106 protein-coding genes, 4 tRNA genes, 2 other RNA genes, 1 pseudogene and 1 riboswitch are annotated in these 106,491 nt (G+C 47.3%); of the genes and pseudogenes, 26 read left to right on the top strand and 87 right to left on the bottom strand.

Going from position 1 to position 106,491, the window contains the following annotated elements; all coding sequences use genetic code 11:
* Positions 1 to 637, top strand: a pseudogene (locus OUY18_RS11375) (hypothetical protein); the annotation flags it as partial.
* Between the two features lie 11 nt (positions 638 to 648).
* Entirely contained in the window at positions 649 to 999 is a 351-nt protein-coding gene (locus tag OUY18_RS11370) for a hypothetical protein (RefSeq protein ID WP_268058903.1), read from the top strand.
* Between the two features lie 230 nt (positions 1,000 to 1,229).
* Here the strand turns inward: OUY18_RS11370 and OUY18_RS11365 are convergent, their stop codons facing one another.
* Entirely contained in the window at positions 1,230 to 2,864 is a 1,635-nt protein-coding gene (locus tag OUY18_RS11365; RefSeq protein ID WP_268058902.1) for a class I adenylate-forming enzyme family protein, read from the bottom strand.
* A 282-nt stretch (positions 2,865 to 3,146) separates the two neighbouring features.
* On the bottom strand, positions 3,147 to 3,365 hold the full coding sequence (locus OUY18_RS11360; protein ID WP_268058901.1) for a hypothetical protein: 219 nt from the start codon (positions 3,363 to 3,365) through the stop codon (positions 3,147 to 3,149).
* Between the two features lie 629 nt (positions 3,366 to 3,994).
* Between OUY18_RS11360 and OUY18_RS11355 the strand changes: the two genes are divergently transcribed.
* The 3 genes from OUY18_RS11355 to OUY18_RS11345 are packed head-to-tail and all read left to right on the top strand — an operon-like array spanning position 3,995 to position 6,685.
* Positions 3,995 to 4,768, top strand: coding sequence for a hypothetical protein (locus OUY18_RS11355; RefSeq protein WP_268058900.1), 774 nt, complete (start codon positions 3,995 to 3,997; stop codon positions 4,766 to 4,768).
* A complete protein-coding gene (locus OUY18_RS11350; RefSeq protein ID WP_268058899.1) occupies positions 4,769 to 5,752 on the top strand; it encodes a BclA C-terminal domain-containing protein in 984 nt (327 codons plus the stop codon).
* A gap of 12 nt (positions 5,753 to 5,764) precedes the next feature.
* A complete protein-coding gene (locus OUY18_RS11345; RefSeq protein ID WP_268058898.1) occupies positions 5,765 to 6,685 on the top strand; it encodes a BclA C-terminal domain-containing protein in 921 nt (306 codons plus the stop codon).
* A gap of 134 nt (positions 6,686 to 6,819) precedes the next feature.
* Here the strand turns inward: OUY18_RS11345 and OUY18_RS11340 are convergent, their stop codons facing one another.
* Complete coding sequence (locus OUY18_RS11340) at positions 6,820 to 7,608, bottom strand: slipin family protein (protein ID WP_268058897.1); 789 nt, start codon at positions 7,606 to 7,608, stop codon at positions 6,820 to 6,822.
* Between the two features lie 460 nt (positions 7,609 to 8,068).
* On the opposite strand from OUY18_RS11340, the gene OUY18_RS11335 reads away from it, so the two are divergent.
* Positions 8,069 to 9,265 (top strand): exonuclease domain-containing protein, encoded by a 1,197-nt coding sequence (locus OUY18_RS11335; protein ID WP_268058896.1) that lies wholly within the window; start codon positions 8,069 to 8,071, stop codon positions 9,263 to 9,265.
* 208 nt (positions 9,266 to 9,473) lie between these two features.
* Here OUY18_RS11335 and OUY18_RS11330 read toward each other — a convergent pair whose 3' ends face one another.
* The 5 genes from OUY18_RS11330 to OUY18_RS11310 form a co-directional block, all read right to left on the bottom strand.
* Positions 9,474 to 10,643 (bottom strand): DUF262 domain-containing protein, encoded by a 1,170-nt coding sequence (locus OUY18_RS11330; RefSeq protein WP_268058895.1) that lies wholly within the window; start codon positions 10,641 to 10,643, stop codon positions 9,474 to 9,476.
* A gap of 267 nt (positions 10,644 to 10,910) precedes the next feature.
* Positions 10,911 to 10,997, bottom strand: a tRNA-Leu gene (locus OUY18_RS11325).
* 75 nt (positions 10,998 to 11,072) lie between these two features.
* Positions 11,073 to 12,041, bottom strand: a complete 969-nt coding sequence (locus OUY18_RS11320) for a M23 family metallopeptidase (RefSeq protein WP_268058894.1) — start codon at positions 12,039 to 12,041, stop codon at positions 11,073 to 11,075.
* Positions 12,042 to 12,133: 92 nt separating this feature from the next.
* The gene (locus tag OUY18_RS11315; RefSeq protein ID WP_268058893.1) at positions 12,134 to 12,307 is read right to left on the bottom strand and encodes a hypothetical protein; all 174 of its coding nucleotides are present in this window, start codon (positions 12,305 to 12,307) and stop codon (positions 12,134 to 12,136) included.
* Between the two features lie 69 nt (positions 12,308 to 12,376).
* A complete protein-coding gene (locus tag OUY18_RS11310; protein WP_326492996.1) occupies positions 12,377 to 13,027 on the bottom strand; it encodes a sugar transferase in 651 nt (216 codons plus the stop codon).
* A gap of 186 nt (positions 13,028 to 13,213) precedes the next feature.
* On the opposite strand from OUY18_RS11310, the gene OUY18_RS11305 reads away from it, so the two are divergent.
* Positions 13,214 to 14,167: an ROK family protein gene (locus OUY18_RS11305; RefSeq protein WP_268058892.1), complete on the top strand. Its 954-nt coding sequence runs from the start codon at positions 13,214 to 13,216 to the stop codon at positions 14,165 to 14,167.
* A gap of 33 nt (positions 14,168 to 14,200) precedes the next feature.
* Positions 14,201 to 15,256 carry an aldose epimerase family protein gene (locus OUY18_RS11300; protein ID WP_268058891.1) on the top strand — a complete coding sequence of 352 codons (1,056 nt, stop codon included), beginning with the start codon at positions 14,201 to 14,203 and terminating at the stop codon, positions 15,254 to 15,256.
* 87 nt (positions 15,257 to 15,343) lie between these two features.
* Here OUY18_RS11300 and OUY18_RS11295 read toward each other — a convergent pair whose 3' ends face one another.
* From OUY18_RS11295 to OUY18_RS11280, 4 genes are all read right to left on the bottom strand, one after another.
* Positions 15,344 to 15,997, bottom strand: a complete 654-nt coding sequence (locus OUY18_RS11295; RefSeq protein WP_268058890.1) for a flavin reductase — start codon at positions 15,995 to 15,997, stop codon at positions 15,344 to 15,346.
* 91 nt (positions 15,998 to 16,088) lie between these two features.
* The gene (locus OUY18_RS11290; RefSeq protein ID WP_268058889.1) at positions 16,089 to 17,360 is read right to left on the bottom strand and encodes a replication-associated recombination protein A; all 1,272 of its coding nucleotides are present in this window, start codon (positions 17,358 to 17,360) and stop codon (positions 16,089 to 16,091) included.
* 25 nt (positions 17,361 to 17,385) lie between these two features.
* Positions 17,386 to 18,639, bottom strand: a complete 1,254-nt coding sequence (glyA, locus tag OUY18_RS11285; protein WP_326492995.1) for a serine hydroxymethyltransferase — start codon at positions 18,637 to 18,639, stop codon at positions 17,386 to 17,388.
* A gap of 54 nt (positions 18,640 to 18,693) precedes the next feature.
* Complete coding sequence (locus OUY18_RS11280) at positions 18,694 to 19,347, bottom strand: TraX family protein (protein WP_268058887.1); 654 nt, start codon at positions 19,345 to 19,347, stop codon at positions 18,694 to 18,696.
* A gap of 131 nt (positions 19,348 to 19,478) precedes the next feature.
* On the opposite strand from OUY18_RS11280, the gene nth reads away from it, so the two are divergent.
* Both nth and OUY18_RS11270 read left to right on the top strand, forming a co-directional pair.
* A complete protein-coding gene (nth, locus tag OUY18_RS11275) occupies positions 19,479 to 20,123 on the top strand; it encodes an endonuclease III (protein ID WP_268058886.1) in 645 nt (214 codons plus the stop codon).
* Positions 20,124 to 20,184: 61 nt separating this feature from the next.
* Positions 20,185 to 20,260, top strand: a tRNA-Ala gene (locus OUY18_RS11270).
* 120 nt (positions 20,261 to 20,380) lie between these two features.
* Here the strand turns inward: OUY18_RS11270 and OUY18_RS11265 are convergent.
* From OUY18_RS11265 to ispD, 20 genes are all read right to left on the bottom strand, one after another.
* Complete coding sequence (locus OUY18_RS11265; protein WP_268058885.1) at positions 20,381 to 20,635, bottom strand: YkuS family protein; 255 nt, start codon at positions 20,633 to 20,635, stop codon at positions 20,381 to 20,383.
* Positions 20,636 to 20,734: 99 nt separating this feature from the next.
* Complete coding sequence (locus tag OUY18_RS11260) at positions 20,735 to 21,604, bottom strand: D-alanyl-D-alanine carboxypeptidase family protein (protein ID WP_419196141.1); 870 nt, start codon at positions 21,602 to 21,604, stop codon at positions 20,735 to 20,737.
* Between the two features lie 232 nt (positions 21,605 to 21,836).
* Complete coding sequence (locus tag OUY18_RS11255) at positions 21,837 to 22,403, bottom strand: DUF6143 family protein (RefSeq protein ID WP_268058884.1); 567 nt, start codon at positions 22,401 to 22,403, stop codon at positions 21,837 to 21,839.
* Between the two features lie 89 nt (positions 22,404 to 22,492).
* Complete coding sequence (gene ribE / locus OUY18_RS11250; RefSeq protein WP_268058883.1) at positions 22,493 to 22,957, bottom strand: 6,7-dimethyl-8-ribityllumazine synthase; 465 nt, start codon at positions 22,955 to 22,957, stop codon at positions 22,493 to 22,495.
* A 14-nt stretch (positions 22,958 to 22,971) separates the two neighbouring features.
* Entirely contained in the window at positions 22,972 to 24,186 is a 1,215-nt protein-coding gene (locus tag OUY18_RS11245; RefSeq protein WP_326492994.1) for a bifunctional 3,4-dihydroxy-2-butanone-4-phosphate synthase/GTP cyclohydrolase II, read from the bottom strand.
* A 14-nt stretch (positions 24,187 to 24,200) separates the two neighbouring features.
* Positions 24,201 to 24,839 (bottom strand): riboflavin synthase, encoded by a 639-nt coding sequence (locus OUY18_RS11240; protein ID WP_268058882.1) that lies wholly within the window; start codon positions 24,837 to 24,839, stop codon positions 24,201 to 24,203.
* A complete protein-coding gene (gene ribD / locus OUY18_RS11235; protein WP_268058881.1) occupies positions 24,824 to 25,945 on the bottom strand; it encodes a bifunctional diaminohydroxyphosphoribosylaminopyrimidine deaminase/5-amino-6-(5-phosphoribosylamino)uracil reductase RibD in 1,122 nt (373 codons plus the stop codon). Before ribD ends, OUY18_RS11240 begins: the two co-directional genes overlap by 16 nt.
* A 99-nt stretch (positions 25,946 to 26,044) precedes the next feature.
* A riboswitch (FMN riboswitch) is annotated at positions 26,045 to 26,158 on the bottom strand.
* A 101-nt stretch (positions 26,159 to 26,259) separates the two neighbouring features.
* A complete protein-coding gene (pfkA, locus tag OUY18_RS11230; RefSeq protein WP_268058880.1) occupies positions 26,260 to 27,228 on the bottom strand; it encodes a 6-phosphofructokinase in 969 nt (322 codons plus the stop codon).
* A gap of 113 nt (positions 27,229 to 27,341) precedes the next feature.
* Positions 27,342 to 30,818, bottom strand: a complete 3,477-nt coding sequence (locus OUY18_RS11225; RefSeq protein WP_268058879.1) for a DNA polymerase III subunit alpha — start codon at positions 30,816 to 30,818, stop codon at positions 27,342 to 27,344.
* Between the two features lie 20 nt (positions 30,819 to 30,838).
* Positions 30,839 to 31,756 (bottom strand): DNA-binding protein WhiA, encoded by a 918-nt coding sequence (gene whiA, locus OUY18_RS11220; RefSeq protein ID WP_268058878.1) that lies wholly within the window; start codon positions 31,754 to 31,756, stop codon positions 30,839 to 30,841.
* Positions 31,757 to 31,776: 20 nt separating this feature from the next.
* The gene (gene rapZ, locus OUY18_RS11215) at positions 31,777 to 32,637 is read right to left on the bottom strand and encodes an RNase adapter RapZ (RefSeq protein WP_268058877.1); all 861 of its coding nucleotides are present in this window, start codon (positions 32,635 to 32,637) and stop codon (positions 31,777 to 31,779) included.
* Positions 32,638 to 32,649: 12 nt separating this feature from the next.
* Positions 32,650 to 33,561: a UDP-N-acetylmuramate dehydrogenase gene (gene murB / locus OUY18_RS11210; protein WP_268058876.1), complete on the bottom strand. Its 912-nt coding sequence runs from the start codon at positions 33,559 to 33,561 to the stop codon at positions 32,650 to 32,652.
* 12 nt (positions 33,562 to 33,573) lie between these two features.
* Positions 33,574 to 34,320, bottom strand: coding sequence for a phosphatase (locus OUY18_RS11205; protein ID WP_268058875.1), 747 nt, complete (start codon positions 34,318 to 34,320; stop codon positions 33,574 to 33,576).
* 30 nt (positions 34,321 to 34,350) lie between these two features.
* Complete coding sequence (hprK, locus tag OUY18_RS11200) at positions 34,351 to 35,316, bottom strand: HPr(Ser) kinase/phosphatase (protein ID WP_268058874.1); 966 nt, start codon at positions 35,314 to 35,316, stop codon at positions 34,351 to 34,353.
* Between the two features lie 157 nt (positions 35,317 to 35,473).
* A complete protein-coding gene (locus tag OUY18_RS11195) occupies positions 35,474 to 36,751 on the bottom strand; it encodes a YbbR-like domain-containing protein (protein WP_268058873.1) in 1,278 nt (425 codons plus the stop codon).
* Positions 36,748 to 37,632: a diadenylate cyclase CdaA gene (cdaA, locus tag OUY18_RS11190; protein ID WP_268058872.1), complete on the bottom strand. Its 885-nt coding sequence runs from the start codon at positions 37,630 to 37,632 to the stop codon at positions 36,748 to 36,750. Before cdaA ends, OUY18_RS11195 begins: the two co-directional genes overlap by 4 nt.
* 86 nt (positions 37,633 to 37,718) lie before the next feature.
* A complete protein-coding gene (locus tag OUY18_RS11185; RefSeq protein ID WP_268058871.1) occupies positions 37,719 to 38,855 on the bottom strand; it encodes an aminotransferase class V-fold PLP-dependent enzyme in 1,137 nt (378 codons plus the stop codon).
* The gene (locus tag OUY18_RS11180) at positions 38,852 to 39,082 is read right to left on the bottom strand and encodes a DUF3343 domain-containing protein (protein WP_268058870.1); all 231 of its coding nucleotides are present in this window, start codon (positions 39,080 to 39,082) and stop codon (positions 38,852 to 38,854) included. Before OUY18_RS11180 ends, OUY18_RS11185 begins: the two co-directional genes overlap by 4 nt.
* Positions 39,083 to 39,104: 22 nt before the next feature.
* On the bottom strand, positions 39,105 to 39,614 hold the full coding sequence (gene ispF, locus OUY18_RS11175; RefSeq protein ID WP_268058869.1) for a 2-C-methyl-D-erythritol 2,4-cyclodiphosphate synthase: 510 nt from the start codon (positions 39,612 to 39,614) through the stop codon (positions 39,105 to 39,107).
* The gene (ispD, locus tag OUY18_RS11170; RefSeq protein ID WP_268058868.1) at positions 39,611 to 40,318 is read right to left on the bottom strand and encodes a 2-C-methyl-D-erythritol 4-phosphate cytidylyltransferase; all 708 of its coding nucleotides are present in this window, start codon (positions 40,316 to 40,318) and stop codon (positions 39,611 to 39,613) included. The genes ispF and ispD overlap by 4 nt, the downstream gene beginning before the upstream one ends.
* Before the next feature lie 195 nt (positions 40,319 to 40,513).
* On the opposite strand from ispD, the gene OUY18_RS11165 reads away from it, so the two are divergent.
* Entirely contained in the window at positions 40,514 to 40,993 is a 480-nt protein-coding gene (locus OUY18_RS11165) for an acyl-CoA thioesterase (RefSeq protein WP_268058867.1), read from the top strand.
* Between the two features lie 177 nt (positions 40,994 to 41,170).
* Here the strand turns inward: OUY18_RS11165 and spo0A are convergent, their stop codons facing one another.
* The 9 genes from spo0A to OUY18_RS11120 form a co-directional block, all read right to left on the bottom strand.
* Complete coding sequence (gene spo0A / locus OUY18_RS11160) at positions 41,171 to 41,956, bottom strand: sporulation transcription factor Spo0A (protein WP_268058866.1); 786 nt, start codon at positions 41,954 to 41,956, stop codon at positions 41,171 to 41,173.
* Between the two features lie 120 nt (positions 41,957 to 42,076).
* Entirely contained in the window at positions 42,077 to 43,309 is a 1,233-nt protein-coding gene (gene spoIVB / locus OUY18_RS11155) for a SpoIVB peptidase (protein ID WP_268058865.1), read from the bottom strand.
* A 221-nt stretch (positions 43,310 to 43,530) separates the two neighbouring features.
* Positions 43,531 to 44,727 (bottom strand): ABC transporter substrate-binding protein, encoded by a 1,197-nt coding sequence (locus OUY18_RS11150; protein ID WP_268058864.1) that lies wholly within the window; start codon positions 44,725 to 44,727, stop codon positions 43,531 to 43,533.
* 2 nt (positions 44,728 to 44,729) lie between these two features.
* Complete coding sequence (locus OUY18_RS11145; protein WP_268058863.1) at positions 44,730 to 45,539, bottom strand: ABC transporter permease; 810 nt, start codon at positions 45,537 to 45,539, stop codon at positions 44,730 to 44,732.
* Complete coding sequence (locus tag OUY18_RS11140) at positions 45,536 to 46,354, bottom strand: ABC transporter permease (RefSeq protein ID WP_268058862.1); 819 nt, start codon at positions 46,352 to 46,354, stop codon at positions 45,536 to 45,538. The genes OUY18_RS11145 and OUY18_RS11140 overlap by 4 nt, the downstream gene beginning before the upstream one ends.
* Complete coding sequence (gene potA / locus OUY18_RS11135) at positions 46,351 to 47,484, bottom strand: spermidine/putrescine ABC transporter ATP-binding protein (RefSeq protein WP_268058861.1); 1,134 nt, start codon at positions 47,482 to 47,484, stop codon at positions 46,351 to 46,353. Before potA ends, OUY18_RS11140 begins: the two co-directional genes overlap by 4 nt.
* A 441-nt stretch (positions 47,485 to 47,925) precedes the next feature.
* Positions 47,926 to 48,873: a peptidoglycan-binding domain-containing protein gene (locus tag OUY18_RS11130; RefSeq protein WP_268058860.1), complete on the bottom strand. Its 948-nt coding sequence runs from the start codon at positions 48,871 to 48,873 to the stop codon at positions 47,926 to 47,928.
* A 273-nt stretch (positions 48,874 to 49,146) separates the two neighbouring features.
* On the bottom strand, positions 49,147 to 50,505 hold the full coding sequence (locus tag OUY18_RS11125) for a UDP-N-acetylmuramoyl-tripeptide--D-alanyl-D-alanine ligase (RefSeq protein ID WP_268058859.1): 1,359 nt from the start codon (positions 50,503 to 50,505) through the stop codon (positions 49,147 to 49,149).
* A gap of 9 nt (positions 50,506 to 50,514) precedes the next feature.
* Entirely contained in the window at positions 50,515 to 51,969 is a 1,455-nt protein-coding gene (locus OUY18_RS11120) for a UDP-N-acetylmuramoyl-L-alanyl-D-glutamate--2,6-diaminopimelate ligase (protein ID WP_268058858.1), read from the bottom strand.
* 302 nt (positions 51,970 to 52,271) lie between these two features.
* Here OUY18_RS11120 and OUY18_RS11115 point away from each other — a divergent pair, with 302 nt between their 5' ends.
* Positions 52,272 to 53,636, top strand: a complete 1,365-nt coding sequence (locus OUY18_RS11115) for a radical SAM protein (protein ID WP_268058857.1) — start codon at positions 52,272 to 52,274, stop codon at positions 53,634 to 53,636.
* Between the two features lie 85 nt (positions 53,637 to 53,721).
* On the opposite strand, the gene OUY18_RS11110 is transcribed toward OUY18_RS11115, so the two are convergent.
* Together OUY18_RS11110 and OUY18_RS11105 are read right to left on the bottom strand one after the other, a co-directional pair.
* Entirely contained in the window at positions 53,722 to 54,918 is a 1,197-nt protein-coding gene (locus OUY18_RS11110) for a glycosyltransferase (RefSeq protein ID WP_268058856.1), read from the bottom strand.
* Positions 54,918 to 55,982 carry a glycosyltransferase family 2 protein gene (locus OUY18_RS11105; RefSeq protein WP_268058855.1) on the bottom strand — a complete coding sequence of 355 codons (1,065 nt, stop codon included), beginning with the start codon at positions 55,980 to 55,982 and terminating at the stop codon, positions 54,918 to 54,920. The genes OUY18_RS11110 and OUY18_RS11105 overlap by 1 nt, the downstream gene beginning before the upstream one ends.
* A 247-nt stretch (positions 55,983 to 56,229) precedes the next feature.
* Here OUY18_RS11105 and OUY18_RS11100 point away from each other — a divergent pair, with 247 nt between their 5' ends.
* From OUY18_RS11100 to OUY18_RS11080, 5 genes are all read left to right on the top strand, one after another.
* A complete protein-coding gene (locus tag OUY18_RS11100; RefSeq protein ID WP_268058854.1) occupies positions 56,230 to 57,483 on the top strand; it encodes a glycosyltransferase in 1,254 nt (417 codons plus the stop codon).
* A gap of 110 nt (positions 57,484 to 57,593) precedes the next feature.
* Positions 57,594 to 58,271 carry a DUF421 domain-containing protein gene (locus OUY18_RS11095; protein ID WP_268058853.1) on the top strand — a complete coding sequence of 226 codons (678 nt, stop codon included), beginning with the start codon at positions 57,594 to 57,596 and terminating at the stop codon, positions 58,269 to 58,271.
* Positions 58,268 to 58,648, top strand: a complete 381-nt coding sequence (locus OUY18_RS11090) for a DUF4363 family protein (protein WP_268058852.1) — start codon at positions 58,268 to 58,270, stop codon at positions 58,646 to 58,648. Before OUY18_RS11095 ends, OUY18_RS11090 begins: the two co-directional genes overlap by 4 nt.
* Positions 58,649 to 58,810: 162 nt before the next feature.
* Positions 58,811 to 58,899, top strand: a tRNA-Ser gene (locus OUY18_RS11085).
* Positions 58,900 to 58,938: 39 nt separating this feature from the next.
* Positions 58,939 to 59,028, top strand: a tRNA-Ser gene (locus OUY18_RS11080).
* Between the two features lie 542 nt (positions 59,029 to 59,570).
* Here OUY18_RS11080 and OUY18_RS11075 read toward each other — a convergent pair.
* Positions 59,571 to 60,905 (bottom strand): acetyl-CoA hydrolase/transferase family protein, encoded by a 1,335-nt coding sequence (locus OUY18_RS11075; RefSeq protein ID WP_268058851.1) that lies wholly within the window; start codon positions 60,903 to 60,905, stop codon positions 59,571 to 59,573.
* A 22-nt stretch (positions 60,906 to 60,927) separates the two neighbouring features.
* Positions 60,928 to 62,136 (bottom strand): MFS transporter, encoded by a 1,209-nt coding sequence (locus OUY18_RS11070; RefSeq protein WP_268058850.1) that lies wholly within the window; start codon positions 62,134 to 62,136, stop codon positions 60,928 to 60,930.
* 247 nt (positions 62,137 to 62,383) lie between these two features.
* Between OUY18_RS11070 and OUY18_RS11065 the strand changes: the two genes are divergently transcribed.
* Positions 62,384 to 63,271 carry a LysR family transcriptional regulator gene (locus OUY18_RS11065; protein WP_268058849.1) on the top strand — a complete coding sequence of 296 codons (888 nt, stop codon included), beginning with the start codon at positions 62,384 to 62,386 and terminating at the stop codon, positions 63,269 to 63,271.
* Between the two features lie 202 nt (positions 63,272 to 63,473).
* Here OUY18_RS11065 and OUY18_RS11060 read toward each other — a convergent pair whose 3' ends face one another.
* From OUY18_RS11060 to OUY18_RS11045, 4 genes are all read right to left on the bottom strand, one after another.
* Positions 63,474 to 63,953 carry a flavodoxin family protein gene (locus tag OUY18_RS11060; protein ID WP_268058848.1) on the bottom strand — a complete coding sequence of 160 codons (480 nt, stop codon included), beginning with the start codon at positions 63,951 to 63,953 and terminating at the stop codon, positions 63,474 to 63,476.
* 38 nt (positions 63,954 to 63,991) lie between these two features.
* A complete protein-coding gene (locus OUY18_RS11055; protein WP_268058847.1) occupies positions 63,992 to 64,702 on the bottom strand; it encodes a 4Fe-4S binding protein in 711 nt (236 codons plus the stop codon).
* Positions 64,683 to 65,264: a PadR family transcriptional regulator gene (locus OUY18_RS11050; RefSeq protein WP_268058845.1), complete on the bottom strand. Its 582-nt coding sequence runs from the start codon at positions 65,262 to 65,264 to the stop codon at positions 64,683 to 64,685. The genes OUY18_RS11055 and OUY18_RS11050 overlap by 20 nt, the downstream gene beginning before the upstream one ends.
* 530 nt (positions 65,265 to 65,794) lie before the next feature.
* Positions 65,795 to 66,037 carry an AbrB/MazE/SpoVT family DNA-binding domain-containing protein gene (locus tag OUY18_RS11045; RefSeq protein WP_268058844.1) on the bottom strand — a complete coding sequence of 81 codons (243 nt, stop codon included), beginning with the start codon at positions 66,035 to 66,037 and terminating at the stop codon, positions 65,795 to 65,797.
* 212 nt (positions 66,038 to 66,249) lie between these two features.
* Here OUY18_RS11045 and OUY18_RS11040 point away from each other — a divergent pair, with 212 nt between their 5' ends.
* Positions 66,250 to 66,543 carry a DUF3892 domain-containing protein gene (locus OUY18_RS11040; protein ID WP_268058843.1) on the top strand — a complete coding sequence of 98 codons (294 nt, stop codon included), beginning with the start codon at positions 66,250 to 66,252 and terminating at the stop codon, positions 66,541 to 66,543.
* A gap of 11 nt (positions 66,544 to 66,554) precedes the next feature.
* Here the strand turns inward: OUY18_RS11040 and OUY18_RS11035 are convergent, their stop codons facing one another.
* Positions 66,555 to 67,022: a glyoxalase/bleomycin resistance/dioxygenase family protein gene (locus OUY18_RS11035; RefSeq protein WP_268058842.1), complete on the bottom strand. Its 468-nt coding sequence runs from the start codon at positions 67,020 to 67,022 to the stop codon at positions 66,555 to 66,557.
* A 237-nt stretch (positions 67,023 to 67,259) separates the two neighbouring features.
* Here OUY18_RS11035 and OUY18_RS11030 point away from each other — a divergent pair, with 237 nt between their 5' ends.
* Entirely contained in the window at positions 67,260 to 67,475 is a 216-nt protein-coding gene (locus tag OUY18_RS11030; RefSeq protein ID WP_268058841.1) for a hypothetical protein, read from the top strand.
* A 208-nt stretch (positions 67,476 to 67,683) separates the two neighbouring features.
* Complete coding sequence (locus tag OUY18_RS11025) at positions 67,684 to 68,643, top strand: TIGR01212 family radical SAM protein (protein ID WP_268058840.1); 960 nt, start codon at positions 67,684 to 67,686, stop codon at positions 68,641 to 68,643.
* Between the two features lie 135 nt (positions 68,644 to 68,778).
* Here the strand turns inward: OUY18_RS11025 and OUY18_RS11020 are convergent, their stop codons facing one another.
* The 12 genes from OUY18_RS11020 to OUY18_RS10965 all read right to left on the bottom strand — a co-directional run bounded on the left by OUY18_RS11020 (position 68,779) and on the right by OUY18_RS10965 (position 80,547).
* On the bottom strand, positions 68,779 to 69,495 hold the full coding sequence (locus OUY18_RS11020) for a tryptophan synthase subunit alpha (RefSeq protein ID WP_268058839.1): 717 nt from the start codon (positions 69,493 to 69,495) through the stop codon (positions 68,779 to 68,781).
* Positions 69,496 to 69,528: 33 nt separating this feature from the next.
* Positions 69,529 to 70,674: an iron-containing alcohol dehydrogenase gene (locus OUY18_RS11015; protein WP_268058838.1), complete on the bottom strand. Its 1,146-nt coding sequence runs from the start codon at positions 70,672 to 70,674 to the stop codon at positions 69,529 to 69,531.
* A 19-nt stretch (positions 70,675 to 70,693) separates the two neighbouring features.
* Positions 70,694 to 71,488 carry a BtpA/SgcQ family protein gene (locus tag OUY18_RS11010; protein WP_268058837.1) on the bottom strand — a complete coding sequence of 265 codons (795 nt, stop codon included), beginning with the start codon at positions 71,486 to 71,488 and terminating at the stop codon, positions 70,694 to 70,696.
* A gap of 43 nt (positions 71,489 to 71,531) precedes the next feature.
* Positions 71,532 to 72,284 carry a nucleoside phosphorylase gene (locus OUY18_RS11005; protein ID WP_268058836.1) on the bottom strand — a complete coding sequence of 251 codons (753 nt, stop codon included), beginning with the start codon at positions 72,282 to 72,284 and terminating at the stop codon, positions 71,532 to 71,534.
* Between the two features lie 11 nt (positions 72,285 to 72,295).
* The gene (locus tag OUY18_RS11000) at positions 72,296 to 73,252 is read right to left on the bottom strand and encodes a carbohydrate kinase family protein (protein WP_268058835.1); all 957 of its coding nucleotides are present in this window, start codon (positions 73,250 to 73,252) and stop codon (positions 72,296 to 72,298) included.
* Complete coding sequence (locus tag OUY18_RS10995; protein ID WP_268058834.1) at positions 73,252 to 73,815, bottom strand: cysteine hydrolase family protein; 564 nt, start codon at positions 73,813 to 73,815, stop codon at positions 73,252 to 73,254. Before OUY18_RS10995 ends, OUY18_RS11000 begins: the two co-directional genes overlap by 1 nt.
* Positions 73,808 to 74,722 (bottom strand): ABC transporter permease, encoded by a 915-nt coding sequence (locus tag OUY18_RS10990; RefSeq protein WP_268058833.1) that lies wholly within the window; start codon positions 74,720 to 74,722, stop codon positions 73,808 to 73,810. Before OUY18_RS10990 ends, OUY18_RS10995 begins: the two co-directional genes overlap by 8 nt.
* Before the next feature lie 2 nt (positions 74,723 to 74,724).
* A complete protein-coding gene (locus OUY18_RS10985; RefSeq protein ID WP_268058832.1) occupies positions 74,725 to 75,813 on the bottom strand; it encodes an ABC transporter permease in 1,089 nt (362 codons plus the stop codon).
* A gap of 21 nt (positions 75,814 to 75,834) precedes the next feature.
* Positions 75,835 to 77,355: an ABC transporter ATP-binding protein gene (locus OUY18_RS10980; protein ID WP_268058831.1), complete on the bottom strand. Its 1,521-nt coding sequence runs from the start codon at positions 77,353 to 77,355 to the stop codon at positions 75,835 to 75,837.
* A 30-nt stretch (positions 77,356 to 77,385) separates the two neighbouring features.
* Positions 77,386 to 78,603 carry a BMP family lipoprotein gene (locus OUY18_RS10975; protein ID WP_268058830.1) on the bottom strand — a complete coding sequence of 406 codons (1,218 nt, stop codon included), beginning with the start codon at positions 78,601 to 78,603 and terminating at the stop codon, positions 77,386 to 77,388.
* Positions 78,604 to 78,653: 50 nt separating this feature from the next.
* A complete protein-coding gene (locus tag OUY18_RS10970; protein ID WP_268058829.1) occupies positions 78,654 to 79,382 on the bottom strand; it encodes a GntR family transcriptional regulator in 729 nt (242 codons plus the stop codon).
* Between the two features lie 301 nt (positions 79,383 to 79,683).
* On the bottom strand, positions 79,684 to 80,547 hold the full coding sequence (locus OUY18_RS10965) for a LysR family transcriptional regulator (RefSeq protein ID WP_268058828.1): 864 nt from the start codon (positions 80,545 to 80,547) through the stop codon (positions 79,684 to 79,686).
* A gap of 104 nt (positions 80,548 to 80,651) precedes the next feature.
* Here OUY18_RS10965 and OUY18_RS10960 point away from each other — a divergent pair, with 104 nt between their 5' ends.
* On the top strand, positions 80,652 to 81,644 hold the full coding sequence (locus OUY18_RS10960) for a YeiH family protein (protein ID WP_268058827.1): 993 nt from the start codon (positions 80,652 to 80,654) through the stop codon (positions 81,642 to 81,644).
* A gap of 274 nt (positions 81,645 to 81,918) precedes the next feature.
* Here OUY18_RS10960 and ssrA read toward each other — a convergent pair.
* The 7 genes from ssrA to OUY18_RS10925 form a co-directional block, all read right to left on the bottom strand.
* Positions 81,919 to 82,266, bottom strand: a transfer-messenger RNA (tmRNA) gene (gene ssrA, locus OUY18_RS10955).
* Positions 82,267 to 82,325: 59 nt separating this feature from the next.
* Positions 82,326 to 82,793: an SsrA-binding protein SmpB gene (smpB, locus tag OUY18_RS10950; protein ID WP_268058826.1), complete on the bottom strand. Its 468-nt coding sequence runs from the start codon at positions 82,791 to 82,793 to the stop codon at positions 82,326 to 82,328.
* Between the two features lie 71 nt (positions 82,794 to 82,864).
* Positions 82,865 to 83,467: a recombination mediator RecR gene (recR, locus tag OUY18_RS10945; RefSeq protein ID WP_268058825.1), complete on the bottom strand. Its 603-nt coding sequence runs from the start codon at positions 83,465 to 83,467 to the stop codon at positions 82,865 to 82,867.
* Positions 83,468 to 83,472: 5 nt separating this feature from the next.
* Positions 83,473 to 83,823 (bottom strand): YbaB/EbfC family nucleoid-associated protein, encoded by a 351-nt coding sequence (locus OUY18_RS10940; protein ID WP_268058824.1) that lies wholly within the window; start codon positions 83,821 to 83,823, stop codon positions 83,473 to 83,475.
* Positions 83,824 to 83,849: 26 nt separating this feature from the next.
* Positions 83,850 to 85,538 carry a DNA polymerase III subunit gamma/tau gene (dnaX, locus tag OUY18_RS10935; RefSeq protein WP_268058823.1) on the bottom strand — a complete coding sequence of 563 codons (1,689 nt, stop codon included), beginning with the start codon at positions 85,536 to 85,538 and terminating at the stop codon, positions 83,850 to 83,852.
* Between the two features lie 15 nt (positions 85,539 to 85,553).
* Positions 85,554 to 85,652: signal recognition particle sRNA small type (gene ffs, locus OUY18_RS10930), an RNA gene on the bottom strand.
* A 226-nt stretch (positions 85,653 to 85,878) separates the two neighbouring features.
* The gene (locus tag OUY18_RS10925) at positions 85,879 to 86,454 is read right to left on the bottom strand and encodes a PduL/EutD family phosphate acyltransferase (protein WP_268058906.1); all 576 of its coding nucleotides are present in this window, start codon (positions 86,452 to 86,454) and stop codon (positions 85,879 to 85,881) included.
* A 137-nt stretch (positions 86,455 to 86,591) separates the two neighbouring features.
* Here OUY18_RS10925 and OUY18_RS10920 point away from each other — a divergent pair, with 137 nt between their 5' ends.
* Complete coding sequence (locus OUY18_RS10920) at positions 86,592 to 87,155, top strand: uracil-DNA glycosylase (RefSeq protein ID WP_268058822.1); 564 nt, start codon at positions 86,592 to 86,594, stop codon at positions 87,153 to 87,155.
* A gap of 82 nt (positions 87,156 to 87,237) precedes the next feature.
* Here OUY18_RS10920 and OUY18_RS10915 read toward each other — a convergent pair whose 3' ends face one another.
* From OUY18_RS10915 to OUY18_RS10890, 6 genes are all read right to left on the bottom strand, one after another.
* Complete coding sequence (locus OUY18_RS10915; protein ID WP_268058821.1) at positions 87,238 to 88,476, bottom strand: glycosyltransferase family 4 protein; 1,239 nt, start codon at positions 88,474 to 88,476, stop codon at positions 87,238 to 87,240.
* Between the two features lie 38 nt (positions 88,477 to 88,514).
* Positions 88,515 to 89,591, bottom strand: coding sequence for a non-hydrolyzing UDP-N-acetylglucosamine 2-epimerase (gene wecB / locus OUY18_RS10910; protein WP_268058820.1), 1,077 nt, complete (start codon positions 89,589 to 89,591; stop codon positions 88,515 to 88,517).
* Between the two features lies 1 nt (position 89,592).
* The gene (locus OUY18_RS10905; protein ID WP_268058819.1) at positions 89,593 to 90,708 is read right to left on the bottom strand and encodes a Gfo/Idh/MocA family protein; all 1,116 of its coding nucleotides are present in this window, start codon (positions 90,706 to 90,708) and stop codon (positions 89,593 to 89,595) included.
* Between the two features lie 113 nt (positions 90,709 to 90,821).
* Positions 90,822 to 92,141, bottom strand: coding sequence for a nucleotide sugar dehydrogenase (locus tag OUY18_RS10900; protein ID WP_268058818.1), 1,320 nt, complete (start codon positions 92,139 to 92,141; stop codon positions 90,822 to 90,824).
* A 70-nt stretch (positions 92,142 to 92,211) separates the two neighbouring features.
* Complete coding sequence (locus OUY18_RS10895) at positions 92,212 to 93,345, bottom strand: DegT/DnrJ/EryC1/StrS family aminotransferase (RefSeq protein ID WP_268058817.1); 1,134 nt, start codon at positions 93,343 to 93,345, stop codon at positions 92,212 to 92,214.
* Positions 93,346 to 93,927 carry an acyltransferase gene (locus OUY18_RS10890; RefSeq protein WP_268058816.1) on the bottom strand — a complete coding sequence of 194 codons (582 nt, stop codon included), beginning with the start codon at positions 93,925 to 93,927 and terminating at the stop codon, positions 93,346 to 93,348. It abuts the gene before it with no gap.
* A 306-nt stretch (positions 93,928 to 94,233) separates the two neighbouring features.
* Here OUY18_RS10890 and OUY18_RS10885 point away from each other — a divergent pair, with 306 nt between their 5' ends.
* A complete protein-coding gene (locus OUY18_RS10885) occupies positions 94,234 to 95,412 on the top strand; it encodes a DegT/DnrJ/EryC1/StrS family aminotransferase (protein ID WP_268058815.1) in 1,179 nt (392 codons plus the stop codon).
* 152 nt (positions 95,413 to 95,564) lie between these two features.
* Here the strand turns inward: OUY18_RS10885 and OUY18_RS10880 are convergent, their stop codons facing one another.
* The 4 genes from OUY18_RS10880 to OUY18_RS10865 all read right to left on the bottom strand — a co-directional run bounded on the left by OUY18_RS10880 (position 95,565) and on the right by OUY18_RS10865 (position 99,456).
* Entirely contained in the window at positions 95,565 to 96,332 is a 768-nt protein-coding gene (locus tag OUY18_RS10880; protein WP_268058814.1) for a type III pantothenate kinase, read from the bottom strand.
* A 174-nt stretch (positions 96,333 to 96,506) separates the two neighbouring features.
* On the bottom strand, positions 96,507 to 98,342 hold the full coding sequence (gene feoB, locus OUY18_RS10875) for a ferrous iron transport protein B (RefSeq protein WP_268058813.1): 1,836 nt from the start codon (positions 98,340 to 98,342) through the stop codon (positions 96,507 to 96,509).
* A 9-nt stretch (positions 98,343 to 98,351) separates the two neighbouring features.
* Positions 98,352 to 98,876 carry a spore maturation protein gene (locus OUY18_RS10870; protein ID WP_326492993.1) on the bottom strand — a complete coding sequence of 175 codons (525 nt, stop codon included), beginning with the start codon at positions 98,874 to 98,876 and terminating at the stop codon, positions 98,352 to 98,354.
* The gene (locus OUY18_RS10865; protein WP_268058812.1) at positions 98,869 to 99,456 is read right to left on the bottom strand and encodes a nucleoside recognition domain-containing protein; all 588 of its coding nucleotides are present in this window, start codon (positions 99,454 to 99,456) and stop codon (positions 98,869 to 98,871) included. The genes OUY18_RS10870 and OUY18_RS10865 overlap by 8 nt, the downstream gene beginning before the upstream one ends.
* Positions 99,457 to 99,617: 161 nt before the next feature.
* Here OUY18_RS10865 and OUY18_RS10860 point away from each other — a divergent pair, with 161 nt between their 5' ends.
* A complete protein-coding gene (locus OUY18_RS10860; RefSeq protein ID WP_268058811.1) occupies positions 99,618 to 99,872 on the top strand; it encodes an AbrB/MazE/SpoVT family DNA-binding domain-containing protein in 255 nt (84 codons plus the stop codon).
* Positions 99,873 to 99,991: 119 nt separating this feature from the next.
* Positions 99,992 to 100,477, top strand: a complete 486-nt coding sequence (locus OUY18_RS10855; protein ID WP_268058810.1) for a phosphohydrolase — start codon at positions 99,992 to 99,994, stop codon at positions 100,475 to 100,477.
* Between the two features lie 246 nt (positions 100,478 to 100,723).
* On the opposite strand, the gene OUY18_RS10850 is transcribed toward OUY18_RS10855, so the two are convergent.
* The 8 genes from OUY18_RS10850 to OUY18_RS10815 form a co-directional block, all read right to left on the bottom strand.
* The gene (locus OUY18_RS10850; RefSeq protein WP_326492992.1) at positions 100,724 to 101,542 is read right to left on the bottom strand and encodes an MBL fold metallo-hydrolase; all 819 of its coding nucleotides are present in this window, start codon (positions 101,540 to 101,542) and stop codon (positions 100,724 to 100,726) included.
* A gap of 172 nt (positions 101,543 to 101,714) precedes the next feature.
* Complete coding sequence (locus tag OUY18_RS10845; RefSeq protein WP_268058809.1) at positions 101,715 to 101,939, bottom strand: Imm74 family immunity protein; 225 nt, start codon at positions 101,937 to 101,939, stop codon at positions 101,715 to 101,717.
* 3 nt (positions 101,940 to 101,942) lie between these two features.
* Entirely contained in the window at positions 101,943 to 102,842 is a 900-nt protein-coding gene (locus OUY18_RS10840; RefSeq protein WP_268058808.1) for a hypothetical protein, read from the bottom strand.
* 589 nt (positions 102,843 to 103,431) lie between these two features.
* A complete protein-coding gene (locus OUY18_RS10835) occupies positions 103,432 to 103,797 on the bottom strand; it encodes a DUF7674 family protein (RefSeq protein WP_268058807.1) in 366 nt (121 codons plus the stop codon).
* A gap of 6 nt (positions 103,798 to 103,803) precedes the next feature.
* Positions 103,804 to 105,267: a hypothetical protein gene (locus OUY18_RS10830; RefSeq protein WP_268058806.1), complete on the bottom strand. Its 1,464-nt coding sequence runs from the start codon at positions 105,265 to 105,267 to the stop codon at positions 103,804 to 103,806.
* A gap of 261 nt (positions 105,268 to 105,528) precedes the next feature.
* The gene (locus tag OUY18_RS10825; protein WP_268058805.1) at positions 105,529 to 105,774 is read right to left on the bottom strand and encodes a hypothetical protein; all 246 of its coding nucleotides are present in this window, start codon (positions 105,772 to 105,774) and stop codon (positions 105,529 to 105,531) included.
* Between the two features lie 12 nt (positions 105,775 to 105,786).
* The gene (locus OUY18_RS10820; RefSeq protein WP_268058804.1) at positions 105,787 to 105,909 is read right to left on the bottom strand and encodes a hypothetical protein; all 123 of its coding nucleotides are present in this window, start codon (positions 105,907 to 105,909) and stop codon (positions 105,787 to 105,789) included.
* Positions 105,909 to 106,491: glycohydrolase toxin TNT-related protein (locus tag OUY18_RS10815; protein ID WP_268058803.1), on the bottom strand; the 583-nt coding region annotated here is incomplete at its 5' end. The genes OUY18_RS10820 and OUY18_RS10815, both read right to left, overlap by 1 nt.

Genomic DNA, 106,491 nt, shown 5'->3' with positions numbered 1-106,491 from the left:
CATAGCTGCTGGAGAAGTAATATTTGCAGGGATAGCAAAGTATGCGGAGAAAGGGTTGGCTAAAAGTGTAATCAATGAAGTAAGAACCATAGAGAATCCTGAAATAGTTGGAAAAGAAGCGAAAGAGGTTGCTGAGGGGGCGGGTAATGGTGGAAGTAAGATGAGTCTTTTAGACGACCCTAAAATTGCAAAGGATGTTGTTTCAGACCCAGATGCGGTTTATGGATATAGACCAAAGCAAGGTTCTTCTTTAGACCAGTTTGATATAGACTGGAGTAATGCAGATGAAGTAGCCAAGGCAAAGGCAGCCAGGCTTGAATATTTAGAAGCAATGGAAGCAAAGAAGGCAAAATTGAGTGTAGAAGTTGATAATTATTTGACAGAAGGAAAAAACATGCGAGAAATTGCTGAAATGAAAGTGAACCAAAGAAACATGGATAGAATAAACTCCTATATTGAGAGAGGGGATTATGATAATCTTGAGAAATTATATGAGAGAAACCTTCTTGAATATGGGCAAAAAAAAGGTCCAACTGTGCAGCAATTATACGAAAAATATGGTTCGTATGAAGATGTGATTTATTCAAGTGTCAAGGTGAATAAAGGTATGAATGTGATTTTAGGAATAGAAAATTAAAGGGGGACATTATGGATTTAGAAAGAGAAAAAGAAGAAACTAAATGGTTTAGAAAAGATGGTTTAAGAATTAAACAAACAAGCGAAGGAAAACAAACACTAGTTTCAGTTATTCTTGACGGATATAATATTTGCTTTAAATTAATGCTATTTGACTTTCTTGATCACATAAAAGAAGATTTAGCATTAGATGTCAAAATAAAAAAAATATGGAACGAGCAGCGTGTTTTTGTGGTTGATTCGAAGTATGTGTCAGATTTAATTAATTATATCGAATTATTTATTGGTGAATGGAATATAAAAATAAGTGAAAGTACAGTTTCCGCTTCGGATGTTATTTCTGATGAGTTGTGGTATAGCTAAAATATTTAAAAAGGCGAGCATTCATGTTGATGAGAATAAAATAGTAAAATTATATGCGGTGTACCTACACAAACACCAAAGAAACCTTGAATTTGGCTGATTTCACGGATGTTACAGCCACCTGTGGGGTGACTTTTAGACCAGGTAGATGAATAGAAATTCTCAATTTCCATATTACAAAGGTGATAAGTAATAAGTGATAATAATTTAATAGAAAAAAACGCTCTGTTTTATTTTGTCGTTTCCGCTTCCACTAAACGCTTGCCGCAATAAATTTCGCGCAGGCGGGGCTTTTCGATTTTCCCGGTAGGATTTCTCGGCACGTTTGCAAAAATAATCTTTCGCGGCCTTTTATAGCGCGGAAGGTCCATACAAAATGTCCGAATATCCTCCTCGCTGCAGGAAGCGTCCTGTTTCAGTTCTATGATAGCCGCGGCAATTTCGCCAAGGCGGTCGTCCGGAAGGCCGATAACGGCAACGTCTTTCACCGCAGGATGGGCGCGTAAAAAGTCTTCGATCTGCACGGGATAGAGGTTCTCTCCCCCGCTGATAATGACGTCCTTCTTGCGGTCAACCAGATAAATAAAGCCGTCCTCATCCATCCGGGCCATATCGCCGGTAAAAAGCCATCCGTTTTTCAGCGTTTCCGCAGTTGCTTCCGGATTGTTGAAGTAACATTTCATTACGCCGGGGCCTTTTACAATCAGTTCGCCCACTTCTCCCTGCCGAACCTGTTCACCCTTATCATCCACAATCGCGGTTTCCCAAAGATAGCCTGCCTTGCCGATTGCGCCTACTTTATGTATGTTTTCAACGCCAAGATGCACACATCCCGGCCCAATGGATTCGCTGAGTCCGTAATTGGTGTCATAGAGATGTTTCGGAAAGACACTTTTCCAGCGCCGGATCAAGCTGGGCGGAACGGGCTGTGCGCCGATGTGCATCAGCCGCCACTGATCCAGCCGGTAATCCTGAAGGCGAATGTCCCCGTGCTCTATCGCATCCAGAATATCCTGCGCCCAGGGGACCAGCAGCCAGACGATCGTGGCCTTCTCTTCAGAAACCGCCTGTAAAATCCATTCGGGTTTCACGCCGCGAAGGATAACCGCTTTCCCCCCGGTCAAAAGGCTGCCGAACCAGTGCATTTTCGCGCCGGTATGATAAAGCGGAGGGATACACAAAAATACATCCTCATGCGTTTGCGAATGATGATTCTGCTCCGTAAGGCAGGAGGAAATCAACGCCCTGTGCGAATGAAGAATCGCTTTTGGAAATCCGGTCGTGCCGGAAGAAAAATAAATCGCCGCGTCATCCTCGTCTTTCAGGTCAACCGCCGGCGCGGTAGACGAGCAGTACGGCACAAGCTTGTCGTAGCTGTCGGCAAAAGTCGGCTTATTCTCTCCGACATAGAAAAAGGTTTTCACCCCGTGCAGATGATCAAACACCTGCTCGACACGTCCAATAAATTCCGGGCCGAACACCAGGGTATTTACTTCCGCCAGTTCCAGACAATACTTGATTTCTTCGGATGTATACCGGTAATTCATCGGCACCGCAAGCGCCCCGGTCTTTAAGATGCCGAAATAAATCGGCAGCCATTCCAGACAGTTCATCAGAAGAATTGCCACCTTATCCCCTTTCTGAATTCCGCGGGTAAGAAGGAGGTTCGCGAACCGGTTCGCTTTTATATCGAATTCCTTCCAAGTCATTTCACGGCGATATTTCTCGGAGGAACCTGATTCAATTAAATTATATTCCCGCCATGTAACCGCACGGTCCGGCTGGTTTGCCGGATTGATTTCCACCAAACTGATTTCCGAGGGATAAAGCTTTGCGTTTTTTTCAAGAAAATCTGTAATTGCCATTTTACATCAACTTTCTTCTTTCAATTTGAGACGAAGGGAATCTCAGAAATAGGAAACGGATTTATCTTTACCTTCTGTCCGATTATACCATAATTTATCCAGTAAAACCATTAAAGTAATAAAGTTAATAAAAATAAATTTATTTTGAAATGCAAATGCCGGTTATCTGTCCGCTTCCAATACCGCATTCCTTATAAAAAAAGCGCCCGTCGTTGGAATTGACCCCAAAACAAACAGGGGTGTGGTTCATACGACGGACGCTATGTCTTCAATTTTAAGTTATTATAAGAAAGAAATCATATTTCCGGGAACCTCATATTGCCTTGATATCACGGTTTTAATTTTCTTTTCATCCAGCAAAGGGAGCTTGTTGATACTGTCTATAAAGTGTTTTGAAGGCTGCAAACATCTTCGGCCGCTCTCATTATAAACCTCAATGTTAATCACACTGATTCCCTCAAATGTTTTATTTGCGATCACTACAACTTTTTCTATTTTCATATCGCCATCCCTTTCTTTAATAAAAAGGATAATGGAATACCCGAAAAAAGTCAACCATATTTTCGTATGAATAATGAACAATAATAAACACCGTTTTTCTGTTTATACTAATTACGAGGTGTTGAAAATGGGCAATAATACCAATAAATCTTTGAAACCGGATCCAGATTCCGTCTCCCCCTCTGCTTTTCCAACCGTTCCGGCCCCCGTACCCGTTCGGATGCCTTCTCCCGAAGAAACAAAGCCGGGTACGAACGCAAATACCGGCACACAGCCGGAAAGCCTGAAAAGGAAATAAAAAAGTACCGTTTGGTATTGTCAAACGGTATGCATAGGTAATTCATATGTCGCAGGTAAAAGTGTAGTCATTCCGTAAGACTGGTACGGGTGACTTAATGGAGAATCAAAATTCTATAAAAAGGAAAACCCCGATGTTCAGTGATAAACATGAATTCCGTAAAAGCAGCCGGTACCTTGACGATGGTGCCGGTTGCTTTTTGTGTTGTTAAAAAAGAAAAAGAGAGCGGATACAATACAGGCACTAAATTTTAAACACTTTCAATCTAAAATATTGGACCCGCACCTCCAGCCCCTTACCGAAATATACTGGATACTGGAGGGATTTTATTATGTCCATGCCTGAATTTCCGAAGCCTGATCCTGATTTAACACAGGAACAGGTGCTGAAAATGATATTATCGTCCATCGCGTTGGAAGAAGCGGCGCTCAGCCATATCATAAACGCCGAAGGCGAAAAGATACAACATGTTTTAAAGCAAGCTACCTGTGGTAAATATCCCGTTGATACAAACGATATTTTGGCGGTTAATCAGAGCGTTGCCAATTTATTGGAAATCGTACTGCAAAATCAAATAATCTTAAAAAACAAGATGGATAAGGTTCTGGTATACTTACCTGTACCGCCCTGTCCGCCTGTACCGCCCTGTCCGCCTGTACCACCTTGCCCGCCTGTACCGCCTTGCCCGCCTAAGGGATGCTGTTTATTTAGTCACGCTTGTTTTGACGTAATACCCAAGGCCTACTGCCGTAACGAGCCATTGCAGTGGAAAGAAAAGAACACACGGGGCCGTTTCATGCTTGCACCGGATGACTGTTCTAAAATTCAACTGCCGCGTACAGGCTCGTTTATGGTTGGTTTATGGTTGGATACCGGTAAATCAGCATTATCCCAAGGTGAATTGGAATTTACAATTTCCTGCCAGGACAAATCCCCGATTGTGAAAAGAATACACTTGAATTCCTGTCACGATTCGACCGTTTTATCCAAAGAATTTATTGTTCAGATGCCATGCTCGTGTTCACCTTGTTATGTGTCTGTCGTTGTTTGCGCGCCTTGTGAAATGCATGTACGGCAGGGCAGAATCGTGTTCTCGAAGGCATAGATGTTCCCATCTCATCTGCTTAAGCATACAATAGACAAGGCACTTTATGCCTATCATTTTAAAGGAGAAGTGGTATCCTTGTCACAGCCTTCCTTCCCGAATAATCCTGATATTACAAGAGATGACGCAGTTAATCAAATATTATCCTCTGTTGCAATGGAGGAACTCGGTTTAAGCCATATTATAAACGCTGAAGGGGAAAAACTTCAGTATATCCTGGGCACACTGCCGGGGATAACCGGGCCTGCCGCAACCATCGAGGATCTTCTTAACGCCAATGAGAGTATCCAAAATCTTTTGCAAAACGCGTCCTATAATCAATTGCTTTTGAAATCCAAAATGCAGCAGGCATTAGCCTCATCCGAAATGACCGGCCCAGCCGGCCCAGCCGGACCTGCGGGACCCGCGGGAAATCCTGGTGGCCCGGCCGGACCTACGGGGCCTCAGGGACCTACCGGACCCCTTGGCCCTGCGGGACCGCAAGGCCCTAAAGGCGATACGGGACCCCAGGGTCCTGCGGGAGCTACCGGCCCCACCGGGCCTGCCGGTCCCCAGGGACCCGTCGGACCTGCCGGAACCAACACAACAGGAACCTCCTCGTTTGCCTATGCCACGGGTACTGTGCTTACCGCCTCACTAACCGGCACTCCGGTTCCCTTGCCGGACGGTCAAATCCTTCCAACCGGCATAACAGTAGACGGAACAAATACCACGTTTACCGTTGCTGCGGCTGGACGTTACCGAATCGCATATGCCGTCAATACCACTGCCGCGCTTCTGCTGTCTACGCGAATCATGATTAATGGAGCGGCAAATACAGCTTCTACGGTTGCTCCTATCTTAAGTCTCTCGAACTATTCAAATGAGATTTTAGTAGATTTGACAGCTGGAAGCACGGTACAGTTACAAATAGTAGGGGCATCAGTCAGCCTGACGCTGGTAACAGGTGCGGGCGCCACGTTGATGATCACCCGGTTGAGCTAAGGAGGAAATACCATGTCTCTACCTCAATTTACCTCAACTCCTGATCTGGACAGGCAAAGTGCGATTAACCAGGTAATTTCTTCCACTGCATCCGAAGAACTGGCACTCAGCCATATCATAAACACCGAGGGAGAAAAAATTCAATACGCCATAGGTTCGCTCCCGGGCTTGGTAGGGGGCTCAACAATCGCAGACGTATTGGATATAAACAAGAGTGCAGGCGATATGCTTGGCTCCGTGTTGGAAAACCAAATGATATTGACCGGGAAACTTTCTGAAGCTTTGCGGGCCCCTGTCTTCCTGGGAGCCGCCGGTCCTGCTGGTCCCACCGGGCCAAAAGGCCCGGATACCGGTCCGGCCGGTCCGGTCGGTCCTATGGGGGCGGCAGGCCCGGTCGGACCGGAGGGGTTACCCGGACCTGTCGGAGATATGGGCAGCGCCGGCCCCACGGGTCCTGCCGGCGCGGAGGGCGCAGCCGGTATAGCAGGGCCTGCCGGTCCGGCCGCGCCGACTCCACCGCCCTCCGCTACCGCCGGCTTCGCGGCCAACACCGCCGGTGGTTTGATTACGGTACTCGTAGCCGGAACAAATCTTGCATTCCCGAGCACGAAGCTGTTATCTCCGGATATCACGCTGACAAGCGGCGATACCTTGTTTACAGTGAATACGACCGGATTATATCGGATATCCTACCATGTCAATATTACTGCCGCTGTTGCATTGGGGACACGTCTGGTAATCAACGGCGCTAACATTCCTCAGTCCACTATTCCGCCTGCCATCGCTTTATCACAATTCTACAATGAAATTGAAGTAAGCCTGACAGCAGGCGCAACCATACAACTGCAGATGTATGCTCCGCTGTTAGCCGGAGCGGCGACACTGTTGGGCGGCGGTATTGGCACGTCCATGATGATTATTCGATTAGGCTAATTACCAACAGGCTGGGGCGCCAATAAACGTCAGTAAGCACACTGGAATTTTCAGGCTTTAGACTGATTAAACCAGTGTGCTTTGCCTGTTTTTGTGAAAAACCAGGACAAATTCAACCGGCTAATTTGTCAGAATTAGAGATGCACATCCTTTTCCCCCTCGGATTGCTGAGAAAAGCTAATGCCGCTAAAGGCTTTTAGGAACTCCATAGGCAGCGGAAAAACAATGGTAGAGTTCCGTTCTACTGCTATTTCCGTTAAAGTTTGCAAATAGCGTAACTGCAAAGCAGATGGTGATTTTTTGATAACCTCCGATGCCTCATAAAGTTTCATCGCAGCCTGTGATTCACCCTCGGCAGCCGTTATTTTTGCCCTGCGCTCCCGCTCGGCCTCTGCCTGTTTTGCCATTGCGCGCTTCATAGAATCCGGAATTTCGATACTGCGTAATTCGACCGCAGTAATCACAATACCCCAAGATGACATGGTATCTGTCAACATATTTTTCAGGATTGTATTGATATTGTCTTTTCCGGTGAGGATTTCATCCAGTTCATGCTGACCCAGAACAGAACGTAACGTTGTCTGTCCAAGCAATGTTGTACTGCTGTTAAAATTAACCACTTTCGTAATAACAAGAATCGGATCTTCAATGTGGTAATATACAACCGCATCCACTTTAATCGATATATTGTCCTTGGTGATAATTTCCTGCTGAGGTACATCAATGGTTCGCGTACGCATGTCAACCTTCCGCACAATGTCTATCCCAAAGGGAATACGCGATTTCAGACCGGGCCCCAGAACGCCGATAACGTGTCCGAAACGGAAAATCACTCCCCGCTCATACTCTTTAACAACTACAAGGGAAAGGGACGCAAGAAATAATAAGACAACTAAAATAATTATGATTACCAAAAATCCCATTTTACTTCCTCCCATTGAAATAGCTTTGATCTAACGAAAAAATAGTACCGTTATTCCATTTGTATTTTTAGACGTTCTATAATTATGTAGTTTATCCCATGTGTATTTTATTATAAGCTAACATAATGATTCCTATAACCGTTGAGTTAATGAAGCCCGTTGATCACTTGGCGGAGGCTTAGCTTGGGTAAGAAGAAATATGATTATTTATATAATTTACTGGAATATTACCTCTATTTCATTGCATATTTTGGAAATTATATATATAATAGAAACAAATTTAACATTTAAATTGGTATTCAAACTGAATTTACTAAAATTACATAGTGTCTCATAACGGCAAAAAGCCCACACGCTACCGCAAATAGCGTGTGGGTTAAAAATGAAAAATTCCGTGCAGGAATTCCTCAAATATATTGTAACATATTAGGATTATATGTCAATTATTGGAGGAGTTAATGTGGACTTTTTAGCTATTGATTTTGAAACCGCGAATCTAAATCAAAGCCCTTGTTCTCTTGGTTTAACTATAGTTGAAAAAGATAATGTTATTGACTGTAAATCGTTTTTGATAAATCCGAAAGAACCTTTTGCAACATCTTGTACTAAAATCAATGGCATTACACCGAAAGATGTCGTTGATAGCCCGGAGTTTCCGGCTGTATGGGAAAATATTAAACCATTATTTATGAAATATCCTATTGTGGCACACAATATCAGCTTTGATTATGATGTTTTAAAGAAAGCATTGTTGAAATATAACCTGCAAATCCCCAAAATGAAGTTATATTGTACATTTCAGTTAGCAAGAAAAAATTATCCCGAAATCCAACATTTTAATTTACCGGCATTATGTGAATACTTTGACATTTCTTTAGAAAATCATCATGCCTGTGAATGCGACAGTCTTGCTTGTGCGCTTTTACTAATCAAAATGTCACAATCCCCTACATTTGAGCTTACACAATACATTCCAAATTCTTCAAAAAATACATCTCAACAACGGAGAAATGCCTTTAAATCACTTTTTAAAGAACCGGAATACGATGAGGCTCAAGTAGAATACGACGACATGTGGACCTTAACTTTTGATCAAAGAAGCTTTGTAATTACGGGGGATATAGAAGGCTATAGCCGTGACGATTTAATAAAGCTGATTGAAGATCGCGGGGGCACTTGCAAGACATCTGTCAGTAAAAAAGTAGATTACTTAATTGTAGGAATGCAAAACACAAAAGTCGTTAAAGACAAAGCAGACGCAAAAAGTGAAAAGATTATGAAAGCAGAAAAGTTACGTGATGAAGGATTTCCTATAAAAATAATATCAGATGAAGATTTCATGCAAATATTACATCAAAGCGGGAAATCGAATTCGTTTGAAAAAGATTGGTTTGAATTTTACGATGAATCAGAAAAAATAAAAAAGCTTAAAGCCTGGGGATTATTATCCCGCACAGCAACTGAGTGCAAACAACTATATTACTGTGGAATAAATTCAAATGGAGTACTGTCAAAATGTGAAGTAATTGGCTATGTAAACAGCAATGTTGCTGTGATAAGTATAACAAATAAACCTTATAAAATTCACGCGGATTATTTAAAAGAAATGCAGCCTACTAAAAAGGAGGTTGAACAGTTAAATGCAAAATACCGATGAAATTTTCAATATAATTAAAAATATGATAAAGCCCGAATATTTGGAAAACTGCGTATTTTGGTTGAAAAAGAATGCATCGAACTGCATATCGCCAATTTCAAAGTGCAATCCGCATTTGGGGCAAATTCCTTCGTCGGCTTTATCGCTTCTTAATAATGATAGGTTGCTATTTCCTTCCATAAGCCGCTTATGCGCGTTTGGTCGGAACTCAAGGCATTTTTTTAGAAATTAGGTTGGTAAAAATATCACGCCGAACAGAATTGGACTGATTTGTGAAATTGACTTCATCGTACCACTTAATCAAAAAATCTTTGTCATCATCTGATATTTCATTTCCGTTAAATATAAAAAACCCAAGAAGATAATTAATATAGTCAATTCGTGTAGGAACTTTCAATTCGTTGTCATTGATAAAGTCAAGCACTACATCCAAAGCTTCTAATGTCATCGAAAAGCACTTGGTCAGAGTGTTCGGATCCAAGTTGCAAAGTTGGTTTTCCTTAGTATCGGAAGACATAGGTGCACAGTTCACAGAATGTATACGTGAAGTCAACATTTCAAAAGCAGGATTTAATGCAGCAATGGGATAAGAGACACTGGTTTTTTGAGGAGTAAAAAAATCTCCGTATCCAGCTTCAATCAATCTCTCTTTAAATAGGTTTGTATATTGTTTATATATATCAATACCATGTGCTTTAAGCTTAGAAAATCTCATTTGCACAATACTTACGCGGCTTCCAGCATTATTCAAAACCTCAAACCATTCAATTTGTTCATCCTCAGTTAGGTCTTCAGCAGAATTTATTGTATAATTATAGTTTTTGATTTTACTTCGAACTTGCAGCAAAACATTTGTAACTTCAGGATTCTTTAGTGGACCTATTTTTGAAGTATATTCAAATAGTACTCTATCTTCCTTATTTAACAAAATGCCTACGGGTATTTGTGTGTTGCGAATTGCCCCACTGACTTCAATAAAACACCCTTTTCCTAAATCTAAAGCAACATTTCTAAGATCATCATGATTGATATACGCTTTATAATTGGTTGTTAATCTCTGTTGCCCATCTACAACAGACATCTGGCTATGTACAACTTCTGGCATTACTTCTCTATCAACAAATGACACTTGGGGCACACATTCTTCAGTGTTCAAAATTGTATTCATAGATATGGGTGATACAGGTGCCTTCCCAATAAGTTGATAGTTGAGAAGGTCAATACACTTTTTTAATGTCCAACTTAAATCTCTTTGATATAGCGGCAAAGATATACTTTTATTCTCTATCTTTTGGCACATATCAAAGATAGACATTTGTGTGCTCTTTTTGGTTGGGTTAAATGAGGCTGCTTTTATTAATTCCTTATTTATGCGCATTGTAATTCCTTCCCGCTGCTATTAATAAGCAGCTACCATCATTAATTAATAATTATAGCCTGATTTATATTTTTGTCAATAGCAGCTACTGAAATTTTTGCATTTTTTATTTTAACTATTAGTTAATGGGTGAAGCTGCTTGTCTATGTTGATAAAAAAGTAAGGGGTAACCCCATAAAAAAGGCTACCCCTCATTTTATTTTAGCTCAATGAAAACACAAACCCGAACGCTTCACCGATAAAGTGAATGTTCGGGTTATGTGCGTTTGGTGCTGGTGATCGGACTTGAACCGATACGGTGTTGCCACCGAGGGATTTTAAGTCCCTTGCGTCTGCCGATTCCGCCACACCAGCATGAGAACCGTCGGATTGACGGTTCAACGTTTGCTATTATAGCATAGTGAGGCAAAAAAATCAATTAGAATTTTACTATGGATATTGAATTTCTATCGGAGTTTGCCTGCTGTATTCCTTGGTCTCCGGATTGCGGATAACCGTCGATTGGTTTTGGCGCAGCAGCATCGTCAGCTGATAAACATCCACCCAAATTTCATTATTGCATTCCTTCTGGCTTTCATCAAAGATCAGCTGAAGTCCAAAATGCAAATGGCTGAGATTAATATTATTGACATTCTCCTTCGTGCTGTAGCCTGTATGCCCTACATACCCGATGACATCACCGGCGGTAACCGTCTGCCCCACAGCCAGATTTGCCACATACGGGCGGTTCTGCCTTAAATGCGCGTAATAGTAATACCGCTGTTTGTCAAAACTGCGGATTCCAATACGCCAGCCGCCGTATTGGTTCCAGCCAAGCGCTTCCACCACACCGGATTCCACCGCTATAACAGGCGTCCCGGTAGCCGCAATCATATCGTGGCCTAAATGCTGCCGCCTATAGCCATAGGACCGCGCGGCGCCGAAATCGTCGTAGTCGTTGTAGGGAAACGTCTTGGCAATCGGGGAAAACCCGATCAGGCCATATTTCTCCTCGCCGTTGACCTTATAACTTCCCAGCAGGCCCCCCAGAACAGCCGTATACGCTTTATGGTAATAACCATAAAGTTTCATATTTTTTGTTAAATCATCCATACTTTGCGTTTTCAGTTTCTCAACCAAAACATCCATATCATTGCTCTTATAATGTGAGAAATTTCCGCCGTATTTTGCTCCAAGATAAGAAAGCAATTCAATCCAGTTGTATTTCTTTTCCTGATTATGAGAAGAAATATCCAGATTCATCGCTTTTTTCAGAGCGATATACGGAACATTAAACTCAACATATTTTATGTAGCCGCCTGCCGCAGCCTGTGTTTCCGTAGCCGCAGGCGCGCTTCGCTCAAAGTATCCGGCGGAGACAAAAACTGCCAGCACAGTGAGCAAAAGAAAAAGAGCCATTATTTTTTTCATTTTCATAGAATTGTAAAACAAGCGATCACCTACTGTCTTACAATTATTATGATGATGATAATAAAAATATGGCTCAAAAATTAAAGATCATCGGCATCCTGATCCGGCTTCTCTCCGTCCCGCGGGGTTCCCGTATAACTTCCCAGAATATCGGACGGGATATCGCTTTTGCTCATATTTGGGAGCGTAGCGGCCATTTTGCCGACCTTTTCTTCCTTACTGTCTGAATGGAATTGTTCTCGCTCTTTATCCATATGATTTCACCTCGCGTTTATTATAAGCAGACAAGGGTGAAATATGAATGGATTCTTAGGCGGAAGCTTTTATTTTAATACTGCTCCAACCGTCTGGAACATAATTTTTATATCATTCAAAAGGGTGATGTTTTTCATATATTCCAGATTGTATGCCATTTTCGGCGGCAGAATCTGCTCTACGTAAACCTGTTCCGGATTCTCCGCCGCATTTAAAAGACGGTCTTCGTCCTTAAAAGCAATACTCGAGGTGGCGGTTATGCCGGGACGGATCAAAAGCGTCGCCATATACTCCGGCGTGTAAGCCTCCACGTATTTTCGCACTTCGGGGCGGGGACCGACCAAGCTCATGCTGCCGTCCAATACATTTAACAGCTGGGAAAATTCATCCAGCCTTAACTTACGGATAAAACGGCCCATTCTTGTAACGCGCGGGTCATCCCCTACCGTGAGCGGCGGGCCGATCTTATCGGCATCCTGAACCATTGTCCGGAATTTAAAAATCTTAAAATCCCGGTTATAGCGGCCGACGCGGACCTGCCGGTAAAAAACAGGGCCTTTTGAGTCAAGCTTGATGGCAATCGCCAGCAACAGCAGAAAAGGGGATAACAACAGCAAAATGATGAAGGAAATAACGATATCAAACACACGCTTGCAACAAAGCGAAAATTTTCGTTTGTTAAGCATATCCAAATATTCTTTTGTATATTCGTTTTTCATAGGTTCGGGCAGCGCTTCAAAAATCACAACATGTACTCCATTCTAATCTATTTCTAGTATTATAGCACAGAATTGAGCATCGTAACAAATTTTTACATTCCTTTTGCAATATGTTTACTTTTCACATGGATGAATGCTATACTATAAATATTATTGCGAAACAGCGAAAATAAAGGGGATATTGTAATGTATTATCTTGGAATCGATCTGGGCGGGACAAACATCAAAGTTGGTGTCGTTGATGAGAACAACCAGATCGTCGCAACTGCGAAAAAGAAGACCCGCGTACCTTGTCCGCCCGACGAGATGTGTGAACAGCTCGCTTCCACTGCTTACGAAGCACTTGAGAACGCAAAAATTTCAATTGACGATGTTCCCTGGGTCGGTATTGGAACCCCCGGTACGATAAACCGTGACACCGGTGTGGTGGTATTTTCAAACAATCTTCATTTCGATAATTTCGAGCTCAAAAAACTGCTGGAAGCCAAAATGAATAAGAAGGTTATCGTCGAAAACGACGCGAACGCTGCCGCATACGGCGAATATCAGGCAGGCGCCCTAAAAGGCACCCGGAATGCTCTCGCGATTACGCTTGGGACAGGCATTGGCAGCGGCATTATTATCGACGGAAAAATCTATGCCGGTTCAAACTTCGGCGCCGGTGAAATGGGACATACCGTTATCGCTTATAACGGACGCCATTGCTCCTGCGGACGTGACGGATGCTGGGAAACCTATGCTTCCGCTACCGGTCTGATCCGCTCCACGAAGGAAGCAATGGAAAAAGCAAACGATCACAACACGCCGATCTGGAATCTGGTAAACAACGATCTGAACAACGTAGACGGCCGGACCGCTTTTGACGCGATGCGCGCGGGCGACCCCACCGGGAAAGCGGTTGTTGACGAATATATATCCTATCTCGGATGCGGTCTGGTAAACTGTATCAATACATTCCAGCCGGATATTCTCTGCATCGGCGGCGGAATCTGCAACGAAGGAGAAACCCTCCTGAAGCCCCTGCGCAAATATGTTTCCAGCATGGCCTACACCACCAGCGAGGATAAACGGACAAAGCTCTGCAAAGCAATGCTCGGCAACGACGCCGGAATCATCGGCGCCGCATTGCTTGGGAAATAATTTTACGATATTACATAGAAGAAGGTAATGAAAATGAGTCTCGATAAATCTATTTTCGGGGTTATGCCGGACGGCACGAAGGTAGAAAGTTATACTCTTAAAAATGCCAACGGAATGACCGCACAAATCATCACATACGGCTGCCGGATTGTAAAATTGCTGACGCCGGATAAAAACGGGAAATTCGGCGATGTGGTATTGGGGCACGACAATCTGGAAGGGTATCTTGAAAAAGGAGACGTTTTCGGCGCCGTTGTAGGCCGCTTTGCAAATCGTATCGGCGGAGCGGAATTTACAATCGACGGCAAAAGCTACCCCCTTGCGGCCAATAACGGCAAGAACTCCCTTCACAGCGCTCCCGGCGGAATTCAGGATCGGATTTGGAAGCTAAAATGCAGCAGCAATGACGACGACTCCCCTTCCGCTGCTTTTTCCTATTGCAGTAAAGACGGCGAAAGCGGATTTCCCGGCAACCTCGACATCACCGTTACCTATTCGCTTTCCACCGACAACGCCTTAATCATCGAATATGCCGCGCGCACCGACCACGAAACGCCGGTCAACCTGACGAATCATTCGTATTTCAATATCAGCGGAAATGCAAAAAAAGATGTCCTGTCGCAGGAACTGCAAATCAACGCCGATTCTATTACCGCTGTCGGCCCGGATTTGATTCCGACCGGCGAACTGTTGCCGGTTGCGGGTACAGCCTATGATTTTAACAAATCCAAGACAATCGGGCAGGATATCCGGGCAAACGACAGCCTTTTAAAAAGCTGCGGCGGCTACGACCACAACTTCGTCCTGAAAGGCGCGGACGGAATGAAAAAAGCCGGCGAACTCTACGACCAGGCAAGCGGACGGGTAATGTCCGTTTTCACCGATATGCCGGGCATGCAGGTTTATACCGGAAACAGTTTTCGGGACGGGGTCGGCAAAGACGGCATAACCTATCTGCCGCATCACGCGGTCTGCCTTGAAACGCAGTTTTTCCCCGATTCCGTGCATCACGCGAATTTCCCGTATCAAAACTTGAAACCGGGCGAAAAATACAAGCGTACCACCATCTATAAATTTACAGTCCGCTAGAAAGCAAGGGCAGCCGATTCCGTATCGGCTGCCCCTTATGATACTGCGTAAAAGAGCTTACCTTGAAAAACAGGTAAGCTCTTTTCTTTATTTCCGTATAAAAGCGGATTTCGGAGCACCGCAGATCGGGCAGACCCAATCCTCCGGAAGATCCTCAAAGGGTACATCGGGATCATTGTAGACATAACCGCAGACGGTGCAAACCCAGCTGTCGCCGTCAAGATCGTCATTCGTTGGCTCCGGCTGATAGGTCGGGGCGTTTTTCGGCGCCTTTCCCTTGATGACTTTATGATAGTAGTCATATGTCATCGGCTTGCCCTTGGCTTCATCACTGCCTGCACAGATTTCTGCGATAAATATGGTGTGCGTGGGGGTTTCCACGCTGTTTACCACGCGGCAGAGGAACCAGCAGCAAATGTTTTCCTTCAGGACGGGTACTCCCTCGGCTAAAATCTTATGGCGGACGTTGCTGAGTTTATCGATATCACGTCCGGAATTAAAACCTAATGCGCCGATTACCGCGCCGGAGGTGTCTTCCGACAACACGGAAACGGTGAAGAGCCCGTTTTTAACAATACATTCATGGCTGTAGTTATTGTGATTCAGGCTTACCGCCACCATATTGGGGTCATTGCAAACCTGCGCAACCGTATTTACAATGCAGGCGGAAGCCTTTTTCTCATCCTTCACACCGATCGCATACATGCCGTATGTTAAATTAAATAGAATTTCATTTTTCATCTCGTTCGCCTCCCATCTGCATCCATCATAACACGCCCGTCTGTTACATACAAGACAATATCCTAAAAATTTTGAATGTGCTAAAGAAAATTTACTTATTTTGTCCTTTTATCCTGTTCCAATAGGATCGATAAGCCTGTTCCGTCTTATTCTGCCCGTATTCATAATACCGGGCATTTTTCAGTTCATCCGGCAAATACTGCTGTTCCACCCACTTATCCGGGTAATCGTGCGGATATTTATAAAACTGCCCTTTATTGGGGTTGTCTTCCCCATCATAGTGCTTGTTTTGAAGCTGCCGGGGAATATTGCCGATCTTTCCCTTCTGAACATCCGCGACCGCGGCGTCGATTGCACAGTATGCCGAATTGGATTTCGGGGAATTGCACACCAGTATTACCGCGTCTGCCAGCGGAATGCGCGCTTCCGGAAAACCGACCTGCATCGCGGCGTCCACCGCCGCCTTCACAATCGGGATGATCTGCGGATAAGCAAGCCCCACGTCCTCGCAGGCGCAGACCATCAGCCGCCGGCAGATGGACGGCAGATCCCCGGCGACGACTAAACGCGCCAGATAGTGGATTGCGGCGTCCGGGTCCGAACCGCGCATCGACTTTTGAAACGCGGAAAGGATATCGTAATGCTCGTCCCCCGCGCGGTCGTACCGCAAGGCGCTGCGCTGGGTTAACTCTTTTGCCTTTTCCAGCGTAACAAAGCAGGCGTCGCTCCGCTCATCACCCGAAAGTACGCAAAGCTCCACGGCGTTCATGGCCTTGCGCACATCTCCGCTGCAAGAAGAAGCGATCGCTTCGGCCGCGCCTTCCTCCACCTGAATCGCCCGGTTCTGCTCCTGCTCCATAAAACGGAAAGCGCGCCGCACCGCCAGCAGGACATCCTCTTTTTCCACCGGCTTAAACTCAAAAACCGTCGCCCGGCTGAGAATGGCGTTATAAATATAAAAATACGGATTTTCGGTCGTCGAGGCAATCAGCGTAATCTGGCCGTTTTCAATAAACTCCAGAAGCGTCTGCTGCTGCTTCTTATTAAAATACTGAATTTCATCCAGATAAAGCAGAATTCCGTTCGGCGCGGCAAAGGTGTCAAGCTGTTCCACCACGGAACGGATGTCCGCGGTAGACGCGGTGGTTCCGTTGAGCTTGTACAGGCTGCGTTCCGTCTGCTTTGCAATAATCGAGGCAAGCGTGGTTTTCCCAATCCCGGACGGTCCGTAAAAGATCATATTGGGAATATCGCCGGAATCTATAATCCGCCGCAGAGCCTTGTCGGGATCGAGAAGATGATGCTGGCCGACAATGTCATCCAAACTCTGCGGGCGCAGCCGATCTGCTAAAGGTGCCGCCATGGTCACCACACCACCCTGTTTTTAATTATTCGTATAAAGGATAGCGATTGCAGATCTCCGTAACCATTGCGCGGATTTCTTCCCCTTTCGCATCAAAGTCATTGATCGCAAGGGTGATGCACTCGGCAATCTTATCCATATCCTGCGTATTCAGGCCGCGGGTTGTAATCGCGGGCGTGCCCAGACGAACACCGCTGGTAATGAACGGGCTGCGCTGTTCATTCGGCACCGTGTTTTTATTGGCGGTAATATAAACCGCGTCGAGACGGCGTTCGAGCTCTTTTCCGGTCAGCTCCATGCCGCTCAGATCAATCAGCATCAGATGATTGTCCGTACCGCCGCTCACAAGCTTCACGCCCCGTTTCAGCAGGCCGTTGGCAAGAGCCGCGGCATTTTCGACAATCCGGTGGCCGTAATCCTTAAATTCCGGCTTCAGTGCTTCGCCGAAGCATACCGCCTTGCCTGCAATAATATGTATCAGCGGGCCGCCCTGCGTGCCGGGGAAGATGGCTTTGTCAATGGCTTTCGCGTATTCTTCCCGGCAAAGAATCAAACCGCCGCGGGGGCCGCGGAGCGTTTTGTGCGTGGTGGAGGTAACCACATCCGACCATTCCACCGGGTTGGGATGCTCACCGGCAGCGACAAGACCGGCAATATGCGCCATGTCGACCATCAGATACGCGCCGCACGCGTCGCAGATTTCGCGGAACCGTTTGAAATCAATGGTTCTCGGGTAGGCGCTTGCGCCCGCAACAATCATCTTCGGTTTTTCCTTCATTGCGGTTTCATAAACTTTGTCGTAATCAATACGTCCGGTTTCGGGGTCAACGCCGTAGGGAATGAAATGAAAATATTTACCGGAAAGGTTTACCGGGGAGCCGTGTGTAAGATGTCCGCCTTCCGCAAGGTTCATCCCCATTACGGTATCACCGGGATTCAAGAGGGCAAAATAAACCGCAATATTGGCCTGGGCGCCGGAATGCGGCTGTACGTTGGCATGCTCCGCGTGGAAAAGTTCGCAGACCCGGTCGCGGGCAAGATTTTCGACTACGTCGACATACTGGCATCCGCCGTAATACCTTTTTGCCGGGTAACCTTCCGCATATTTATTCGTCAGTACGCTGCCCATGGCGGCCATTACTGCGGGGGAAACAAGATTCTCAGAGGCAATCATCTCCAGATTGCGCTGCTGGCGCTTTAATTCTTCTTTCATCGCCGCCCCGACCGCGGGGTCGGACTGAGATAAAAAGCCTATTGTGTCCATCATATCGCTGTACAATTTAATCATTCCCTTTCCCTAGATTATTTATTGATAATTATACACGATCAGGTACTAAAAGGCAATATTACGTACAAAATACAGCAGTAACAAATGGACGGGATAAAATGCGTAAAAGAAGTATTTCCAGTCGGGCTTTCCTCTCTTCCCATTATAAAGCAGGATCGGAACACCGGCCGCCGCCGCATAAAGTTTTATCGTTCCCGTCAGGAAGCTATAGCCTGTATTCAAAAGGGCAAACAGGAGAACCCCTTTCGTTTTTGCATCCCGCAGGCAGTAAAACAGAATGATGAGCGTTACGCCGAACCACCCGTAATCCGTGCGGAACGCCTCCGCCACTAAGACGGGAATACCGGCAAGCACAAACGCAAAAAACGGTTTGGTTTCCAGATAAGTCTGAAGAAGGGAAATCGCGATCAGCCCCAGGAAAAGGGTAAAAAACACATTTTGCTTTTCCGGGTGGTAGACGGTTCCGTAAAATGCAAGATCATACGGTATTTCGGACAGCAGCGCAAACAGAAACAAACGCCCGAGATACGCCCGCACATTGGAAGTATAAATCAGCCCCTGCGCGATAAAAAAGCAGAAGAGCGGAAAAGCCAGCCGCCCGATGATACGGAAAAGCATAATATGCGGAAAAAACAGGGCGCCGATATGATCAATCAGCATACTAACCATCGCAAGAATTTTCAGCTGTGCCCTGCTCATATTTTCCCCACGCTTCCTTTTTTTGATTCCTTTACCAACATGATATTTGATTATCTTCTCCTTGTCAACTTGTACTTTTCTGTAATTTAGGATAGAATAGTTTACAGTAAATTATACAGGAGGCAATGGATATGACCCGAAAACAACGCGCCGCTTTGGCTGTAGAGGCTTTAAAAAAAGAATATCCGGACGCCATGTGTTCCCTTGACTATACGGACGCCTTCCAATTGCTGATCGCGACCCGGCTGTCCGCACAATGCACCGACGCGCGGGTAAACCTTGTTACGCCCGCCCTTTTTAAAAGATTCCCGAATGTGGAAGCTTTTACAGAAGGTACGGTTGAAGAAATTGAAGAATTAATCCGTACGTGCGGACTTTACAAGACGAAGGCACGCGATATTTACGCCGCGTGCAAGATGTTGAAAGAGGAATTTGGGGGCGTGGTACCCGACAGCATCGAGGAATTGCTTCGTCTGCCGGGCGTGGGCAGAAAAACCGCAAACCTGGTGGTCGGCGATATTTATCATAAACCGGCGGTTGTCACCGATACACACTGCATTCGCATATGCGGCAGAATCGGGCTGAGCGAGGGAAAAGACCCCTTCAAGGTGGAAAAGCAGCTCCGGGAAGTACTGCCTATGGATGAGTCGAACGCTTTCTGCCACAGACTTGTCCTGCATGGCCGCAAGGTATGCACTGCCCGCAGCCCCAAATGTGAAATATGCAGTTTAAATGGGTTTTGCAAATTTGCGAAAGAAAAGATGTCGGAAAAATAAAAATAATAGTTGAAATCGGCGCGTTAACATGATATAATATCCTTCGTTGCACAAGAGATATGGGCTCGTAGCTCAGCTGGGAGAGCGCCGCGTTCGCAACGCGGAGGTCGACGGTTCGATCCCGTTCGGGTCCACCACAGCAAAGCGCATGATGAAAAATCATGCGCTTTTTTGTAGTACAAAAAGGCCTGAGAAAGCCGGAATCTCTTTCTCAGGTCCAACTATTCGTAACGCATAAAGCGATGGAGGCAAAGGAATCAGTGATTGGATTCAATCTCTTTTTCCACTTCTTCGGGCGTCATACCAGTTGCATTAATAATAGCCGCACCGGTCATCGTATCCTGCATGCCAAGAAAATCATTCTTTAAGCCTGTTACAACAATTGCATCATAGTCCTTCAATTTTGTGAAAGACTGATCATTAAAGTTAATGCATTCCACTTGATATCCTTTTCCGGTAAGATAATCCTTTACCGGAGTAAGATTTTGCTCTACTGCAATTTTACATTTCATAGAATCACCTCATTTTATTATTTGCCCGCGATACCGTTCTATACAAATGAGCGTGAATTTATCGAAAACAGCGCAGCAGCTCAACAATTTTCACTAAAATTATTTATTGAATTTACTTTTTCCCAAATCATTATATACTTCCAGGGCGTCATCGATATTGTATTGCTCCGTCTGGTGATCGCCTCTGGCGCCGGCCGTAACGAGCACATACTCTTTCTGATCCTTTTCAGCGAGGCTGGCAAGGCAAAGGCCTGCTTCATCGGTAAATCCGGTTTTTCCGCCTACTATTTTCCCGCCATTAATCACGGGGTTTTCCATATTTTTAAACATGGTGCTCTGAAAAGTTATCCCCTCCGGATGCTTGTTTGTGGAGGAAGTGGAATAACGCGAAGAGGTAAAAACATCCTGAAACGTTTTATTTTGCAGCGCATAGCATAGAAGAATGGACAGGTCCTTTACGGTTGTATAATGCTTTTCATCATGAAGACCGGTGCAATTGGTAAAATGGGTATTTTTCATACCGAGTTGCTCCGCTTTTTGATTCATTTTCTCAACAAATCCCTGTTCTGAACCGGCAATATGATCGGCAAGACCGATGCAGCATTCCGCCCCGCTTGGCAGCATAACGCCGTAAAGCAAATCGACTGCTTTCACCTTTTCATTCGGCACAAATCCCGCCATGGATGCATTTTCTTTGTATAATTTCTGAAACATGGACGCGGGAAGAACAATTTTCTTTTGCAGATCCGGCAGATTTTCAATCGCAACAATCGTCGTCATCATTTTTGTTAATGAAGCGGGATAAATTTTCTGCTCGCTTTTTTTCTGCATCAGAATTGTATGATCATCCACACAAACCAAAATTGCATTCGGGCTATGCAGTTTATCTGTAACGGTCGGATTGAACGCATTCGCGACTTCTTTTAATGAACCGATCGGATCCGATACTTTATTACCGATATTTCTCAATATGTTCCCGCCGTTTCCTATTTTAAACGGATTCCGCAACACGAAAGCGGCAACGATCGCTACCAAAACAAAAAACCGGAATTTCCTTCTAAAATGCACGATATAAAACAGCTCCTTATGTATTCTGAAATCTATTCTACCACAGAATAAAGAGCAAAAACAGAATTCTTTCTTATGAACTCCTTAAGATTTACGGAAAAAGGCAGCATCCGGAAGGATGCCGCCTTAACGGTCAGAAGCAATAGGGTATTTTTTCTTCCCACCATCCGAAGGCAATTCTGCCCTCGGCCGCAGCGGAAAGGTCCCCTGTAACAGTAAGGAAAACCAGGAAATTGCCGCCGGGAGGGAAAATCAATTTCCCATTTTCGGTCTCTACCAGAGTTGTTCCCGGTTCTCCGTCGCGGACAAACGCAGCCACCCCTCCGGTCGGATCACCGGAAACACCGGAAGCAAACTGCAGTTCAACACGCGGAACAGGAGCGGGTTGAATCGCAGTATTGGATGAAGTTACCGAAGCAGTTTTGAACGGTCCTTCGGGAGGGTATGAATTAAACCAAAACTGGGCGCGGAAGGGAGATTCCGATATTTCGGTAACCGTCCAAACATTTACAAACAGATTAACACCGGAATGCGGCGGGTTATATAATCTGGCCCACGCATTGGTCCCTTTCCCGAGGTTTAAATGATCCGCATAACCGATAAAGTAATTGCCATTCAGAGATTCAAATAATTCGATCGGGATATTTACGGTTTTATCATAACTGCATCGAATTGGTTTCGGGCTCATAAAATTGAGCATAAACTCACCTTTTTCTATTTTTAGTATTCCATCTTATGTTCTTATAAGAAATACTGTGAACAAAAAAAGATTTACTTTTTAAAACCTGTTTACGAAAAATTCTTCAGCAGATTTGCCATTTCAATGGCAGTCAGCGCCGCGTCGGCACCCTTGTTTCCGGATTTGGTACCGGCCCGCTCAATGGCCTGTTCAATATTATCCGTCGTTAAAACACCGAAGGCAACCGGCGTTTCTGTTTCCAGTGAGACGGCGGCGATTCCTTTGGAAACCTCATTGCTTACATAATCAAAATGCGGAGTGGAACCCCGAATAACGGCGCCCAAACAGATGACCGCGTCGTATTTTCCGGACTTTGCCATCTTCTTCGCGGCAAGCGGAATTTCAAAGGCGCCCGGAACCCAGGCGATTTCTACTTCCCCTTCCGAAGCGCCGTGGCGTTTCAGGGTATCCAGCGCGCCGCTTAAAAGACGGCTGGAAATAAACTCGTTAAACCGGGAAACGACAATGCCGAATTGCAGTCCCTCTGCAACCAGCTTTCCTTCCATTACTCTCATGTAAGTTTCCTCCTTTAGATTCTTGATGATGGCATACGGGAAAACAGATGCCCCATCTTTTCTTCTTTTGTTTTCAGGTAGAACGCGTCTTCTTTACAGGGATCGATCTCGATCGGAACTCTCTCGGAAATCTCTACGCCAAACCCGTCAAGGCCGTAAACTTTGCTTGGGTTATTCGTTAACAGACGAATTTTCCTTGCGCCTAAGTCCTGCAAAATCTGAGCGCCAATCCAATATTCCCGCAGATCCGCCGCAAAGCCCAATTCCAGATTTGCTTCCACCGTATCGCGGCCTTTTTCCTGCAACTCATACGCTTTGAGCTTATTGATAAGCCCGATACCCCGTCCCTCCTGGCTCATATAAAGAAGAATCCCGCGCCCTTCCTTCTCGATCTGCCGCATCGCCGCGGCAAGCTGCTGCCCGCAGTCACAGCGCAGGGAACCGAACACATCCCCCGTCAGGCACTCCGAATGAACCCGGCACAGAAGATTTTCACCGTCTCCGATGTTTCCTTTTACCAAAGCAACATGGTGTTCGCCGGTCAAATCATTGACATATCCATGAATCTGAAAATCGCCGTAAGCAGTAGGCAATTTGGCGGAAGCCATATGGACGACATGCTTATCATGACGGCGGCAATAATCCTGCAAATCATGAATCGTGATAAAAACGAGCTGGTGCTTTCGGGCAAATTCCCAGAGCTGAGGGGTACGCATCATATACCCGTCCTCTCCCATCATTTCACAGCAGAGGCCGCATTCCCGGAGTCCCGCCAGCCGCATCAGATCAACGGTTGCCTCCGTATGGCCGCTCCGCATGAGCACGCCGCCGCGCCTTGCGATAAGCGGAAACATGTGGCCCGGCCTCCTGAAATCCTCCGGCTTTACGTCAAGCTCCACACATTTCCGCGCCGTAACCGACCGCTCCGCTGCGGAAATTCCGGTTGTCGTTTCCACATGGTCGATCGATACAGTAAAGGCGGTGGAATGGTTATCCGTATTTTCCGAAACCATCTGGGAAAGCCCCAGTTTGCAGCCCAGCTTTTCATCCATGGGCATACAGATCAGCCCTTTTGCGTACGTTGCCATAAAGTTCACGTTTTTGCAAGTCGCGTATTGGGCCGCGCAGATCAGATCTCCTTCGTTCTCCCTGTTTTTATCGTCCGTAACGAGGATCATTTTCCCCGACCGTAAAGCATGCAACGCTTCCGGAATCGTATGATAGATCATTGATGAAACCTCCTTCAAAATCCATTCTGCTGTAAAAAATCCACTGTGATTCCCGCGGACTGCGAATTCCCTTTCAGCAGCTTTCCCGTATATTTTCCGATCAGATCGCATTCGAGGTTTACCGCGTCGCCTGCCTTCTTTTGGGTAAGCGTTGTTTCCTGCCGTGTATGCGGGATGACGCAGACCCGAAACAGCTGATCGTCCACGCCGGAAACCGTAAGGCTTACTCCGTCCACCGCGATCGAACCTTTCTGTACAACATACTTTAAAATACTCGCGGGCGCCGCTATGCCGATGGATACCGCGTTGTCTTCCCGCGCCGCAAACCGAATGACGCCGGTTCCGTCGATATGGCCGCTTACGATATGCCCTCCCAGCCGGTCACCCAGCCGCAGGGCGCGTTCCAAATTGACCCGCGCACCCGGCAGAAAGCCCTTTCCGTTCGTCCGGCGCAGCGTTTCCGCCGTCGCGTCTACGGTAAAGCGAAGCCTGTTAAAAGAAACTACCGTGAGGCATACGCCGTTCACCGCGATACTGTCCCCTATGCGCAGCCCCGGAAGCACTTTTTGAGCCTGAATGGTGATTTGCGCGGACTGCGCCGATTTCTTTAAGGATTCAACCGTTCCCGTTTCCTCAATCAGTCCTGTGAACATGGCGTTCCCTCCCCGGTTCCAACATACCCTTCGATCATCATGTCGCCGCCAATCCGTTTCGTTCGCAGATTTCGCAGGGGAAACGCGTCCTTCAGGAAATCCACCCCCCTGCCGCCAACCGCCGTCTTCGCAGTGCCTCCTCCGAGAATGATCGGCGCGATAAAGAAATTCACTTTATCGACAATTCCCTGACGGAGAGCGGAATCGTTCAGCTTGCTTCCACCCTCCAGCAAAACGCTGTCCAGCCCTTCTTCTCCCAGCTTTTTCATCAGGAAAGCAAGATCCACCCCGCTTTCGGTAAGGGGTGTGACGATAATCTTTACGCCTTTTTGTTCCAGTTCTTCTATTTTTTTGTTTTTCGCTTTTTCCGTTACAGCAAGGATGGTAGGCGCGTCCGAATCCGGATTCAATACCTTCGCATCCAGCGGAATTCGGGCGCTGCTGTCCACAATCACCCGTACCGCATCTTTTCCTTTTTTACCGGGAAGACGCGTGGTAAGCAGCGGATCGTCGGATAAGACGGTGCCGACCCCCGTCATGACGCAGGCTGCCCGGTGCCGGAGCAAATGCACCTGCTTGCGGGCGCTTTCCCCCGTAATCCATTGGGAATCGCCGGTTCGGGTCGCGATCTTTCCGTCCAGCGACATTGCGGTTTTCAGGATACAGAAGGGAATTCCCGTCGTTATGTATTTGAAAAAGATTTCATTCAGCCTTCTGCTCTCGTCTTCCAGCACCCCCGTAATCACCTCCACTCCGTTCTCCCAGAGTAAGGCAATCCCACTTCCGGAGACCAGCGGGTTTGGGTCCGCCGCCGCGACGATCACCCTTTTAATGCCTTTGTTCAGAATTGCCTGCGCGCAGGGAGGTGTTTTCCCGTAATGGGAGCAGGGTTCCAAGGTAACATACAAATCCGCTCCTCTTACGTCTTCCGTCGCGTGCAGCATTGCGTTGATTTCCGCGTGGTTTGCGCCGTAAGCTTCATGGTATCCCTCGCCGATAATCCGATCGTTCCGGACAAGAACCGCGCCGACAAGCGGATTCGGGTTGGTGTATCCCTCCCCTTTTTTTGCAAGGTGCAGCGCCCTGCGCATATATTGGATATTCACGGTTTCCTCCTTTCCCGGGGCATAAAGAAAGCCCTGAGAATAAATTCTCAGGGCAAATACTACGAAAAAACAGACCGGCACTGCGCCAATGTCTTTTACACTTATCTTCTTCCATCCAGACTGTACTGTCGGCCTCGGAATTTCACCGAATCTGCCTTACGGCTCGCGGGCTTTACCGCCGGTAGGGAATTTCACCCTGCCCTGAAGATTTATTCTGTTTGTTAATAAAATAACACGATTAGGGGGAAATGTCAATACGCAATTTGAAATTTGGGATACGAAAAAGGAGCCCCTGAAAAAGGACTCCTTTCTGTTTATATGGAAATTCGATGAGCGATATCGTAAAGCTTTTTGTCAAACGTACGGGTCATATTCAGCGCTTCCGTAATATCAAGGTCTGTAATTTTACCCCCGCGCATAACGACAACACGGTTGCCCTTTCCATGATAGAGCAGATCAGCCGCGTAATATCCCATAACACTGCCGACAACACGGTCTCTCAGCGTTGGCGAACCGCCGCGCTGTACATGGCCAAGCACGGTTGCTCTGGTTTCGATTCCTGTTTTCGCTTCAATATCCTTTGCAAGCTTGTCCACACCGCCTACGCCTTCGGCAACAACAATAATAAAATGTTTTTTGCCGGTCTTCTGCGTAAACATCATACGGTCAACAATATCCCTCTGAAAATCATAGGGAATTTCCGGTACCAGAATGGTTGTAGCGCCCACCGCGATTCCCGTCTGCAAAGCCAGGTCGCCGCAGCGTCTGCCCATAACCTCAACAACACTGCAGCGGTCGTGGGATTCGGTTGTGTCGCGAAGACGGTCAACCATCTCGACAGCCGTATTCATGGCTGTGTCGAATCCGATTGTATATTCACTGGACGCAATATCGTTATCGATGGTTCCCGGCACGCCGACACAGGGAATCCCTGCTTTCGTTAAATCCCTCGCGCCGCGGAAAGAACCGTCGCCGCCAATGACGACAACCCCTTCGATACCCATGTCGCGGCAATTGTCCGCCGCTTCCTGAATGCCCTCCGGCGTATTGAATTCCGGGCTGCGTGCGGTAAACAGCGCGGTGCCTCCATCGTTGATAATGTCGGAAACACTGCGAAGATTCATTTCAAAAACATCACGATTCAAAAGGCCGTTATATCCTCTGCGGACTCCCATTACCCGCATTCCGGATGAAATTCCTGTTCTTGTAACGGCACGTACGGCAGCATTCATTCCGGGAGCGTCGCCGCCGCTTGTTAAAACAGCAATCGTTTTCGTATTCATAATTATACCCCCTAATTTTGCGTTACTCTTTTATAAATTATAGTCTATTCCGTCATTGGGAATCAACCGCAAAATATGGATAAAAGTATCAGCTATATGGATTATTGTTTCATTTATTCAACATACGCCACATTCTTGTCCCCCAAAAGCTTTTTTAATTCGCGAATCAATATATCATTGATGCTCACGAACATCGAAAAGGGTGCGCGCATGAGCTTTTTGGAATCGACAAAATAAACATAAAGCGGCGTACGGCCGTCAAAGACGGCAAGATATTTTTTGGCACGGTCATACTGTTCGGAGCCTTCGCCGGGCACTTTAATATACAGCCCCGGGCGCACGGATTTTCCGGACTGGGCGGTTTTGCCGTCTGCAGAGGGCGACGGGGCGGGGCCAACCGATTCACAAATCAATTTCGCTTCCTCATCTTCCCGGATACTGATCCGGCCGAACATCTTCACGATTTTCCCTTCTCCAATCCATTCCGCAAACTGCGAGAGGATTTTCGGGAAAACCAGAACTTCCATGGAACCGAACATATCCTCAATGGTAACAAAGGCCATAGTGCTGTTGCTTTTGGTCACTTTCATTTTCACACCGACGATAATGCCTAAAAGCGTAACGGTATCGCCGTCGTGAAAACGGCCGCCCTGTTCCCTTGCGTCATCCAGAATGTCTCCGGTTCGGCTTGCATGAATTGTATCATAGACATGGATATATTCTGCCATTGGGTGGCCGGAAAGATACATTCCGGCCGATTCTTTTTCCATGAAAAGCTTGTCCGAAAGGCTGAAATCCGGCATCGGCGCGATGGTGTATTCCGCCTCATCGCTTTTCACGCTGTCGAAAAAGCCCATCTGTCCGTCCACATTACGCTTTTTGTCGTCATCCAGAAAATCCATAATATTGGCAACGCTCGTAAGCATTTGCCTGCGGTTCACGCCAAGGCCGTCCAGCGCGCCGCACTTGATCAGGCTTTCCAGTGCGCGGCGGTTCAGGTCACCGTACATGCGTTTACAGAAACCGTAAAATGTGGTGAACAGGCCGGTTGCTTCGCGTTCATGCAGAAGGTTCACGATGAACCCGCGGCCAAGATTCCGGATTGCCAGCAGGCCGAACCGTATGTCCTTCCCGGAAACCGTAAAGCCGATGCCGCTCTGGTTCACATGGGGCGGCAGCACGCGGATTCCCAGGCGCATGCATTCGGCAATATAGGCCGACAGCTTATTGTTGTTGTCCAGTACGCTCGTCAGCAGGGCGGCCATATATTCGCGCGGATAATAGCACTTGAGCCATGCCGTCTGGTAGCTTAACAAGGCATAGGCAGCGGCATGCGATTTATTGAAGGCATAGGAAGCGAAACTTGCCATCTCGGCGTAAATGGCCTTTGCCGTCGGCTCGTCCACGCCGCGGCGGATACAGCCTTCCACTTCGACTTCGCCCTTTTCATTGGTCAGGCCATAAATAAAAATCTGCTTTTCGCGCTCCATTACAGCGGCCTTTTTCTTGCTCATGGCACGACGCACAATATCCGCGCGGCCAAGCGAATACCCGGCAAGTGTTCGGAAAATCTGCATAACCTGTTCCTGATACACAATGCAGCCGTAAGTAACGTCAAGAATATTTTTTAAAAGCGGATGACGGTATGTGACCTTATCCGGATGATGGCGGTTCTCGATATACCGCGGGATGGACTCCATCGGGCCGGGGCGGTACAGTGAAATAACAGCGATCAGGTCTTCAATATCTTCCGGTTTCAGCTGCATGATCACGCTGCGCATTCCCGCGGATTCGAACTGGAACACGCCGTCCGTCGCACCGGTCGTCAGCATGGTATATACTTTTTTATCATCCAGCGGAATATCCTCAATCTGGAACCCGGGCTGTTTCTCGCTGATCATATCCTGCGCGTCACGGATTACGGAGAGATTCCGAAGGCCGAGAAAATCCATTTTCAGAAGGCCGAGTTCTTCCAGCGTCGTCATGGTGTACTGGGTAACGACGGAATCGTTGTTTTTCGCTAACGGAACATACTCGGCAACCGGCTTGTCCGTAATAACAACCCCGGCGGCATGGGTGGAAGCGTTGCGCGGCATTCCCTCCAGCTTGCGCGCCATATCGATCAGCTCATGAATCTGCGGGTCGGTATCATAGCGCTGTTTCAGCTCTGCGGAAGAATTCAGCGCTTTCTCCAGCGTAATATTCAGCTCCATCGGAACCAGCTTGGCAACGCCGTCCACCGTAGCGTATGGGATCGCCATCGCCCTGCCGGCGTCACGAATTGAGCCGCGCGCCGCCATGGTACCGAAGGTGACGATCTGGGCCACGTGATCGGCGCCGTATTTTTCAACAACATAGTCGATCATTTCCGGACGGCGCTCATCGGAAAAGTCGATGTCAAAATCGGGCATGCTGACGCGTTCCGGATTCAAGAAACGCTCAAACAGCAGGTTGTATTTCAGGGGATCGATTCCTGTGATTCCAATGCAGTAGGCCGCAAGGCTTCCCGCGCCGGAACCTCTTCCCGGCCCGACCGGAATTCCGACTTCTTTCGCGTGGCGCACAAAATCATGCACAATCAGATAATAGTTCACATACCCCATGTGTTCGATGGTTTTCAGTTCATATTCCAGTCGGTCAATAATCGCTTTATCCGGATTTTTCCCATAGTGTCTGTATAATCCTTCATAACATTTGTCGCGGAAATACGAGGTATTTTCCTGCCCGTTCGGCGTTTCGAAATGCGGCAGCTTGGTTTTTCCGAATTCAAACTCCACGTTGCAGCGTTCCGCTATTTTTACCGTATTGTCCGCCGCCTCCGGATGGGCGGGAAACAATGCGCGCATTTCCTCTTCCGTTTTAAAATAGAACTGGTCGCTTCCGAAATCCATGGCGTCGCTGTCTTCAATCGTATGGTTCGTCTGGATACACAACAGAATGCGGTGCATGTTATTGTCTTCCGGCTTAATATAATGGCAGTCGTTGGTAACCACCAAAGGAATCCCCGTTTCTTCGGACAGGCGGATGATCGAGGGATTGATTCGCTTTTGTTCACGAAGTCCATGATCCTGCAATTCCAGATAAAAATGGTCTTCCCCGAAAATATCGCGATAACGCAGGGCGGCTTCCTTTGCGCCGTTGTAATCCCCGGCGGTAAGCGCGCGCGGGATTTCACCGGCCAGACAGGCGGACAACGCAATCAGCCCTTCGTGATGTTCTTCCAGAAGGTCGAAATCGACGCGCGGCTTGCTGTAAAAGCCTTCCGTCCAGGCCTTCGAAACCATTGCGATCAGATTCTGGTAACCGGTGTTATTTTCACAGAGCAACACCAAGTGACGGTGCTCCGAATCCAGTTCATGCACCTTGTCAAAGCGCGACCGCTGCGCCACGTAGACCTCACATCCGATAATCGGTTTAATGCCTCTTTTTTTCGCGGCCTTATAAAAATCCACGGCGCCGTACATTACGCCGTGGTCCGTTATCGCAACGGCAGTATCTCCCCTGTCCGCGGCGGTATTGATTAATTCATTGATGCGGCAGGCGCCGTCCAGCAGGCTGTACTCCGTATGCAAATGTAAATGTACAAACATGGTGTCTCCCTCCCGGTTCTTTATAAACTCCCTGCAATGTCGACGATACGCTGAAGCCGATGGTTTACGCCGGAACGGCTGAGCGGTTCGGACAAGGCTCCGCCAAGCTCACGCAGGGACATATCCGGATTGCGGTAACGCAGGTCGGCGATTTCCCGCAGTTCCTCCGGCAAAGCGTCCAATCCGGCGGTGTTTCTGATTTTCTCGATCGCGATGATCTGCGCCGCCGCCGCAGACGCCGTCTTGTCAATATTCGCCGTTTCAAAATTGGTTTTCCGGTTTACATTGTTCCGGACTTCCTTGAGCATTTTTGCCTGCATCAATTCCATCGCCGCATTTCCGGCTCCCATATAAGTCAGGAAATCCGCAACGCGTTCGCCGCCTTTTATGTAAACCACAAACGCGCCCTTGCGGTTTAAAAGGCCCGGCTGCAAATCCAGCTCGTAAATCCCGCTGATAAAAGCGGAAAGGTCCCTTGCCAAATTCATAAAGGGAACGGTAAATTCCAGGCGGTAATCCTTCGCTGGATCGGTTACGGTGCCGCAGGAAAGAAAGGCCCCGCGCAAAAAAGCGCTGGCGCAGCATTCGTCTTCCATATTGGAATGATTAATCCGCAGATTCATTTCCTTTTGATCGTGTCCAAAAAAATCAAGAACGGCGCTGCGCTGTTCACTGCCGTTTATCGTAACCGTAAAAGCGTTTTTACGCTCTTTTCTGCGCAATACCGACGCGGACAGATCAACAATAACCCCGATGGTTTCGGCGGTAAGCTGGGCCGCAAGGTGTGCCGCGGCTCCGCTCTCCGTCGTCAGGGTGATGGCATGGCCCGAAAACGCCCGCCCAAATAAAAGCAAACCGTAGCACTCCGCCTTTTGGCAGCAAGAGTTCCGCGGTGTCTCTTTACATAATTCAATTTTTGTATCGGATGAAAATGACATTGCAACCTTCTCCCCGGTCATTACTGTTTATGGATATCGCGGTGATTCACACTGGTACGCATGTCCGCTTCCAGCAGATGGTTGTACAAAAGCTGCGCCAGAGCAACCGAACGGTGATGCCCGCCGGTACAGCCGATAGCAATCACCAGTTGGGACTTTCCCTCATTGCAGTAAAGCGGAATCATATAATCAATCAAGCTTAAAAAGCGGTCGATAAATCCCTGTGTCTGTTCCCACTTCATCACATAGCTGCGAACAGGCTCGTCCAAACCCGTCAGATTCCGCAATTCCTCCACATAAAAGGGATTCGGAAGACAGCGCACGTCAAACACCAGATCCGACTCGGCGGGTATCCCGTATTTAAAGCCGAAGGAAACGCAGTGAATCATCAGCGCATCGGACGAGTCGCCCAAAAACAGGCTCGAAATACGCTCTTTTAGCTGGGCGGGCGAAAGATACGAAGTATCGATGATATAATCCGCCCGTTCGCGCACCGGCTTTAGCACATCCCTTTCCAGCTTAACCGCCTGTTCCAGCGAACCAAGGCAGTTTTCCGAAAGCGGATGCTTTCGCCGTGTTTCCTTAAATCGGTTCATCAGCACATAATCGTTGGCATCCAAAAATAAAATCCGGTAATTTTTATTTTCGCTTTGCAGTTCATCCAATGTTTCAAACAAGCTGGAAAACATATCGCCGCCGCGGATATCCGTAACCACCGCTACGCGGGACAGCGACCCCTTCGCCTGATTTGCAAGCTCATAAAACGCCGTAATCAGCTTCGGCGGGATATTATCCACGCAATAAAAACCGATATCCTCCAACGCGTCAATCGCGCGGGACTTCCCTGCGCCGGAAAGACCCGTAACAATCAAAAATTCCATAGTTCCTCCATATCAGCCGATCGTTTTTATTTCACATTCCAGTTCCACATTCGTCTGCCGATACACGGTTTCCTTTATGATATCAATCAGTTCCAGCACGTCGCGGCAGGTCGCATTGCCCGTATTCACAATAAATCCGGCATGCTTCGGGCTTACCATCGCGCCGCCCACGCTTCTGCCTTTTAAACCGCAGTTTTCAATCAGCGCCCCCGCAAAATGCCCCTGCGGACGTTTAAAGACGCTGCCCGCACTCGGCATTTCAAGGGGCTGCTTCGCCTTTCTGCGTCCGAGCAGCTCATCCATACGGGCGGCAATCTGTTCCCGGTCTCCCCGATTCAGCCGGACCGTAAGGGAAAGGATCGTGCAGCCGTTTTCGGTATAAGCGCTGTGACGGTAACCCAGTTCGAGCTTTGCACCGCTAAGCGAACCGATTTCCCCTGTTTTCGTAACATGCGTACAGGAGGCCAGCACACTTTCCATTGCGTTCTCATATGCGCCCGCGTTCATAAACGCGGCGCCGCCGGCAGCGCCGGGAATCCCCCACGCAAATTCAAGCCCGGTAAGCGAATGTTCCCTTGCAAAAACGCAAAGCCCGGCCAGTGTTGCGCCTGCGCCGCAGTGAACCGTGCAGCCGTCGCCGCTTAACCGGATTTGGCTCAGTTCCCCGCCGAGCGCAATGACCCCGCCGCGAATGCCGCTGTCGCTGACAAGCATATTGGAGCCGTTGCCGATGGGCAGCAGGGGTACGTCAAGTTCATGTGCCGCCCGATACAGTTTTTGAACGGCATCCCGGTTATACACGGTGATAAACAGGTCTGCGGGCCCTCCGATTTTAAAGGTAGTATGGCGGCTCATCGGCTCGTCGCAGCAAACCTTGCAGCCCAAGTCCTTCGCCGTAATCGCTAACTGTTCCAGTTGATTCATTGTACCCTCCGATTATTTTGATTGAAAGATCGGATCGTTCTTTATCGCGGAATGCTCTTTCAAATAAGCATGAAAACGGTCAGTGCTTGCGTTTACAACCAGTTCCTCCGGGAAATCCAATTCCTTCAGAAGCGCCAGAGAATGTTCAAAGCATCCGACCGTGGCGGATATATGAGAATCCGTGTTTAAAATGATCGGTACGCTGTGCTTTTTGCAAAGCTCCATAATTTTTTTGCAGTTCGGTATGGATTTCTTCCGCCCCGTAAAACTGCCTTCATTTAATTCAACCAGTTTTCCCGTGCGGCCGAATTCCGGGATAACCGTTTCAAAATCATATGCATATTCTTTTGTGCCGCTGTGGCCGATAACATGAATGTGCGGATTTTTCGCAATGTTCATCCAAACATTCGTAATCGCCTCTACCGTAGGTTTTTCGCATGGAAAGGCGACATCGTGAATGGATGCAACAATCCAATCCAGTGTATCCGCGCAGTCCGGCTCAAGATCAACGCCGCCGTCCATATCAATAATATTCGTTTCCTGCCCGTGAAGAACAAGAACGCCCTCCATGTAATGCGGAATCACTCTCATGTTTTCAAAATACCACCGTCCCGGCGCGCCCGGCATACGGTAACCATGGTCGGTAATGGCGATCGCGTACAGCTTTTTCCGTGCCGCGGCGTGAACCATTTCCTCTAACGTACTGTAAGCGTGTGTAGATGCAATCGTGTGCGTGTGTGTGTCTGCTATTATATTCATTCTTACTCCCTGTTTCCATTCTTATTCCATTTAGAATTCCAATTCCCGTTTTTTCTCCTGTTCCTGCATGACGGACATATCCATCCCAAGGTTCTGCATCAGTTCCTGCGCCGCGTTATACCCCATTTTCTTCTGGCGGTTGTTCATGGCGGCTACTTCAATGATGATGGCAAGGTTTCTGCCCGGCTTCACCGGAATGGTAAGCACAGGAACCTTAATCCCCAGAATTTCGGTGTATTCGCTGTCGATGCCCATACGGTCGTAAACCTTTTGATTGTCCCAAATCTCCAGGTTGATGACCATATCAATTTTTTCCGTCATCTTTACGGCGCCCATACCGAAAATGCGGCGCGCGTTAATAATGCCTATGCCGCGCAGTTCGATAAAATGACGGATATTTTCGGGGGCTTGGCCTACCAGCGATTTTGCGGATACCCTGCGGATTTCCACCGCGTCATCCGCAATCAGCCGGTGTCCGCGTTTAATCAGTTCAATCGCCGTTTCGCTTTTGCCGACGCCGCTGTCGCCAACCAAAAGGATTCCTTCGCCGTATACTTCCACCAGCACCCCATGCCGTGTAATGCGGGGAGCCAGCTCCACGTTCATAAAAGAAACCAGCGCGGCCACGAGGCTGGACGTCGTATCCGGTGTGCCTAAAAGCGGTATTTCATTGGCTTTCACCGCGTTCATCAGTTCCGGCATCGGCTCAATATTCCGGGCTACGATTGCCGCGGGCGGCTTTTTTGAGAAAATTTCGTTTAAAACTTTCGAACGTTCCTCCGAGGTAATGGATTTTAAAAAGGACGTTTCCGCGTTGCCGAAAACAATAATCCGTCTTGTGTCGTAATAATCGTAAAAACGGTTCAGCTCAAGTCCCGGCCTGTTTACATCCATAGAGGATATCAAAATTTTTTCAGCGTCACCGGGCATGTAAATCATTTCCAGTGAAAGTTCTTTAATTACTTTGGACAGAGGCACGGTAAATTCTGTAGTCAAAAAAACACCTGCTTCCATTTTTATTATATATTCATTATATCTCAACCGGCATAAACTTTAAAGTAATTTATCCATATAAACAGGAAATTCATACATTTTACGCAAAGAAAGCATATCCGCAAACCGGATATGCTTCCGTAAATACAAGGATTTCAACCTAACCGCGGATCGGACTTACACTGATGTTTGCCATATAGCTTCCGTAAACCCAGGAACTGGTTGCATTGCCCACGCTGATGCTGACCGGCATTTCGGTATGTCCGGTAAAATTCTCCTTTCCGGCCATATCAATTTGAGCGGAAAGGCTGTTTTCCGTTAATTTTGAAATTTCACTTTCCGGGCCGACAACGGTAACCGTCAGGCTCTTGGTATAAACGCTCGCGGTCTTATCCGCCGCAAGATTTTTGATTGCAAAATTACTGACCACCATTTTTCTGGTAGCCATGGAACCCAGATCCAGGGTAACCTTGGCAACCGGAACATTGCTGAGGTTTTTACAGCTTGCCGGCAGGCTCACGTTTACGTCGAAGGAACTGGTCGTCGGACTGATTCCCGAAAAGTCGATCGGGGCCAAGCTGATTTCCGTCAGATTGGAAAGCACATCCTTCGGGCCGGCAACCTCAATGGACTGCGGGCTGATGGTAATCTGACCTGGGGAAAGCGCCAATCCGGTCGGTTTGTTGGTAAAGTCGACGCTGAGCGGCAGAACGATTCTGGAAAGGACGGGAATGGTAACATCCACTTTTTCCTGGCTCATCTTAATTTTGTCGCTTGCGACTTTATTCCCATTGGCATCCGTCAGGATTAAATCGGTGGTAAAACTCTTGGATTCCCGAAGAGTATCGTTAATTTCATACTGCACCGAAACCTTGTTCACACGGGAAACTTCCTTTTCCGGGCCGGAAACGGTAACCGTATCGACGCTGAAGGTTGGAGCGCTTACAAAATAGGAGGGATCGGATTTATAATCCGATTTATATTTCATATCATTCTCAATCGGGAACGTTTTTTCCGCGTAGCGGTCTACGCTGATATTCGCCTGGTTCGGCGATATGGAAACGACATCAAAATTCGATAACGTTCCTTTTTTATTGACGGATAAATTAAAAGTATAGTTCCCCGGGCTTGTAATCGTTGACGCAAGCTGCGCAACAACCTCCAGATCGGAGGGCTGTATCTGCTTTACGATCAGGCTGTTGCCCTTGATGGAGACCGTCGCCGTTTGATTCACCGGGCTGAAAACCTTCAGGCCGTCTGCCTGCGCAGCATCCGAAAGCCGGATCGTAATCGGCACACCCTGAATCTGCCTCGGGAATTCCTCCGTATTGGTTAGCGCCATGAAAATCCATAATCCGATGGCCGCAAGCACGGAAAAGAACATGACGAATTTATTATTGTAAAATAAACTTCCTATACTAAACTTTTTGATTTTCATTTCTTTTTCACCCTCCTTAACGGGGGGAAGAAACTCTGCCGTTTTTCGCTCGGCTCGGTTTCCCTGGTAAGAAGCAGGCTTTCCAGCTGGCTTTTCAAAGTTTCCCTGGTATAATTGCGCGTAAGCACACCGTTCACCGCAGCCGAAATCTGCCCGGTTTCCTCGGAAACCACCACCACGACGGCGTCGGAATTTTCGCTCATACCGATTGCCGCGCGGTGCCGTGTACCGAGGTCTATACTGACATTATCGCTTTTTGTAAGCGGCAGAATGCACCCGGCGGCGTAAAGCATTCCGCCGCGCATAATCATGGCGCCGTCGTGAAGCGGAGCCTTGTTGAAAAAGACATTGCAGATAATCGGGACCGACGGGATGGCGTTGACCACCGTTCCCGTGTCAATAATATCGCCCAGCTTTGTCTGCCTTTCAAAAACAATCAGCGCGCCGGTTTTTTGCTTCTGTAAAACGGCGGCGGCATCCACCACCGCATTTACGCCTCTTCGGTTCTGCTGGGCTAAAACTTCATAATCATCCGACGGCAGGCCGAATGTCCAGTGTTTATTTCCAATGCCGCTCCGGCCGATCTGTTCCAGAGCGCGCCGGATTTCCGGCTGAAAAACGACAAGCAGCGCCATCACGCTGAACTGGAAAAAGTAAGTGAGCAGGCTTTTCATCATATAAAGCCTGAGCATATAGGACAAACCCCATACAGCCAAAAGAACGAGGATTCCCTTGACAAGCTGCTCCGCCCTCGTTTCCCGAACGAGTTTTATTCCACTGTATATAATAAAGGAAACCAGAATTACGTCTAAAGCATCAGAAACCCGAAACTGTTTCGCGAGGCTGAAAAACGAATTCCAAATGTTCACGACTACGTCCATAACTTACTTCCTTCCGCCAGAATAAAACACATCCTTTTTTATTTTAGCATATATCCTTTTATATGCAATCCTTTTATTCTGTATTTTTAGATTATTTTTTGCACAGCTGAAACAAGCGCGTTCATTTCATTCATGGTACTGAATACGGAAGGACAGACGCGGACGGTGCCCTGTTTCAGTGTTCCCAAACACTCGTGAGCGGCGGGCGCGCAATGCAGCCCCGCACGTACCGCGATGCCGGCCGCGTTCAGCTTTTGCGAAACGGTCTCGCTTGGCAGGTCATTCACATTAAAGGATAAAACCGGCACAAAATACGGCCATTTCGGTTCCTGTGTGTAGAGTTTTACGTTTTTATTTTCAGACAGTTTTTTATACAGATAATTGATGAGACCCATCTCATGGTGATAAATGGTTTGGATACCCTTTTGGTTAACAAATTCCATTCCGGCCCGCAGCCCCGCGATTCCCGGCATATTCTGCGTACCGCTTTCCATGCGGTCCGGCATCGTCTGGGGCTGTTCCATGGAAAAAGAACTTGTGCCGGTGCCGCCTTCGATAATCGTATCCAGATTGGAGCCGTTCGGCGTAACCAGCATACCGGTGCCCATCGGGCCGTAAAGCCCTTTATGCCCGGCTACGCAAAGATAATCAAAACCGCTTTCCGCCATATCAATCGTCAGAACACCGGCCGACTGCGCGCAGTCAACCGCAATCGGGATATTATAGAGATGTCCAAGCGCGGCAATCCGATCCACCGGCAGCCGGATTCCCCACACATTGGAAGCGTGCATACAAACAATCAATTTCGTATTTTCCTGAATCGCATTGCGAAATGCATCCAGCGTAGCATCATTATCGCCTGGAAATACTTGTGCTGCGGTAAAGGTAACGCCGCTCTCCGACAGCTTCTGCAATGGACGCATAACAGCATTGTGTTCAAGGCAGGATGTAACAACATGGTCTCCCGGCTTTAAAAGACCTTTTAAAACATAGTTCATTGCATGGGTGCAGTTCAAGGTGAAGGCAACGCATTCCGGACCGGGCGCCTTAAAAAAATTGGCCGCCGCCGTGCGGCAGCGGTAGATTTCCTCTGCTGCCGCAAGCGACATGGCATGACCGGCTCTTCCCGGGTTGGCTCCATACTTATTTAACGCAACCTGAACGGCATTCTGCACCGAAACTGGTTTTGGATAAGTAGTTGCGGCATTATCAAGATAAATCATGACGTACCGTCTCTTTCCGCTCGTCCAAGAATTTTTATACCCGCATCGGTCAGGATTTTTACCGCTTCATCGGTTCTTTCCGGAACATATATACTATAACCGCAGCCGCCGGTTACATTGCTGCGCGGTGTTCTTTCTACATATGCCTTTATCCCGTGGCTCAATAAAATATCACGGCCCTTCATCGCATACGTGATTGAGTTGACCATAATCATAGGCTCGCCCATGGTTATCACCTCTCTGTTTTTATTACAGAGTATGCGATAGCCAAGCCTTTTGTCCGTCCTTACCCGACTCAATTATGCAAACCGCATGGGCGGCAATACCTTCTCCGGTCCCGGTAAAGCCAAGCCCTTCCTCGGTGGTCGCCTTTACGCTGATCTGGTCGAGGGCGATTTTGCAGGCCGCCGCTAAATTTTTCCGCATTTCCCCGATATACGGTTTTATCCTGGGCGCCTGCGCAAGAATGGTAGCGTCTATATTTCCAATTTTATAATTTTTTTCTTCCAGCATTGCGCAAACTTTGGAAAGCAGCAGCAGGCTGTCCGCGTTTTCATAAGCGGGGTCGGTGTCGGGAAAATGGCCGCCGATATCGCCAAGCGCCGCGGCGCCGAGAAGCGCGTCGGAAATCGCATGGGCGAGCACATCGGCATCCGAATGGCCAAGCAGCCCTTTTTCATAGGCAATGTCCACGCCGCCTAAAATAAGCTTCCGCCCCGCTTCCAGACGGTGAACATCGTAACCGTGGCCGATTCTCATTTTCCCATCCCCCTGCTTTTGACAATCGCTTCGGCGGTATAAACGTCATTTTGGGTTGTCAATTTTAAATTGGTATAGGTCCCCCTGCATAAATGGACCTTAACGCCGATATGTTCCACCAACTGGCAGTCGTCCGTGTAATCCGCCCGGTCCTTCTGCGCCTGCTCCATTGCATTTAAATAAAGTTTCCGCTCAAAGACCTGCGGGGTTTGAACCGCCCAAAGCGTGGAACGTTCCGGCGTTGAAATGACGTAATTATCTTTCCCTGTGATTTTAATCGTATCTTTCGCGGGTACCGCCAGCGCGGACGCGCCGCACCGGATTCCGTCTTTTACGGAAGCGTCGATTTCTTCGGCGGTGATCAAGGATCTTGCGCCGTCATGGATTGCAAAAAAAGCGGCGTCCTCGGGGGTCGCCTTTACACCGGCCGCAACCGACTGCTGACGCGTCGCCCCGCCTTCAACAATGAAAATCACTTTTTTTATTTTATATTTTTCAATAAAATCTTTCATCTCCGGCATATCTTCCTGCCGACAGACAACAATTACGCTTTGAATCATTTCGGCCGCATCAAATGCAAAAAGTGTATGAACAATCGCGGGCACACCGCAAAGGGGAACAAACTGCTTGGAAAAACCAAGTGCCATCCGCGTGGATTCACCGGCGGCAACAATGATTGCGCAGCAGTTGAACTCATTTCCCATATCTGCCGTCCTTTTCTTTTATTTAAACTGAATCTTTCTTATTATAATATTTTATACTCCCCGGCGCAATTACAATGCTGTTACTAATCGAAAATTTAAACTGTGTTAACAATTTTAAATACGAAAAAAAAGATTGTATTATGATGTACGATGGTATATATTGATAATACTAACTTTAAAGGAAATGGTGATGAAATGAACGAACTACCCGCAAAACATGTAAAAGATTCCGAAGTGGAACAAGTGCAGTCTATTTTTTATAACCATCTGAATGGGCAGGGACGCGTATTCGGCGGGCAGCTTGCATCCTGGATTGATATTGTTGCCGGAGCAGTTGCACGCAGGCATTGCAATCATAATGTTACTACGGCGGAAATTGATTCGCTCCAGTTTAAAAGCCCTGTATTTGCCGACAATCTGGTCATCCTCCACGGAAAGATCACTTATGTTGGGACAACCTCTATGGAAGTGCGCGTAGACAGCTTTTCAGAGGATTTGTCCGGCATACGCAAGCTTGTGAATACCGCCTATCTTGTACTTGTAGCTTTGGACGATAATCAAAAGCCTATTCCGGTTCCAAAATTGATTTTAGAAAACTTTCAGGAAAAAGCGGAATGGGAAGCCGGCGAAAAGCGCCGCAAACTGAGGCAGCAGCGCCGTTTGGAAGCATACTAATCCCGGTGCGCATCGTAAAGCAAAGCGTCCCCGAGAGCCTTTTAAATGCAAGGTTTTCGGGGTTTGTTTATTTGTAAAAAATACTCCTTTACTCTATTAAGTATACACCCAATAAAGCAAAGGAGTTTTTAAAATTTTATTGTAATCGCTTCGAAATCATTTCATGGGGTTTTTGTTTTAGCTTGCGCTCTTCATGTGAAGTCTGAGTCTGTCTGAAATCATTGCAATAAATTCGGAATTTGTTGGTTTTCCGCGTGTATTGTGGATGGTATAGCCAAAATAAGAGTTTAAAATATCAACATCGCCGCGGTCCCAGGCAACTTCGATCGCGTGGCGAATCGCACGCTCAACGCGTGAAGCCGTTGTATCATACTGTTTTGCGACGCTGGGATAAAGCTGCTTGGTAACGGCATTAATAATATCCGGTGTTTCAATCGCCATAATAATGGAATCGCGTAAATAATGATACCCTTTGATATGGGCCGGAACGCCGATCTGGTGAAGAATTTCCGTTACCTGAATCTCCAAAGAAGGCTCGGATGCCGCCGGGGCTTGGGGCCGGGTTTGCACTTTCGGAGTTAGACCCGACATGGAGCACAGCTGAATAATCCGATCGCACAAATCGGCTGCATTAAACGGATAGATTGCAAAATAGGAAGCACCCGACATCATTACTTCTCTTTCCAACGCAGGACTGGTAAAATTGGAAACAATAATAAACATCGGCACAGATTCCGGAATCTTCGTTTGAACCGCTTTCATTACACCGATTCCATCCAACCGCGGCATGAATAAATCCGATAATACTACGTCCGGATGGATGGATTCAATTTTTTCCAGAAGTTTCATGCCATCCTTCTGCGTATAGATTATCTCCATACCCGATTGCTCAAAAATTCGACCGTAATCACGGTTAAATTCAACACTGTCATTTGCAATAAGAAGTTTAATATGCTTTTCCATTTTTATGTCCCCCCTAGATAGATTTATTATAACGCTATATTACCATATATTGGAAAAAATGGCAATAGGTTGTAAAAATATTTTTGCTTTATGGGGGAATTATAACGATAGAGCTATCATTTAAGATACTTTTAGTTGGTCGGAAGCCGAAACCTTCTGGGAAACTTCCAGCATATTTTCTACGAATATGCCGTAACCCCGGGTCGGATCATTCACAAAAACATGCGTAACGGCTCCAACAATCTTGTTGTTCTGGATAATCGGGCTGCCGCTCATCCCCTGAACAATGCCGCCTGTTGTGTTCAAAAGTTTTTCATCGGTAATGTGAAGGACCATATTTTTACTGTATAAATTTTCCCGATAATCAATTTTTTCAATTTCCGCGTTATAATACTGCGGTCTGCCGCCGTCCACTGTGGATAGAATTTTAACAGGGCCTGTTTTCACTTCCTGCTTCATGGCAACTTCCATTGCTTCCCCTTTGGGTGCGATGCGAAGTTTGCCGTAAACGCCGGCGTTTACATTGGCTTCCAGGGTACCGATCGCATTATCCGTCGTAAAATAACCGCGGAGTTCGCCGGGATTTCCCTTTTCCCCTTTTGTAATACCGCTGATGGTAACCGGAACGATATCGCCATGCAAAAGAGGCATCAGTTCATTTGTATCCGTGTCACACACGCCGTGCCCCAAACCGGCAAAGCATTTTGTTACCGGATTGTAAAACGTCAGGGTTCCGATGCCCGCGGTACCGTCGCGTACCCAGATTCCGGCTTTGTATCCGGCATCTATTTCGGATTTCACCGGCTGAACATTTACAGCGAAGGAATCGTTGTCTCTGCGGATTGTAAACGTAAGGCTTTTTCCCCCGCTTTTTGCAACGGTCTCAATTAATTCAGCGTTTGTGTTGACCTTTTTTCCATTTATGGCAGTGACTACATCGCCGACTTTGAGCCCTGCAATCGACGCGGGATTCACCGTACCTTCCGCTGTTTTGATGTCCGCCACTCCTACAATTACGACGCCGTTTGTAAACAATTTAATTCCAAAGGGCGTTCCGCAGGGAACCAGCAAGGTTTCTTTTACAACATCTACATTTACGGTTTTAATAGGAATCACATGGTAAAGCATTAATTTCGCCTTATAGCTTTTATTGGGTGTGGAACAAAATCCGGCCGTCATATTCGCCCCGTTTTCCGCCACCGCCGTAATCGCATCCGAACCCCATTGCAGGGAACTTCCCGCGGTTACTTTGTAAGAATCCGGAGTGAAATAGCCGGCCATACCAATGCTTACGGAATATAAAATCATCAGCACGAAAGAGCATGCGGTTAAACCTTTTAGAAAATTTTTCAAATTTCCACCTCCTTGCGCCGCACTATTAATCTGCCACCGGACGGTGAAAATATTATGACAATTATCTATTTAATTGGATTTTTTTGGAAAAACCTTCTCCAATCCCGCATTCTTAGACCCGAAATGGCTGTAATTTCATGATCAGGCAGGCATAAAATACAAAAACCGCAGCGTTTTCCGCTGCGGTTTTTTATTTAAAAAAATTTCAAAATTCAGCCATTTTATTGCAGTTCCCGTTTTGCTTTCACTTTTTTATAAACGACGATTCCGATATAGAGCAGCAGAAAACCGCAGAGTACCGCTACCAAAGTTGCGGTTTGGCCCGGCCCGCCCATCTTTACTTCCGCCCAAAGGGTATCCAGCATTAAATTGGTATCCTCCGGAAGATTGACAAAGGTTTCGGATTTCTTCATGATTTTCTCATTCGGATAAAAGATCGGATTTTCCACCGTCTCTTTCGGGAGAAGCTTTTTCGCGGCCGTTTCCGGCGTGGAGTAGCCGATATATTCCATATTCGCGGCGGCAATTTCCGGGTCGCACAGGAAGTTGATATATTCTTCCGCTTCCTTTTTGTGCTGTGTGCCGGTCGGGATGCAGACGGCGTCTACAAAAAAGTTTGTCCCTTCCTTTGTAGGAATGGAAAAGCCGATGTCCGGATTGTCTTTGACAAGGGTTGCGGCGTCGCCCGCGTAATAAGGCGCCAGCCACGCGTCCCCGCTGGACATTTTATCAAAAATCTGATCCATAACGTATGCCTGAACAATCGGTTTTTGCTCTTTCAGCAGCTTTGCCGCGTTTTCCCATTCTTCCGGATTGGTGCTGTTGTAGGAATAGCCGAGAATTTTCTGCGCAATGCCAAAAGTATCCCGCGGATTATCAAACATCAGGATTTTTCCCGCATACTTCTTATTCCAAAGAATTTTCCAGCTGTCAACCGGTTCCTTTACATATTTTTTATTGTAAAAAATACCGACAACGCCCCATGTATACGGGACGGAATATTCGTTGGTTTTGTCGTACTGCGGGCTGCGGAACTGTTGATCAATATACTGATAATTCGGGATATTCCTGAAATCCAGCTTCTCAACCATTTTTTCCTGAATCAGTTTGGAAACCATATAGTCCGACGGAATCACAATATCGTAATTCGCCCCGCCGTTTGCAAGTTTGGAATAGAGGGATTCATTGGAATCATACGTCGTATAATTGACGTCAATACCGGTTTTTTTGGTAAACTCCTTATTGACGTCGATGGTATCGTCGACCCCGTTTGATATATACTCGCCCCAGTTATAGACGTTAATCGTCACCCCGGTTTTCGGCGCGGCTTTTTCGGATGTTTCCGCCATCGCCGAAGGACTGATGACCCCGGCAGCGAAAATGACAGCGGCTGCAACGGCCGCAATTGCTTTTTTCAATATTATGCCTCCTCCGCCTTTTCTTCCGCCTTCTGATCTTTGGCCTGACGGAAGTTAATAATCAGAAGAAGCACGATAATCGTACCGAACAGCAAAGTGGAAAGCGCGTTGATTTCCGGGCTGATTCTTTTTCTCGTCATGGAATAGATAAAAATCGGAAGGGTCTGCGTTGTTCCGCTTGTAAAATAGCTGATGACGAAATCGTCGATCGAAAGCGTAAACGCCATAATCATGCCCGTTACCACGCCCGGCATAATTTCCGGCAGAACGACTTTAAAAAAAGCGAAAATCGGACTGCAGCCGAGGTCCTGCGCCGCCTCATACAGATGGGGGTCCATTTGGCGGAGCTTCGGCAGAACCGACAGAATGACATACGGAAGGCAAAACGTGATATGCGCCAGAATCAGGGAGAACATACCGAGCGTCAGGTTGCCCATGCTTTTTGCCACGAATACGAACAGAAGCATCAGCGAAACGCCGGTAACGATCTCCGGGTTCACCATGGGCAGATTGGTTACGTCCATCACCATGCGCTTCATCAGCTTATTCATCCCGCCGATGCCGATCGCCGCCGCCGTACCAAGCACGGTGGAAACCAGCGCCGCGACAGCGGCGATCACAAGGGTGTTCCGCAAGGCGCTTAGGAGCATGCCGTCCTGAAAAAGCTTAAGATACCATTTTATTGAAAAGCCCGACCAGACGGACCGGCTCATCGTTGTGGAATCATTAAAGGAAAAAACAATCAGGACGACAATCGGCGCGTAAAGAAACAGGAAGATAAGCACCGCGTAAATTTTTGAGATTGCTTTCATACCATAATTCCTCCTCCGCTGTTCTCACCGTCGTCAAACTGATGCATAATTCCCATACAGATCAGAATCAGAACCATCAGCACGAGCGAGATGGCCGAACCGAGATTCGGATTATAGGCGCTTCCCAAAAACTGCATATCGATCAAATCGCCGATCATCAGGTTCGCCCCGCCGCCCAGCATTTTGGAAATGATAAAGGTACTGACGGCAGGCACAAAGACCATGGTAATCCCGGAAATAACGCCGGGCATACTCATGGGAAAAATAACCTTTGAAAATACCTGTACCCGGTTTGCGCCCAGATCCTGCGCGGCCTCAACCACGCTGCTGTCAATTTTCGTCAGCACCGAATAAATCGGCAGAATCATATAGGGGATATAGTTATAGACCATGCCCAGAACCACGGCGCCCTGCGTATTGATCAGATGGAGCCGTCCCAGCCCGAACGAAGCCAGCAGGTTGTTAATGATGCCGTTATCTTCGAGCAAGGTCATCCATGCGTAGGTCCGGAGCAGAAAGTTCATCCACATCGGAAGCATGACAAGCATAATCATCACGCTTTGGCGCCGGGGGCTGATATGGGAAATGATCTGGGCAAGCGGATAGCCCAGCAGCAGGGAAATCGCGGTGGCAACTGCGCCCAACCAGATCGAACGCAGGAATACATTGGAGTACTGTCCCACTTCCGCGATGTTTTTCAGGGTAAACGATCCGCTTTTGTCTGTAAAGGCAAAGATAACGACCAAGACCATAGGAACGACAATAAAAATCGTCATCCATACGGCATAAGGAGCGGCTGCGGATTTTGCTTTCATTCGTATATCTCCGCCTCCTTGCCGCCATTCTGGCTGTCTTCATCCATTTCGTCACTGAATGTGCTGTAATCGCCAAACATGCCGGAATATTCGGATTTGTGCATAATGTGGATATCATCCGGCTGGAGGGAAAGCCCGATCCGGTTCCCGACCTCCTGGTAATCGGTAGACTGAATCATCCATTTAAAGCCGTTGACGTCAACAATGATTTCATAATGAACGCCCTTAAAGTTTACGCTGGTAACCGTGCCGGAAAGATGGCTGGTGTCCGGTTCCACAACGTCGATGTCCTCCGGGCGGATGACCACGTCCACCGGTTCATTCGCCTGAAATCCCTTGTCCACACATTTGAACGGGTGGCGCGCAAATTCAACCAGATAGTCCTCGTGCATGACGCCGTCGAGGATATTGCTTTCCCCGATGAAATCGGCGACAAATGCATTCCTGGGTTCATTATAAATATCCTGCGGCGTGCCGATCTGCTGGATTTCTCCCTTGTCCATAACAACAACCGTGTCGGACATGGACAGCGCTTCTTCCTGGTCGTGTGTAACAAATACAAAGGTAATTCCGGTCTGCTGCTGTATTTTCTTAAGCTCAACCTGCATATCCTTGCGCAGCTTTAAATCCAACGCGCCGAGCGGTTCGTCAAGGAGCAATACCTTCGGCTCATTCGCAAGCGCCCTTGCGATGGCAACGCGCTGCTGCTGCCCGCCGGAAAGTAGATTGACGTTCCTGTGCGCAAAACCGTTCAGATTCACCATGCTGAGCATTTCATTTACAGTCGTTTTAATTTGACTTTCACTTTTGCCGTGAACCCTCATTCCGAACGCCACATTGTCGTATACGTTTAAATGCGGGAACAGGGCGTATTTCTGAAAGATGGTGTTAACCTCCCGTTTATGCGGCGGAAGGTCGTTGATTTTTTTGCCGTTAAAAAAAACATCACCGGTATCCTGTTTGACAAAGCCGCCGATAATCCTCAGGGTTGTGGTTTTTCCACAGCCGGAAGCACCAAGCAGGGTGACAAATTCACCATTTCGAATACTGAGGTTAAAATCCTTCAGCACGACTTCCCCGTCAAACGATACCGCGATGTTTTCCAATGATATGATCGGTGTATTTTCCAAATATGTGCATCCCCTTTGCGGTAAATTAGTTACGTTAAGCCAAGCGGTTAAACGCAATCCCAGCAACGCCGTTGCCACTGCCCTCCGCAAAGGATTTTTCGCGGTCATTGCTGACTGCGGCAGTGAAGCGCCGCCGATATGAAATTAGATGCAAACGCAACATATCAAATATAATGGCCTGCGCGTGATTTGTCAAGATTTTTTTGACTTTTTCAGCAAATTTCTATTGTTTTTTTAATTTATCATTGAATTTGTTTTATTTTCCTCTTATTTTCTCTGTTTTCCTCTGTTTTTTATAGGTAATTTATACACTCTTATTCTTTCAATTCGGAGCAAAGAATTCATTATGAATAAATTCATTTTAAATTACGTTCACCCCCGTCGTTGACGGGGGTGAACGTGCGGATATTTACTTTATAAAAGGAATGCGTTTCCCTCGTATTAATTCTTTGTTTGGGCTGCCGGATTTTTTACGGCATTTGCAGCATAAATGCTTTTTAAAGTGTTTGCATCGGCAATTCCGGTCGTCTTTAAACCGGCGGCGTTCTGATAACTCAATACCGCGTTATAAACGCAGTCGTCATAAACGGCGCTCACACTGCTTTCATAATACCCAAGGTCTTTCAGCCTTTGCTCCAGCTTTTTCACTTCACTGCCCTGGGACTGTAACTTAAGCGGAAAATATTCAATCGGCTTAACCTTGTCCACCGGACGGATTTCCTCGTTTGAAGTAGCGGTAATCGTGCCCGATTCGCCGAAGGTATAGGTTACGCCTTTGATCGTCCGGGTTGTATCTACTACATACTGCCCGTTCTCGTAATAATATTTTTCTCCGTTATATGTAACAAAACCGTTTGTCGGGTAAGAAATCTGCGGAAGCTTAAACCACATCGTCCATTTCGGCTTGCTGCGGCCGAAAACCTTTTCGTACTTTATATCAATTCCATAATCACGGTTGTCCACCGCCATATTATCGCCTACATACACGCCGACATGGCCCGGCTGGTATAAAATCAGCCCATGGATTCTCGGCAGAGAGGACGGATTGGAATAATTAATCGTTCCCTTCGCACTCGCGGATTCCAGCATGCTTCCCGAGCTTCCTGCCACAGCCATAAGATTCGGCTTGGGATTGCTTGCCGCATCCGTCCACCAAAGGTAGGACTTAATCAATCCGGAGCAGTCGGTTCCGCGGGACGACCCGAAAAACTGGCCGAAACCGCCGGCATGATATTTCCATCCTTCGTCGTATGCTTTTAATACATGCTCCGAAAGACCGACACCCGTTTTTGCTTCCGCCGCCGCAGCGGTCGGCGATGCCGTAAGGAAAGAGGCCACAGCGACTGTGGCGGCAAGAAACGCTGAAAGAATCAAGCGACTTTTTTTCATACAGTACCTCCTGCTTTTTAACATCCTCTATTGAAACGTTTCCATATAAAACATAATCGTTACAACTGTTACAAATTGGTAACAGTTTAGCATAAATTTGGGGACAAGACAATAGAAATAAGGCATTGTTATTAAAAAGTTCACAATTCTTTTTTATTATTTGCGGGATTATTTGTTAAATAATTATCACTTCTGTATTTCCCACTTTCACAGCATCAAAAAGCGGCGGACTAAATTTGTCCGCCGCCGCATATAGTAGTCAGTAAAGCCTATTTAAAGAAGCGCTTTTACAATCTGGTCGGTTTTCATTGCGCGGGAACCTTTTACCAGTACCGCGTCCCCCCCGGTCAGCAGGGATTTCAGTTTAGCTATCGCTTCGCTGTTGTCATTGCAGGAGAAACAGGGAAGCTCCGGGCGAACCGACTGCGCGCCCCGGACGATATCCTTCGCCCTTTCCCCCACGGTCACCAAAGCGTCGATTCCGGTCGTTGCCGCGTACGCGCCGACATCGAAATGCGCCTTCTGCGAATAATCGCCCAGCTCCAGCATATCGGCCAGTACGGCGATCCGCTTCCCCGTATGGAAGCCGCAGAGCACGTCTACGCTGCTGCGGATCGCATCGGGACTTGCATTATAGGAATCGTCAATCACCGTTACTTCGTTTACCCGGTGAATCTGCTGCCGCATGGCAAGCGGACGATACTCCGCCAGCTTGGCAATCGCTTTTTCAAGCGGCACGCCAAGCGTTTTCGCAACAGCCAAACCTGCCAGCGCATTTGTAACATTGTGCATGCCCAGGGCGGGAAGCTGCACCTCATACGAACCTTCCGGAGCAGCCAGGGTAAACCGGGTGGACGCCTCCGCCGTCCGTATGTTTTCAGCCCAAAAATCGCACCATGGCTGGGTGCCAAACCATACCGTTTTCCATTTCGGCGTATTGCGAAGCTGGGAAAGAAGCTTGTCGTCCCCGTTTAAAAACAGGACGGAATCCTTGTGAAAGCAGTCCGTTATATGAAGTTTTTCATTCATGATATTCTGCTGCGTTTTTAACTGCTCAATATGGGAAATGCCAATGTTCGTTACTACCGCGTAGTCGGGCGCGGCAATTTGGGCAAGCCGGCTCATTTCTCCGAAATTGCTCATTCCCATCTCAATAACCGCCGCCTGATGGCTCTTCTGTAATGTAAACATGGTCAGCGGCAGTCCGATCTGGCTGTTGAAATTCCCCTCGGTTTTCATAACGTTCCGGCCTGCCGACAACGCGAGAGCCACCATTTCCTTCGTCGTTGTTTTGCCTACGCTGCCCGTAATGCCGATAAAGGGAATGGAAAATTTTCTTCGGTACACGGCGGCAATCTGCTGAAGGGCCTGTTCCGTGCTTTGAACGCGAATCCACGCGTGTTTGTCATCCATTTGATCATGTTCCTGCGTCAGCGTGGCGGAAGCGCCCGCCGCAAACGTAGCGTCGATAAAGGTATGCGCGTCCGTTCTTTCCCCTTTGATGGGGACAAACAGCGTACCGCTGTCGATTTTCCGGCTGTCGGTGCTGACCGAAGTTACAACGGTATCCGGGTCGCCGCAAAGCAGCCTGCCCCCGCAGGCCCTGGTAATCTCCTTTGCTGTCATTTTCATTCTATCACCTTATATCTTCTTATTAATAATATCCGCGATCACTTCGCGTTCATCGAGATGATATTTCACACCCTGAATTTCCTGGTAATCCTCGTGGCCCTTGCCCGCAAGGACGACGATATCGCCGTCCTGCGCATTTTCCATACAATACTTTATCGCTTCTTTCCGGTCGGGGATTACCACGTATTTTCCCTTTGTTTTCGATAAGCCAACCTTAATATCTTCTATAATATCCATGACATCCTCAAAACGGGAGTTATCCGCCGTAATGACGGAAAGATCCGCCATGTTGCCGCTGGTCTCCCCCATTTCGTACCGGCGCGAGCGCGCGCGGTTGCCACCGGCCCCGAACATGCAGACCAGACGGTTCGGTTTGTATTCGCGCAGTGTTTCCAGAATATTCGCCATACTGAGTGCGTTGTGCGCGTAGTCGATCAGCAAAGTATAGTTTCCGGGAACCGGAACCGGCTCTACCCTGCCCTTCACCTTAACGGTATTCAGGCCGTCGATGATATTCTGCTGCGTAACATCAAAATGGCGGCAGACGGCGACGGCGGCCAGCGCGTTGTACACACTGAAACGGCCCGGAATGTCAACATCCACGCCAAAGCTGAGCTGCCCGCACAGATCAAAATGCACCCCGAGATAACCGGGGCGGGAAATCAGCCGTTCCCCGGACGCGCGCAGACCGGCTTCCTTCCGGAAACCGTAAGTCTCAATTTCGCAGGTGTGGCCTTCTATAATGCCGCTGTAATTTTCATCGTCAATATTAATCACACCGGTTCTGCACTGCTTGAACAGCCTGTTTTTGCAGTGCATATATTCTTCCAGCGTTTTATGTTCGCTGCCGCCGATATGGTCTGGAGAAAAATTGGTAAACAAACCGATATCGAACGTAAAACCGGACACCCGCTCGTCCTTCAGCCCGATGGACGAAGCTTCAATCACAGCGGCCTTACAGCCGCTGTCGGCCATCATGCGCAGATAACGCTGCACGTCGTAGGACTCGGGCGTTGTGTTGTTGGTTTGAATGACCTCGTCCCCGATAACCGTTCCGATGGTCCCGATCAGGCCGGTTTTGACGCCGCCGCATTCAAGGATGGAGCGAATCATATAAGAAGTGGTCGTCTTCCCCTTTGTGCCCGTAATGCCCACCACCCGGATTTGATCTGCCGGATGGCCGAAATACGCCGCGGACATAACCGCCATGGCATAGCGTGTATTTTCCACATAAACAACCGGCACATTCTTTACTTCCACCGGGTGCTGCGCAAGAATCGCGGCGGCACCGGCATCGGCCGCCTGCTGCGCAAAATCGTGGCTGTCGACGGAAGAACCGCACAGGCAGACAAAGGCGCAGTCCTTTCTCACCTTGCGCGAGTCAAAGATAATATCCGTTATTTCAACATCCGTATTGCCGGAACAGGTATATTTCAGTCCTTCAAGCAAACTGCTTAACTTCATGATTCAGCCTCCAAAACTGTATTTACAGCAATTCTACAATGAAATGGGAGTAATTATGATTCATCCGCCGCGATATCCGAAAAGCCGATAAAAAGTATCCAATTTTATGAAACTGCCGTTTTTCTTTTTGATGATACAATAAAGCAAAGTCAAAGTCAAATGATTCCCCGGCCTCTTAAGAATCTGACAGTTTCCAATAAGTGTATGATATTTTGACTGAGCTTGGGTTTTGTATAGATACATCTTCCGCTGAAGATGCTAGCATTATAGAAAATAGCGTAAATATGAAGGGAGAATGCACGATGGGAACCGTTAATGAAATGCTGGAATCCTACGGCTTAAAAAAAGTGTTAGGCTATTTAGACAATAATCCGGAAGAAAATGTTCCGAAGGTAATGAACTGGATACGCAAATTTGATAAGGAAGACTATTACCACAATGCGTATAACATCATTGACGAGGCTCTGAAAGATCCGAACAACAACTGGTACAGATTGATTATGAGCCTTTATACGGATATCGATACCGGAGTCCGAAAAAAATTGTTTGAAAATTTCCTGATTAATTCCTCAATTCTTGGATGCCAGCGTAAAAATAAAAATGAAGAAAAATACGACTGCAACATTCCGTGGGCAATCCTGATGGACCCGACTTCGGCATGCAACCTGCACTGCACCGGCTGCTGGGCTGCGGAATACGGCAACAAGCTCAACATGAGCCTGGAAACGCTCGACAGCATTATCGAGCAGGGTAAAAAACTCGGTACATACATGTATATCTATTCCGGCGGCGAGCCGCTTGTCCGTAAAAACGATATTATCAAGCTCTGTGAAAAGCACAGCGACTGCGCTTTCCTTGCGTTTACCAACGCCACCCTGATTGACGAAGCCTTTGCGGACGAAATGCTTCGGGTGAAAAACTTCGTCCCGGCTATCAGCGTGGAGGGATTTGAAGAAGCGACCGATTCCCGCCGCGGCGAGGGCACGTATGCGGCGGTTGTAAAGGCGATGGAAATTTTAAGGGCGAAAAAGCTTCCGTTCGGTATTTCCTGCTGCTATACGAGTAAAAATGTGGACGTAATCGGAAGCGAAGAATATTTTGACGACATGATCGCAAAGGGCGCAAAATTCGCGTGGTTCTTTACATATATGCCGGTCGGCAAAGACGCCGTACCGGAGCTGATGGCAACCGCGGAGCAGCGTAAATTTATGTACTACCAGATACGGAAGTTCCGGGGAACCAAGCCGTTGTTCACCATGGATTTCTGGAATGACGGAGAGTATGTGAAGGGCTGCATCGCCGGCGGACGCTGCTATATGCATATCAACGCGAACGGGGATATTGAACCGTGCGCATTCATCCACTACGCGAATGCCAATATTAAAGAAAAAACGCTTCTGGAAGCGTACCAGTCCCCCCTGTTTATGCAGTACCGCAAAAACCAGCCGTTTAATGAAAACCATTTGCGTCCGTGTCCCCTGCTCGACAACCCGGGCCGCCTGGCCGATATGGTGAAAAAATCGGGCGCGGCATCAACCGATATGACGAACCCGGAGGACGTGGATGTTCTGAGCGCCAAATGCAAGGATGCGGCGGAACATTGGGCTCCGGTTGCGGATGAGCTTTGGGAAGCCTCCCATCCAACCATACAGGATAAAATCGGTTAAAACCCATACGGCAAAAGCGCCTGCTTCGAAACCCGAAGCAGGCGCTTTTTTCTGTTTTTTCGTACACTGAAGAACAAAGCGCCCTTTACAGGGAACCGCCTCCGATTAAAGCGTACAGCTTATTGATCTCATATTCATTCGTATAATCGCATTTCTCCAGAGCCGCAGTGAACTGGGCGCGGCGTTCCTCGTTGAGCAGCAGGTCTTCAAGCCCTTCGGCAACCCCTTCGCTCGTCATAGGCACAATAAGACCGTTTTTGCCGGAATCAATCTGATCTTTCGCGGTTGAAAAATCCGTCAGCAGAATCGGGCGCGCCATAACCATAGCTTCGTCGACGGCAATGGATTTGCCTTCAAAACGGGAAGGCTGCATATAAATATCGCATACTTTCAGGTAGGGATACGGATTCGACTGTTCCCCCAAAAACCGGACATAATCTTCGATATCCAGCTCATGAATCTGACTGCGGAGGTTTTCCTCCTCCGGCCCGACCCCGATAATATACCACTTGAACCGAAGCCCTTTTTTCTTTAAAGCGGCAATTGCGGGCAGAGCGATATCCAGCCCTTTCTGATGGGAAAGGCGCGCGATGGAAAGTACGCGCAGCCCTTTAAAATCGTCCCCAAAATCGGCCGGTTCGTCCGCCATATTCCGCATAAAGGTTGCGGAAATGATATTATAAATCACATGGAATTTATTTTTAAATTCCGGGAAAGTTTTGTCCAGCGCCGCCTTGCAGGATTCGGAAACCGTACAGAGCGCGTTCAGCTGCTGAATGAAGCTGTAATCAAAATCTTTATTTAAGCCCATCGCGACATAATCGCCGTGGATAAAACCGATTTTGTTTTTGCTCTTTACCTTTGTAATGGCATAATAAATCGGCTGGCCTTCCATAAAGGCAACGACCGTATCGTATTCTTTTTTTGCCGGGCGGATAAACCGCCTTTCCACGTTCCACATGCGGGTCAGGCGTTCGCCCATCGTGCCTCTCAGCCCGGCAAATGTAACCATTAATCGGCAAAGCGCAGTCAGCGGATGCCCCTTCCGAATCAATTGAAAGAAGGCCTGTCGGATATTCAGTTTATATTCCGCCGGAAAAAGCGGCGGCAAAAGATTGACTTTTGGGGACACGCGGCTCAGAAAAAGGCCCTCGTTTGCAAAAAGCTGCAAATCCACATCGTAATGTTCGTAATCGAAAAGCGACAGCACGGTAACCAGACTTTTTTCGATCCCGCCGCTGTGCAGGCTGTAATTGATAAATAGAACGCTTTTTTTCGTCATTATTTCTTCCCCGTATCTTTAAAAAGCATATTGGAATAAAACCGATAAAAGAGATAAACGAAAAGAGTGTTTTTCGACCGGATCACACGCAGGATGACGCGGTCGGCACGGCTGCCGTTTGCAAGGTAATCGGACTGCGCCGCCTGCCGGAGCAGCGGATTTTTCAGGATGCCCCGTACCTCTCTGTATCGTTTTTGAAAGCTTACCTTATTCATCGGACTAAAGCAGTTCACCAGCGAAGAATGCGCCGCGCTGCGCAGCAGCCAGGCCAGATGTCTTTCGCTATACTGTTCATACAATTTCTGTTTCTGCAAAAATTCGCGTACGATCTGAAAACAGGCCGCCATCATCTCCATTTTGCGCGGACGGTATTTCGTACTCAGGGACTGCGGGTTATAGCGGTAATGGTAATACGCCCCGCCCAAGACAAGCACACGGTCCGTCAGGCAGTGTGCCATAATGGAAACCGGCAGGTCTTCGAGCATAATCTCCTGCTCGTTAAAATACGCGAGATGATTGCGGACAAACCATTCCCGCCGGAACATTCTGCGCCACGCGCAGCCTAGCATCTCTACCTGCCGCCACGGGCTGTCGCCGGCGTCCGGGCCGATCAGTTCGGCAATCAGTGTTTCCTGCGTTTCCTGATCGAACGCGGGAAAACTGACGGGCAGCTTGCAAATCCGCTGTTCGCCGTCCGTGGGATTTTCCCGGACAAAGTTAAAAACGACCATATCGGCCGAACACTGCTCGGCCGAATCGTACAAACTTTGCAGCATTTCCGGATCGATCCAGTCGTCCGAATCAACAAAAACCAGATAATCGCCGCAAGCGCGGGCCGCGCCGTAATTGCGCGTATCCCCCAGCCCTCCGTGGGGTTTATCAAGCACCTTTACACGGGAATCCTTTTCAAAGCCACGGGCTATGGAAAGGGAATCATCGGTTGATGCATCATTTACCAAAAAGATTTCTATATCCGTCAGCGTCTGTGTCAAAATACTATTTACACACTGCGCCAAATACTTTTCAACATTATAGACAGGTACAATCACACTTACCTTCGGCAAAACCGCCCCTCCTTTAATGCTTATTCTGTATTTCCAAATCATTTCAATCGAATGCTATTGAAACAATTCTGTTTTTTACAGCAAAACGCTCAAAAACGAGTTATACTGTTACAAAGCATATAAAAGCATATATATGATCATACCATTTCCCAATATCTAATACAAGAATATTTTGTAATACTGTGTTGAATTGCCGTATTTATTATGCTATCCTTTAATTATTATACAATCGGGAGGCTGTTTTTAAATGAAGGACTGCCTATTGATGCTAACGAAGATATTTCCCTTTGACAAAGGGGAAGAATTTATAGAAGACGAAATTGCAATATTGGCGAAAGAATTCGAAAAAGTGATTCTGATTGCAACCAGCACCGCCGACCATCCGGAACAAACACGAAGCGTTCCGGAAAATGTAAGCGTACATTTCATTCCCGCTTCAAAAGTAAAACGCAGCCTTGCCGGCGCGATGGCAAGGCAGTTCCCTTTTAAAGACTATAAAGGGTATTCCGGGAAGGACGAGCGCAGCGCTGTAAAAGGTTCTTTAAAAAAGAGGCTCTATTTAAGCTATTTTATCGCGAAATCGGAAATCGTTTATGATGAGTCCGTAAAAATCCTCGCGAAATACCCCATGGAAAAATTCGACGGGGTTACCTTCTACAGCTACTGGTTTTACGATACCGCCATGGTTGCCACAAAGCTGAATAAATACTACGGCGCCATCAACGGCCGCGTTGTCTGCCGCGCGCACGGCTACGATCTGTACGCCTACCGGAATTCCATGAATTATCTTCCGCTCCGGTATTATATTTTAAAGAACATTGATATGGTCTATGCGTGTTCGGACAACGGCAGTGCATATTTGAAAGAACGGTATCCTGATTTTCAGGATAAAATCCAAACCGCTTATCTCGGTACGCGCGATTTCGGAACCGGAACGGCAAACGGCGACCCATTTCAGATCGTAAGCTGCTGTCATATCGTTCCGTTAAAGCGAGTAGAACTGCTCGCGCAGGCTCTCAGCAAATTAAACAACAGCGGTCTGCACCTGAAATGGACGCATTTCGGCGGCGGCGACGCGCTGGAAGATCTGAAAAAATACGCCGGTGAGAATTTACAGTTCATGGAATGCGAATTCCCGGGCGAAGTAAAAAACAAAGACCTGATGGAATTTTACAAAAAGAACCCTGTGGACTTTTTTGTGAATACCAGCAGTACGGAAGGACTTCCAGTCAGCGTTATGGAAGCCTGCTCTTTTGGAATACCGACGATCGCGACCAACGTGGGCGGTACGGGCGAAATTGTAAAAGATGGGGAAACAGGATTCTTAGTTCCTGCCGATGTCACGCCGGACAAGCTGGCGGAAACCATCCAGTCCGCCGCTTCCCTTCCCTTGGAGGATGTGAAAAAGCTGAGGAAAAACTGCAGGGCGCTGTATTTACAGAGCTTTTGTGCCGAAAACAATTTTGAAAATTTTGCACAGCAAATCAAACCGATCGCATAAATAGAAAAACAAAGCTCCGGTATGAAAAGCCGGAGCTTTCCTTTTGCCCGAAGCCGGAGCAAAAATGAATAAGCGGATGATGGCGGTTCATACTATCTGTGGTGATAAAAATGACAATTTCTTTTATTCGGACCTTGCTGCTCTACATAGTCATTATTGCAGCAGTAAGGCTGATGGGCAAACGACAGATCAGCGAACTGCAAACGAGCGAACTTGTTGTAACGCTTTTGATTTCCGATATCGCGGCAATACCGATGCAGGATACGGGCCAGCCGCTCGCAAGCGGCTTTATTCCGATTGCGGTACTGGTCATGTGCGAAATATTGATCTCCGCGCTGATGCTGAAAAGTACGAAATTCAGAAGAGCCATCTGCGGCCGCCCGCTCATTGTGATTAACGACGGAAAGGTTGACCAGAAAGAAATGCGCCGTCTTCGCATGAGCACGGAAGACCTTTCGGAACAGCTTCGGCAGAAAAATGTGTTCAGCATAGAAGATGTGGCGTATGCGATTGTGGAGACAAACGGAAAAATGAGCGTGATTAAAAAGCCGGATAAGGAACAGCCGACTGCCGGCATGCTGGGGGTGGCGCTGCCGGATACCGGAATCGAAACCGTTGTGATCAGCGACGGCGTCATCTCGGATTTTTCCCTGAAGCTCTGCAACAAAAGCCGCGACTGGCTTGACGGCGTACTGCGCGGCAAAAATACAAAAGCGGATGACATTTTCATTATGACGGCAAACCGAAAGGGAGATTTTAATATTATAACAAAGGATGAAAAGAAATGAAGCGGGTATGGGCTTCGGCAATCATATTTGTTTTTCTCGTTGTGATCTGCGTAATCGGTACGAACACAACGAAAAAGGTGAGCGCGCAAATGGCGCAAACCGTTACCACTGCAAAAGAAGCCGCGGCAAAAGGCGATATGGACACCGCTTTGAAGTTCAGCCGCAAGGCATCTTCGGACTGGCGCGACAGCCATGAATATCTTTGTACGTTCATGCCGCATAACCAGCTGGAATCCATCGACCAGACGCTGTCCGTCCTCCCTATGCTCTGCTACTATGGAGCCACGGATCAATTTGAGGCCGAATGCGAGCGGGGCATTACGCAGATTATGTATTTGAATGAATCCCAGCTGCCGAGTATCGCAAATATTTTATAGCTTATGAAGGATTCCCGCAGAAACGGCGGAATTGCCGGGTTTTGCGGGAATTCATTTTCTTTTCGCCAAACTGCGTACAATTTATCAAAAAATAAAGATTTTTTATAGAATTCATTGACATCACCCTATAAAATATGATATTATTAATCTCGCACTTGTGATGGAGAGGTGTCCGAGTGGTTTAAGGAGCTAGTCTTGAAAACTAGTGATCCCGCAAGGGACCAAGAGTTCGAATCTCTTCCTCTCCGCCATCTCTTTCAATTGAATTGCTTCCTTTTATTCACCAACATGGAGAAGTACCCAAGTGGTGAAGGGGCTCCCCTGCTAAGGGAGTAGGTCGGGTAACCGGCGCAAGGGTTCAAATCCCTTCTTCTCCGCCAAAGCCGCATGAACGCTGAGTTTGTGCGGCTTTTCTTTTTGTCTTTTCTAAAGTCTAAAAGTAGGTAAAAATATATAAAAGTTGATGTTATTACACCGTTTATTACACATTATTATTCAGGCTTGCTCCTTGATTATGCTGTAGAAAGAAAGTTCTCTGATTTCTCAACAGGCTGCCTTTTCATTTTAGAAATCCATTTATAAAAGCAGAAAACAATCCAAAAGTCAGCGCCCCAATCGGAGAAGCATAACCTATATATTGCAGCATAAAAAACGGACAGCAGTTTGTACTACTGTCCGGGAAATCTTTATATTTTTTCATTGTCCTCTTGACGGGATGCGGTTCACTTTGCCGAGGGGTAACTATTTTTGTCCCGCTAAAACGAAAAGGTCGATAAAAAGGCTCTACACAAAAAGCCTTTCAACCCAAATTTGCCCCCAACCGCAGTTTTACGATACTGCGATTGGGGGTTCTTTTGCAATTGCATTTTTACCGGTTCAGTTCACCGGCAGGGTGTAGGGCTATGCAGGGGAAAACAGTTGTTTACCAAATTTGGTTTATTTCGGCTTGGCGGCGCAGTTCCTCGCGGAAGTCCGGATGCGCAATGTTGATGAGCGCTTCGACACGGCGGCTCACATTTAGTCCGCGCAGCCAGGCAATGCCGTATTCCGTTACCACATAGTCCGTGTCGTTGCGGGACGTGGTGACAACCGAGCCTTCCTGCAAAAACGGCACAATCTTCGAATGAAGAACCTCTTTGCCGCTTTCGTCCTTGGTGGTATAGGTGGAGTGCATGGCGATAATCGACTTGCCGCCGGGGGACATCTGCGCGCCCTGCACGGTTTCCGACTGTCCGCCCGTGCCGGACCATTGGGTGTGGCCAACCGTTTCCGAAGCGCATTGGCCGGTAAGGTCAATCTCCAGTGTAGCGTTCACCGAAACAAATTTATTGTTTTTTCCAATGGTGTACGGGTCATTGGTAAAGGTGCAGGATTTAAATAAAACAGAGGGGTTGTGGTCGATGTAGTCGTACAGCCTCTGGCTGCCCATTGTGAAGGAGCAAACCGAATAGCCGTTAAGCAGACCCTTCTGGGAATTGTCCACTGCACCGCATTCAATCAAATCCACCATTGTTTCCGTAAACATTTCCGTATGGATTCCCAAATGGTGCTTGCTCTTCAGCTCCGTAGCCACCGCATTCGGAATATTGCCGATTCCCAGTTGAATCGTGGAACCGTCCTCAATCAGTGAGGCAACATATCTGCCGATTGCCGCGTCCGTTTCGGTGTAAGGAGCCAGCTTGCTTTTGAAGATGGGGCGGTCGGATTCGACAACTGCCGCAACCTCGGAAATATGGACTTGTGTATCACCGAAGGTGCAGGGGAAATTGGGGTTCACTTCCACGATGGCAAGCGCCCCCTTGTTGATCAGGTCACGCTCATAAATCGCGCTGACGGACAGGGACATATAGCCGTGCCGATCCATGGGGGATACGGTGGCCAGCACCACGGGGCGGCGGTTTTCATAAGCGCAGCGGTCAAGGGTTTTGCGCAGAATGGAGGTAGAGCTTTGGGGCACGTCGCTCACCAGCTTTTTGGTCTGTGCATCACGCAGACCAGCATTGAAAAACCAGGCGTTATGCGCCATAATCCCCTTCATTTCAGGGTCCTTGAACGCCTCGTAATACTTTAGGGGCAGGCAGGTGTTCAAAACCGTATTTTTTACGCCGGTTTTCTTTAGGTGCTGCAATTTCTCAAGAATCGCTTCCGGCTCCCCGGCCGCCTGGGCGGAAAACATATAGTCGTTGTCCTGAATTAATTCCAGAGCCTGTTCGGCGGTCATTTTTTTCTCATTGTACATTTCTTCAAACGATTTCATTCAAAAAACTCCCTTTCCATACTTACTGGTTCTTTTCCTTTGCTGAGCGCCCTGTTTCCGGAAGGATGAACGACCCTATGAAGAAGGTTGCGCTCATCACCAGCGCGATGGTCAAGCCGGCTGAATACCCGGATTTGTCGATCACAATGCCGATCAGATAGAACACAATCGATTCGATCACATAGGACAGCGCCCAGAACAGACCCATAATGGTCGTCAGCTTTGCAGGGGACATGTTCGGCATTTCCTGCGGAATCATTACGAGGGAGGTAATCGGCAGGAACATCAGCACACCGATTGCAAAGGCGGCAATCATCGAAAGCGTGCCGTTTTTCGTGTTAAACATCAGCGCGCCAAATAAGATCATGGCCAGGCCGCTCCAGCGGATTACGGGCAGGCGCTTGAAGTATACCTTGGACAGCATAATTGCCAGTATGGAACCGACAACGCCGCCTACCGCCACCAAAGTGCTGAGTGTTTTGGAGTTGATTACGGTAATGCCGGAAATTGGGAAAATATTGAGCAGCACAATGTAGAAGGTTAGTAATCCGGAATAGGTAAGCGGCAGGAACCAGTTGTTTTTTTCCTTAAGCGCATCCCCTATGGTGTATTTCTCCGTATCCGCACCGGATGAACGGTTCAGCTCAAAATCCTGTCCCAAAACCGGCCACACGATAAACAATACGGCGCTGATTGCCGCGAAAAATGCCATGCTGTACTGCCAGGTCTGCATCCACTGGATGACCGGGCCGACAATCAGCATTGCAATGATTCCTCCGACATTATAGGCCACGTTATTGATCGCGTTGACCGCCGGGCGCTTTTCAGGGGCAAAAAAGTGAATGACAACGGGACTGAAATAAACCACATACAGCGCACCGCCAAACCCCATAATAAAGCGGCCCAAAATAAAAATCCAATACTGCGGCGCCAGCAAAGCCAGCACGCTGCCCGCGACAATCAGCCCGGAACCCAGGCCAATCGCCTTTTTGGGCAGCAACTTGACAAGAATTCCGGCGGCCGCGAAATTACCGATAATTTTTGCGATGGTGATGGCGTTGGAAATAAAGGTTGCCGACGCAAACGACTTCAGGTTAAAAGACTTCATAATCTGCGGTGTCAGCGTGCTGCCGGCGACCCAGTTCACGGCGAAAAACGCGTATGTAAAGAACATCACCGTTTCAATTAGTATGGCTCTGGCGGAAGATACTTTTTTCTCTTGTTCTTGCACAAATACCTCTCCTCTCGCTTGCATGCGGCCGCATGCAAGCTGTTCATTGAATTTCGTATGCTTTGGCCAAAACATTTCCCTGCTATGATCATAACACGATATTTTTTAGATGAAAAATACAAAAAATTCATACCTGTATGAATAAGATTCATACAGAATTACCCTGATTGGCAATTACAGGATTGCAATCAAAAGATTCCTAAGTATAATTGAAATAGGATAAAAAAATGAATGGAGGAAATTCCCAATGACAATGACTTGGCTGACTTACTATGTGGAAGTGGTAAAACAACGCAATTTTACAAGAGCGGCTGAGAAGCTTTTCGTCAGCCAATCGACCCTGAGCAAGGCCATTCGTGCACTGGAGAATGAATTTCAGGCGGAATTCATCAGACGCCGGACGAAGGATCTTCTGATTACCCAGGACGGTTTGGTATTTTATGAATACGCCACAAAGCTGCTGGACTATTATCACACGCAGACGCAAAAGCTGGAGCAGAAGCTGCGCTGCGCGGGCGGTACCCTGGCGCTCGGTCTCCCCCCTTCCGCCGGAACCATCTATTTTTCTTCCCTGATTTATCAATTCCGGAAGGCTTACCCGGAAACCAATTTGCAGATTACGGAGATCACCTCCAAATCAATCCGGGATTTGGTGGACGACGGAACGCTTGATTTGGGCGTGGTGATTGAACCGTTTTCGGACAGTAGGTTTTACAGCAAAACCGTTTTTCACTCGGAGGCCGTGCTGGTCGTCCCCAAGCAGCATCCGCTTGCCTCCGAAAGCAGCGTTGACTTCGAGGCGCTGAAAACGGAGCGTTTGTTAATGGTTTCTCCGGATTATATGTATTACGATGTAATGATGGAACGCTGCAAAGCTGCGGGTTTTACGCCGAACATCGTTTTTGAAAGCTCCCAATGGGATTTGCTGCTGGAGATGATTGCAAACAATCAGGGTGTCAGCATTTTGCCCAAGCCCCTGGTCGACAAGCTGTACGCCGGCCGTGTGTGTCAGCTCCACCTGAAAAACCCGGAATTTCCCTGGGCGCTCTCCGTCATTTACCGCACGGATAAGTTTCTGACCGTACCCATGCAGCACTTTTTGAAAATATGCGGCACACCGAAGCAGTCCCCGTAGCGAAAAAATATTACTCTTTCTCCGCCAAAGCCGCAAGAACGCTGTGTTTTTGCGGCTTTTCTTTGTTTGTTCGGTTATATTATAGAAAAAAGTCGACTCTGAAACAGGGTCGACTTCTTTCATTTTAAGGAATAAAAATGCCGGCCGTTTCCAATGGATAACAGTCGGCAGCCAATCTATGGCAGACAATAGTATGTTGCAATCAGATAGCCAGGTGCTCGGCCCACCTGGCAGCTTTCAAAGAATTTTCCTCTGGATTTTTCTTAGGCTCAACAAAATCTATTTCTGAGACGAACTCATTCCCAGGAAGTGCTTTCTTCAGCTTTGAAAAGCACTTTTCGGCTCCGCCCCCTCCATGGCTGGCGAACAGTGCGATCCGTTTGCCATAGATTTTATATTCGCTGATAAAACTTTTGATTGGTGGAGAAAAGGATCCGGCCCAGACGGGCGTTCCGATTATAATCGTCTCATACCGGTTCCAATCAATGCGTTCGTTTATCAGCTTTGGCTTCTCACCGAAAATAACACTCTTCCCTCCCCAAAAGTACTTCTTAAATCCTTCCGTCGGGTATTTCTTGCTTGTTTTTAGCTCGATCATATCGGCGCTTATCGTTTCAGCAACCTTTTCTGCAATAAATTTCGTGTTGCCGTCAAGCGAAAAATATACAACCAGAGTGCTCATTGTCATTCTCCTTTTTAATATGTTATTTCTACATATACTCATCGCTGTTTCTGCCCTATTCCGAAACGGATAGCCTTTTTGGGGCAGCTGTCGGCGCATTCAAGGCAATTTATACATTCGGATGAATCTATGCCGGATTTCACCATCTCAGCGATGTTCAGGCCCATAGGGCAAACGCTGCTGCACTTTCCGCAGGAAACACAGGCGTCGGGGACAGACTTAAGTCTGAATCTGGGAATGTGAAGAAGATCCGCAAACTTCTCGCCTGTTACCATGAACGGAGCCATCCAGCAAAGGCTGTGGCACATACCGCGCTTGCCGGTTAGAAGTGTGAACAGGTATATTACGGACATAACGATCGCATAGATGATGATATACTGCTGATCGATATTCACAAGATACAGGAAATTTCCCTTGAGCGGACGGTTGCGCATCCAGAGAAACACGATGAACGAAAGCCACACCGTCCAGATGATGTATTTGGAGAGGTTTTTCCCTTTACTGTTCCATTTACGGTTGTTTGCAGCGGAGACATAGTCCTGCAATGCGCCGCCGGGGCAGAGCCAGCCGCAGAAAATACGGCTACTGAAAATCGAAAACAGCAGGAGCAGCCCGAAAACCATTGCACTTCCGTTCAGTATGCCTTTTGCAGCGGACAGAACAATAACAAACGGCGACAAAAAGAAAAATGTCAGCGGAAACATTAGCATGGAAAAAACAAGTATGCCTTTACGAACCCTTTGTCTCATGATCATCAACTCCTTTCTCCGAAATAATTTTCTTTGCCTCGATGGCCCAATCCCGCATTGCAGAATAAACATATACGCCGCAGAGCGCGGTCAGCTGACTGTAGGAGCAGTCAATATCCTGCTCTTTTAACTTCTTAAAAAGCTCGATATAGCCGTTCATGTCTTTGACCAGTTTCTCATTTCTTCTGATAAAACTGTCCAAATGCCCGAGCAGCACCTCCGGTTCAATGTTCTCGCCGAAGGAAATTTTGAGTAAGATTTCGTACCTGAGTTTCTCGATTTTCGGTTCCTTTCGCAGCCAATCGGAAAGTTCTTTTCTGCCCGTATCGGTGATGCTATATACGATCTGCCCGCGTCCGTTTCCGGACTGCGTATTATCGGAGCTGACGGCAAGCCCTTCCGCAACCAATTTCTTGAGAGTCGGATAGATCTGACCAAAGCTCTCCTGCCAGAAATGGCTATATTCATTCTCTATCCATTTTTTAATCGTATAACCCGTCTGCGGCATGCGCGCAAGCATTCCCAGCATTACATATTTCGATATTCCCGTATTCTCTTTCATGATGTACACCTTCTTTTATAACATATCTTTATGATATATCATAAAGATATGAATTGTCAAGAGAGAATCACACAGCGTTCCTTTGTCTTTTTCAGTTATCCCTCAAAAATTACGGCATAAAAAAGCGGCTAAAGCCATAAAGCAAAAGCCGCAAAATTAAGAATTTGAAACAGAATTACCACCAGTTGCGGCGTCCCCACCACCAACTACGGCAATCCCACCAACGACAGTCACGCCATCCGCGACGTCCGTTGCGAGTCCAAAACATACATTTATCGCCTCCTTCGGGATATATGACAATACATTGTATGAAATGCCGATATAGCTTGGCAATAGGGGGTTTCTGCACAATGTCTGTACCGAAGGGAATATGCAATTCAGACCGGGCTTCAAAACGCCGATAACATGTCCGAAACAGAAAACCATCCCCACTTATACCTCTTTGATGGCAACAAGGAAGAACTGATCTGTAAAATCCAATTTTAAAGCCCGCCGATTACTCGGCGGGCTTCTATCTTATGTATCCATTATTATAACAACGCAATCATTTTTTCGATGCATTTCCGGCAGATTTTATGCCCTTCGAAATCCAAAACATCCTCTGTGCGGGCACAAAATTCACACGCTGACTTTCTTTTTCTGATAATAAATTGTTCATCATCGAGGAAAAATTCCAATTCATCATTTGTTTTTATATCCAGGCTGCTTCTAAGCTCCTTCGGCATGACTATTCGGCCTAATTTATCCACTCTTCTGACTATTCTGGCTTCCAATTTACGTCATTCCTTCAAGGTCGTTTTATTAAATTTTACCATGAAGCAAAATTGGTTTAGTTCTTAATTTACACTGGGAATTTTTAACAAAACTTGCACCGGTTTTACCCGATGCGGTCTATTTTTTATGATCTTCGGTCGGTACAAATTGGAATCGAATATCTTCCTGCTATCTTGGAAAACTATCTTTAATATATTTTGGAGGTAGTTCAATGTCTGATCAAATCGATTTATCAAAATTACCCATGATGGCAATGGAGGATGTCCCGGAACCAAAGGCAGACGCCGAAAAGATTACCGCTTTAGTCAAAGAAAACGGCCGTGTTACCGGTTACCAATTATCGGACGGACGTATTCTGGATAAAGCGGAAGGCGTTCAGCTTGCAAAAGAAGGCGGCATACGCGGAGTTGGCGTTGCCACGCGAAAAGGAAATGAATACCTGAAATCTTTGCCGGATGATACGGAAGACAACAATCTGAGCATGCTGCCATCTGTAAAACAATGATTTTTTGTGCCTTATAAGGATGCCTGAACCATTTTAACAAACTCAATCGGATGCTGTATGATTTTCGCTGTTTCTTCGGCTGTTAATCCCTCTTTAAGATAACGCCGCGCGATTACCGCCATGGATTCACCGATCTCAATCATATGGTGATCGGGGTCGTAAATACGGACTACCCTTTGCTGCCACTCATGTTTCCTGGGAGGATGGACGTATTCCACCTCCGGATGAGATGTTAATTTCCCTAAAAATTTATCAAAGTCGTCGACTTCAAAATACAGCTCCATATTGTTGGACTTTTCAATAACATCCTCTTCTGAAAGGTCCGTCAGCCATGCAAAATTCTGCTGGATTGCAAACCCACCGCTGAACGTGACATTCCAGCCAAGATCGAGTACTACTTTCTGCTCAAACAAATCAGAATAAAATTTTTTCGATACCTCAACGTCTTTTACAGCTAACAAAGCCAGTTTAAACTCCATAATATCCTCCCCCATAACATATTTCTTCTATTATATCATAAATTGTTTTTTTCTGAATCCTAAATTTTTTTAGAAGCAAAGTCCGCATGAACATTATACCGTTCGTGCGGGCTTTGCTTTTTTCAATTATATCCAAAAATTTCCGAATGCTGCCGATTTCTTTAAACCAATTCAAAGAATTACAAATTCAAAAACCGCATTATAATGAGATCAGCTATCGATTTAGGAGGGGAACCAGTGAAAATCGGAATCATTATGATTGCCGCTGTTCTAATCTTTGCGGTATTCCGGGCATTGAAAACACACTTTGCCTGTCCGAATTGCGGTTGCCAATTCAAAACGCCCGTTTTAGAGTATATCTTCACGCTGCATTTTCTAAATAAACGCATGGTCACCTGCCCTAAATGCGGACATACCGACCTGATGGCGCCGCAGTGGGATGAAAAACGATAAAACATAAAAATAATTCACCGCCGTCCGATAAAACGCTTTATTTGAAATTCGAGGCTCCTGTGTTATGATAAGAGAAAGGCCTGTGCCGAAGCAAACACAAGTTTCAAAGGGTTCATAGCCCGACCAGCCCAAACGGGTTTACCGTCGCCCAATTGTGCACAGCAGGGCGACGTAATTTACAGGATATTTCAAGTTAGGAAACGAAAGTATGACAGGAAATCCATTCCTTTTCTCAAACGACAATAAACGGTATCATACGCTGAACTATCATATGAAATCCGTTTTCCAGAAACGGGTGTTCAAGGCAGTGATCGACGCCGGTTTTACCTGCCCAAACCTCGACGGTACCAAAGGAACGGGCGGCTGTACGTATTGCAGAAACGGGAGCGGCGCGTTCACACACGGCCCGGATAAAAGTGTGGAAGAGCAAATCCGGGCGGAGCTTGCCCGCGTACGCTCCAAATGGAAAAACGCCGATGTAATCGCCTATTTTCAATCCCATACCAACACGTACGCTCCGCTTGCCGTCCTTCGGAATCTGTATGAGAAAGCGCTGGCGCAAGACGGTGTGTGCGGCCTCAGCATTGCGACGCGCGCCGACGCCCTCGAAGAAGACGCCATGGATTATCTGGAAGAGCTGTCCCACCGAACCTATCTTACGGTGGAGCTTGGCTTACAGAGTATCCACGATTGTACGGCGGAGCGTATCAACCGGGGGCACACATGGGCGGAATTTCTGGCGGGCTATCGCGCGCTGAAAGCCCGGGGGATTCGCGTCTGCGTTCATATGATCAACGGGCTGCCCGGTGAAACGGCGCCGATGATGATCGAAACCGCTGAGACGCTCGGAAGCTTAAATGTTGACGCGGTAAAAATCCATTTGCTTCAGATTATGGAAGATACCGTGCTCGCCCGCCAATATGAAAACGGCGAGGTCCTTCCGATGACCAAAGAGGAATATCTGGATATCGTCTGCCGGCAGCTTGAGGTACTTCCTCCGCAGACCGTCATTGAACGGATTACCGGCGACGGAGTACACGACAAGCTAATCGCACCGCGCTGGGGAGTGGACAAAATAGCGGTTCTCGGCGCAATCGATCAAACTCTTGCAGCGAGAGACACCTGGCAGGGAAAATATTATAAACCGGACGAAAAAAAAGTTCTGTGATGCGAAATCACAGAACTTTTTTTATTTTGATGCGGTTTTATTCGCCGATGAGCAACCGCAAAAGCTAAGGGTAAAGGCCTTTCATAAAAAGCCGCTCTCCCCTATTTCTATCTCATACGTCCGACCGGTTAAAAATCAGCACTCGGCCTTAAATTCACGGATTTTTGCCATCAGGGCCGACTTATCGTCATGCAATTTCAGGATGGTGCTTCCTACAAACGCACCGTCGCCGCCCGCCGCCTTTACCATTGCCGCGTCCTTCGGATTATGTACTCCGACGCCGCAGTAAATCGGGTTTTTCAGGCCGCGTTCACGCAGATACTGTATGCAGGATTCCAGGGTCGGGTGTTCTTTGGTTGCCTGCCCCGGAGCCGCCACCGCCTGCATATAGGTGAAGCCGTTGGACTTCAGCGCATATTCCACTTCCTGCTCCGGCAAATGGAACTGTACGTAACAGCTGACGCGAAGCCCCGCTTCAATAATCTTATTTTTAATCACTTCATCCTTCAGGCCGACAAGGATGATATCACGGTAATCATTCTCAAGGCAGAACGTAATAAATTTCTCCACGCCGATTTCCTCGACGGTGTTTTCATACACCATGAGGATAAAGTTCGTATCGGGGAGCAATTTCTTAACCTTGATCATGCCCTCCATATACTGATCAAAATCGTCGCAGTTTTTCAATGCTTCTGCCATACGGTTGGAAATATACTCGCTTTCCAGAAATGGGTTGTGAGACGGGAAATCAATTTCGATCATATCACAGCCAGCCTCCACATAGGACTTGGCCATCTCGATGCTGTCCTCAATGGTTGGGTATCCATTTGACAGATAGCAGATTAAATTCATAACGTTTTCATTCCTTCTAATATAGTTTGTTTTTTATCCCTGATATACTTTTTTGAACAGCTCTACAAACTGCGGAATCGTTGGGATGATGGGGTTGGTCTTCGTGCAGCCGTCCGCTTTTGCGGATTCCGCCATTTCCTCTAATTTGGAGGTGTATGCGGCTTCGTCTTTCACAACCTCTTTCACGCAGGAAGGAATGCCGATCTTTTTATTCAGATTGCGGACAATTTCCGCAAGATCTTTGCCGCCCAAATCCTTTGCCAGACGGTCGTATACCGCTTTTGCTTCCGGATTTCCGCTGTTAAAATCAATGATATAAGGCAGAACGACCGCGTCGCCAAGGCCGTGGGAAACATGGAAGAAACCACCGAGCGTATGCGCCATGGAGTGAACGATGCCAAGGGATACGTTGGTAAACGCAAGACCCGCCGTCATGGATGCATTCAGCATGGTTTCGCGTGCCGCCATATCCTTGCCGTTTTCACATGCTTTGGGCAGGGTGTTGACAATGTCGATCGCCGCCGCACGCGCAAGGATGTCGGACAGGTAATTCGCGCGGTTGGAAACCAGAGCTTCGACCGCATGGGTTAGCGCGTCCATGCCGGTTTCCGCGGTAATATGCGGAGGCATGGTAGCGGTAACCTCCGGATCGCAGATTGCGATATCCGGCATCATTTCCATATTGCCCAAACCGTGCTTCATCCCCGTTGCATCGTCGGAAATAACGACGGAGCGGGAAACCTCGCTTGCGGTGCCGCTGGTGGATGGGATGCACATAAAGCGGGCTTTTTCGCGAAGCTTCGGGAACGGCTGCGCTGTTAAAACTTCCTCTAACGTCGTCAGCTCCGGATGTTCATAATAAACCCACATGGTTTTTGCGGCGTCCATTGCGGAGCCGCCGCCCAGAGCAACGATCATATCCGGCTGGAATTCCTTCATTTTATCCGCGCCTTTTTTCACAGTGGAAAAGCACGGGTCCGGCTCTACGCCCTGGAATACGGTCGTCTGCGCGCCGATCTCATGGAAATAGCCCTCCACTTTTGCAAGAATCCCGCTGCGCTCCATGCTCTTGCCGCCGACAACGATAAATGCCTTTTTGCAGGGAACGGATTTTATATATTCCAGGCAGCCTTCGCCGAACATCAGCTCGCTGCCCGCTAATTTCATTGGTCTCATCATGTTTGTAATTTACTCCTTATTATTTGTTAAGTCCATCAAGTACTTCGCGCACCAGATCGTAAGAAATCGGGTTGGTCAGCACGCCGTCTTTCTTCAGGCTGCTGCCGATAATCGCTCCGTCCGCGATATTCAGCTGTTCGTCAATATTGTTTGCGTTCACGCCGCTGCCCGCAATAACCGGAAGCTTAACGACTTTTTTGACGCGCTGAATCATTTCCAGCGGAGTTTCCACGCCGATTGCCGAACCGGTGACGATAATAGCGTCTGCGCCGCATCCCGCGGCCGCTTTTGCAGAAGCTTCAATGGTTACCTGCGGAAGCACCATATTCGTATGCTTTACCTGAACATCGGCAAGAACCATAATATTTTTGGCATCCAGATTCTTTCTGGTCTGCATGCAGAGCCTTGCGCAGGGCTTGATGATTCCGTCGTAAAATTCAACGGTATCCACAAACACCGGGATACGCACAAAGTCGCAGCCGTTTATTTTCGCGATGGAAAGGGAGGCAACGCAGTCGTTAAACGCCGCATCCACGCCAACCGGAATCTTCACCGCTTTTTTTACCAAAGCAGTCGCAGCCGAAAGGGCTGCCAGCTGCGGGGTATCCAGTAGGGCGGCAAACGGGTCGTCCCCCATATTTTCAACAATAACCGCATCGACGCCTGCTTTTTCAAGCGTGACGGCATCCTGAACAGCCTGGTTCAGAATTTTGTCGCAGTCGCCTGCAAATCCGGCGGTTCCGGGCAAGGCAAGGCAGTGAACCATGCCGATGACAAATTTTTTCTTACATGCGATAATTTCTCTGATGTCCATAATACTCTTCCTTTCTTAATAAAACGAAGCTTTCAGATATTCATTACGCTTTTTGCGTGTGATAACGATACAATCCCTCAAGAACCACGCGGCACAGCAGGTCTTCTGCATCAACACGGTCCTGACCCGCCAGCGCCTCCTTCAGATTCTCGAGCACGGTGGCCATTGTAACAATACAGGTTTTTACGCCCATCAGCCGGCCTAAAGTCAGCATGCAGGCGGATTCCATATCGATTCCGGTAACATGCAGTTTCTTTAACTCTTCAAAGGTTTCAGACATATCGATTCCGCATTCCTTCGAGAATTTGGAATCGTGCATCTTGCTGTAAAAGCCGTCCATCGTACAGTTGATGCCGTTGAGGTAACGCTTGCCAAAATCGGTTACCGTTTGGTTCATGAGATTGACCAGTTCAATATCGGCAACCGCGGGATAGCTTTCTTCCACATAGGTCTTGCTGGTGCTCTCGCGGCGCATGGCGGCAATCGGAATAATAAAATGTCCAAGCATATCATCCTGCAAAGCCATTACCGTACCCATACGGACAGCCACTTTCATACCGGCTTCATACATCTCCTCCATGGCAATCGCCGCGGAGGGAGCGCCGATTCCCGTGGAAGTTACCGTAATCGGCACCCCTTTATACGAACCGGTATACGTATTAAACTCCCGCTTGAAAGCGATATGCTGCGGGTTGTCGAGATATTTTTGCAAAACTTCCACACGAAACGGATCGCCGGAAAACAGAACATAAGGGGCAACCGTTGAAGTATCCGCTCCTAAATATAATGTTGACATCTTTCGTCTCCTTACATTTTGCAGTTTTTAAAGTTCTCAAAACGTCTTGTTATGTCCTTTACGGACGGTGCATTCGTACAGCATCCTTCTTTTTCAATAATAAAGGAGGAAAGTGTGCTGCCCATGCGGCAGCAATCGGCCATCGGCATCCCTTTCAGGTAGCCGTACAGGAAACCGGCCATATACCCGTCCCCGGAGCCGGTGGTATCCACCACCTTGGTGCAGTCGCAAATCGGAATGCACTGGCTGTCGATCGTGCCGTCCGCACGGCGCTGATAGTAGGTGCTTCCCTGCTTCCCGTAGGTTGTAACGATGATTTCCATTTTGCCAAGATCGAACAGCTCGGTGATGGAGTCAAGATGGAAAAGGGTTTCTATAGTTTCCCGTTCCGACTCATTCGTGAAAATAATCTTGCTGTGCAGCAGCAGCTCCTTGAGAAACGGCTCCGGGAAGGCGTCAAAGTCCGCTTTCATGCCAAAGACGATCGGCACATGATGCGCGCGGCATTTTTTGTAGAACTCCGCGTTGTCCTCATGAGCCGCCACCGTGATAACACCCAACTGCGTATTTTCGAAGATCTCGTCGCTGAGTGCACAGGAATATTTTTCATCCATTGCCCCCGTATAATACAGGGTGATATGCTGGCCTTTATTATCCTGAACCAGATAGCAGACAGACGTCGTTTCGTCCGGAATAACGGAAGTGCCTTCCAGGGAAACGCCTCCGTCTTCCATAAATTTCTTAAAACCAATTTTCTCATAATCGCCGCCCACGCGCAGGATCGGCATAGCTTTCACGCCGAGTTTGCACAGCGCGTATGCGATATTCACGGAGCAGCCCCCGTAATAAATTTTGGAATTTGTCTTATTCTCGATGAGAGAGGTAAAGCCGACAGCCGCCGGAGTTTTGATTTTCAGCATATGATCCATACTCACATAGCCGCTTACAACTACATCATATTTTTTCATTACCATTCTCCGTTATCCAATTTCTCAAAAAATGTTTTCATGTCCACAACCGTACCCAGATATTTCTGGATATCGTTGAGGTGTACTTCATTCACTGTTTCTGAATTCGTCGCCACGCATTCGCGGATGACAATCGGGTTGTAATTCAGATAAAACGCATCCGTTACGGTGGCGCGAATGCAGCAGTTGGTTTTCGTTCCGATGATGACGGTATTTTTAATCTGGTTCTCGCGGAGCACAAGGTCGAGATCCGTGCCAAAGAATCCGCTGTAGCGGCGCTTGCGGATCACGTAGTCCTCCGGGTTCACTTTTAGCATGGGATCAATCTCGATGCCGCTGGTTCCTTCCAGGCAGTTCGGGCGCATGGAGGCCGCTTTTTCATCCGGCTTCCCCGCGCGGTTGCAGTGCTGAAGAAAAATAACCAGCTTTCCCTTTTCCCGGCATTTTTCCAGAACCTGCGCAATCTTCGGCAGAATTTCACGGTTCTGCGGATAAAAAACCAATCCTTCCGGATCCGTAAAATCCTTTACCATATCGACAATAATAAGAGCCGTCTTATTCATTCTTAAAACCTCTTATCTTGTTGTTCTTGTGTTTCACAATGGATACCGCTGTAAGGACGCACACCATGATGACATACGGGATAACGTCAAACAGCCCCGCCGCCGGACCGGCATAAATGCTCAGGTTGACGGACAGTGCACGTGCCAGACCGAATACGACGGCGTACATGGCGGACAGGGTCGGGGAGCCCTGGCCGCAGTAGATTGCGGCAATCGCGATAAAGCCGCGGCCGGCGGTCATATCATTGGTAAAGAGGCCCAGACGCTCGGTAGAAAGGTTTGCGCCGGCAAGTCCGCAGCACAGGGCGCCAATCAAAATGGCAACATATTTATAGAAGTCGGTTTTTAAACCGATACTCTTTGCGGCATCCTCATTCTCGCCAACCACGCGGACATAAACGCCGAACTTGGTTTTGTACATCAGAACCCACATTACAAAAATGCCGATGAAGCTGATATACGTAATCAGCGGATGGCCGCTTAAAATGTTTCCGAGAAGCGGGATGTTCTCAATCACCGGGATATGAATTTTCAGATCGGCCACGTTCATAAAGCTTAGTGTAATATTCGAGGTATTCATCCGCACCAAGACAAATTTTGCAATGGCCGAAGCCAGCAGGTTCAGCGCCAAGCCGATGATAATGACATTTCCCTTGAAGGTAACGCCCAGCACGGAGAATACCAGCCCGAAGGCCAGCGCCGCCAGCATGGCAAACAGTACGCCAAGGGCAATATTATGCGTAAGAAATGCGGTAAGGGTTGAAACAAACGCGCCGATCAGCATCATGCCTTCGAGCGCAATATTGAGCACATTTGCCTTATAGGCGAAGATACCGCCGATTACGCACAAAATAATAGGGGCACTGTGATAAACGGTATCATATAAAATATTTCCTATGATATCCATTCTTACGCCTCCTCACTTATGGTAGTTTCGGGTTTGCTGGTTTTTTTCCGCAAAAGTCTTTCCCGGATATTCGTATGCTCATCCACAAACTTCACAGCGAGGAACAGGATGATCAGGCCCTGAATAACGGAAACAATCTCTTTCGGAACCGTAGAGTAAAGGTTGATATGGTCCGCGCCCGTCTTCAGCGCGGAATAGAAAATCGCCGCAATCAGAACGCCGATGGGAGAATGGCCGCCCAGCAGGGCGATCAGCATGCCGTCCCAGCCGAGCCCCGGATTCCCGGAGAAGCTCAGGGTGTACTTAAACTGCTCGCTCATCATATAGCCTGCGCCGGCCAGTCCGGAAAGCGCGCCGCTGATAATCATCAGGATCATAATCTTTTTGTGTACTTTCATTCCGGTTGCTTCCGCAAATTCCGGGTTTTTACCGATCGCCGTGATTTCGTAGCCCAGTTTTGACTTGTTCATCACAATATACATGATGATGAATACGAAAATCGCGACAAAAAAGAACATGGTTAATTTCGAATCGCCGATACGGGGGAACATGGCGTTCTCTTTGATGATCGGCGTGCAGACGTATCCGGAGCTGTAATCGCGGAATACACCGGTTGCGAGGAATTCCAGCACTTTGATCATCGCATAGTTGAGCATCAGCGTAACAACCATTTCATTTACATGGCAGTAAGCCTTGAGGATTGCCGGAACCAGAGCGAACAGGATGCCGCAGAGGATGCCGACGGCAAGACAGATCAGCCGGGCGGCGACCGGATTCAGCGAAGCCGGCAGAGAGGTACCCACGATACCGGCAAAAAACGCGCCCAGCAGCAGCTGACCTTCCACGCCCATGTTGAAGATATTTGCTTTAAATGTAACAGCAATTGCAAGGCCGGTCAGAATCAGCGGCGAAGCATAGTGCAGCGTGTTCAGGAAGCCTTTTGCGGTAAACAGCGATTTACCGAGCAGAATCCCGTATGTGTCCAAGGGATTTTCGCCAATCATCAAAATTACGATTCCACCGATTACAAACGCCAACAGAACAGGCAGAACCGAGTTGACAAGGCGTTTCCCGAAATCCTTTATTTTCATATAAATGCCCCTTTTGCCTTGTTATTTTTGAATACCAGCCATCAGCAAGCCAATCTCTGATCTGCTGACATCTTTTGGAGAAAGCTCTCCTATAATCTTACCTTTATACATAACAATGATCCGGTCAGACAGGCTCATAACCTCTGAAAGTTCACTGGAAATCAGCAGGACCGCATTGCCTTTGTTTCGGAAATTCAAAATCTGCTTATGAATAAATTCGATGGAACCAATATCCACGCCGCGCGTCGGCTGGCAGGCCAACAGCATCTTTGGATTGCTTTCAAACTCTCTTGCAATAATAATTTTCTGCGCATTGCCGCCGGAAAGCTGCCCCACGTTGCCGTTGATATCGCCCACACGGATATCAAAATCCTTCATGAAACGGTCTCGCTTGGCGTTAATATTTTTCTTGTCCAGCAGGCCGAATTTACAGACGTCCGCGTCCCCGTGATAACCGGCAATACAGTTATCCGCAACACTCATCGTACCGCAAAGCCCCTGCGCATACCGGTCTTCCGGGATAATTCCCAGACCGTCCTGCCGCAATTCATCCGGCCACTTGTTTGTAATGTCCTTACCATCTATAGAAACCTTACCTTTGGTCGCTTTCATAATGCCTGTCAGTACTTTAACGAGTTCCGACTGACCATTTCCTTCAACACCGGCCACCCCGAGGATTTCAGCCTTATGCACACAGAACGAAATATCCTGAAGCACTTCTTTTCCGTAATCGTTAATGGTGCAAACGCCCTCGACCTGATAGGCAACTTCATTCATTACTTTGTTGGCCGCTGTATTCTGTACAGTCAGAACCACTTCTCTGCCCACCATCATCTGTGCCAGTTCTTCTTCCGAAGTATCCTTGGTCAACACATTCCCTACGACCTTGCCTTGCTTGATAACCGTAACACTGTCGCTCAATTCCATTACTTCACGAAGCTTGTGCGTAATGACAATGATCGTCTTCCCCTGTGCGCGCAGCTCTTTCAGGTTTACAAAAAGCTCGTCCACCTCCTGCGGGGTCAGTACTGCGGTTGGTTCATCAAGAATCAAGATATCCACATTGCGGTACAGCATTTTGAGGATTTCCACGCGCTGCCTTCCGCCGACGGAGATATCTTCGATTTTATCGGTAGGATTCAGTTCAAATTTATATTTTTCAATTAGCTTTGTAACTTCGTCAATTTCCTTTTTCCGATCAATAATCGGTGATTTTGAAGATTTTTTTATTTCGGTGCCAAGTAGAATATTCTCATAAACGGTGAGACTGGGCACCAGCTTAAAATGCTGGTGCACCATTCCCAATCCGAGATCAATGGCATCCATAGGGCCATTGATCTCAGTCTCTTTGTCATGGAGCAAAATTTTACCGCTTGTGGGACGTAGCAATCCATATAGCATATTCATCAAAGTGGATTTCCCAGCGCCGTTTTCGCCTACTATGCACTTAATCTCCTGTTTTTCTACTGAAATGTTAATTTTATCATTTGCAGTAAAATCACCGAATTTTTTCGTTAAATCAATCGTTTTAATGATGCTCATTTCAAATTACGCCCCTTGCATCGTTATTCGTTATTTTATGGTTACGTTCGGGCAGGTGGAAGGATCAAACTTCTCGCCGGCCTGCGCGTTGACAACTTTGATCTCTGTGCCGATTTTGCCTCTGATCTCCGTGATTTTCGCCTGGATTTCCTTCCACTTCGCTTTTGCCGCGTCGGTGGAGGCAATATGCTTGCTGATCTCAGACAAATCCGTGATACCGGTAGCGCCGGAAGACAGGGAGTAAGACTGTACATTTTGCATTGTGGAGAGTTTATTGTTAACCATTGCAGCGCAGATGGTTACTACCGGAACGTTGGTATTCTTCAGAACGCTTGTAAGAACATAGCCGGGCTGCTGATTATCTTTGTTTGCGTCAACCTGGATCGCCAGTCTGCCGACTTCCTTTGCCTTGGAGGTGATTCCTTCGCCGACGCCGCCTGCTACGCCGTAAACGATGTTGGCGCCCTTGTCGTAGTAAGTGCCTGCCACGGTGCTGCCCAGTGCGGAATCCGTGAAGCCCGCATCATATTTTGCATAGAAGTCATACTTTACGCCAAGCTCTTTGGCCATATAGTTGATTCCCTGAATATAGCCGTCGGAGAACACGGTGATGCCGTTGGAGTTTGTGCCGCCGATAAAGCCGATTGCACGGCCGCCGCTGGCCGGGTCCTTAAACTTGTAGCCGTCTGCAAAAAGCGTTTTTTCATTTTCATTCACCAGAACGCTCAGGCTGCCGGCGAGGAAAGAAGCTTCATGCACATCGAACAGAACGGAAATAACATTTTTGTATTTTACGGCGCCGCTCGAAGTTACATTCGGATTGTCGTTGAATACAACAAACGTGGTATTGGGATAGCTTTCCGCGATCGGTTTCGCGCCGCCGACACCCTTGATCAGCGCGTCAAAATCGTATTCAAGGCTGAAGATGACGTTGTAGCCGTCGTCTGCCAAAGCTTCCAAAGCAGCCGGAACACCGTTGGTCGGTTCCACTACTTTGTACTGGACGCCGTACTTTTGGGCAACCTCTTTTGCGCCGTTTACAGCGGCCTGATTGTAACCGTTATCGTTCTGGCCCGCGGTGTCGCAAACGATTGCGATTTTCTTGTCGCTTTTTGCGGGTGCGGAAGCATTGCTGCCGGCCGGCGCGCCGCTTGAAGTTGCCGCTTTGTTGCCGCAGCCGGTCAGGGCGGACAGGCCCATCATTGCCGCCATTGCAAGACATAAGACTTTTTTCAATGTTCTTTTCATAACAATTCTCCTTTTATTTTAATTCATTAAGGGGGAACAAATTCATAGGGTTACTTAACCTGATTGATATAAAACTTGAACTTATCGCTGCGGTAGCAGCATTTAAAATTTTCAATCGGGATTTCTTTGCCGTTTGCAACTCCATAGGTTATACAACCAAACAGAAGAATGGGTTGGCCGGGTTCCACATCAAGGTAATCGGCAATTTCGTCTTTTGCCAGAATCGCCTCGACGGAGCGTTTTGCTTTCGTGATTTTAGTATCATACTTTTCTTCCAGGATTTTATACAGCGATTCCTTTGAAAAATCGAATTTTTCAATTCCGGGAAACAGTTTGTAGGGAAGATACGTTACCGTGTGGTTAATCGGTTCGTTGTCCGCATAATATATTCTTTCCAAACGAAATACTTTTTCGTTCTTTCCCAGTTCCAAATTATGGGATCTTTTGTTATCGGCTTCCAGCACCGAAGCCGAAATGACGGTTCTGCTGGGCGTCATGCCCAGATTGATTACATCTTCCGTACAGCTCGTAATCGATATTAAATCCTGACTGTATGCATCCGATTTTACATAGGTGCCTTTGCCCTGCACCTTGTACAGATATCCCTCGTTCACCAGTTCATCAATTGCTTTGCGGACGGTAATGCGGCTTACATCATACATCTGGATTAATTCCCGCTCGCTTGGGATCAGCTCATTCGCTTTGAACTCTTCCTGATCAATCTTTTCAATCAACTTTTGCTTCAAAATATAGTATTTAGGAAGCATAATTTGTTCCATAAAATCTCTCCGATCATTATGTCGTCATGTCGTCATAACCAGTTGGGATATGTTTATTATACACGGATTTTATTTGCAGTCAACATGCATAAAGTATAAATAGACCCCGATAAATTTGTGGAACTATACAAAAATCGTCTGAAATCCCGTTAAAATACGCATATTTTTATTTTCTTGCCTTGCTATAATTCCAAATTGAGAAATTTTTAACAAATTTACCACAGCCACATTCAGAAAAAAATCGCCCTAAGCATAACCACTCAGGACGATGCAATTCATGAAGCAGTCCAATCCGCTTTCGTTATAATAAGGTCATGAACTGTTTCATAGAATCCGTAAGATATTTGTTTTTGTGATAAATGATTTTGAACTGCCTTTTAAATTCCATGTCTTTTACGTATTTGGAGCAGAGCAAGCCGGATGCTATTTCACTGACAACCGCACGTTTTGAAATTACGGAAACACCCAATCCTGCCGCAACAGCCATTTTAATCGTATCCGCATTATTGCATGTCCAGGAAACTTTCCACGTTAAATTGTTTTCCGTCATCTTTTCCTCAAAAGTTTTTCGGGTTCCGCTTCCTTTTTCACGGATAATGAAATCTTCCTTTTCCAATTCTTTCGGTTCAATAACAGGATAAGCGGCAAAGCGATGGTTTGCAGAACAGATCAGCACCAGTTCGTCATCCATAAAAGCACGATTCCGTACATCCGGGGAGGTTGTTTCGCCTTCCACCAGACCGATGTCGATTTTATCCTGAAGAATCAGATTTTCAATCCTCGCCGTATTATCTTCAATCACTTCAATATCCGTCAGCGGTTTTGTTTTCTTAAAATCCGAAACAAGTCCCGGCAAAACATGGGCACCAACCGTAACGCTTGCACCAATGCGGATTGTTCCGTTTTGGTGCAGCGTCTTCATGTCGTTCTCCACCTCTGCATTCATATGAATCATGTGGCGCGCATAGCCCAGCAGCTTTTGACCCGCCTGCGTAAGAAACAGTTTTCTGGACAGCCGTTCAAAAAGCCGGACGCCATAGTGATTTTCCAGCTCTGCAATCGCCTGGCTGACCGCCGACTGCGACATAAAAAGGGTTTCAGCCGCCGACGTCATATTCATCGTGTCGCATACGGCAACGAAAATTTTATAATGTCTTAGAGTCATTTTTTCTCCTATCCATAAGCATTTTATAATTATACTAATAAGATAATAATATTTTACTAATCAATTGTCAAGGCGTATGATAGACAACAAAAGGAGAAGATGATATGAAAACATTGATCAATAAGCTGCCCGGGATTGCGCTTACAGCAATGATCGCTGTTCCCGCATGGTTCATCGGAAAAATGATTCCTGTTGTCGGCAGCCCCGTTTTAGGAATTCTATTCGGGATGCTGCTGGCATTTTGGAAGAGACCGCAGTTGTTAGACGACGGCATCAGTTACACTTCAAAAAAGCTGCTGCAATATTCCATCATTCTGTTAGGCTTTGATATGAATTTATTTAATGTTTTCAAAGTAGGAAAACAAACGCTCGTATTAATGGCTTTCACGCTGACCGCAGCATTTTTAACCGCCTATATTGCAGGAAAACTTCTAAAGCTGGATGGAAATGTCAAGACCCTGATCGGAGTCGGTTCCGCTATCTGCGGCGGATCTGCGATTGCGGCAACGGCTCCCGTAATTCATGCAGATGATGAAGAAGTTGCCCACTCTATTTCAACGATCTTTCTGTTTAATGTAATTGCCGCTTTTTTATTTCCTGTTCTCGGACATTTACTCGGGATGAGTGATCAAGGCTTTGGCTTATGGGCCGGAACAGCGATAAACGACACTTCCTCGGTGGTCGCGGCAGGTTATACATACAGCAATGCAGCGGGCGATCTTGCCGTTATTGTCAAACTCACAAGAACGCTTATGATTGTTCCCGTCACTCTTGTTTTGGCAATTTACACCTCAAAAAAAGAAGCCGGGAATAAAAAAGGGAGTTACAGCATCGTAAAAATTTTCCCATGGTTTGTACTCGGCTTTGTTATTGCGTCCGTCATCAATACGTTTGTTGCCATGCCTTCCGGGATGAGCGGTTTTTTATCGCAAGCCGGTAAATTCGTTATTGTAATGGCAATGGCCGCTATCGGGTTAAATACGAATCTCGTCAAGCTTGTAAAAAGCGGCGGAAAACCAATCCTGCTGGGTTTTATCTGCTGGGTCGTACTAGCCGTTACTTCGCTTGGCGTTCAGCATTTTGTGCTTCTGTCATAGTCATCCGGCCATTATCAAATTCTTTATTAAATACGTTCTCCAATTTGCCTCCTCCGGTTTTCCCAAATGCAATACGATGCCAACGAGGTGGCACAAGGTATTACCGAGGTGATCTGTTATGGTACCGCTGTGACGATAGAAAAAGAATAGGTTAGAATGACAAAAGAGCAGCCAAGACATTAAAATCTTGACTGCTCTTTTCTGTTTGACCTTACAGCCACACCGCTACGGCAAAGCCGCCTTTAAAATAATAGGTGTTCGTGTAATGTCCATTTGGTGGAGATGACGAGAGTCGAACTCGTGTCCGAAAATCACTTACCAAAGCTTTCTACGAGTGTAGCCGTTGATTTTACATTCCCTCCGCGCAGCGCCCAAAGGCAGGCTCTGCGGTTTAGTAGCCTTTATGTCATGACCGAAGTAAAGGCGTTCTTCGGTTCACGTTCACCGCTAATCGACGCCTTTATCCGGGCCGCGGTGTTCCCGGTAAAGACGGCAGCCTAATTAGGCTGCGTACGCAACTGTATTGTTGTCGTTTAATTTTAAAATTGCGGATTTTATAGCGGTTCCGCACCGCTACTCGCTTACTAAGGCTCACAATCCCCGTCGAAACCTTTACATCCCCATTTATAAAATAGAACCGATTCCGATTCTATGATACGCAAATACAACGGAAAATAAGTCTTATTCTTTGTTTTTCTCCTTCATCGCGCGGTCAATGTCACGCTTGGCTGCTTTTGCCGCCATATCGGCACGCTTGTCGTATAGCTTTTTGCCCTTGCACAGACCTACCTGCACCTTCACCATGGAGCCTTTTAAATAAACCGACAGCGGAATCAGCGAATACCCGTCCTGCTTCACCAAACCGAACAGGCGCATGATCTCCCGCTTATGCATCAGTAGCCGGCGAACACGCATCGGATCCTGATTAAAAATATTGCCGTGTTCATACGGACTGATATGCATGCCGTTTACAAGAAGCTCGCCTTTTACAATGGAGCACCATGCATCTTTCAGGTTAACCTGCGCTTTACGGAGCGATTTTACTTCCGTTCCGCAAAGTTCAATCCCGGCCTCCATACTTTCTTCCACAAAATAATCATGAAAGGCTTTTTTATTTTGCGCCAATGTTTTTAAATTTTCTTTCGGCATAAAAAAAGCCTCCATTCTTACCGGAATATGAGCATAGCACAGCCGCTGTAAAAAGTCAAGTATTATGTAAACTACAGCTCGCTTCGCCCTTCAATGGCACGGGAAAGCGTGACTTCGTCGGCATATTCCAGATCTCCGCCCACGGGAATCCCATAGGCTAACCGTGTAACCTTTACGCCAAGCGGTTTTAAAAGACGGGAAATATACATCGCGGTTGCCTCACCCTCGACCGTCGGGTTTGTGGCCATAATCACTTCTTTCACGCCGCCGCTGTTGACGCGTGCCAGAAGCTCCTTAATGCACAGATGATCAGGGCCAATCCCGTTGAGTGGGGAAATCGTTCCGTGCAAAACGTGATAGGTTGCCTTAAACTCATTAGTACGCTCCAGCGCAATAACGTCCCGCGGGTCTTCAACCACACAGATGATGGACTGGTCCCGCGCCTCGTTGCGGCAAATGGGACAAAGCTCCTGATCGGTGAGGTTGCAGCATTTTTTACAGTAATGAATTTTTTCATGCGCGTCCATAATCGCATCGGAGAAACTCTGCGCTTCCTCCTTGGACAGCCCCAGAACATAATACGCCAAACGCTGCGCGCTCTTATGCCCGATGCCGGGCAGGCGCTCGAACTGTTCGATTAAGCGTGAAAGCGGCGCTACATTATATGTCGACATAAAACTTAGAACATTCCCGGCATGTTAATGCCGCCTGAAATTTTCTCCATGCTCTGTGCCTTGTCCGCCGCAGCCGCGCGAAGCGCCTCGTTTACAGAAGCAATCACCAGATCGGAAAGCATTTCCACATCTTCCGGGTCGACGACCTCCGGTTTGATTTCAATTGCTTTTACTTCCATCTTACCGGTTACGGTTGCTTTAACGGCGTCGCCGCCCGCTGTGGCGGAATATTCCTTCTCTTCCAGTTCAGCCGTTACCCGATCCATATCCTCCTGAATCTTTTGAGCCTGACGCGCCAGCTGCTGTAAATTGGCGGCGCCGCCTCCGCCGTATCCCTGCGGTAATCTTGCTTTCATATCGTAACTCCTCCTGCTTATCTTCTCTATTTCTTAATAACCGGAATTCCTTCGCTTTCAGCCAATCCGGCCAGCTCGGCGAGCGGGTCGACTGTTTTTTCGGCTGTCCGGCCTTTATATGGTCCTAAATTATAAACTTTTCCCGTCACCTGCTCAATTGCGCGGCGCATGTTGTCGCGCTGAGCCGGTTCGCGAAGAAGCCGGAACGCGATTTCATTCGGCGCGTCAATCAGTACATATGCCCCGCTGATATAGGCGGTTGAGCCGTTAAAAGCAGTTGCGGTAACATGCGAGTAATTTTTTAATATCTGCAATACTTCCGGCCATTCCGCCAGACGCTGCGCATTTTCCTGAAGTTTCTGCACGGCCTTTTGCGTCGACGGCTCGGAAGCGGGCTTTGTATTGTTCTCTGTCCCCTGTTCCGGGTTTGGTTCCTGCGGCAAATCCGCCGACGGAGCATTTGGAACCGGTTCTTTTTCCCTCGGTTTTTGGGGCGGAACGGCCTTCGCGGGTTTTATCACACCGCTTTCCAACGCCTCTATGCGCCGTATCAGCGCCTCCGGCGAGGAGTCCAGTTCCGGCGTGCAAAGCCGTATCATGGCCATTTCAAACTCGATACGGCGGTCGCCGCCGCGGTACATTTTTTCCAGCGCGGACTGCAAGGTATCCAGCCCGTGCAGGATACCCGAAAGCGGCGTGGAAAGTGCCTGCTTTGTCAGGTTTTCATATTCCGCATCGGACACAACGATCATGCTGCGGGCATCCTTTGTGGTTTTTATGAGCATCAAATTCCGGAAATGGGAAGACAGTTCTTCGCAGAGTCTTGCCATATCCTTGGAAGCGTTGTGAAGCTGATCAATCATTTCCAGCGCGCGGCCGGAATCCTGCGTTTTTATCGCGTCGGTCAGTTCAAAAAGATGCTCCCTGCCGACCAGCCCCGCCGTTTCATTTACCACTTCAACGGTAATCTTTTTGCTTCGGCCAAGGCACTGATCCAAAAGAGAGAGCGCGTCACGCATTGCGCCGTCCGCAAGGCGGGCGATCAAAAGCGCGGCCTGACGATCCAGTTCGGCGCCCTCCTGCTGAGTGACGTAAGTCAGCCGGTCCGCGCTGTCCTCCGGCGGAATACGATGGAAATCAAAGCGCTGGCAGCGTGAAAGGATCGTTGCCGGCAGCTTGTGCACTTCCGTTGTCGCGAGGATAAAAATAACGTGGGCGGGCGGCTCCTCCAGCGTTTTCAGCAATGCGTTGAACGCACCGGCGGAAAGCATGTGCACCTCATCGATAATATATACCCTGTACTTTGCGGCGGCAGGGGTAAAATTGGCTTCTTCCCGAAGCGAGCGGATATTGTCCACGCCGTTGTTGCTGGCGGCGTCGATTTCCACGATATCCATTACGGAACCGTTTTCCACCCCGTGGCAGATTTCGCACTCCCCGCAGGGACCTCCGTCCACGGGATGCAGACAGTTTACCGCTTTCGCCAGAATCTTGGCGCAGGTGGTTTTCCCCGTCCCCCTGGAGCCGGTAAACAAATAGGCATGCGCAATGCGTCCGGCCATCAGTTCATTTTTCAGCGTAACGGTAACCTGAGGCTGGCCGACAACGTCGGCAAACACTTTGGGCCTCCATTTTCTGTATAGAACCTGATACAAGCGAACACCGCCTTTAGACAAATTGAAAGCAAGACAGACCGTTTCAAAACGGTATATCATGCACCAGGATATGCAGACGAACAGATCGCCTGTATCGCACAGGGAAATCCGCTTAATGCTGCTCGGTTCCCCGCCTGACATGGTTCACGGTTCCCCGCCGTACAGAGCCCGCCCGCCTGCATATCCTATTGCACGCATTCTGCCTTGCTTCTCATACCAACCCATATATTATAAACGATCCTGTAAAAAAAGACAACCCCTTTTCCTTTCAGACTTTTCCGTAATCCATAAAAAATTCATCTTGACATTCAGAAAAAAAGTGCTAAGATAAATTCCGATTTATAAAGAATCAAGCCGGAGCAAAGCCCCGGCTTGGTTGAGAAGTCAGTTACGCAAACAATTAAAGGATCACTTCGCCGTCAACCGTGCCGGGAAGGCCCGCCGCGTTTGCTTCGTCGGTATCAATATGAACCGCGAGGCCTGCGGTTTTGCTTACTCTGGCAATAACATCGCCAAAGATCAGCGCGCGCTCGTTGTAATCCAGCTTAATCTGAATATTCTGGCCGTCTTTTACGCCGTATTCAACAGCCTGTTCCGGGGTAAAGTGCGCATGACGCTTCGCAACAATCACACCGTGATCAATCGTAATTTCACCCTTCGGGCCGATTACCTTGCAGCCGGGCGTACCTTTCAGGTCACCGGACATACGGGTCGGCGCGTCGATGCCGATGGAACGGGCTTCGGTTTTCGCTAACTCAACCTGTGTCTCCGGACGGACAGGTCCGAGTATGGACATTTTAATGGAACTCTTGGGGCCAATGACTTCAACCTTTTCCACGCAGGCAAACTGGCCGACCTGCGACAAATCCTTTTTAGGGGTCAGCTTGTAATCCTTGCCGAACAAGGTATCCAAATCTTCCTGTGTTAGGTGGATATGTCGGGCTGACGTTTCTACCATGATTTTCAAAACGAACATCTCCTGTAATTTAGTTTTCGACACACCTTTAGTGTAACTCAAATAAGAGGAAAATTCAACATCAAATGCATTTATGCTGTTGCAATGTCCGTTTTAATGGTATAATAAAAAGGATAAGAAGGAAAGGTGGCAAGAAATTGTACGATAACTGGGAAGAATTGAAATCCGCATGCTTACAATGCCACGAATGCGGACTGTGCGAAGGAAGAACAAACCTGGTATTCGGTGTTGGCAATGAACAGGCGAAGGTACTTTTTATTGGAGAGGGACCCGGCGAAAACGAAGATTTACAGGGCGAACCGTTCGTCGGCAGAAGCGGCCAATTGCTCGATAAAATGCTTGCGGCTGTTGATCTTGACCGGCACTCCAATATTTATATAGCAAATATCGTGAAATGCAGGCCGCCGCATAACAGGGACCCGCTTCCGGAAGAGCAGGACACCTGCATCAAGTGGCTGCGCAATCAGGTGGCGCTGATCCGGCCGAAGATCATCGTCTGCCTTGGGCGGATCGCCGCATTAAAGCTGATCAAGCCGGATATGAAAATCACAAAGGAACACGGTGTGTTCTTTGAAAAGAACGGCGTCTGGATGATGGCAACCCTTCACCCGGCCGCACTTTTACGAAACCCCAACAATAAACCCGCCGCGTTTGACGATTTCATCAAACTGCGCGAGAAAATGACAGAACTGGGAATATAGAGAGAAGGGCAACCATCCGGCTGCCCTTTAAAATTGCAAATTTATATCGCTGCGGCAAAAACTTTGCTTGATTTCCGCCCTGTCAGTGCGGCATGGAAAAAACATCGAGGAACTTTTGAGAAAGCACATCATACTCATTATTCTGAAGGATGTATTCCTTGCCCCTCTCGCCCATCGCGTTAAGCTCCTCCTTGGATAAGGACGCCAGCTTCCGGGCGGCTTCGGCAATCGCTTTGCTGTCCTCCGGCGGAATGGAAATCCCGCAGTCTGCGTCCGCAACCATGTCGTTGCCCGCATCGATGGCAAAGATGACCGGCTTCGCCGCCATCATGTAATCCATCAGCTTGTTCGGGCTTACGCCGAAACGGAACAAAGGCTGCCTTTGCAGGCCGACATAGAGCGCGTCCATCTGGTGCAGCAGTTCCGGAATCTGGCCGCGTTTTACCGGCTCCAGCAATTCCACCGTCTCGCCCAGATTTCGGTCTTTTACCTTCTGAATCAGGCGCTCACGCTCCGGCCCGGGGCCGACCAAAAGGAGCTTGATTTTCTGATCGCGGAGCATATCCCCTGCTTCGACAAAACTGTCCAGCGCATTGGCAATTCCGTGCGCACCGGTATAGCCGATGAGGAAATATCCCTCGTCATGATACTGTTTCAGTTTATCGCAATACACCGGTTGGTCTGCCATCGGCTTTTCCCAATCGGCTTTAATAATGCCGTTCGGAATGCAGATGAATTTGCCCGGCTTCAGGCCGTGCTCTTCCATGTGCTCCTGTGCGTTCGGCAGCAGCGAAACCACATAATTGCTGTGCTTATAGCAGTAATTTTCCGCCGCCTGCATGGCCATGATGTACGGGTGGTGCGGACTCATGCCGCCAAGCTCAATCGGGCTGAGCGGCCAAAGGTCGTGCACCTCGTAAATCAGCATGGCGCCGTATTTTTTTGCAAGCTTATGCGCGGGATAAATGTCCAGCGGATAGGTGGAGGACGCAATCACCGCGTCCGGTTTGCCCTGCGCCGCGATTTCATCCCCGTATTTGTAAAGCCCGTGCAGAAACGAAAGCATATTTTTGATTCGCCCCATGCCGTTTCCATGGTACTCCGGGCCGGCAATCCAGAAATAGCGCACGCCGTCCAGCATCTGTTCCATGGTTGCCTGCCCCTGCATATCCGGGTTCTTTGTGCGCAGATGGGAGTACGAACTGGCGGCAATGGTAACGTTGTGCCCTGCCGCGGCCCACCGCTTCGCCATAAAATACGGGCGGAACTCCATGCCGTGCTGGTTGGAACCGGCATAATGATTGATATAAATAATATTCATACATAACCCCTTGTATTCAGCAAAAAGGATTCAAAGCCTTAGCCGTTCAGCAAAGCCGAGGCGATTTTTTCCGAGGCGTTTCCGTCGCCGAACGGCTTTGCCTCACGGGCAGCCGGGTCGGGAACCGTATGCATCGCCTTCTCGTAAATATCCTCGGTCGTAAGCTTCGCCAGCACATTCCAGTTTCCGTTGAGCGTTTCCACCCATTCGGTTTCCTGCCGGAGCGTGATGCACGGCACTTTCATAAACCATGCTTCCTTTTGAAGCCCGCCGGAATCGGTCATTACCTGACAGGCGTTCGACGTAAGAAGCAGCATTTCCAGATAGCCGACCGGGTCGATCAGCTGAATGTTCCGGAATCCGCATTTTGCAATCGCTTCTTCCGCAAGCGGTCTTGTCCTTGGATGAATCGGCAGAACGACAAGCTGGGGAAGCTTTTCAAACGCGTTAAAGATACGGATAATCGCGTCCAGCCCGCCGTCGGTCGTTTCCGCACGGTGCAGCGTGGCAAGCCGGTAGTTTTTCGGCTGTATTTGAAGCTGACCGAAAATAGCGGTTTTGTTCGGGTTATTCTGCGCAACCTTTAAAAAGTGAAGCACGGAATCGAGCATAACGTCTCCGCTGATGCTTACGCCCTTGGTAATTCCCTCTTTTTTCAGGTTGTCCGCCGCAGTCTGCGTCGGGCAGAAAAGCCAGGTGGAGATATGATCGGTTAAAACGCGGTTCTGCTCCTCCGGCATGCGCATGTTGTAGGAGCGCAGTCCGGCTTCCACATGGGCAACCGGAATATGCAGCTTGGAAGCCGCGAGAGCACCCGCGAGCGTGGAGTTGGTATCGCCGTAAACCAGCATAATATCCGGCTTTTCCTTAAGCAGGACGTCCTCGATTTTTATCAGCATTTCGCCGGTCTGGTGGCCGTGCGAACCGGAACCCACGCCAAGATTATACGCGGGCTTCGGAATAGAAAGTTCCTCGAAAAATACGTCGGACATATTGCGGTCATAATGCTGACCGGTATGAACCAAGACCTCGGTACAATTTTTCCGCAGTGCCGCGGAAACAACCGAAGCCTTTACGAACTGCGGCCTTGCACCGACAACGGTAACGATTTTCATCCTACTTCACCCCGCATGAAGGATAACGGACGTCGGAATCATCCATATCCAGCGTGGAAAAGCGGAGTCCGTCGAACGCAACCGGCTGTCCGGTTTTCTGCGACTTGTAAGCCGCGAGGATGATCTTCATCGCCTTGATCGCCTCGGTTCCGCTGACAAGAGGATCGGTATGCGTGTTGACCGCGTGAATATAATTGGCGTAAAGCATATTGTGGCCGCTTCCGTAAACGTCCTTCGGGTCCTTGCCGGAAAGAGCCGCGATATGCGAATCCTGCTCGGCAGGCTTTTCAAAATTCCAGGTTTCCATGCGGTTCACGGCAATACCGCCGATAACCACCGCGCCGGTTCCGCCGAAAATGGAGAGCGTTTCTTCCAGATTCTTCGGATATACGCAGGCGGTGCCTTCCACAATGCCGATTGCGCCGTTCTTAAAGCGGATCAGGATGCTTCCGAAATCCTCCGCCTGAATGTCGCGAAGGTAGTTGCCCGTCATGGCCATAACCGTTTCCGGTTCGCCGCCAAGGCACCACTGGAGAAGGTCAATATCGTGAATACACTGGTTCATCAGTGTGCCGCCGTCCTGCGCCCATGTTCCGCGCCACGGAGCCTGTTCGTAATACGGCATGCCCCGGTTCCAGAGAATACGCGCAGTTCCGTTTACCAGCTTGCCGAAACGGCCGTCTTCAATTGCTTTGTGCAGTTCCTGAACCGGCTCGTTAAAGCGGTTCTGGTGGCAGACGCCGAGGGTAACGCCGTGCTCCTTCGCTTCGCGGATCATCTGCTCGGCATCGGCAGTGCTCAAAGCCATTGGCTTTTCAATCAGCACGTTCTTGCCGTGGCGGATACAGTAAAGCGCAATCTCCGCATGGTATCCGCTTTCCGTCGCAATGGCGCAGCAGTCAATTTTCTGCTCCTCCAGCGCTTTTTTATAATCGGCATAGACTGCCGGTTTGCTGCCGGCGGCATCCTGATAATCCTTTGCTTTTTTCTCCGCGTTCTCAAGCACCGGGTCGCAGACAACCGCCAGTTCCATTGTATCCGCATTCGCAATCGCCGCGGCAATGTGGTTTTTTGAAATTCTTCCGCATCCTATCAAAGCAAAACGAAGTTTTTCCATATCGGTTCTCCTTTTCTTTATCATGCATTTTCCTTATACCGCCAGGCTGTAAGCATACCGGACGGCACAACACAAAATTCCCCCGTCACTTACAAGAAACGGGGGTAAATTGTTTATAAAAGCTCGATGTTGGAGCGATCCTTTACATCCTTCATGGCGTTTCTGGTATCGAATACTTCTTTGGAAAGCTTCTGAATCCGGTTGTAATCGAAGCAGGCATGCGCCGTGCAGATGATGACGATATCCGCATTTTTCAGCATATCATCCGTCAGTTCCTTTTCACCGGTATGCACAACGCCTTTATGCTTGTACTCCGGAATATACGGATCAAAATACGTGGTATCGGCGCCTTCCTTAATTAAATGGTCAATGACATTTAACGCCGGGCTTTCGCGGTAGTCGTCGATATCCGCCTTGTAGGCAACGCCGAGAACCAGCACTTTCGCACCGTTCATCGCTGTTTTGTTCTGGTTAAGCACTTTCATGGCACGGTCGACAACATATTCCGGCATGCCGGTGTTGATTTCGCCGGAGGTTTCAATCAAACGGGTATGATAATCAAACTCACGGGCCTTCCAGGTAAGGTAGAACGGGTCGAGCGGAATGCAGTGGCCGCCGAGGCCCGGTCCTGGATAAAACGCCTGGAAGCCGTACGGCTTTGTCTTTGCCGCGTCGATTACTTCCCAGACATTGATGCCCATGCGGTTGCAGATAATCGCCATTTCGTTGGCCAAACCGATATTAATATTGCGGTACGTGTTTTCCAGAAGCTTCTCCATTTCGGCAACCGCCGGGGAAGAAACTTCGAAAACGCCGCCTTCAAGAACATTGCGGTAGAGAGCGGCCGCAATTTCGGTGCCGTCTTTTCCTATGCCGCCGACAACCTTCGGCGTATTCTTCGTTTTATACTGTTTGTTGCCCGGGTCCACGCGCTCAGGGGAGAAAGCAAGGTAGAAATCCTCGCCGCATTTCAGCCCGCTTGCTTCGAGAATCGGCTTTAAAAGCTCCTCGGTTGTTCCGGGATAGGTCGTGGATTCCAAAACAACGACCATGCCCTTATGCAGATATTTTGCAACCGATTCGGTGGAACCCTTTACATAGCTGATATCCGGCTGCTGGTATTTGTCCAGCGGAGTGGGTACGGCAATCGCCACCGCGTCAACATCCTTAATAAAGGAAAAATCGCTGGTGGCGGAAAGGGTCTTGCTGTCCACAACTTTTTTCAGCGTATCGCCCACGATATCGCCGATATAGTTGTGCCCGGCGTTAACGGCGTCCACTTTCTTGGACTGCACGTCGAAACCGATGGTTTTGTAGCCGGCTTTTGCGAACTCGACCGCCAGCGGAAGACCGACGTAACCGAGGCCGACAATTCCGACAACGGCGGTTTTGTCCTGAATCTTATTCATTAATTCTGCTTTCATATTCGACATTTGTATTTCTCCTTGTCATTCAGATAATCAGGTCTCATTTTAAAAAATCAACAAATCCTACGTTTTTGATTTATGAAACAAGACCCAGCAAGGTTTTGCAGATATAATCGATAACGTCTTCCGTTATATAACCATGCATGGGAAGGCTGAAAACCGTTTTGCAGAGCTTTTCACTGATGGGCATGTCCCCTTCTTGATAACCGAGAGGCGCATATACCTTCTGCAAATGCAGCGGCATCGGATAATAAATCATCGTCGGAACGCCCGCCGTTTTCAGCCCTTCGAGGATTTTGGAGCGCTGCTCCTCACTTTCCGCCTTAAGAGTATAATATCCAAAGCTGGAAAAATATCCGTCATGAACAACCGGAACCTGAAATTTATCCTGTAACCGGTCGGCGTAGCGCTTTGCCGCCCAATTGCGATGCTCTGTTTCTTTATCAAACGCATGGAGCTTCGGAAGCAGAATCGCCGCCTGAAGGGTATCCAGCCTTGCGTTTAAACCGACGCGCACATTTTCATATTTAAAAGAGCCCTTGCCGTGAACACGGATGGATTTCAGCAAAGCCGCCTGTTCCTCGTCATCCGTAAAAACGGCTCCGCCGTCGCCGTAGCATCCGAGCGCCTTCGCCGGGAAAAAGCTCGTAGCGGAAAAATCGCCGAAACTGCATGCTTTTTTCCCGTTAATCTGTCCGCCGAAACCCTGCGCGGCGTCTTCAATCAACGTCATGCCGTATTTCTTGCAGATCGGTTCAATCTCCGGAAAAGCCGCCGGCTGACCGAATAAGTCGACCGCAATAACCGCCTTCGGTTTTAGTTTGCCCTCTTTTACAACTTTTTCCACCTGTTTTTCAAGGGATTTCGGGTCCATATTAAAAGTATCTTCTTCAACGTCACAGAATACGGGCGTCGCGCCTAAAAGGCTGGCAACCTCCGCTGTGGCGAAGAACGTAAGAGCCGGTACAAAAACCGCGTCTCCCCGGCCGATTCCCTTTGCCATCAGCGGCATAAGCAGCGCGTCCGTCCCGTTGCTGGTGCTGACGCAGAATTTCCGGCCGGTATAGTCGCAAAGCTCTTTTTCAAGCTCTTCCGTCTGCGGCCCGGAAATAAAATGGCATCCGCTGATCACATCGGCAATCCCCTTGTCGATCTCTTCCTTTAAATGGCGGTATTGAGCGCCAAGGTCGTTAAACGCTATTTTCTCCATTTATTTTGTTTCCTCCTGAAGACCGTGTTCCGTCTTCCGATATTTTCTTCCGCATTTCGGGCAGGCCAAATCATCGTTAAGTTTCTCCCCGCATTCGCAGGCCCAGCCGTGCTGGCGGGCAGGCGTGCCCATCATAATCGCATGATCCGGCACATCCTTTGTCACCACGCTGCCGGCCGCGATAAACGCGTTTTTGCCGATGCGGTGGCCGCACACGATGGTTGCATTCGCCCCGATGCTCGCGCCTTCTCCAACCGGTGTATGGGCATAAAAAGCCGCGCCGCGCTGTGGATATTTGCACCGCGGGCGCTGAACGTTGGTAAACACCATCGAGGGGCCGCAAAAGACATAATCGCCTAATTCGACACCTTCATAGATGGATACGTTATTTTGTATTTTACAGTAATTTCCGATTGCTGTGCCCGGGGCAACAAATACATTTTGCCCGAACGTACAGTTTTCACCGATTTTGCAGCCGCCGCTGATATGGCAGAAATGCCAGATCTTCGTACCGGCTCCAACTTCTGCGCCGTCGTCCACGCACGCACTCGGATGCGCGAAAAAGTTCTTCATTTCGCTCATTTGAACACCATTCTTTACCTAAATTAATCGAAAAAAGTTCCTGCTATAACTTGTTCATTATATAACCAACGCGGCTTTTAGTCAATATTTTGCGGACCAATATAGTTGACATTAAATATCAATCGTATTATGATTTAGTTTGATTTATTGTCTAATCTGATTAAGCCGGGTCTTGCCTGTAAAATAAAAATCATGCCTTGCCGTATTCCGGGTATTCAGGTCGAAATCAGGACTTTCGCCGCGCGGGCAGGATTCCTGATTACAGACGGGGCCTGCGGAATTGAAAATCGAAAAAGAGGTTAAATCATGGGAAATTTTAAAAAAAGAGAAAAATTTATTCCATACAATCTGCCTGATATTACCGATCTTGAAATCAACGAGGTCGTGGATACGCTGAAATCCGGATGGATTGCAAAGGGGCCGCGTACGAACGAATTTGAAAAACAGTTTGCGGGATTTCTTGGCGCCAAGTATGCAATCGCCATGAATTCCTGCACCGCGGCGCTGCATGTGGCGCTGCTTACAAAAGGCATCGGCCCGGGCGACGAGGTCATCACCACCCCGATGACTTTCGCTTCCACCGCGAGCACCATTATCCACACGGGAGCAACGCCGATATTTGCCGATGTAGACTATAAAACCGCCTGTATTGACCCGGATGAAATCGAAAAGAAAATCACGCCCAAAACAAAAGCGATTGTGCCGGTGCATTACAGCGGACAGGTCTGCGACTTGGACCGGATTTATAAAATTGCCGACAAACACGGCCTGTTCGTTTCCGAGGACGCGGCCCACGCGCTGTGCAGCCGTTACAAGGGCAGGCTGATCGGCAACAAGCTGCAGGGCACGGCTTCTTACAGCTTCTACGCTACGAAAAACCTCGCAACCGGCGACGGCGGCATGCTCGTTACCGATGATGAGGAGATTGCACGCAAGGCAAGGATTTTCTCCGGTCAGGGCATGAGCAAAAACGCCTGGAACCGCTACGCGAAGGGCGGAACCTGGAGATACGATATCTGCGAGCCGGGATTTAAATATAATATGTTTGATATTCAGGCCGCTCTGGGCTTAAAACAACTCGCCCGTATGGGCGAAATGCAGGCCGCACGCTTAAAGATTGCGGAGAAATATCAGAAAGAATTCGGTAAAATCGACGCGATTGACCCGCCGTTTGTCCCCGACTACACCACGCACTGCTGGCATCTTTATGTTATCCGCGTCGTTCCCGAGCTGCTGACCATTGACCGCGACCAGTTTATTGTCGAGCTGAATGAGCGCAATATCGGAACCAGCGTGCATTTCATTCCGGTAACCTACATGAGCGCCTACACCAGCCGCTACGGATTTAAAGAGGGCGATTTCCCGAATGCGGAAAAGCATTTCGAACGCCTGATTTCCTTACCGCTCTATCCGACCATGAGCGACGAAGAGGTTCAGTATGTCATTGACGCGGTAAAGGATATCGTAGAGAAATATCACAAGTAATACCATAAATCAAAACAGCGCTGTGTAAATGCACGGCGCTGTTTTTTATCCCTTGTTTGTATAAAGACGGACGGACTTTCGCGATAGAAACCGCCTGCCGTCTTCCGGGTATTTCCGACATGGCCGGACGCAATGATTAAGCGAAACAGGTCTCATTCTTTATTCTTTTCATAAATAATCCGAAGACCTTCTAAGAGAAGCGTGTCGCAGAAATGGATGCTTCGTCTGCAAAGCGGGATAATTTCCGGGGATAAACCGCCCGTTGCGACAACCTCACATTTTTCGCCGAGTTCTTCTTCCATCCGTTCAATCATGCCGTCGATCATGCAGGCGGTGCCAAGAAGAATGCCGGATCGCATACAGTCGACTGTGTTCTTTCCGATGACATTCTCCGGCGCTTCCAGGCTGATGCTCGGAAGCTGCGCGGTACGCCGCGTTAAAGCGTCCATAGAGATTCCCACGCCCGGAATAATCGCGCCGCCCAGCATGGTTTTGTCCCTGCTTAAAACGACGAAGGTCGTGGCGGTACCCATGTCGAGAACGATGCACGGAGCGTCAAACATCTCCGCCGCGGCAACACAGCCGGCGACGAGATCCGCGCCGGTCGTTTCCGGATTTTTAATGCTGGTTTTCAGATTCGTTTTCGTATCCGGCCCAACGCAGATGGGGTTCACTTTCGTCAGGCGCCGGACAGCCCGCAGAATATAATTTGTCAGCGGCGGCACGACGGAACTGATCACCGCTCCTTCAATATCTCCCAGCGATATTCCGTACATATCCAAAATATCACGAAGCTCAATGGCATACTGGTCTTCCATGCGGGAACAATCGGTTGCCATCCGGGACACAAAAAGAAGTTTTGTCTGATCGTAAACGCCGATCGTAATATTTGTATTGCCGATATCCAGAGCTAAAATCATTTTTATCCCCGCTTTTTTCTTTATCTTCTGCAAATTATAGCAATTTGTAAAGCAATATGCAATGGTTATTTGACAAAAAGTTAACAATAATTGAAATTGGAAACATTTTACGATATAATAATCAGCATGTCCACATTATATACGCAAAAAAAGCCCCGGTTTTCGCCGGGGTTCTTATATGCAGTTTTGTATAAAAACAGCGCACTGGTAGAACATGGCGGAAAGATACCATGCCGCGGCAAGCTGATATCCGGCGGAAAGCGCCATCCATTTTAAGCTGCCGGTTTCCCGGCGGACAGCCGCCAGAGCGGTAACGCACGGGGTGTAGAAAAGGACAAAAATCAGGAAAGAGCACGCACTCAGAGACGTGAAACTCGACTGTAACGCAATTTCCAGTTTTCCCGGATAAAGCACGCTCATCGTGCTGATAACGGATTCTTTGGAAACAAGCCCCGCGAAGAGAGACACAGCCGACTTCCAGTCGCCGAACCCGCAAAGCGTAAACACCGGAGCAATCTTCCGCCCGACCGCGGCAAGAATACTTTGCGAGCTGTCGGCGGTCATCTGCAGATTTACGGTAAACCTTTGCAGCAGCCAGACGACGACCGTCGCGATGAACACGGTCGTGCCCGCTTTTTGCAGAAAGTCATTAACACGCCGCTTTACATGCAGTCCGATCGTTTTTGCGGTCGGAAGCCGGTAATCCGGCAATTCCATAACAAACGGCGCGGGCTCGCCTTTCAGGATACTGTTTTTAAACAGCAGCGCGGACAGCAGCCCCATTGCCATACCCGAAATGTAAATCAAAAACATGGCGATCGGCCGGTAGCCGATGAAAAAGGAAGAAATGAACAGGGAATAAACCGGCGTTTTTGCACTGCAGGACATAAACGGCAGAATCAGGATCGTTAAACGCCTGTCTTTCTCATTTTCCAGAATCCGCGTGCCCATCACCGCCGGCACGGTACAGCCGAAGCCCATCAGGAGCGGCACAAACGCTCTGCCGGAAAGCCCGATCTTCCGCATGGGCGCGTCCATAATAAAAGCCGCCCGGGCCATATAGCCGCTGTCCTCCAAAAGAGAGAGAAGCAGAAACAGAAGGAGAATCTGCGGCAGGAATTTCAGCACGGCCCCAACGCCGGCGATAATGCCTTCCAAAACCAGGCTTCGCACCCATGCGGACGCCCCTATCCCCACCAAAGCGGAATTGACGATCGGCGAAAACCAGCCGGTAAGGAAGAGATTCACGCAGTGCACGAAAAAAGACCCGATCGGTCCGAACGTAATATAAAAGATTCCCAGAATAAGTAAGAAAAAAAGCGGAATCGCGAGGAAGCGGTTCGTTGCCACAGAATCAATTTTTTCCGTTCTGCTTTTTTCCGACGCGCTGTGTTTTCTTACCGCTTTTCGCGTAATGTCTTCTATGTATTTGTAACGCGCGTCGGCAAGTGCTGTTTCCGCGTCGCGGGTTCCGGCCGGTTTTTTTACAACCGGATAGACCGCCGGTTTTTTTACCGCGCCGTCCGCTGCACGGAGCAGCGCAGACAGCCCCTCCCCTTTTGAGGCGGAAACCGGAACGGCCGGAATTCCCAAAAGTTTGGAAAGAAGCGTACAGTCAATTCGGTCTCCCCGCTTCTTTACCACGTCCATCATATTGAGCGCAATCACAATGGGAATATGCAGTTCCATTAACTGTGTCGTAAGGTACAGATTCCGTTCAATATTCGAGGCGTCTACAATATTGATGATTAAATCCGGCCGCTCCTTCAAAAACTTGCCGGCAATCGCTTCCTCCGGCGAATAGGGTACCAGCGAATAAATCCCGGGCAGATCCACAATTTCCAGCGTATCATTCAAATAATGCGCCGTACCGCTTTTTTTCTCAACGGTCACGCCGGGCCAGTTTCCGACGTAAGCTGTTGAACCGGTCAGCGCATTGAACAGCGTTGTTTTCCCGCAGTTCGGGTTCCCTGCAAGCGCGGTGACATAATGAAATGACTGATGATTCATAGTTCATCCTTATGATTGAAAAAATAGGCGCACAGCCAAAGCCGATACGACAAAGGCGGTAAAATCCGCCGTCAGTGCGGCGGGAATGGTGTGCCGGGTTTTTTTAATCCCGACGGAGCCGAAATAAACCGCAATGGCGTAGAAAGTCGTTTCCGTGGAACCGGACATGACCGAAGCAACGCGGCCCGCGAAGCTTTCCGTTCCGCAATTCTGGAAAATCTGTGCCAGAACCGCCGTAGAACCGCTTCCCGAAATGGGTTTAATCAGCACAAGCGGCATCACCTGCGGCGGAAGCCCCAGAAACGCTGCAACCGGCGAAAGCAGAGAGGACAGAATATCCAATGCACCGGAGGCACTCAGCATGGCGACCGCCATCATCAGCCCAATTAGGGACGGCAGAATGGAAATGGTCGAGGAAAAACCCTCTTTTGCTCCTGCAACAAAGGTATCGAACAGCGGTACGCCGCGCATCAGTCCAAAAATCACAATCAAAAAAACCGCGGAAGGGATGGCGTAAACACCTAATTTATCCACTTGACCTTCCCTCCAAAAGCTTTGCCATCGTAATTCCCACGACCAGCGCACAGATCGAAGTGAGCCATACCGCCGGTAAAATGTCAAACGGAGCGGGAGAACCATATTTCGCCCGCAGGGTTCCCATAAATGTTGGAATCAATTGAATGGATGCGGCATTAATGACCACAAACATCGCCATGGAATTATCCGCGGTTTGGGTCGGGTTCAGCTTTGCCATTTCTTTCATGGCGGCAATCCCCATCGGGGTAGCCGCGTTGCCCAGTCCGAGAAGGTTCGCCGTTATATTCATGCAGATGGCTTTCGTCGCGGGACTATCCTCTTTGCAGGCCGGGAAAAGCCGCCGCATAACCGGACGGAGAAGCTTGGACAAGATTCGGGTAATCCCGCCCTCATCCGCTATTTTCATTAATCCCGTCCATGCGCACATCATGCCCATCATGGCGATTACCAGCTCCACCGCACCGGCCGCGCCGCTCATAACAGCAGCCGAAAGCTGGGGCATTCTTCCGGTTACGGCGGCACAGATCACGCTGATGATAATGAGGCCCGCCCAAATATAGTTCAGCAGCGCACTCACCCTCCCCTATTTAGTCTCTTTTTATATTTATTCAAAATTTTTTATGGTTATCACAAAAAAATTAATTTTTCTTTATGCAAATAATTGACATAATTGGAAAAATATACTATAATTTTGTCATAGCATAGTACGAAATATCGCACGAAAGGTGATGATTTATAATGAAATCTACTGGTATTGTTCGTAAAGTTGACGAATTAGGACGAATAGTGCTGCCGAAAGAACTCAGAATGACTCTTAATATAAAAGAAAAAGATCCTCTTCAGATTTTTGTTGATGACGACGGCAGAATTATTCTCCAAAAGTACGAACCGGCCTGCGTTTTCTGTAACAGTATGAACGATGTTATTTCGTTCAAGGGCCGTAATATCTGCCGCGATTGCATGAAGAAGCTGTCAAACAGATTGGCGGAATAAGGAATTGCGGTCGTCCTCATAGCCGGGGACGGCATCTTTTTTTGGAGACGGATTGAATTCCCCTTGCTTTGTACGCAAAAAAGATTTATGATGGTGACAGTACATACGCAAAATCGGAGATGAGCAATCTGAAATTAACAGAAGAAGAACGGCAATATTTTAAAAACTGTGCGAAGGATTTATTGAAATCCGAAGACGTACAGTTGATGGATACTTTTATACAGCATGCGGACGTTTCCTGTTTAAAGCACAGTATTTCCGTTGCTTATTGCAGCTTTTGGATTTGCCGAAAGCTAAATCTTCAGGTCGATTACAGAAGCATCATCCGGGGCGCCCTTCTGCATGATTTTTTCCTGTATGACTGGCATATTACAAAAAATCCGATGGGACTGCACGGCTTTAAACACCCGCTCACCGCGCTCGCTAATGCGGAAGGACATTTTCGGCTGAATGATTTGGAAAAAGATATTATTGTGAAACATATGTGGCCGCTGACATTCAAACCACCGAAATACAAGGAAGCTTACATTGTAAGCTTTTCGGATAAATTTTGTTCGATTTCCGAAATTCTGGGAATCCATTCTGCAACCGAATCTCATGAATGAGAGCAGCTAAGTTCAAAACTTGGCTGCTCTTTTTAATCTGCTTTAGCAGGTTGCATAAACGTCTTACTGTTTAAACAACAAAAATCCACCCATCACGGGTGGTCATGACTTGGTCAATGTTTATTAGGAGGAAGGAGTAAAAGGCAGCCGCGCAGCGAAGGAAACGCCGTACCGGCTCTGTACCGAATTTTTTCAGCCGGTACTGCAAATAAAAAAGAATTGCTTTCCGCAATCCCCGGCTAAAATTTACTGATATACTTCAACAACCTGAAACCCTTTTTCTTTTATTTCCCTCTCCGTTATATGCTGATCAAGGTGCATACAATAGACCTTGCTTCTATATTCAGGCGGTACAATACCGCAAAGTTTTGCTAAAGACAAGTGGCAATTGCCTTCATAATCCAACCCGCATGTATCCTGATAGATCCTGTTGATATCTCCATTCATAAGCCTGTTCATAACCATGCTGCTGATGTTATTTGCATCACCGCTATAGTAAAATGATTCCTCATTCAAGTTCATTCGTAACCCATATGACGGTATTGTATCGACATGGGAAACGGGCAAAAATTCGATACGGAACTTTCCCAGCTGTGCATCGTTCCAATCTATTATCTCAGAACTATGAAGCCGAACCATTTCTGAACTTACCCCAATGTTCTTCAGAAAGCCTTCCATTCGCTCCTTTTCAGGAAAGAATAGATTTGGGATACATTGCAAAATATAATACGAATAAAATATGACATCCCCAAGACTGCCAACGTGGTCGGGATGTGTATGAGTGATTATAATATATAAATTTTGAATTCCTTCAAGCAATTTTAATTCTTGTAATCTATGAAATACAGTGCCTCCGCAATCAATAAGGAGCAAACTATTCTCCTTTTTTATAAAAGCGCTTGTGTTCCCTTTTTCTGTATTAAAAGCGCTTCCCATACCAATAAAATGAAGCATTTTTTCCTCCTTCAAGATCGAAATTCCGCCTCCTACGGCAGTACATACTGCGATGACCATCAGTTTGGGTCCAGCAATTACAACAGCCGCTATTGCAATCCCGATGACCACGGTTCCCACCGCTAATTTAAACCAATTGTCTCATACCATTCTGTTTTCTCACCTTGCACTCTTGCTACAAGAAGAATGCTCTCTAACAAAAGCGATTCTACTTTTACCAATTGAAGAAAGCATTCTAATTATTCGTAATAAATTTCATCTATTAATCATTGATTCCATTGAATTACTCAAAAGTAATTATCATATGTGAGTCTTTTGTCTTTTGAATAATTTTTTCGATTAGTTCATTTTTCACAGTTGAATCTATTGGTTCATTTTTAGGTACTTGCCATTGTTTAATAGAATCTTTAAATGCTACAAAACCGCCAACAGTCATCTCTCCAGATATTTTTACTACCTTTCCATCTACTTCAACTTCAATATAAGAACGAGTACCTGTTATTTTCATTTTCTATTTTCCTCCATAAATAATAGTTTCAATCCCAGTTTTCGGGTCAATTATTGTGATTTTACAAACATTCTCATTTCCAATCAGCTTTGGCAACTCAACATTTTCCCAAATATTGTTTGGTCTTAGATTTTCGCCAACTACTGCTCTTATCTCCCCTGATACTTGGTCAGCATATGCAGCCGATGCATCTTCCCATGCTTTAATAGACATAGGATTATCAAAGTCCCATTTGGGAATATCAATATTTTTATTTGCAATTGTTGATTCCAATGTCACCCCATTTTTATTCTTTGCAATATTTGCTGCAATTTCTGCTCCTCCAACACCTTCCGTATTTCCCGACCAAAAAAATGCCGTATTGGGTTCGGTTTTCAATGCGGTACGTATCTCTGGAGTAATTTCAAATGAAGTACTTCCACCCTCAATAACCTCTTCCGCTTCTTTTGAAATTATTTCAGGATTCCCTGCGGTTGTTACTTCATCGATTACACTTTTAGCCAGCTTTTCCTCTGCTCTTTTTGCTACTTTACCACGTATCAGGGTTCCTCCGGCCCAAACGGCTGCACCTGTTACGAAATTACCTACGACACCTTCTGCAGTTACTGTTCTGCCGTCCTGAATACATCTTCCTGCATAAACAGCGCTGTCAATTGCCCCACCGGCATAAGAGCTTGCCACCAATCCTGCCCCGGAAACAATTACTGCTCCTGAAGCGAATCCTCCAATTGAACCCCACATAAATCCGTCGCTGAATCCATCTATAAATGTCCCGCCGTTTTGTACACTTTCGATTCCTTCCGTTATACCGCCGATGCCGCCTCCTACGACAGTACATACTGAGATTACCATCAGTTCCGGCCCGGCAACTACAACAGCCGCTATTGCTATCCCGGTAACCACGGTTCCCACTGCTATTTTGAACCAATTTTCTTGGTACCATTCTTTTTTTAGTCCGGCTATGTCCNACTGAGATTACCATCAGTTCCGGCCCGGCAACTACAACAGCCGCTATTGCTATCCCGGTAACCACGGTTCCCACTGCTATTTTGAACCAATTTTCTTGGTACCATTCTTTTTTTAGTCCGGCTATGTCCTCCATTCGATCGATAAAACTGTTTGATTCTTTTTCAAGGCGCGTTTCCATCTTATCATAGATATCTTTTGAAGATGATACAAACAGACTGATATTTTCTATTTCAGTATACAACGCTTTCATACTTTTTTGAATATCCGCAATGGACCCGTCGATATTTCTTCTCCGCTTTATTTTGGAATCCACATTGCCAAATACATGATCCATAGAGGATTTTAAATCCTCTAATGTGATGGCTATCGTATGAAACTGCATTGCACAGCCTGCCAGCTCGTCCAAATTTACTTTTATAGCACCCAACTCTAAATCCCCCTTTCGTTTTGAAATGTAAAAGACTCTTAGGCCAATTTTAATGGCAGTGTTCTAAGTTTTTGCAATTGCACTGCTACTTAAACATTAATAAAAATATTTTTCAATTTCTTCACAATGTTGCAGTGTAACAGAATTCATATATTTTTTACATTCATTTAATGTATCATGTCCTTCATCTGCTAATTGTTCTAATATTGTAAAATCTAACACTTCTCTTACTTTAACATCTTCACATACAGCCATTCTTTCCATAAAATGAAAAACATTTTTGATACTTGAATTTTTTTGCTCTTCCACCATTTTAAGAACAAATGGTACAAATACCATTCCAAAAGCAATGTGTATTCCAACAGTTTCATCAATTGAATTTTCTTTTTCTTTTTTATTACAAAAATCAACACTCTCAGGTATATTTTCTTTGAATTCTCTATATAAATTCTCATATTTCATAGATCATTACCTACCTAACGCTTTATTTAAATCATCCAGTAATTTCTCTGCTAATGCTCTATCTGAGGTACTCAAAGTTTGCTTTAAAATTTTATTTTCAATATAACTGGCCATATCTATTCCTTTTTGAATATGGGAACCTCCTTTTTTTCCAAGCATAATACCAGTTTTTTCTTCAAACCTTATAACATCCGCAGTTCCGCCATTGCCAATAAATGATTTACCTCTATATAACTGCTTAATTGCATCCTGCAACTGAGGATTTTCGGCTTGATTCAACAATTCTTTCTGTATGTTGATGCCAATCCAATTTTTATATTGACTTAGTAAAGCCTTACCATTTGGTCCAATATAATAATCTACCGAAGAACTGATATTATTAATTCCTTTACCAACCCCCTCCGCAACCTTTTCAGCCTCGCGAACTGACCGGTTTGCTTTGGTTAAGCCTTCAACTACTTTCGCTTCTTTTTCAACTTTAGATATACCTTCTACTGCCTTTACTTCTTTTTCCGCTAAAGATATTTTTGAAACCGTCTCTGCGCCCTTCTCGAATTTCGATAAGCCTTCGACCACCTCGGCTGATTTTCCGATTTTCGAGATTTTTGATGCAGGTACAAAAATCAACAGAAGATTTACTACTGTATCTGTTGCCATTGCACTTTTTGTTTTTAGGTCTGCTTTTGTAAATTTATCTTTTGACTCGATAAATTTATTTTGTGATAAATCCCATAATTTTGGCAGCAACTCGCCGCCCCATTTTAATCTTATGAAATTTTTAAGTTCCGTCGATCCGTTTTGCTTTATCCATGCTTCTGATTTGCCAAACGGGTCATCCATCATGAATTCACTTAGGCCAAACCCTAAATTATATACGAATTTTCCAATGTCTGCTACTCCATATACAAGTTCTTTCGCAGCATCAACAGCACCGCAGCCGATTCCCTCTACCACCTGACGAACATTTCCAAAGAATACTTTTGTACCTTTCTCTAAATCTTGATACCATGCCATTAGTGCCGGAACCGGGTTTGGCATTTCCCCTCTGCCTTGTACTGCTTCTCCTACATCTTTATTCGTTATTGGGATACCGTTCCACCAAACGCCGTAATAACTATTAGGAATTGAATTATAAAATGGGTTAAACTGAGATTCCCGGGAAAGCCGCGTTTCCGTCTTATCATAGATATCTTTTGAAGATGACACAAAGAGACTGATATTTTCTATTTCAGTATACAACGCTTTCATACTTTTTTGAATATCCGCAATGGACCCGTCGATATTTCTTCTCCGCTTTATCTTGGAATCCACACTGCTGCCAAATACATTATCCATAGAGGATTTTAAATCTTCTAATGTTATGGCTACCGTATGAAACTGCATTGCACAGCCTGCCAGCCCATCTAAAGTTACTTTTATAGCACCCCAAATATAAATTCCCCTTTCGAGCTTATAAGACTCATAGTCCATTTCTTTATCTTCATACAAAAGGTAACGAAAAAATCTTCACCCAATTCATATCAGATTTTGGTGCGGGAATACGGCAGATGGTCGCCCCCTTCCATGCGACAAACGCCCGCACCGCGGGCGTTTTGTGCGAGTCGCTATTGGTAATCATAATTTTTTCCTTTTAAATGAATACTTATCGCATATTTTTCCCCAATTAAATGAATACTTATCGCATATTTTTCCCCAACAGACTTGATGCTTGATTGCTCGTTTAGAGCAGGATTATCCAAACTTTTTCTTTCCATACCTAGCCTTTCTAATCAGAGCATTATAGGCTTCTTCGTCATTATCAAATTCAATCGTAGAACCATCTACTATATTTGCCCTTTCATCTGTTACATAAACAACCCATTTGCTATTTTCTTTTTTGATTCCAACTTGATTTTCTTTCAATTTGTCTCCTTGATACCAATTTACCCTCGTCAATTTTTCATTATTAATGATTGCTTTAACAGCTAATTCTTTCATAGTTTATACTTCCTATTTTAATTCTTTTAATAAGCCAAGTCTTTCTAAATATTCAACCTTAACAGGAAATTCATATTGAGTTCCACCGCCAATGCCCCAACCGTCAACTTTAGCAATTTCTCCAACATTTGTCACTACTTTACTAAAATCACCGTTATAGTAACTTTGTACTGATGATAGTTTGATATATCCTCAACATAAGGTAAAGAACGTTGGGAATATGAGTATGGATTACTATTAACTGGAGATACATAACGACCACTTGAATTCCCATATCGATCAATAATTTTTCCTTCTGGTAAATATTCCTTTATACATTTAGCATCTGTTAATGTTTTTTTTATTGCGTTCCCATTTGAATCCAATGTATATCCGCCATTTTTAGCTAAATCCCAACTAATCGTCCCATCCGCATTTAGTACTGAAGAATTCTTGGGTATTTGAACACCTTCGGGCCATGCACTCTCTTTTTGGAAGTTCTTTGCTGCATTAGAATCTACATTTTTTTGTAAATAGTTATAAAGTTCATTGCTAGTACAGGTTGACTCTTTCACTAACTCTTTTGTAGGTTTCAAACCACCCTCAATAATCTCTTTCGTTTCTTTTCCAACTATTTCAGGATTCTCTGCGGTTTTTACTTCATTGATTACACTTTTAGCCAACCCTTTCTCTGCATACTTTGCTATCCCTGCAAATATTACTTCTCCAGCAGCTATG

The organism is Caproiciproducens galactitolivorans (assembly GCF_026672255.1).
GTDB classification, from domain to species: Bacteria; Bacillota; Clostridia; order Oscillospirales; family Acutalibacteraceae; genus Caproiciproducens; species Caproiciproducens galactitolivorans_A.
Note: the sequence above shows the minus strand (reverse complement) of the source record. Positions and strands in the feature narration are given on the sequence as shown.

Excerpts from the sequence above, each read along its gene's own strand:
- OUY18_RS11370 (WP_268058903.1), top strand. The coding sequence starts at position 649 with ATGGATTTAGAAAGAGAAAAAGAAGAAACTAAATGGTTTAGAAAAGAT.
- OUY18_RS11365 (WP_268058902.1), bottom strand. The coding sequence starts at position 2,864 with ATGGCAATTACAGATTTTCTTGAAAAAAACGCAAAGCTTTATCCCTCG.
- OUY18_RS11360 (WP_268058901.1), bottom strand. The coding sequence starts at position 3,365 with ATGAAAATAGAAAAAGTTGTAGTGATCGCAAATAAAACATTTGAGGGA.
- OUY18_RS11355 (WP_268058900.1), top strand. The coding sequence starts at position 3,995 with ATGTCCATGCCTGAATTTCCGAAGCCTGATCCTGATTTAACACAGGAA.
- OUY18_RS11350 (WP_268058899.1), top strand. The coding sequence starts at position 4,769 with ATGTTCCCATCTCATCTGCTTAAGCATACAATAGACAAGGCACTTTAT.
- OUY18_RS11345 (WP_268058898.1), top strand. The coding sequence starts at position 5,765 with ATGTCTCTACCTCAATTTACCTCAACTCCTGATCTGGACAGGCAAAGT.
- OUY18_RS11340 (WP_268058897.1), bottom strand. The coding sequence starts at position 7,608 with ATGGGATTTTTGGTAATCATAATTATTTTAGTTGTCTTATTATTTCTT.
- OUY18_RS11330 (WP_268058895.1), bottom strand. The coding sequence starts at position 10,643 with ATGCGCATAAATAAGGAATTAATAAAAGCAGCCTCATTTAACCCAACC.
- OUY18_RS11320 (WP_268058894.1), bottom strand. The coding sequence starts at position 12,041 with ATGGCTCTTTTTCTTTTGCTCACTGTGCTGGCAGTTTTTGTCTCCGCC.
- OUY18_RS11315 (WP_268058893.1), bottom strand. The coding sequence starts at position 12,307 with ATGGATAAAGAGCGAGAACAATTCCATTCAGACAGTAAGGAAGAAAAG.
- OUY18_RS11310 (WP_326492996.1), bottom strand. The coding sequence starts at position 13,027 with ATGAAAAACGAATATACAAAAGAATATTTGGATATGCTTAACAAACGA.
- OUY18_RS11305 (WP_268058892.1), top strand. The coding sequence starts at position 13,214 with ATGTATTATCTTGGAATCGATCTGGGCGGGACAAACATCAAAGTTGGT.
- OUY18_RS11300 (WP_268058891.1), top strand. The coding sequence starts at position 14,201 with ATGAGTCTCGATAAATCTATTTTCGGGGTTATGCCGGACGGCACGAAG.
- OUY18_RS11295 (WP_268058890.1), bottom strand. The coding sequence starts at position 15,997 with ATGAAAAATGAAATTCTATTTAATTTAACATACGGCATGTATGCGATC.
- OUY18_RS11290 (WP_268058889.1), bottom strand. The coding sequence starts at position 17,360 with ATGGCGGCACCTTTAGCAGATCGGCTGCGCCCGCAGAGTTTGGATGAC.
- OUY18_RS11280 (WP_268058887.1), bottom strand. The coding sequence starts at position 19,347 with ATGAGCAGGGCACAGCTGAAAATTCTTGCGATGGTTAGTATGCTGATT.
- nth (WP_268058886.1), top strand. The coding sequence starts at position 19,479 with ATGACCCGAAAACAACGCGCCGCTTTGGCTGTAGAGGCTTTAAAAAAA.
- OUY18_RS11265 (WP_268058885.1), bottom strand. The coding sequence starts at position 20,635 with ATGAAATGTAAAATTGCAGTAGAGCAAAATCTTACTCCGGTAAAGGAT.
- OUY18_RS11255 (WP_268058884.1), bottom strand. The coding sequence starts at position 22,403 with ATGCTCAATTTTATGAGCCCGAAACCAATTCGATGCAGTTATGATAAA.
- ribE (WP_268058883.1), bottom strand. The coding sequence starts at position 22,957 with ATGAGAGTAATGGAAGGAAAGCTGGTTGCAGAGGGACTGCAATTCGGC.
- OUY18_RS11245 (WP_326492994.1), bottom strand. The coding sequence starts at position 24,186 with ATGATCTATCATACGATTCCGGAAGCGTTGCATGCTTTACGGTCGGGG.
- OUY18_RS11240 (WP_268058882.1), bottom strand. The coding sequence starts at position 24,839 with ATGTTCACAGGACTGATTGAGGAAACGGGAACGGTTGAATCCTTAAAG.
- pfkA (WP_268058880.1), bottom strand. The coding sequence starts at position 27,228 with ATGAATACGAAAACGATTGCTGTTTTAACAAGCGGCGGCGACGCTCCC.
- OUY18_RS11225 (WP_268058879.1), bottom strand. The coding sequence starts at position 30,818 with ATGTTTGTACATTTACATTTGCATACGGAGTACAGCCTGCTGGACGGC.
- whiA (WP_268058878.1), bottom strand. The coding sequence starts at position 31,756 with ATGTCATTTTCATCCGATACAAAAATTGAATTATGTAAAGAGACACCG.
- rapZ (WP_268058877.1), bottom strand. The coding sequence starts at position 32,637 with ATGGAATTTTTGATTGTTACGGGTCTTTCCGGCGCAGGGAAGTCCCGC.
- murB (WP_268058876.1), bottom strand. The coding sequence starts at position 33,561 with ATGAATCAACTGGAACAGTTAGCGATTACGGCGAAGGACTTGGGCTGC.
- OUY18_RS11205 (WP_268058875.1), bottom strand. The coding sequence starts at position 34,320 with ATGAATATAATAGCAGACACACACACGCACACGATTGCATCTACACAC.
- OUY18_RS11195 (WP_268058873.1), bottom strand. The coding sequence starts at position 36,751 with ATGAAAATCAAAAAGTTTAGTATAGGAAGTTTATTTTACAATAATAAA.
- cdaA (WP_268058872.1), bottom strand. The coding sequence starts at position 37,632 with ATGGACGTAGTCGTGAACATTTGGAATTCGTTTTTCAGCCTCGCGAAA.
- OUY18_RS11185 (WP_268058871.1), bottom strand. The coding sequence starts at position 38,855 with ATGATTTATCTTGATAATGCCGCAACTACTTATCCAAAACCAGTTTCG.
- OUY18_RS11180 (WP_268058870.1), bottom strand. The coding sequence starts at position 39,082 with ATGGGCGAGCCTATGATTATGGTCAACTCAATCACGTATGCGATGAAG.
- ispF (WP_268058869.1), bottom strand. The coding sequence starts at position 39,614 with ATGAGAATCGGCCACGGTTACGATGTTCACCGTCTGGAAGCGGGGCGG.
- ispD (WP_268058868.1), bottom strand. The coding sequence starts at position 40,318 with ATGGGAAATGAGTTCAACTGCTGCGCAATCATTGTTGCCGCCGGTGAA.
- OUY18_RS11165 (WP_268058867.1), top strand. The coding sequence starts at position 40,514 with ATGAACGAACTACCCGCAAAACATGTAAAAGATTCCGAAGTGGAACAA.
- spo0A (WP_268058866.1), bottom strand. The coding sequence starts at position 41,956 with ATGGAAAAGCATATTAAACTTCTTATTGCAAATGACAGTGTTGAATTT.
- OUY18_RS11145 (WP_268058863.1), bottom strand. The coding sequence starts at position 45,539 with ATGAAAGCAATCTCAAAAATTTACGCGGTGCTTATCTTCCTGTTTCTT.
- OUY18_RS11140 (WP_268058862.1), bottom strand. The coding sequence starts at position 46,354 with ATGAAAGCAAAATCCGCAGCCGCTCCTTATGCCGTATGGATGACGATT.
- OUY18_RS11130 (WP_268058860.1), bottom strand. The coding sequence starts at position 48,873 with ATGAAAAAAAGTCGCTTGATTCTTTCAGCGTTTCTTGCCGCCACAGTC.
- OUY18_RS11125 (WP_268058859.1), bottom strand. The coding sequence starts at position 50,505 with ATGAAAATGACAGCAAAGGAGATTACCAGGGCCTGCGGGGGCAGGCTG.
- OUY18_RS11120 (WP_268058858.1), bottom strand. The coding sequence starts at position 51,969 with ATGAAGTTAAGCAGTTTGCTTGAAGGACTGAAATATACCTGTTCCGGC.
- OUY18_RS11115 (WP_268058857.1), top strand. The coding sequence starts at position 52,272 with ATGGGAACCGTTAATGAAATGCTGGAATCCTACGGCTTAAAAAAAGTG.
- OUY18_RS11110 (WP_268058856.1), bottom strand. The coding sequence starts at position 54,918 with ATGACGAAAAAAAGCGTTCTATTTATCAATTACAGCCTGCACAGCGGC.
- OUY18_RS11100 (WP_268058854.1), top strand. The coding sequence starts at position 56,230 with ATGAAGGACTGCCTATTGATGCTAACGAAGATATTTCCCTTTGACAAA.
- OUY18_RS11095 (WP_268058853.1), top strand. The coding sequence starts at position 57,594 with ATGACAATTTCTTTTATTCGGACCTTGCTGCTCTACATAGTCATTATT.
- OUY18_RS11090 (WP_268058852.1), top strand. The coding sequence starts at position 58,268 with ATGAAGCGGGTATGGGCTTCGGCAATCATATTTGTTTTTCTCGTTGTG.
- OUY18_RS11075 (WP_268058851.1), bottom strand. The coding sequence starts at position 60,905 with ATGAAATCGTTTGAAGAAATGTACAATGAGAAAAAAATGACCGCCGAA.
- OUY18_RS11065 (WP_268058849.1), top strand. The coding sequence starts at position 62,384 with ATGACAATGACTTGGCTGACTTACTATGTGGAAGTGGTAAAACAACGC.
- OUY18_RS11060 (WP_268058848.1), bottom strand. The coding sequence starts at position 63,953 with ATGAGCACTCTGGTTGTATATTTTTCGCTTGACGGCAACACGAAATTT.
- OUY18_RS11055 (WP_268058847.1), bottom strand. The coding sequence starts at position 64,702 with ATGAGACAAAGGGTTCGTAAAGGCATACTTGTTTTTTCCATGCTAATG.
- OUY18_RS11050 (WP_268058845.1), bottom strand. The coding sequence starts at position 65,264 with ATGAAAGAGAATACGGGAATATCGAAATATGTAATGCTGGGAATGCTT.
- OUY18_RS11040 (WP_268058843.1), top strand. The coding sequence starts at position 66,250 with ATGTCTGATCAAATCGATTTATCAAAATTACCCATGATGGCAATGGAG.
- OUY18_RS11035 (WP_268058842.1), bottom strand. The coding sequence starts at position 67,022 with ATGGAGTTTAAACTGGCTTTGTTAGCTGTAAAAGACGTTGAGGTATCG.
- OUY18_RS11025 (WP_268058840.1), top strand. The coding sequence starts at position 67,684 with ATGACAGGAAATCCATTCCTTTTCTCAAACGACAATAAACGGTATCAT.
- OUY18_RS11020 (WP_268058839.1), bottom strand. The coding sequence starts at position 69,495 with ATGAATTTAATCTGCTATCTGTCAAATGGATACCCAACCATTGAGGAC.
- OUY18_RS11015 (WP_268058838.1), bottom strand. The coding sequence starts at position 70,674 with ATGATGAGACCAATGAAATTAGCGGGCAGCGAGCTGATGTTCGGCGAA.
- OUY18_RS11010 (WP_268058837.1), bottom strand. The coding sequence starts at position 71,488 with ATGGACATCAGAGAAATTATCGCATGTAAGAAAAAATTTGTCATCGGC.
- OUY18_RS11005 (WP_268058836.1), bottom strand. The coding sequence starts at position 72,284 with ATGTCAACATTATATTTAGGAGCGGATACTTCAACGGTTGCCCCTTAT.
- OUY18_RS11000 (WP_268058835.1), bottom strand. The coding sequence starts at position 73,252 with ATGAAAAAATATGATGTAGTTGTAAGCGGCTATGTGAGTATGGATCAT.
- OUY18_RS10995 (WP_268058834.1), bottom strand. The coding sequence starts at position 73,815 with ATGAATAAGACGGCTCTTATTATTGTCGATATGGTAAAGGATTTTACG.
- OUY18_RS10990 (WP_268058833.1), bottom strand. The coding sequence starts at position 74,722 with ATGGATATCATAGGAAATATTTTATATGATACCGTTTATCACAGTGCC.
- OUY18_RS10985 (WP_268058832.1), bottom strand. The coding sequence starts at position 75,813 with ATGAAAATAAAGGATTTCGGGAAACGCCTTGTCAACTCGGTTCTGCCT.
- OUY18_RS10980 (WP_268058831.1), bottom strand. The coding sequence starts at position 77,355 with ATGAGCATCATTAAAACGATTGATTTAACGAAAAAATTCGGTGATTTT.
- OUY18_RS10975 (WP_268058830.1), bottom strand. The coding sequence starts at position 78,603 with ATGAAAAGAACATTGAAAAAAGTCTTATGTCTTGCAATGGCGGCAATG.
- OUY18_RS10970 (WP_268058829.1), bottom strand. The coding sequence starts at position 79,382 with ATGGAACAAATTATGCTTCCTAAATACTATATTTTGAAGCAAAAGTTG.
- OUY18_RS10965 (WP_268058828.1), bottom strand. The coding sequence starts at position 80,547 with ATGACTCTAAGACATTATAAAATTTTCGTTGCCGTATGCGACACGATG.
- OUY18_RS10960 (WP_268058827.1), top strand. The coding sequence starts at position 80,652 with ATGAAAACATTGATCAATAAGCTGCCCGGGATTGCGCTTACAGCAATG.
- smpB (WP_268058826.1), bottom strand. The coding sequence starts at position 82,793 with ATGCCGAAAGAAAATTTAAAAACATTGGCGCAAAATAAAAAAGCCTTT.
- recR (WP_268058825.1), bottom strand. The coding sequence starts at position 83,467 with ATGTCGACATATAATGTAGCGCCGCTTTCACGCTTAATCGAACAGTTC.
- OUY18_RS10940 (WP_268058824.1), bottom strand. The coding sequence starts at position 83,823 with ATGAAAGCAAGATTACCGCAGGGATACGGCGGAGGCGGCGCCGCCAAT.
- dnaX (WP_268058823.1), bottom strand. The coding sequence starts at position 85,538 with ATGATATACCGTTTTGAAACGGTCTGTCTTGCTTTCAATTTGTCTAAA.
- OUY18_RS10925 (WP_268058906.1), bottom strand. The coding sequence starts at position 86,454 with ATGTTCGTTTTGAAAATCATGGTAGAAACGTCAGCCCGACATATCCAC.
- OUY18_RS10915 (WP_268058821.1), bottom strand. The coding sequence starts at position 88,476 with ATGAATATTATTTATATCAATCATTATGCCGGTTCCAACCAGCACGGC.
- wecB (WP_268058820.1), bottom strand. The coding sequence starts at position 89,591 with ATGAAAATCGTTACCGTTGTCGGTGCAAGGCCGCAGTTCGTAAAGGCT.
- OUY18_RS10905 (WP_268058819.1), bottom strand. The coding sequence starts at position 90,708 with ATGGAAAAACTTCGTTTTGCTTTGATAGGATGCGGAAGAATTTCAAAA.
- OUY18_RS10900 (WP_268058818.1), bottom strand. The coding sequence starts at position 92,141 with ATGTCGAATATGAAAGCAGAATTAATGAATAAGATTCAGGACAAAACC.
- OUY18_RS10895 (WP_268058817.1), bottom strand. The coding sequence starts at position 93,345 with ATGGAGAAAATAGCGTTTAACGACCTTGGCGCTCAATACCGCCATTTA.
- OUY18_RS10890 (WP_268058816.1), bottom strand. The coding sequence starts at position 93,927 with ATGAGCGAAATGAAGAACTTTTTCGCGCATCCGAGTGCGTGCGTGGAC.
- OUY18_RS10885 (WP_268058815.1), top strand. The coding sequence starts at position 94,234 with ATGGGAAATTTTAAAAAAAGAGAAAAATTTATTCCATACAATCTGCCT.
- OUY18_RS10880 (WP_268058814.1), bottom strand. The coding sequence starts at position 96,332 with ATGATTTTAGCTCTGGATATCGGCAATACAAATATTACGATCGGCGTT.
- feoB (WP_268058813.1), bottom strand. The coding sequence starts at position 98,342 with ATGAATCATCAGTCATTTCATTATGTCACCGCGCTTGCAGGGAACCCG.
- OUY18_RS10860 (WP_268058811.1), top strand. The coding sequence starts at position 99,618 with ATGAAATCTACTGGTATTGTTCGTAAAGTTGACGAATTAGGACGAATA.
- OUY18_RS10855 (WP_268058810.1), top strand. The coding sequence starts at position 99,992 with ATGAGCAATCTGAAATTAACAGAAGAAGAACGGCAATATTTTAAAAAC.
- OUY18_RS10845 (WP_268058809.1), bottom strand. The coding sequence starts at position 101,939 with ATGAAAATAACAGGTACTCGTTCTTATATTGAAGTTGAAGTAGATGGA.
- OUY18_RS10835 (WP_268058807.1), bottom strand. The coding sequence starts at position 103,797 with ATGAAATATGAGAATTTATATAGAGAATTCAAAGAAAATATACCTGAG.
- OUY18_RS10830 (WP_268058806.1), bottom strand. The coding sequence starts at position 105,267 with ATGGACTATGAGTCTTATAAGCTCGAAAGGGGAATTTATATTTGGGGT.
- OUY18_RS10825 (WP_268058805.1), bottom strand. The coding sequence starts at position 105,774 with ATGAAAGAATTAGCTGTTAAAGCAATCATTAATAATGAAAAATTGACG.